Below are 88,958 nucleotides of genomic sequence, written 5' to 3' on the forward strand. Positions count from 1 at the left end.
CGGCCGCGATCCCCCTCGCCGCGCTGACCGCCTGGCAGGCGCTGGTGGACACCGCGGGGCTGACGGAGGGTCAGCGAGTGCTCGTGCACGCGGCGGCGGGCGGTGTGGGGCACTTCGCCGTGCAGATCGCCAAGGCGCGCGGCGCGTACGTGATCGGTACGGCCAGCGCTGCCAAGCACGAGTGGCTCCGCGGCCTCGGCGCCGACGAACTGGTCGACTACCGGAGCGAAGACTTCGCCGAGGTCGTCCGCGACGTCGACGTGGTGATCGAGACCATGGGCGGCGACTACGGCCCACGATCGCTGCGCACCCTGCGGGATGGCGGCACGATCGTCTCGCTGGCTCTCTCGCTCCTGGACGAGGGCCTGCACGCGCGGGCCGCCGAGCGCGGCATCCGGTCGGCGGCCATGCTCGTCGAGCCCGACCACGCCACGATGAGGGCGCTGGCCGCGCTGGCGAAGGCCGGGAAGCTCCGGGCCGAACTGGCCGCCGTCCTGCCGCTGGCGGACGCGGCCAAGGCACACGGCTGGGCGAGTCCGGCCGTACGACGGGGAAGATCGTCCTCTCCGTACGCCCCTGAACCCATCGATCTGTCGGTGGCGGGGGCTATACAGGGGATATGACAGAGCGGCCGTCGAACGATGAGTTCCTGCGACAGACCGACCTGATGCGGCGCGAGTTGCTGGCGCACTGCTACCGCATGCTGGGGTCGGTGCACGACGCCGAGGATCTCGTCCAGGAGACCTACCTGCGCGCGTGGCGCGCCTATGACGGGTTCGAGGGGCGTTCGTCCCTGCGCACCTGGCTCTATCGCATCGCCACGACGGCCTGCCTGACGGCGCTCGACAGCCGGGGCCGGCGGCCGCTGCCGACCGGGCTCGGCGCGCCCGCGTCCGAGGCGATCGGCCCGCTGGTCGAGGGCAACGAGGTGCCGTGGCTGGAGCCCGTGCCCAACGGGATGGTCGGCGCCGGGGCCGACGATCCCGCCGCCATCGTCACCTCGCGCGACAGCATCCGGCTCGCGCTCATCGCCGCGCTGCAGCACCTGCCGCCCAGGCAGCGGGCGGTGCTGATCCTGCGCGACGTGCTCAAGTGGCGGGCCGCCGAGGTGGCCGAGGTGCTCGACACGACGACCGTCGCGGTCAACAGCACGCTGCAGCGCGCCCGTGCCCAGCTCGACGAGGTGGCGCCGAGCCTCGACGACCCGATCGAGCCGCTGACGGCCGAGCAGCGGGCGCAGCTCGACCGCTATGTGGCGGCGTTCGAGAATTACGACGTGGCGGGCATCGTGGAGCTGTTCACGAAGGACGCGGTCTGGGAGATGCCGCCGTTCACCGGGTGGTATCAGGGCGCCGAGGAGATCGGCCGGCTCATCACGACCAACTGCCCCGCGAAGAAGGCCGGCGACCTGCGGCTGGTGCCGGTCGAGGCGAACGGGCAGCCGGCGTTCGGGATGTATCTGCGGCATGGGGATGTCTATGACGCGTTCTCGCTGCCGGTGCTCACGTTCACCGGCTCGCGGGTCAGCCACGTCGCGATGTTCTTCGACCTGGGCCTCTTCGAGACGTTCGGGCTGCCTCGCACGTTGAGCGGGGCTTCCACCGGAAACTAGAACGCGTTACAGTCACGGCCAGAGCATCATTCTGGAGGCTACTGTGGGCACACCGGTGATCGTCGAGGCCGTCCGCACCCCCATCGGCAAGCGGGGTGGCTGGCTGGCCGAGCTCAAACCGCAGCAGGTGCTGGCCACCGCGCTCAACGGCCTGATCGAGCGCTCCGGGATCGACCCGGCGATCGTCGGCCAGGTCTTCGCCGGGTGCGTGACCCAGGCGGGCGAGCAGGGCGGGCATGTGGGGCGGCACTCCTGGCTGTACGCGGGGCTGCCGTACCAAACGGGGGTGACCACGGTCGACGCCCAGTGCGGATCGTCGCAGCAGGCCGTACACCTGGCGGCGGCGATGATCCGGGCCGGCGTGATCGACGTGGGCATCGGGTGCGGGGTCGAGGTGATGAGCCGGGCGCCTCTCGGCAGCAACGTCCTGCCGGCCAAGCCGAAGCCCGACGACTGGAACATCGACCTGCCCGACCAGTTCACCGCGGCCGAGCGGATCGCGGAGCGGCGCGGGCTCACCCGCGAGCGGCTCGACTGGTTCGGGGCGCGGTCGCAGCAGCTGGCCGCCAAGGCGTGGGCCGACGGGCGGTTCGAGCGGGAGATCGTGCCCGTCGGGCAGGTATGCAGGGACCAGGGCTTACGCGAGACCACCGTCGACGGGCTGGCCGGGCTCAAGCCGGTGATGGGCGAGGGCGGCCGGCACACCGCGGGCACCTCGTCGCAGATCTCCGACGGCGCCGCCGCGGTGCTGGTGATGGGCGAGGAGACGGCCCTGCGCCACGGCCTGCGGCCCCGGGCCCGGATCCTGGCCCAGGCCCTCGTCGGCGCGGAGCCCTACTACCACCTCGACGGGCCGGTGGACGCGACGGCGAAGGTGCTCGCGACGGCCGGGATGACGATCGGCGACATCGACAGGTTCGAGGTGAACGAGGCGTTCGCGTCGGTCGTCCTGTCATGGGCGAGCGTGCACGAGCCCGACTTCGACCACGTCAACGTCAACGGCGGCGCGATCGCGCTCGGCCACCCCGTCGGCGCCACGGGGGCGCGGCTGCTCACGACGGCGCTGCACGAGCTGGAGCGCTCCGACTCATCGACCGCGCTGGTCACGATGTGCGCGGGCGGCGCGCTGGCGACGGCCACGATCATCGAACGCATCACGTGACCTACCGCGCACGTCCGCGGCGTTGGAAATCCCGTGCCGATCTCACGTTTCCGTCCCGCACACTCGACCCAGGACAAGCACGCTCAACGGGGGCTCCAGCATGAAGACGACCCGGCGCAGGCCGTACACCGAGCAGCGCCCGCAGGACCTCGGCGGCGGGGTGTGGAGCGTGCCCGTGCCGATCCCCGGCAACCCGCTCGGCTACACGCTCGTCTACGCCGTCGACTCCCCCAAGGGCCCCGTGCTGGTGGACGCCGGCTGGAACCATCCGGACGCCTGGGCGGCCCTCAGCGGCGGCCTGCGGACCCTCGGCCTCGACGTGACCGGGGTTCGAGGCGTGGTCGTCACCCACTTCCATCCCGACCACGCCGGGCTGGCCGGTCAGGTCAGGGCGGAGTCCGGCGCCTGGATCGCGATGCACGAGTCGGACGCCGCGCTGGTCAGGCTCATGCACGGCCTCGCCGACGGCGAACACCGCGACTTCCAGGCCGACATGCTCAGGCGGGCGGGGGCCGGGCACGAGGACGTGGCGGTCGCCACCGCCGGCCGCCCGGACACGCCCGCACTGCCCGACCGCGAGCTGCGCGACGGCGACCTGGTGGACCTGCCGGGCCGCAAGCTGCGGGCCGTGCACACGCCGGGCCACACCCCCGGCCACATCTGCCTGCACCTGGAGGACGCCGACCGCCTGTTCACCGGTGACCACGTCCTCCCCGACATCACACCCCACGTCGGGATTTATCCCTATGACCGGGACGATGTTGATCCTCTGGGGGATTTTCTGGAGTCGCTGGACCGCGTCGGCGAGCTGGGCCCGCTGGATGCGCTTCCCGCCCATGAATGGATATTTCCGGATGTAGCCGCGCGCGCCGCCGAGATCCGCCACCATCACGAGGAGAAGCTCCAGCGACTCGGCGCCCTCCTGGCCGAGCGCGCGCAACCGCTGACCATCTGGGAGACCGCCGCGATGATGACCTGGAACCGGCCCTGGGACGAACTGTCCCCCGTCCTGCGCGGCATGGCCGCGGGAGAGGCGGCCGCGCATCTGCGCACGCTGGAGGCGCGTGGCGTGATTCGCCGCGTCTCCGGAGTCGATGCGGTGCGCTTCCAGGCCCTAGAATCCTAGACATCCGATGTCTAGGGAGAAAAGTGTGGCGGTCACCGACGCAGCCATCGACAAAATCAAGCAAATGATCCTCTCGGGCGAGCTCACGCCCGGCGACAGGCTGCCGAAGGAGGCCGACCTGGCCGAGCGCCTCGGCCTGTCGCGCAACTCGCTCCGCGAGGCCGTACGAGCACTGGCGCTGATCAACGTCCTCGACGTACGGCAGGGAGACGGCACCTACGTCACCAGCCTGGAGCCGCGCCTGCTGCTCGACACCATGTCGTTCGTGCTCGACCTGCATCGCGACGACACGGTGATCCAGTTCTTCGAGGTGCGCCGCATCCTGGAGCCCGCGGCGACGGCGATGGCGACCGAGCAGATGACCGATGCGGAGATCGACGAGCTCCGGGTGATCCTGGAGTCGCTGCCCGACTCGCCCACGGTGGAGGAGTTGGTGGCCAACGACCTGGACTTCCACCACCGGATCGCGCGGGGTTCGGGCAACAGCGTGCTCTGCTCGTTCATCGAGAGCCTGTCCGGGCCGACGACCCGGGCGCGGATCTGGCGCGGGCTGACCCAGGAGGGCGCGATGGAGAAGACCCGCGAGCAGCACACCGCGATCTACGAGGCCATCGCCACCCGTCAGCCCGACGTGGCCCGCTCCTGGGCCACGGTGCACATCGCGGGAGTCGAATCCTGGCTGCGCAAGGCCCTCGACTGAGGGTAGAAACCCTGCGTGCCCGACAAACTGGAGAAATATCGCAGCAAACGCGACGCCAGTCGTACCCCCGAACCCGTCCCCGGCGCGGCCCCGTCACCCGGCTCCGCACCGGAGCCGGGTGACGGGGCCGCGCCCGAGCGGGGCGACGGCGCCGCATTCGTGATCCAGGAGCACCACGCCCGCGCCCTGCACTGGGACCTGCGGCTGGAGCGCGACGGCGTGCTCGCCTCCTGGGCGATCCCCAAGGGCCTGCCCGCCGACCCACGCGTCAATCACCTGGCCGTGCGTACCGAGGACCACCCGATGGAATACCTCGACTTCCACGGCGAGATCCCCAAGGGCGAGTACGGCGGCGGCACGATGACGGTCTGGGACCGCGGCACGTACGAGACCGAGAAGTGGTCCGACCGCGAGGTCAAGGTCGTGCTGCACGGCTCGCGAGCCGCAGGACGGTTCGTGCTGTTCCCGACGAACGGCAAGAACTGGATGATCCACCGCATGGACCCGCCCTCCCGCGATCCCCTGCCTCCGCTCGACCCGATGCTCCCGGTCGAACGGACCCGGCTGCCACGCGACGTGGCCGGCTACGCGTTCGAGTTCGCGTGGGGCGGGGAGCGCGTGCTGGTGGCGATCGACGGCGGGCGTACGGAGGCGGCGCGGCGCCATCCCTGGCTGCGCCCGCTCGCGGCGTCGTTCGGCAGCCGCACGGCGGTGCTGGACGGCGAGGTGGTCACGATGGCGGGCACGGAGGTCCTGGTCTGCTACGACCTCCTTTACGACGAGGGCCACTCCCTGGTCGCGCTGCCGTACACGGCCCGCCGCGCGGCCTTGGAAGCGCTCATGCCGGCCGCCGCCCGCTGGCAGACCGCCCCCGCGTGGCCGGGCCAGGCCAAGCCGGTACGGCAGGCGGCCCGCGAGCAGGGATTGCCCGGCGTGGTCGCCAAGCGCCTCGACTCCCCCTATGAGCCGGGCGTCTCGAAGTCCTGGCTCTTCATCCCCGCCTAGCGCCGACCGGCTCCTTCGGCCTGGACCGCGGATCGACTCATCCGGTGTGGACGGGAGACTCCTCCGGTATGGAGTGCAGAGCGGGCACGGCGTCCTGGGTGAAGACGTCGTCCAGGCGCCAGCGCGCGTAGCGGTGCTCGCACGGCGGCCCGCTCGCGATGGACAGAACGCGCTCGTCGAGATCCATCACGATCGAGTACACCGTCGTGGACAGATCGGCCTCCGCTACGTCGGGGTCGCGGTGGCGGCAGATGCCGTCGGGGAAGGAGAAGTGGTCGCGCAGCGCCGCCACGATGTCCTCGACAGTCACGGCTCGTACGCGCGCCGCGTCCTCCAGCAGATGGCGCATCCGTGCGGGCCGCAGCAGTGTAAGAGCCGAGGCCGCCACCTTCTCGTCACGCAGCGGAAGCGGACATTGGAAGTGGTTGGAGTGGGCCAGCAGACCGTCCTCCGGCAGCAGGTGCCCGAACACGCCGGGCGCCACCTCAAGGTCGATCGCCTCACCTCCGGCGTCGGCGATGAGCACGTTCCCGGAGGAGACGCGGGGCACGTTGAGCGTCCTGCGCAACGCGGTGCTCATCCGCGGTGCGTTCAGCACCCCGCGCAGCAGATAGTGGTACGGCACGCCCTCGCCGCCGGTGTCCCGGTCGGAGACGAGCAGGTTGGCGCAGACCCCGAGGCCGGCGGAGTTCAGGCCGCTCTTGGCCAGCATGCCCGCCTCGGCCAGCGTGAGCACCGAGAACCCCTCGGTGTCGCGGGTCGCCAGCAGGAAGGTGACGGGTCCCTGCTCAGGGTTCCAGTCCCAGTTCTGCGCGAGCAGGGTGTGGCCGTCGCGCGTGTACTGGGGCAAGACCGCCACCGAGGTGCAGCCCTCGTCGTGGTAGCCGGTCCCGTAGAGCAACTCAGTACGCGCGTTGAGCGCCGTGATGTGCTCGACCCGCCTGCCCGCCCCCTCGGCCAGACCCTCCAGCATCTCCGCGATCGTACGGTCGTAACCTTGGGCCACGGCGAGATAGGTGGCGCCCCAGCGCAGCACGTCGGCGTCCGACAGGCCCACGTCGTCACGGAACCTGCGCAGGTACGTCTCCAGGCTCCGCTCGACGAGCGCGCTGGTCCTGCGGCCGATCTCGGCCCCCATCTCACGGGGCGTCCCCTCGACGGCGACGAGCGGCGGGCCCGCCGCCGGGTTGGGTTGACCGTACTCGATCATGTTTCCTCCAGTCGTCGAAGAACGCTGCGCACCTAGAAGCTGCCCTGGTTGAGCAGCCCCATTACCGGCCGACCCATAACGGGGATACGGACGGCAACCGTTTGCGCCTTAGCCGAATGAGCACCGCACGGAAGGGAACGCAGACTTGTGCAGCGTCCGTCGAGATCTTGGCGGGGTCAATGATCGGGCGACCGAAGCGTCACGAGCACAGCGACCGATGCGTCACGAAAGTAGCGACCAACGCGTCACGAGGTGGGCGACCAGCGCGTCACGATCACAGCGACCAACGCGTCACCTGATCGGATGAGGGCGATGCCGGTGAGCGCGTTGTGGGAGATCGGCTAGGAGATACTCGGGGGATGCAGATTTCCGAAATATCGCCCGATAGTGAGTCGGTGGGGCCTCGGTTGCTGGCCGTTCAGCATGCCGCGTACGCGGTCGAGGCGAAGATCATCGAGGATGACCGCATTCCCCCGTTGAATGAGACGCTCGATGAGCTGCGGGCGCGGCCGTTGCGGTGGGTGGGGGCCTTCGACGAGGACGAGCTGCTGGTAGGAGCCGTCGCGTGGAGCGAGACGGTGGATGAGGTCGACATCGACCGGCTGGTGGTCGATCCCGCGGCGCATCGGCGAGGGGTGGGGCGGGCGCTGGTCGAGGAGGTCATGAGCCGGGCGGGCAGCCGCAGAATCGTGGTGTCCACCGGGCGGGCCAACGCGCCGGCCAGGAAGCTGTACGAGCGGCTGGGGTTCGAGGGGCTCGACGAGGTGGAGGTGATCCCGGGGCTGTGGATCGCCAACTACGCCTACGGCCGCTGAACCAACTACCGCTTACCGCCGCTGAACCAACTACGGTCCACGGCGGCTGAGCCGGCCACGCCTGCCGCGGTTGAGGGCGGCGTGGCCGGGACGTTCAGCGATCCACGCTAGGCCGGCCGCGAGAGAAGCCCCTCGGCCTCCAGTTCCGACCACAGGTTGTCGGGCACCGGACGCTCCCAGAGCGCGGCGTTGGTCGCCACCTCCTCCGGCGAGCGGGCCCCGATGACGATGGAGGCGACCGCCGGGTGCCGGAGTGGAAAGGCCATGGCCGCCTGCGGGAGCGGCACGCCGTATCTCTCGCAGATCTTGGCGATCCGTCTGGCGCGGTCGAGCACCTCGGCGGGGGCGGGCTCGTAGTTGTAGGTGCCCCCGGGGGTGGAGGTGGCCAGCAGGCCGCTGTTGAAGACGCCCGCCGCGAGCACGCGCACGCCCCGTTCGACGCAGGCGTCCAGCAGCGGGAGCCCCGACTGGTCGATCAGCGTGTAGCGGCCGGCCAGCATGACCACGTCGATGTCGGTCTCCTGGACGAAGCGCAGCGGCACCTGCCACTGGTTCATGCCGACGCCGATCGCGCCGATCACGCCCTGCGAGCGGAGCTCGGCCAGCGCCGGGTACGCCTCGCTGATCGCCTGGTCGGCGTGGGCGTCCGGGTCGTGGATCAGGGCGATGTCGACGCGGTCCAGGCCGAGCCGGGCCAGGGACTCCTCCAGGGATCTCCGCACGCCGTCGCCCGAGAAGTCCCAGACGCGCTCGAAAGCGGCCGGTACGTCGAAGCCCTGTTCGTCGCGGCCGCCCGAGGCGGAGGGGACCAGTAGGCGGCCGACTTTGGTCGAGAGCACGTAGCCCTTGCGGTCGGCGAGCGCGGCGCCGAGACGGCGTTCGGACAGGCCGACCCCGTAGTGCGGGGCCGTGTCGAACAGGCGTACGCCATGAGACCAGGCGGCGTCCACGGTCGCGCGCGCCTGCTCGTCGCTGACCGCCTCGAAGAGGCCGCCGATCGGCGCCGCTCCGAAGCCGTGGCGAGGCAGTTCGATCATGTCGTTCTCCAGGTCACCATTCGTCACGTCATCTCCCAGACCAGCGCGAGCCCGCCGGCGCCCTTGTCGAACTCGCCGTCGAGCAGCCGGTTCATCTGGATCTGCCACGCCTGGTCGGCGGGATCGTCCTTGAGCGCCGCCTGCAGCGCGGCGTAGTCGTCGACCTCGACGAAGTGGAACAGGTCGAGTCCGTCGCGGAAGATGCGCCAGGAGTGCACGCCGTTGGCCCGCATGACCGCCTCCAGCTCGGCGGGGATGCTCGCGTGCTCCCGGTCGTAGGTCTCCTCGAATCCGGGCTTGAGCCGGGTACGCAGTGCGATGCGTTCCATCAGTCCTGGGCCTTTCCGCCGGCGATCCGGCTGATGATGAGCGCGATCAGGATGATGCACCCATAGACGACCGGTTGCCAGAAACCGGAGACGCCCTTGAGAGTGAGGATGTTCTGGACCAGGCCGATCACCAGCACGCCGGTGAGCGCGCCGAGGATCGTGCCCTTGCCGCCGTCCATGCTGACGCCGCCGATGACGGCCGCGGCGAACACCATGAAGATCCAGCCCACGCCCTGGTTGGAGCCGATGGCGCCGAGCCGGCCGGTCTCCAGGACGCCGGCGAGCGCGGCCAGCGTGCCGCCGAGGATGAAGACGCCCCAGAGCACCCGGTCCACCCGGATGCCGGCCGCCCGCGCCGCGTCGGCGTTGCCGCCGATCGCGTACAGCGAGCGTCCGAGCCGGAAGTAGCCGAGTCCGACGATGCCCGCCGCGAACAGCACCGCCGCGATCCAGATCGCCGCCGGCAGGCCGAGCCAGATGGCGCTGCCCAGGTAGAGAATGGAGTCGGGCAGCTCGAACAGCGTCTTGCCCTCGGTCGGGCCCAGCTGCAGGCCGTGCACGATGATCAGCATGGCCAGCGTGACGATGAACGCCGACAGCTGAAACTTGATGATCAGAAACCCGTTGAACACCCCGATCGCCGCCCCGATCAGCAGGCAGAGCGGGATCACCAGCGGCCCGGGCAGGCCGAGCCCGAACCCGCCGGCCGACGCCGGGATCACCAGCATCACCGCGATCGCCGGAGCCATGCCGACCGTCGACTCCAGCGACAGGTCGAACTTGCCGGCGATCAGGATCAGCGCCTCGGCCAGCACCAGCAGCGAGATCGACGCCTGCTGCTGGAGCACGTTCGTCAGGTTGCCGACGGATAAGAAGATCGGGTCAAGGAACGCGCCCACGACGAGCAGGATCAGGATCACCGGCACCAGCGTGAGGTCCCGGAACCTGGCGAGCCGCACCCTCGGGGTCGGCGCGGTCAGTGTGGTTGTCACTCTTCAATGCCTTCCATCACGGCTACGAGCTCATGGTCGGTCCACCCACGCGGCACGTCCTTCACGACCCTGCCGTGGAACATCACCAGCACCCGGTCGCAGATGCGCAGGTCGTCGAGCTCGTCGGAGACCAGCACGGCCCCCGCGCCCCGCTCGACCGCGTCCTCGACGGCGCCGAGCAGGGCCTGTTTGGCCTTGACGTCGACGCCCGCGGTCGGGTTGATCACCACCAACGCGGCCGGGTCGTCGACCAGCGCCCGCGCGAACACCACCTTCTGCGCGTTTCCGCCCGACAGATCGCCGACGGGCTGGTCGGGCCCCTCGGTCTTGATGTCGAGGTCCTCGATCAGTTGCAAAGCCTTGTTCCGGCGTCTCGCCGGTGAGATGACGCCGTACCTGCCGAGCTTGCGGGCGATCGGGAGCGTGCCGTTCTCCCCCACCGAAAGCAGGGGGACGAAGCCCTCGCGGTGGCGGTCCTCCGGCACGAAGCCGAGGCCCGCGCCCAGGGCGGCCGTTACGTCGCCCGGCCTGACCTGGGTGCCGTTGACCGTGACCGAGCCCGAGTCGGGTTTGCGGAGGCCGACCAGGGTTTCGGCCAGGCCGACCTTGCCGCTGCTGCCGGATCCGGCCAGGCCGACCACCTCGCCGCTCCTGACGGCCAGGTCGACCGCCTGGAAGCGGCCGGCCAGCGACAGCCTCTCGGCCGACAGGACCACCGCGCCGTTCGCGGCGGCGCGCGTCCTGGCCTCGTACGCCGCCGTGGCCTCGCCCGTCATCGCCGAGACCAGCTCGTCGTGCGGCAGTTCGGCGACCGGTCTGGTCATGACATGCCGGGCGTCGCGGAAGACGGTGACACTCTGGCAGATCTCGTACACCTCATCGAGATGGTGGGAGATGTACATCATCGTCACGCCCTGCTCGCGCAGCGCCCGCATGCGGGTGAACAGCCGCTCGATGGCCGGGCCGTCCAGCCGGGCCGTCGGCTCGTCGAGGATGATGAACCGCGCGCCGAACGACAGCGCGCGGGCGATCTCCACGAGCTGCCGCTGTTCGACGTTCAGGTCGCCCGCGAGTGCCTCCGCGTCGACCTCCACCTCGTACGTGGCGAGCAGCTCGCGGGCCTTTGCCCGGAGCGTCCGCCAGCTGATCATTCCGCCGGTGGTCTGGCGGTTGAGGAACAGGTTCTCGGCGACGGTCAGCGCCGGGATGATCGTCGACTTCTGGTACACACAGGCGACCCGCTGCCGCCAGGCGTCGCGGTCCGCGAGGGCGGGCGCCGCCTCTCCTGAGAACAGCACCTCGCCCTCGTCCGGCCGCTGAAGCCCGGTGAGAATCGACACCAGGGTGGACTTTCCCGCGCCGTTCCTGCCGACGAGCGCGTGGGTCTCCCCCTCGGCGATCGCGATGCCCGCGCCGTTCAGCGCCGTGGTGGGGCCGAAGCGCTTCACGACATTTCGGGCTTCAACATGATTTTTCATTACTTGACCTGGTTGCCCCATAGGTTCTTGTCGTCGACATTGTCCTTGGTGACGAGGGGGGCGGGAAGCTGGTCCTCCAGGCCGTTCGGCAGCTGGATGATCGTGCTGTCGTGGTCGGTCGGTCCCGGCTTGAAGGTCTTGCCGTCGATCGCCGCCTTGGCATAGAAGAGGGCGTACTTCGCGTACAGGTCAGCGGGCTGCGACACCGTGGCGTCGATGTCGCCCTTGCGGATCGCCTCGAACTCCTGCGGGATGCCGTCGTTCGAGACCACGAACACGTGCTTGGCATCGGTCGGCGGGACGAGCAGCCCCTTCTGCTTCAGCACCTGGAGCGTCGGGGCTAGATGCACGCCACCGGCATGCATATAGATGCCCTTGATATCCGGGTTCTGCTCCAGCCTGGTCTGCAGCATGGACGCGGCCTTGCTGCCCTCCCACTCGGTCGGCTCCTCGAAGACCGTGATCCCGGGGAACTTCGTCTTCATGCACTCGCGGAACGCCTCGGCCCGGTCGCGCCCGTTGATCGAGCTCAGGGAGCCCATCAGCTGGACGACCTTGCCCTTGCCGCCGAGCTTCTCGCCCAAGAACTCGCAGGCTTTCGTCCCGTACGCCCGGTTGTCGGCGCGTACGACCATGTAGACCTGGCCCTTGTCCGGCCGGGTGTCGACGGTCACGACGGGGATCTTCTTGTTCGCCAGCGTCTGGAGGGTCGTGGCGATCGCGCCGGTGTCCTGGGGAGCCATCACGATCGCCTTGGCCCCTTGACCGGTCAGCGCCTGAACGTTGTTGACCAGCTTGGTCACGTCGTTCTGCGAGTTGGTCGCGGGCATCAGGTCGACCTTGAGCTCGCCGGCCATCTGCGGGACGTACTTGATGTAGGAGTTCCAGAAGTCGGAGTCGGCGCGCGGGTGGTCGATGCCGACCTTCCCGCCGCCTCCTCCGGCTTCCGTCTGACCTCCGGAACCGCACGCGGTGATGACCGCGAGGAGGGCCGCGCCTGCGGCTAAAGGACCGAACTTCATGGTTGGGGGGTTCCTTTGCTCGAATGCCTCTGCTTGACCGGCCCTCGACTGGCTTGGTCGACCGGTTCGACCGGCCCGCTTAGTTGACCGGCCGGAGCCGCAGCCCTTGCATGCCGCCGTCGACCGCGAGCGAGGTGCCGGTCGTCGCGCCGGCCTCGGGCCCGGCCAGGTAGGCGATCGCCGCGGCCACCTCCTGCGCGCTGACCAGGCGGCCCATCGGCTGCCTGGCGTTCAGCGCCTTCCTCTCCGCCACCGGGTCGTCGGCGGCGTCGAGCAGCCTGCCGACCCACGGGGTGTCCGCTGTGCCAGGATTGACGCAGTTGACCCTGATGCCCTCCCGTACGTGATCCGCCGCCATCGCCAGCGTGAGCGACAGCACCGCGCCCTTGGTCGCGCTGTAGAGCGCCCGGTTCGGCAGGCCCGCGGTGGCCGCGATCGAGCACGTGTTGACCACCGCCGCGTGCTCCGACTTCCTCAGGTACGGCAACGCCGCCCGGGTCACGCGGACCATGCCGAACACGTTGACGTCGAACGCCTTCTGCCACTCGCTGTCGGGGTTGTCGGCGACCGTACCCTGTGCCCCGATGCCCGCGTTGTTGACCACGATGTCGATGCCGCCGAGCCGCTCGGCCGCCTCGGCCACGGCGGCGCGTACGCCGACGTCGTCCGTGACGTCCACCTTGATGCCGATGAACGGGTCACCGGGCGGGTTGATGTCGAAACAGGCGACCTTCATACCGCGCTCGACGAGCAACGTGGCCGTGGCGAGGCCGATACCGGCTCCGCCGCCCGTGACAATCGCTTTGAGACTCATGCGTCCCTCCAGACCTCGCCGCCGGGGAAAGTGTGGGCGGCGATCGATTCGGGGTGCATCGCCGCGCTGAAGCCCGGCGCGCTGGGGGCGGCGTAGCGGCCGTCCTGGATGACCACGGGGTCGACGAAATGCTCGTGCAGGTGGTCGACGTACTCGATCACCCGGTTGTCCATCGTGCCGGTCACGGCCACATAGTCGAACATCGACAGGTGCTGCACCAGCTCGCACAGCCCGACGCCGCCGGCGTGCGGGCAGACGGGGATGCCGAACCTGGCCGCGAGCAGCAGGATCGCGATGTTCTCGTTAACACCGCCGACCCGGGCAGAGTCCAGTTGCAGGTACGAGATCGCGCCGGCCTGCAGGAGCTGCTTGAACACGATCCGGTTCTGCACGTGTTCGCCGGTGGCCACCGGGATGGGCTTGATGCCCGCGGCGATGGCGGCGTGGCCGAGGACGTCGTCGGGGCTGGTCGGCTCCTCCACCCAGTGCGGGTTGAACTGCTGGAGAGCGTTCACCCAGTCGATGGCCGCGCCCACGTCCCAGCGCTGGTTGGCGTCGATCGCGATGGGGAAGTCGGCCCCGCACACCTCGCGGGCCACCCGGAAACGTCGGATGTCGTCGTCGAGGTCGGCGCCCACCTTGAGCTTGATCTGGCCGAAGCCGGCGTCGAGCGCCTCCTTGCACAGCCGGCGCAGCTTGTCGTCGTCGTAGCCGAGCCAGCCCGGGGAAGTGGTGTAGGCGGGGTACCCCTCGCGCTTGATGTCCTCGACCCGCTGCGCCTTCCCCTTTTCCGCTTTTTTCAGGATTTCTAGGGCCTGTTCGGGCGTCAGGGCGTCGCTCAGGTACCGGAAGTCGATGAGATCGACGATCTCCTCGGGGGTCATCTCGGACAGCAGCCGCCAGAGCGGCTTGCCCGCCCGCTTCGCCTTCAGATCCCACAGCGCGTTGACCACGGCGGAGATCGCCATGTGCATGACGCCCTTCTCGGGGCCCAGCCAGCGCAGCTGCGAGTCGTAGACCATCTCCTTGTACAGGGCGCCCAGGTCCTCGACGTCCCGGCCGATCACGTAGGACTCGAGGGCGCTGATCGCCGCGGTCTGCACGTCGTTGCCGCGCCCGATGGTGAACGCGAACCCGTGCCCCTCGTAGCCGTCATCGGTTTTGAGAACCACGTAAGCGGCGGAGTAGTCGGGGTCGGGGTTCATGGCGTCGGAGCCGTCGAGCTCGCGGGAGGTGGGGAAGCGGATGTCGTGCGTCTCCAACTCCACGATCCGGTAGCTCTTTTGCCGGAAGCTCTTCTGTCCGTCGGGAGTCGTCATGCCTGGCCCACCGTCTGGCGCTGGCGGCCGAGCCCCTCGATCTCCAGCTCCATCACGTCACCCGCGCGCAGGTACGGCTGGCCGGGCATCCCCATGGCGACCCCGGCCGGGGTGCCGGTGTTGATCACATCACCGGGATCGAGCACCATGAACTGGCTCAGATACCGGACGATCTCCGCCACATCGAAGATCATGTTCTTGGTGGCGCCGTCCTGGCGCACCTCACCGTTCACCGACAGCCGCATGGTCAGATTCTGCGGGTCGGCCACCTCATCGGCGGTCACCAGCCAAGGCCCGAGCGGATTGAACGTCTCGCACGACTTGCCCTTGTCCCACTGGCCACCCCGCTCCAGCTGGAACTCCCGCTCAGAGACATCGTTGGCCACCGCGTACCCCGCGATGACGTCGAGCGCTTCCTCCCGACTGCCCAGGTAGCGGGCCCGCTTACCGATGATGACGGCCAGCTCCACCTCCCAGTCGGTCTTCAGGCTGTTCCGCGGTACGAGCACCTCGTCGTAGGGGCCGACCATGGTGTTGGCGGCCTTCATGAACACGACCGGCTCCGCCGGAACCTCCGCTCCGGACTCGGCGGCGTGGTCGCTGTAGTTCAGCCCGATACAGACGATCTTGCCTGGCCGCGCGACCGGAGCTCCGATGCGCAGCCCCTCGGCCGCGATCACGGGCAGCGCATCACGTTCGAGCGCGTCGCGGACGCGCGCCACTCCCCCGGAAGCGAGGAAAGCCCCATCGATCTCGGGCTCTCCGATGTCGCGCAGGTTACCGGCGCCGTCCATCACCACCGGACGCTCCTGGCCGACAGGTCCTACTCGCAGCAGCTTCACACCGCATCCTTAAGTTATACATCGGATGTATCTAGCATGATGCTGGTCGGCCTGGGTAGGGCCTGTCAAGCCTCCACGCGCGATACATCGGATCCATAGAGGTCGAGAGTGGCGCTGAAGTCGCATTACAAACGGTTGCAGGAGCGAGCTTCGCCCACCCTTTGCGCGATGGGCCACTGCATGGCCGTCACAGACATCGGATGGGCGCCGTTCCCCATCCCGGACTCCTTTCACCTGCGTAACGGGTTGATCCTCGGAGGTCTAGCATAAATCGCCGGGCGAACCGGGGCTCACCCACCTCGCAGCCTTCCCCATCCGCCTCCACCACAAGCCCCACTTAACGGGTAAACCCCCGCCAAAGCCCCTCAAACACCCGATGAATCCCCACAATGCCCCACGTACGACACCATCCCCCATCCCTCACGACCAGCCCTCCCCCACTCCCGACCCTCACCCTCGCAACCCAGCGACGCCACCAACCACACCAACCCCAAAACCGAGGACTGTCCGGCAAACGGTTGGAATCCCACCGCAGGCGGTGATCGCTTTATCACTCCAGCCGTAGGTCGTTTTCTTGCCGGGCGGCGATCAGCCTTGCGCTGGGGGCCAGGCGGCCAGTGCCAGTTCCGCGGTTTCGGTGAGCTCCGTGGCCGTGGCGCCGTCGCGGGCCCGCTGTGACATGCCCTGGATGATCGCGGCGAAGTAGGCGGCCAGGGCGCGAGGGTTGGCTGCGGCGGATAGCTCGCCTTGCCGCTGCGCGGTCGTCAGGCGGGTTTCGAAGGCGGCCAGGTTCGCGTTGCGGAGGTCGCTCAGGAATGTCGAGATGTCGGCGTCCTGGACCGTGACGTTGGTGGCGGCGCTGATGGTCAGGCAGCCGGCCGGGTGGGAGGGGTCGGGATAGACGGCGGCCGCCTCGCGAAGGATGCGGCGGAACGCGCCGTGGGCTGTGCGCTCCTCTTCCAGGGCGGTGCCGATGAACGCACCGACGGGAGAGAGCCCGTAAGCGTGGACGACCTCTTTGAACAAGGATTTCTTATCCCCGAACGCCGCATACAGGCTGCCGGGTTTGATGTCCATCGCCCGGGTCAGCTCGCCGATGGTGGTGGCCTCGTAACCGTGCTCCCAGAACAGTCGCGTCGCGGCTGCCAGGGCCGTCGTGCGGTCGAACGCCGGTGGCCGTCCGCGCTTCACGCCTGGTCCATTCATGCCCTTGATTTTAGAGCGAGCGCTCAAGAAAGCGTGCTACGTTCATTCTTGAGTCATCGCTCAAGAAATGGAGAGGCGGTCAACAGCCATGGCAGCAGAAGCACTTGAAGGCAAGGTCGCGCTGGTCACGGGCGGCAGCCGAGGCATCGGTCGGGCCATCGCCGAACGACTCGCCCGGGACGGTGCCGCCGTCGGCGTCGCCTACGCCCGGGACGAGACGGCGGTCGACGAGACCGTCGAGCGAATCCGGAAGAACGGGGGGCTGGCCTTCGCACTACGCGCCGAGCTGGGACGGCACGGCGACGCGAGGCGCCTCTGGGCCGCCTTCGACACCGCGGGCAAAGACCACGCGTCCGACGGGAAGCTCGACATCATCGTCAACAACGCCGGCATAGGGCGCAGCGCGGCGCTGGCCTCGTTGACCGAGGACGGCTTCGACGAGATCTTCGCCGTGAACGTGCGTGCGCCGTTCTTCATCGTGCAGCAGGGGCTGTCGCGCCTGCGTGACGGAGGCCGGATCATCAACATCTCCAGCGGTGCGGCCCGCCTGGCCATGCCGGAGATCATCGCCTATGGCGCCACCAAGGGCGCACTGGACACCTTCACCCTCAACCTCGCCAAGGAGCTCGGCCCAAGGGGCATCACGGTCAACTCGGTGGCCCCCGGGATCGTCGACACGGATGTCAATGCGGCCTGGCTGCGGGGCAATCCGGAGGCCGAGGCACACGCGGCGTCGCTGGCCGCCCTTGGCCGGGTCGGACAGCCGGAAGACGTGGCCGACATCGTAGCCTTCCTCGCCTCCAACGACGCGCGCTGGGTGACAGGCCGGGTCATCGACGCGACGGGAGGTGCCGGGCTGTGAGTTGTTCGGTGCGTCTCTTCCATGGTCCCCACCCTCCACGGACCGTCACAGGGACTGAGACGGTCACGCGACAGACCTCCCGGAAACCATTGGAGTCAGCGCGCCAGGGACCACCAGACCTGAGCAGCAGAGGGAGCCGGAAGCGAGCCAAGCGGCGCCGACAGACACCGCAGCCCAGCAACCGCATGGCAGGACGAGAGACGGACGGCGCCGTACACACGCCGAGACGAACGAAAGGACCGCCAGGGAGCCTGGAGAGAGCCGTGGGACAGCACCCCAGGGAGAGCTGAGAGAGAGCTGAGAGAGCAAGAGCGGGGCCGCTGGACGGATGGGCGGACAGGTTGGCATGATCACGGACGAGCAGACAAGATGAGTCGGCCTCAGGCATGACAGAGCCGGCCTGGGGGCTCAGGTGGGCTGGAACGGCAGGGGGATCGGGATGATGGCGGGGCGGGCGGTTGACTGAGGCCGCAGCACGTAATAGAACACGTTTCAATAAGGTGCTTAACCAAGCGCTTGATCACTCCACAGGCCCGAGGTGAGCTCGAGTGCATATTGACCTCGTCGACCAGGACCATTACGCAACCTCCGGCCCGCCACACGAGCAGTTGCGCTGGCTGCGCGACAACGATCCCGTACACCGGCACGAGGGCGAGCCCGACTTCTGGGCCGTCACCCGATATGACGATGTCGTACAGGTGTCCCGGCGCTCGGACCTCTTCTCCTCGTCCAGGAAACTGGCACTGTTCAACGAGGTCACCGAGGACCAGCGGGCGCTCCAGCGGCTGATGATGCTCAACCAGGACCCACCGGAGCACACGCGGCGGCGCTCGCTGGTCAACCGGGGGTTCACACCGCGCACGATTGGAGCGCTCGAACAGCACATCCGGGATATCTGCGACGACCTTCTCGACAAATGCTCGGGCGAGGCGGACTTCGTCACCGAGGTGGCGGCTCCGCTGCCGCTCTACGTGATCTGCGAACTGCTCGGCGCCCCGGTCGCGGACCGGGACAAGATCTTCAACTGGTCGAACCGCATGATCGGCGCGCAGGATCCCGACTACGCCACCTCACCGGACGAGGGCGGCGCGGCGGCCATGGAGGTGTACGCGTACGCCAACCAGCTGGCCGCCCAGCGCAAGGCGAACCCGCGCGACGACATCGTCACCAAGCTCATCCAGCCCGACGAGAAGAGCGGTGAGACGCTCGGGGAGGATGAATTCGACCTGTTCGTCCTCCTGCTGGTGGTCGCCGGCAACGAGACCACCCGCAACGCGGCCTCCGGCGGAATGCTCGCCCTCTTCGAGCACCCCGAGCAGTGGCAGCGACTGGTCGCGGACCCCACGCTGGCGAGCACGGCGTCCGACGAGATCGTCCGGTGGGTGTCACCGGTGAACCTGTTCCGGCGCACGGCCACGGCGGACGTGGAGCTGGGCGGCCAGCAGATCGCCGAGGGCGACAAGGTCGTGGTCTTCTACTCGTCGGCGAATCGGGACACCTCCATTTTCCCGGACGCCGAGGTATTCGACATCGGCCGCAACCCGAACCCGCACATCGGATTCGGCGGCGGTGGGGCACACTTCTGCCTGGGCAATCACCTGGCGAAGCTGGAGCTGCGGGTGCTGTTCGAGCAACTGGCCCGGCGGTATCCCCGGTTGCGGCAGACGGGAGAGGCACGGCGCCTACGGTCGAACTTCATCAACGGCATCAAGGAACTGCCAGTCGTCATGGACTGATGCTGCATGGGCTGATCGCCGGCCAGCCGGCCCTTTTGGCCGGCTGGCCGCCGTGGGAGATCGCGAGCCGGCCGACCCGTAGCTGGTGAAGAGATTGACTTTCCTGATGCTGAATAGTGCCCCCAACGGCCAGCGGACATACCCAAGAGGCCTCACCACTCGCAGGTCAGGGCTCTACTGGTATTCGCCTCGGCTCCATTTGCCGACGAAAGCCCGCTTCCATGGCTTTGGGCCGATGTTCGGCATGTTGTCGGTCCTGGCCGAGCCGATCGTGGCCAACACGATGGACTGGTCTCCGCCCGTACCCGCGGCCGGGTCGGCGGACGCCGGCCCAAGCTCACTGCCGACCAGGCCGCCCTCGCCCAGGAGCTGTACGACACGCGGGACAAGACCGTCCAGCAGATCACGGTGTGGTGTTTGTCGTGGGTCGTCCTAGGTCCCGAGCTGTCGGTCTTCAGGATGAGTTGACGGATTTCGCGTTGTGGCCGGCGGAATCCGTCCTTCCTTACCTACATGTCCGGGACCACGCCCCGCCCCGTCCCGGTGCAGGCTGATCTAGCCCGCGAGGATTTTGTCCCAATCCACCGTCTTGGCCCACTCGGCGTAGCTGTGCCAGCGCACGGTGGGGTATTTGGCATGCAGAGCCTCGATGTCAAGGAAGTCGGTGTTGTTCTCGAAGTTCTCGAACATCGCGGCCACCCCCTCACCGGCCCACTGCCGCACCATATCGAGTGGCATCTGCTGGTAGGGGATCTCCCGGCCGAGCACCTCGCTCAGCATCCGTGCCGCTTCCTGCCCGGTGACGCGGTCGGAGGCGATGTCGATCCGCTCACCGACGAACTCGTCGGGGTTCTCAACGGCATGTACGGCCATACCTGCAATGTCCAGGACGCTCACCTGGTCGAGCGGCTTGCCGGGAGTAAGTGGGTTGGCGAGTATGCCTTCCCCGAGCCGGCTGAAGCCGAGGTTGAGCACGTTCTCCATGAAGTACACCGGGCCGAGCACCGTCGCCCGCACCGGCTGCTCGCGCAAATAGGCCTCGATGAGCTGTTTGCTGTCGGCGTGGCCGATGTTGGTGGCCACGAGCCGGTCGCCGCCCCGCACGGAGGAGTAAACCAGGTGGATGTCGAGGCGAGCGGCGGTGTCGATGAGCAGACGTCCCTGCGCGACCTCCGCGTCCTTGCCGCCCTCGCCGAACGGCACCGAGAAGCCGAAAACCGCGTCGGCGCCTGTGCATGCCTTCTGGAGCCCGTCGGGATCGGCGAGGTCGCCGGTGGCGAGTTGCGCTCCCTGGGCAAACAGCGCCTTCGCGGCGGGCGACTCCACCGAGCGGACGTACGCCACCACCTCGTGACCGCGTTCCAGAAGCAGGTCGGCGACCGCGCCTCCCTGATTGCCGGTGGCGCCGATGACGATGACTTTGGTCATGACAACATCTCCATGGTTGGGATGAGATTCGATCCACGACATGCGGCCGCGTTCCGACCGGCCCAGCCGGCCGCACCGCCCCGCCATCAGCGATTCTGGGACCCCAACCACAGTTGAGGTCAAGCGCCGACCAACCTGAACGTTGTCTTGAACCCCAAGAGCGTTCGTCGCTCAGAACGGATCACCTGACTGTTGACCCACCGGCCCCGACCCGAGGTCGATGACGATGCAATGGATCCGATGCCCAACTATCTGTGGGGCTGGATGAGGAGATGGAACGCGGCGAACGGCCGCAGTACCAACCATCGGCCGCATTAGAAGCGGAACCGCACGATGCGACTGGACCGCTTCATGCCCGGCAGCAGGTTCAGGAGGCGGTACATGCGGCGTGTCCTCGCGGGCGCCTTGGCCATCAGCACCGGCGAGTCGAACATCGGCGTCTCGTCGACGTATTCGAGCCGCGGGTGCCAATCGGCCGGCTCCGCCGGGTCGTTGAAGCCGCAGTGGAACTGGGTGCCGTATTTGCGCAGCGTGGGATCCCATTTCGAGATGCGCCACGCCCAGACCGGCACCGTGTCGAACTGTATTTGGCCCGTGGGGAAGGCTCGACGACGCTGGTCAGCAGCCGCCGGACGTCGGTCTCGGTCAGGTAGGGCACCAGTCCCTCGGCGATCACCAGCACCGGCCGCCCGCGGGGGATGCGTTCCAGCCAGGTCAGGTCGGTGACGCTGGAGTCGATCAGGGTGTAGTGCTCGCGCGGCGGCAGGAATTGTCGCCGCAGCTCGATGACGGAGGGGTAGTCCAGGTCGTACCAGTCGACGATGGCGGGTGGGTCGATCCGGTACACCCGGGCGTCGAGGCCGCAGCCCAGGTGCAGCACCACCGCGTCGGGGTGATCGGCGAGGAAGCTTCGGGCCCAGTCATCGTGAGCCTTGGTGCGCACCACGGCGGCAAGGCCCATCTGGCTGGTGCCGAATCTGCGCTTGTCGTAGCCGGGGTCGAGGCGGCGCATCGCCTGCTCGGCGTATTCGTCGCCGAGGATCGGGTCCGGCAGTCGGTTGTCCAGTGCTTTGGCCTTGAGGACGGGGCTGAGGGTCTTCTGCACTCCGACGAGATCGGTGTCTTTCATGGCAGTTAAACTAAACCTTTAGGCAGTCACCAACCGATGATCACGCGTCGTGACCGACCGAGAACATGGCCCCGGTCGACCGAAGGCCCTATTTCCCGATCCCCGCTAAATGTCCGGCGGCTGTCCTGGTCTCCGCATTATCGGATGCTGGAAGGTCATGAGTAGCGGCGGTTTCGTGTCATCTCAGACCATCGCCATTCTGACTGGACGACCCACGCAGCTTTCTGTGGAAACGAGATCGAAGTCCCGCCGCTCCGTTCGCCGGAGCATTATCGGCGCAGCCCTCGGCGTGCTGTTCGCCGGCACGGTCGCGACCGTCGGCGCGTCACCCGCGTTGGCCGAAAACGACGGCTGGATGTGGATCGGCGTAAGTGCCGACAATCGGGTCGGCGTCCAGCAAAACTCCGGCAATAACGGGACCTACCACATAGACATATGGTACGCCTCGAATGGTGCACGGTACGGCGGAACCGGTGACTACCAATACAGAGGCGGCACCAAGGGACAGAAGTTTTGCTCGCATGCGTCAGTCGCCGGCAAGCGGCTCTGCGCCAAGCTCTGGTATTACAACCCTAATACCGCCGACTGGGAATCTCACGGCTCCCCCTGCCACACTTACTGATACCGGCGAATACATAGGACATGGGTTGCCCTAGCAACCTGAAACGGCCTGCCAGCCCGCATCCGGACATGCTGGCAGGCCGCTCTCCTTACCAACGACGGCAAATCCCGCCATGGATGGCCACAGTCGCTCGGGAATGGGGACATGCAGTGGATGCTCGGCGGCTGCGTTTCGCAAGGCGTGAGGCCCCAGCGGACGCAGTCAAGGGCCGTGCACTCCCGGGCGGTGAGGCGAACGCCCCTATGCTGCGTGATGTCGTCGTCGGGGAAATCCGGCATCGTGCGAGGTTGCCCCAGTCAAGGCGTGGGCGGCCAGGCAGGCTGGACGTTGTGGAGGTACGCGACCCGGCCGGTGTCGGCGGCGGTCAGGGCCGCGCGTAGGCGCGTCCACACGCACGGGCGGAGCCGCTGCCGGCCTTGGGGTGCAGGGTGAATCCTTTGATGAGGTTCGCGCCTCTTATACCTGTACCGACAACAGCGTCGGGACAGGTTCAGGAGGTTGTCATGCTCGTAGGTATCGCCGTCGTGGCGGCTGTGCTCTTGTGCGCGTGCACCGTCGTGGTGCTGCGTCGGCGGAGTCGTTCGCGTGGCTGAGGTGAGTTGGCCGGTTGAGCAGCTGGTCGTCGCCGCACGGGATGGCGACGTCGAGTCGATCGCCGCGTTGGTGTCCGGCGCGCACCCGCACGTGCAGCGATTCGCCCACCTGATGTGTGCCTCGCCGGAAGATGCGGAAGACGCCGCGCAGGAGGCGTTGATCATCCTGTACCGCAAGATCGGGACGTTGCGGGCGTCCGGGGCGCTGGCGTCGTGGATGTTTCGCATCGTCCGCAACGAGTGCCTGCGGCGATCGCGGCTACTGGTACAACGCCACGAACCGGTCGTGGACGCCACCGTGTGGTCGGCCGAGGAAGAGGTACTGCAGCGATTGGAAGCCGGCCGGGTGGCGGCGGCGATCGCTTCTCTGCCCGCCGATCAGCGGCGCGTTTTGATCATGCGAGACGTTCTCGGCTATCGCGGACGGGCGGTCGCCGACGCGCTCGGCCTCAGCACCGCCGCGATGAAGTCGCGCTTGCATCGCGCCCGCGCCACGGTGCACCACACGCTGCAGGGCACGCCTGGCACAGCTATGGGAGACAACGATGACTGACGATCGCAGCTTTGCCAGCGCCTCTCTGCCGCGGCACCTGGTGCGCGGCGTGATGGGGTTCGGCGCGCTGGTCGGTTCGGTCGCCCTGATTCCGGTGGTCGGACTGGGTGGCTTGCTGCTCGCGCCGGCTGGTCTGCTCGCCCTGCGAGGGTGTCCGACCTGCTGGGCCATCGGTTTGATCCAGACCATTTCGATGGGCCGGGTACGGCGCTCCTGCATAGATGGCCGGTGTGAACTGACCGTGGCCCACTCTGCTGGATCGCACCGCGCCGCCAGTGCAGCCGCCGAGCAAGAGCGTTTCGCCAAGCGAGAGGCTCGCCGGTCTGGTGGCTGATGTGGTGTGGTGTACGGGCGGCCTCGCCCGCGCCAGGTAACCGTCGGCGTCGGCGGGCGGCTCTGATGCGGGCGAGGATGCGGATCGTCTGGCGGGCGCCTGGTTGCCAGCCTTGCTGGATGAGGGTGTCCGCCACCTGGTGGAGCAGGTCGGCGGTCTGGCCGGGGATGACGTCCCGGCGGACAACGATGACCCGCCAGCCGCGTGCACGCAGCTCTGCGCGGCGCTGCTCATCGCGGAGTTGGTCGGCGGCCGACGTGTGGTGTTGCTGACCGTCGTATTCGACCGCCACCTGGAACTCCGGCCAGCCGAGGTCGAGGTAGGCGAAGCGATCGTCCGCCAGGGCGACACGGACCTGGGTGGTGGGTCTGGGCAGGCCGCCGTCCACGAGGATCACGCGCAACCAGCTCTCCCGGGGTGAACCGGCGCCCCGGTCGGCCAGGCTGAGCGTGTCGCGTAGGTGCCAGGAGGTGGACTGGTGCCACAGGGCCTCCAGGTCCACTCCGTGACGGAGGAACTGGTCCAGGGCGGCCACAGCCTCCAGACGGGGAAGCCAGCGGACGCAGTCGAGGGCCGTACGCTCCCGGGTGGTGAGGCGGACGCCCTTGTGCTCTGTGATGTCGTCGGCGGGCAGGGTGGTCACGTGGGTGACACAGCCGGGGATCGCCAGGTGGCCGGGGGCGATGAGCTCCACCGGCCAGTCATCTTCGGTGGTGGCGAGGCTCAGCACGTGCAGGCCCCAGATGTGGGCGGCTGTCCGGCGGCAGGCGACCGCCTGGGGGGGCCGACCGTGTGACGCGCCGGGTCCGCTCCGCCAGAGAGGGCTGCGGGGAGGAGATGGTCGGTGGGGAGGGCTCAGGGTGAGGGTCGTTCACACCGTCCAGGATGGGTGAGGGACCGGGCTGTGGTGGGCGCCGAATCGGGTTCTGTGGATGGACGAACATCTGTCCACGGCGCCTGAGGACGGACAAGCCCACCTATGCACAAAGCACCACAGCACCCGAGGGCAAACACCTGCGGACGAGCACCCAGCGGCTACGACGAGGACGCCCACAATGCCGGAAGAACGTCGGTGGCGAGCCGTTCCCTTTTCGCCAGGGATGTATCCGTCGAGTTATGGGGTTGCCGCCGCTGAAGGCGTAGCGGTTGGCGGTCCGGGGATCGAGGGCGAGGGCACCGAGGCGCCGTTGTAAGTGTCGAGGTTGAGGAAGCGGTCCAGACTGGCGTTGTAGTCGCGGGGCGACCGCCCTGCTGGCGCTCAGGCGGCGCGGCCCATCAGCCAGGAGATCCACAAGACGGGGGGCGTTACTCATATGTGACTCGCTGTGACTCTCGCTCAGGGAGACACGGTCGGCCTGGTGGTCGAGCCGAGATGGCTCGGCTCGACCATGCATGGATCGCCGAGATCAGCGACGACGTCTATTCCGGCGGTTCCAGGAGACCGCAGCGAACATGGCCGCCAAGGCCAGCAGCACAATAATCAGCCCAACATACAGCAGCAGTTGAACCATGACGCTGGAGTTTGTGCCGCCGGTTACGCGCATGACGATAGAAGTGACGATCATGGCCAGCCCGACTAGATCAAATGCTAGTAGCGCATATCGCAGCTTCGGATTTAATTTCTCCATAGAACTCTCTACTGATGGGTGATGTAGCCGAATGGAAAGCCGTTTTGCACACCGAAGACTATTTTTATGCCTTTGTCCTCGGTGCTGTCCAGAGCATGCTGGAGAGCCCATTTACTCAGTCCCGTTAGAGCGCCTCCCACGGTGCATCCTGCTGCAATTGATCCCGTTACGGGGGCGCTTGGCGGGGCAAAAAACGCCACAGCTCCCGATATTCCAGCACAGACGCCGGCGATCGCTGTTGTACCGTCCAGTGCGTCGATCAGCTTCTTCGCGTGCGCTCTGTCCAGATAGATATTGCAGTAGTTCTTGGTCCCGTACCATCCTTGAGCGACACCGCATATCCACCCGTTTTGATTTCCCTTCTTTCCTGTGACTTTACCCGTCTTTTTTGGCTTCGTCTTTTGGCCATCGAGATCGAGATTGTTGATCGGGTCTTGACTGGCGTATTCGTAGGGATTGTCACTGCCTCCCATGACGGGGTCGGTCTGAAGGAAGCGTCCCGTTGTCGGGTTGTAAAGGCGTGCCCCCATGAGAATAAGACCGGCGAGGCTGTCACCGCTGGAGCGTTGGTGGAGGCCGAGCCAGCCATATCGCCCCGGGTCGCTGCTGCCGGTCTTCCGCGGCCCGTACTCGGTGTAGCCGAAGTAGGCGGAGACGCCGGCGTTCGCGTTGTTGTCGCAGGTGGCGACGACGTCCCCGTGCAGGTTGGTAAGCGTGAGCTGGGCGCCGCCGCCGCTGCGTTCGACGGCCGCCAAGCTGGCGAAGGCGGTGATGTTGCGGGTCCAGTTGCCGTCAGCCTCGACGATCCAGGAGGGGCTGTCGCTGCCGCCAGTGTAGTGGTTGACGATCGTGCCGAAACTGCCCGTTTGCGTGGCGGTGTTGATGGTACGGATCCGGCCGCGGGGGTCGAGGCCGTAGGTCTTGGTCGTGCCACTCTGGGTAAGGGAGGCGACCATGTCATTGGCGTGGTAGCCGATGGTCAGGTTGGCTCCGCCGGTTACGTCCGCAGCGGGCACCATGGTGGTACGGCCGAAGGTGTCGTAGACGTATCCGGTGTTGATGATGCGGTCAGCCGTGTCGAAGCTGCTGGCCTTGGTGACGGGCGTGGTGCTGGTGGAACAGTCGCCGCCGGCATCGCCTGGGAAGGCGTCAAGGCTTGTGCGATTGCTGTTGAGGTCCAGCTTATATTGGCGCGTGGTGCATGAGCTGTTGGTAGCATCCATGCTCTTCGTGAGGCGTCCGGCGCCGTCGTAGGTATAACGCTGGGTGCTGCCCAGGTTCTCGTCGGATTGGACCACCTTGCCGCTGATGTCACTGGCGTCGTGGTAGGCGAGCCAAGGTGTGGAGCCCTTGGCGTAGACGACACTGCTGTGGAATCCCGCGCTGTCGTAGCCGTGGGTCGCGGTCAGCCCGTTCGGGTAGCCCTGTACGGCGAGTTTGCTGTCGCCGGTGTAGGCGGCGGTGAAGGTTCCCACCCGCTCGGCGGTGATGGCGGTGGGCAATCCTCGGCGTTCGGCGCGGCCAGCGGCATCGGTGCCGTCGTAGGTATAGGTGGTGCTGCCTTTGGCATCGATGGTGGAAGCCAGTTGCCCGTCGAGGGTGTAGCCAATGGTGGTGGCGTTGCCGTCGGCGTCGGTGGTGGCGGCCAGGCGTCCGAAGTTGTCATAGCCGTTTGTGAGCGTGAGTGTCCCGGCTGTGACGCCTGTGCGAAGGCCGGTGGCGGGGTCGTAGGAGATGGTGCTCTGGGATACTGGGGTGCCGCCTTCGCTGGCGGGGGTCACCTCCACCTTCGTCTTGGACAGACGTCCGGCCGTGTCGTAGGTCGTGGTGGCCGTGCGTACCGTCGTACCGACTGCTTCCACAGTACTGGTGGCATCGCCGTAGTAACCGTAGGCGATAGTGGCGACCGGAAGCGGTTTACCGGTCGGCTGCGACACGGGGGCGCGCCGACAGGCTAAGCCCGCCCATTGCGGCTTGTTGCCGCACGCGGTCACCGCCGGATGCGCTCCTGCGGTGTAATAGGCGGTTGCCGTCGATCCAGCGTCGTTGCCGGTCGAGGTCGGCTGCCGACGCTCGATTTCTCGCCCGGCCGCATCGTAGCGCGTCTTCTTGACGATGTCGGTTTGGCCGGGCATGACCGTGGTGGTGCTGATGGGCTGGCGCAGATTCCAGCCCGACGTGTCCCCGGACGCAACCGGGTCGTAGCCGGTCTTGATCGTGCGCACGTCCGCCGCCGCGGGGATGGCGCTGCCGTCCAGCACGATGGGCTCGGTTTTGGTCGTGGTGGCCAGGTGGTACACAGTCGAGGCGGAGGGTTTGCCCTCGTCATAAGTGGTGGACGTGTGCTTGCGCGTGGAGACCAGGCTGCCGTCAGCTAATTGCGCCTGCCTGGCCGGTTCCGTCACTGTCAGCGGGTCGCTATCGGCATTGAAGGTACTGATTGTGGAGAGTAGGTTGGCCCGCTCTACCGAGCTGGTGCGTCCGGCCACATACGAATCAGTGTCCACGCTGGAGATGAGGGACTGGGCACGGTTGCCGGGCGTCAACTCCCATACCGTGTTGCCCTTATCGTCATAGCGGGTCGTAGCGATCTGCCACGCCCCCGCTCCGAAGGAAGCGATGTTGACAGGGCGTCCGTTGACGTCTGTATAGACGAGTCCCCCGTATTCCCAATCACCAGATACAGGAGTGTAAACGCCGCCTGAACCTCGGGCTGGCACGTGAGAAGCGGGAAACACCGCCGCACCCACCACCGGCAGATCCGTTGCCTGGCCCCACTTCGCCGTTTGCGTCACCGTAAGGTCGATTGGCGCTCCTGTACCGCCGATGGGCACGTCGTAGGCGACGGCCTGGGTCGGGTCGGTGTCGCCGCCTTCTCTCTGTACGTTCGCCAGTCTGCCGCGAATGTCGTACTCCATCCGCCAGGGCGCCAGCCCAGGTGGAGTGATCTGTGAGATGCGGCCTTCGCCGGTGTAGTAGTAGACCGTGGACAGGCTGGTGCGCGGGTCGGTGACCTGCCGCAGGCGCCCTGTCGAGTCGTACAGGTAGGAGGCGAGCACGGTGGTCTTCATCGCGTTCGATTCCGGGTCAAACGCGGTGAAGGACACGGTCTTGGCCTGGTCCTTGAAGTCGCCCCAGCCGGAGGCGACGCCAGTGGCCGTGGTGGAGGGCGCGTAGGACAGTTCGAGTGCGCGGCATCCGGCCTGGAGTATGTCACAGGTCACGCCTTTGGCGGTGGGTGCCAGGATGCGGGTGATGCGGCCCTGGAAGTCGCGAAAGTACAGAACGGTGGACTCTTCGGCGGGGCCTTGCGTGCGGGCGACGACCCAGCGGCCGTTGAGCCGCGTGTAAGTGGTCTTGGCGCCGGTAGCCTCAGTGACGGTGAGTTGCTCCCCGTTGAGGTTCATCCCGACTCGCGAGCCGTCTGCGGCGTCTCCCACCCCGGCGAAGGTGTCACCGTTGCGGAGGTAGGTCAGTGTTGATCCATCGGCTCCGGTGAAGGTGAGAGTGTTCTGTGATCCGTCGCCCAGCGGTTCGAACTCGGCGACGCTTGACGGCGCGGAGGGGAAACCTGCCCGCCAGTCGGGGCCGAAGATCTTCCACTCGTCGACCGGGCCGGGCTCGTACAGTGGGTTGGTGGAGTCGGTGATCAGGCTGGTGTGCGTGCGGGACACGGCGATGCCGAACAGGCTCGCGTCGGTGCTATTGATTGCGTAGTCGCCGGTCTGCAGGGCCACGGTTCCTGGGCCGACCTCGGCGGTCGCCTGGGAGGGGTTGAAGGCCGACTGCTGCACGGTGATGACAGCGGGCTTGGTGCAGGCTTCGGTCTGTCCGGCGCCGCCGAAACAAGCGCGGATCTCCCAGCCGCCCTCGATGAATCTCCTGCCTGCGCCTCGAACGGTCTTGAGCACGTCCCAGGTCAGGTCGGCGAAGTTCTTGGTGGTGTCGGTCCGCATTTGCGGCCAGCTCCCGATCGGGGTCGACGAGCCTGCTGGCATGACGTCGGTGGTAGGGATGGGCTTGAACATGCCCATGTCCAGGTACTCGTACCGAACCGTGGTCCTGCTCCCGGCCGCCGCGGTCGACAGGGTCACCTGGCGTTGGACGACTGCCGACGGCTTGGGACTGACGAATCCTCCCTGGCCGATGCCGAAGCTGTAGGTGGCCACTGTCGAGGTATTGTGCGCGTTGTCGCGGATCTTCACGTACAGCGTGTGCCATCCGTCGTTCACGGTGGGCATCGCCAGCGACTGGTTGTCGTTGACCTCGGAGTCGACCCTCGAGAGTTGAACGATGTTGAAGGCCGCCGGGTCGTCCAGGCTCCACAGGTAGGCGTTGTTGCCCTTGAGACCGCTGACGGCGCAGGACTTTGCCTGCTGGTCGTCGCCGACTCGCGGGTACCACGTATCGGCCTTCACATCGCAGCTGATCGTAGGCGCTGGCGGAGCCGTTGCGTCGATCGCCACCTTCTGCCAGGCGGACCAGGCGGAGTAGCTGGTGCCGTCGAATGCGCGCGCTCTCCAGCGCAGTTTCTGCCCATCGGTAAGTTTCCCGGCAGGAACGGTGATCTTCGCTTCAGTACCCGAGGTCACGCTGTCCACGCTGCCCGACCACACCAGCCCGGCGCCCTGGTTGGCATCAGGGTCATGCTCGACCTCGTACTCGGCCCGGATCAGCCCTCCATCAGGATCCCGCACGTCGGCAACGAGCGTTGGGGATGTGGCGTTGGTGTACACCACACCATCGAGCCCGGTGGCTATAGGTGCTGTCCTCAACTGGCCGGTGAACGGTGTCGAGCCGAAGGTGATGATCAGCTTGGGTGGAATGCCACCGGTTCCGGCGTCTTCAGAGGCGTCGAAGACGCGGTCGTACTGATTCACGAAGGGGGTCGGGCTTTCGGTGGCCAACCGCAGCATGACGCCGTACGACGAGGCGCCGCCGGCCCAGGCGCGCGCGATGTCGGTGAGGTTCCACGTCCATGTTCCCGACGGGACGCTCCCAGGCGATGTGCAGGTGCCGGGCTCACGCGCTGGCTGTTCGCCCTCCGAGGTCGCCGTGGTGGACCAAGTCGGACTGCGATCACTCCACACGCTGGTGATGCGCTGGGCCTTGACGGTTTGTCCCGTCACGCATCCCCAACCACCCCCGCTTTGCAGCTCAAGCCGCGATCAGTGACCACTTGACTCGTCAGTGCGCTGGTATCGAACTTCAGCAGTCCACGGGTGAAAGTCCGGGCGGTGTCGCTGTCGCTGTTGCCGACGGTGAGGCTCTGACTAAACCCGCCTTGGGAGAACACCGTCATGTCAGCCAGGAGCGGCAGCGTCGTGGTGGGGTCTACCGTCACCGGGTAGGTGGTGTCCGGGTCAGCGAGGAACTTCGGGTCGGGCTTGAGGACGAGCGTCTGCTGGTCCCCATCGGCAATGACCTCGGTATCGATCGCTCCAAGCTTGGCGGTGGGTTTGGCCTTCCCAGTCGGTGCTGCCGATTCTTGGGCAGGCAGACTCGTTGGGGTGTCGTACATGACCGGTTCAGAGGCCGAAGCGACGGTCTTGCCTTTGGTATCGGTGAGCTGCAGCCCGCCCTGATCGGTCTCGGCGAGCTTCAATCCCTCTGTCTTTATTTTGATCTTGTACTCGACGGGTCCAGTCGGACGTTCGCGTAAAACGACGTCGTAGCGGAACCCAGTCGGTAGGGCAGTAACAACGAGGTCGCCTCCAGGGCCTGCGGCGTCGAAGTAGGTGGCCCTATTGGCCTCCACCTTTGGGACCGGCAGTGGGGCAGGCCAAGTGAGGGCGTAAGACTGCTTGTCGGAACGCTCCAGTACGGCCAGACGCTTACCCTCACCTCCACCGGAGAACGTGACGTTGGCGAGCGCGGCCTTAGGCTTGAGCACCCCATCTTTGGCGACAAGGTTGGTGTCGATGGCGGTCCAGGCATCGCCTTGCTTGACTCTGACCGGCCCGCTGGAGGCTTCCAGCGTGATAGTGCCATCGGGGTTGGCGTAGGTCAGCGTCGTCTCGGTGGTCTCCGCGGCGACCAGGACGCGGCTTTTTTGCAAGCGTGCGGATAAGGCCGCCGAGACACGGTCGGGCCGCTCAGTGACAGGCTGAGCTTTGAGTGTCGTGGGGGTGGGAGCCGCGGGTGAAAGGATCGCAGCTTCGGCCGCATGGCCGGTGGAAAAGAGCAGCGTGGCCACCAGCCCTATGGTGAGGGCCGTTCGGCACCTTACTAGCCCGGTTTTGGGCATGGCAAGGCCAACCTTGTGGGGGATGTGCACCCGACCTCCGTAAGTAAAGATCAGAAAGGCAATCGGATGCTAGGTCAACATCGAAATTGATGATAGAGGCAGATTTGTCGCGAATGGCTTACGCAGCGCAATATCCCGCCTTCGTCAGCCAACCGCTGTCTAGCTAGGTTTGTTACGCCCCCTACTGGGGGAGTGATCGACGATGACATGGCGCCGTCTGCGGCTGCACAACTTGCGCGACCTTCCGCGGAGGGGAGCGGTATAGCCACCAGAGCGGGGAAGCACAACAGAGCGATGCGCCCTGGCCTGGTGACACAAAGCTAACTGTGTAGCTACACGCCGGGCTCAAAAGTAATATCGTCGTCCAGAAGCCTGAAATGGTGTATAGCCCGGCGTCGCCTATGAAGAGAATTCACGCAATGCCGGGAGAACGTCAGCAGCAAGTCGTTCCATTTGCCGACGGAAGTCCGCCCCCACAGGCATGAGATTCAAAGAGGTGAACCCCAACCGTACGAACCCCATCAATCCCTCGACTACCTCCTCCGTCGACCCCGCCACCAGCGAAGGCGAGTCCGAGGACTCGCCGACCGAAACCGGCACGTTGTACACGCACTCCACCTCCCGCCCCACCCGCCCAGCAGACTCCAGCACCCGCGAACGCATCTCCACCGCCACCGCAGGCGGGGCGAACCCCAGCGAAGGGATCCACCCGTCCGCCAGCTCCCCGGTGGCCGCCAGTGCCCGGTTGCCGTACGTCCCCAGCCAAATGGGGATCGGACTGTCAGGCTTGGGCTCCAGCGAGGCGTCGAGCGTGTGATACCGGGCGCCCTCGTACGTGAACGACGAAGACGACCACAGCCCGCGCATGATGTGAATCGCCTCCACCATCCCATCCACCTTCTCCCGCGGCGTCGGTACGCCCAGCCCGAACGCACGGAACTCCTCGTCCGAATAGCCGCCCCCGAGCCCCAGGATCAGGCGGCCGCCCGAGAGCCGGTGCAGCGACTCCGCCATCTTGGCCACCATCGCCGGCGGCCGGTATGGCACCCCGAGGACCCGCGTGGCGACGCGGATCCGCGAGGTGGCGGCGGCGATCCAGGTGAGCAGCGTCCAGATCTCGTACGTCGGCGACGTCCCGCACGGATGGTCGGACGTCGACACGAAGTCGAACCCCAGTTCCTCCGCCAACCGCGCGTCGCCGACCGGATCCGCGCCGGAAGCCGCCGAGGCCGAGATACCCACACCGAACATCGCACCCGACATCGTGCCCCGCCTCCCAGATTTGGTTTACATGGAACCTAAGACCGAAGTTGGTTACACGTCAACTAATCTGGGCGGCATGGGTGACCCGCGCTGGTTGGACGAGGCCGAGTTCCGGGCCTGGCTCGGCTACCGCCGGATGCGGCTGCTCCTGGACGCCCAGGTGAGCCGGGATCTGCTGCGCGACTCGGGGCTGTCGGCGCCCGACTACGACGTGCTGTCGTCCCTGTCGTCGGCCGAGGGGCGTCGGGGGCGGCTCACCGAGCTGGCCGAGCGGATGCTGTGGTCGAAGAGCAGATTGTCGCGGCACATCTCACGGATGGAGCAGCGTGGCCTGGTCACCCGTGAGGAGTGCGAGAGCGACGGCCGCGGCGCCGTGATCGTGCTGACCGAGGAGGGGCTGCGGGCCATCGAGGCGGCGGCCCCCGATCATGTGGAGTCGGTACGCCGCCACTTCATCGACCTGCTGACGCCGGAGCAGATCGAGGTTCTGGGGGCCGTCGCGGCGACCGTGCTGACCCACCTTGGGGAGAAGAGCGACGACTAGGACACCCAGATGGGGCTCCAGTCGGCCACCTCGTGGAAGCGGCGCAGTTCGGAGACACCGGATATGGTGCCGAGCCAGGCCGCGTACGGCGGGCGGTCGAAACCGCTCTGCACCATCGTCAACCGCGTCTTGCCGCCGGACTCCGCCAGCTCCCAGGTGCTGACCCCGACGCCGCCCCAGTCGACGGACAGCTTTCGCCCCGGCTCCAGCTCGACGATCTTCGCCGGGTTGGGGTTGTCCGCCAGCCCGCCCATGGCGAAACGGCCGCCGACGTGCGGCTCGATCTCGATCGGGAAGCCGAACCAGCGGGTCACCGACTCCGAGTCGATCAGCGAGTCGAAGACCTTCTCCGCCGAAGCGGCGATCAGCACTTCCGCCCGCAGGTCGGGGGAGGTGAAGTCGGGCTTCGGGGTGAGCGGGCGGCCGTCGAAGTGCTCGGCCAGGTTGGCCAGCATGAGGCACCAGTATGTCTGGATCACGCCGCGGATCGTCGACTCGGCGAGCGCCTCCTGGAAGTCGAAGTGGGTCTGCGAGACGGACACGATGGTCGTCTCGGGGCTCTCCTCCTCCAGGCCGAACTCGACCGTGGTGTCCACGCCGTCCAGCAGCCAGGAGAAGCGCACCGTGTGGTCGTCGACGTGCAGCGGTCGCTGGTGCGGCGCGTCGCCTTCGGGGGTGTGGCGGCCCCAGAACTCATAGCGGTCCGGCAGGTCCACCTCGGCGTGCTCGGCCAGCCAGAGCCGCATCGTCGCGGCGTCGGTCAGCGCGTGACGCACCTCCTTCACCGGTGCCTGGACGCGGGCGCGGACGGTCATCGGCTCACTCATGTTCGTCTCCCTTGGGGTAGCAGGCGACGGCGAGCTTGAAGGCGTCACCTTCCGCTCCGCCGTACCTCGTGAACAGGTCCTGCAGCATCCCCTGCAGCTCGCGCAGGAACTCCTGACGATTCTCGGGGCGCACGTGGATCTCCCCCGACAGCCCGATCGACGGCAGTTCCGTCGCGGTCCTGTCGAGGCTCGCGATGTCGGCCTGAACCTCCTCCATGAGGTCCAGCAGGTAGCCCAGGCTCAGCTCGTCCTGCACCCTGTGCACGCCGATCCGGCCGACCAGGCGGGGTGACAGCCAGTAGGAGCGCGCGCCCGCCTGGTAGATGCCCTCATGGACACCGCGCACCTTCCGCTCCGACACCAGGTCGACCAGGCCGGCGTCCACCAGCCGTTTGACGTGGTAGTAGACGCGCTGTGGCGTCTGACCGAGCCGGGCCGCGACCTCAGTGCAGGTGCGCGGCTCGGCCAGCTGCCGCAGCACCTCGACGCGCTGCGGCTTGAGCAGCGCCTCGGCCTGCTCGATCTGCTCCAGGTACAGGACATCTCTCATCGCAAAAACAATCCTTTATGTAAAACTGGATTTTGTCAATAGGGCATGCTCGAAGGAGCATCGTCGATCGGGTGGATCAGGGCCAGGAGCTGTCCTGGTCGGGGTCGCCGCCGTTCGACAGCAGGCGCAGGTCGGCTTCGACCATCGTCGCCACCAGCTCGTCGAACGGCATCGTCGGCTCCCAGCCGAGCTGCACCTGGGCCTTCTTCGGGTCCGCACAGAGCAGGTCGACCTCGGCGGGCCGATGCAGGGCCTGGTCGGTGACGACGTACTGCTCCCAGTCGAGGGAGGCCGCCGCGAAGGCGGCCTGGACCAGCTCACGGACCGACTTCATGCGCCCGGTGCCGATCACGTAGTCCTCGGGGGTGCCGGCCTGGAGCATGAGGTGCATGGCCCGTACGTAGTCGCCCGCGAAGCCCCAGTCCCGCCGGGCCTCCAGGTTGCCGAGCCGGAGCTCGGTGTCGAGGCCGAGCTTGATGCGCGCCACGCCGAGCGAGACCTTGCGGGTGACGAACTCGGCGCCACGCCGGGGCGACTCGTGGTTGAACAGGATGCCGGAGACGGCGTACATGCCGTAGGACTCGCGGTAGTTCTGCGTGAGGAAGTGCCCGTACGCCTTGGCCACGCCGTACGGCGAGCGCGGGTGGAAGGCGGTGCGCTCCGTCTGCGGCGTCTCGCTGACCTGGCCGAACATCTCAGAGGACGAAGCCTGATAAAAGCGGATCTGGCCGGAGGCTGCGCTGCCCCGCGACACGCCCGAGCACACCCGGATGGCCTCCAGCATCCGCAGCACGCCCATCCCCGTCACCTCGGCCGTGAGCTCCGCCTGCTCCCACGACATGGGTACGAACGAGATGGCCCCCAGGTTGTAGACCTCGTCGGGCTGAACCCGTTCCACGGCCGAGATCAGCGATCCCTGGTCGAGCAGGTCGCCGCGGACCACCTGGACATCGGCCAGCAGCTTGCGCAGCCGCGACACGCGCGGGTTGGCCTGACCCCGCGCCAGGCCCCACACCTCGTACCCCTGACCCAGCAGGTACTCCGCCAAATAGGAACCGTCCTGGCCGGTGATGCCGGTGATCAGAGCGCGCCTGGCCAAGGGGTCCTCCCACTATCACGACCGCGTCCTTTTGGACGGGAATGTACAGCTAAGCGCCTCGATACAGCACCAGAGCCTCCTAGAACACGTTCCACCGAACCACGCTCGGTCATGCCAACATCGCAGTTCGCACGGCCTTTAGCGGGAGTTGTGAACAATTCCAGATGACCTACCGAATGGTAGCCTTCTCGGACTAAGGTCATCTTCACGGTACACGCCCATCTCTGGGTGCATACCGGGCTAGAAAGGGGTGTCCGTGAGCGACACGCTGCGGATCGCGCTGCTGTCCTACCGCAGCAAGCCGACCTGTGGTGGCCAGGGCGTCTACCTCCGCCACCTGAGTCGCGAGCTGGTCGCCCTCGGCCATCACGTCGAGGTGTTCTCCGGCCAGCCGTACCCGGAGCTGGACGAGGGCGTGATCCTGCAGAAGGTGCCGAGCCTCGACCTCTACCGCGACGAGGACCCGTTCAGGACGCCGAAGCTGCACGAGTACCGCGACTGGATCGACTGGCTGGAAGTCGGCACCATGTGGACCGCGGGGTTCCCCGAGCCGCTGACGTTCACGCTGCGGGCGCACCGCGCGCTGAAGAAGCGGGTGGGCGACTTCGACGTCGTCCAGGACAACCAGACGCTCGGCTACGGCCTGCTCGGCATCCAGAAGCTGTTCCCGGTGGTCGGCACGATCCACCACCCGATCAGCGTGGACCGGCGCATCGAGCTGGAGGCGGCCACCGGCGCCAAGAAGCTGACCATGCGCCGCTGGTACGGCTTCGTGAAGATGCAGGCCAAGGTCGCGCCCCGGCTGAGCCCGATCCTGACCGTCAGCGAGTCGTCGCTGGCCGACATCCACCGCGACTTCAACGTCCCGCAGGCGAACATGCGCCTGATCCCGCTCGGCGTCGACACCCGCTACTTCCACCCGCGCCCGGACAAGCCCCGGCGCAAGGGCTCGATCGTGGCGGTGGCCAGCGCCGACTCCCCCATGAAGGGCGTCGCCACGCTGCTGCGGGCGGTGGCCAAGCTGGCCACCGAGCGCGACGTCAACCTCACGGTGGTCAGCAAGCCGACTCCCGGCGGGCCCACCGAGCAGCTCGTACAAGAGCTGTCGCTGCAGGACCGGGTCCGCTTCGTGCACGGCATCTCCGACGACGAGCTGGGCGAGCTGATCGCCACCTCGGAGGTCTCCGTGGTGCCGTCGCTGTACGAGGGGTTCTCGCTGCCGGCCGTCGAGCACATGGCCTGCGCCACCCCGCTGGTCGCCAGCCGTACCGGGGCGCTACCCGAGGTGGTGGGGGACGCCGCGATCCAGGTCGCGCCCGGCGACGCCGAGGAGCTGGCCGCCGTGCTGCGCCGCCTGCACGACTCTCCCGAGGAGCGCGAGCGGGTGGGCAAGGCCGGATACGACCGGGTCATGGAGCGTTACACCTGGCGCGTGGTCGCCCAGAGAACCGTCGAGGCGTACCGTGAGGCCATCGCGGCCCGCCGTACCCGCTGACCGAACTTCCGAGGCCCTGACCCAACTTCAAGGAGATCGATAAGTGCTGACGGTGGACTTCGCCCGGCTGCCGGTCGGGCCCGGCGTACGCGTGCTCGACCTGGGTTGCGGCGGCGGCCGGCACGCCTTCGAGGTGCTGCGCCGGGGCGCGGACGTGGTCGCCTTCGACATGGACCAGTCCGAGCTGGACAGCGTGGCGGCCATGTTCGTGGCGATGGACAAGGCGGGTGAGGTGCCGCCCGGCGCCGGCGGTGAGACCGTTCAGGGTACGGCTCTGGACATGCCTTTCGAGGAGGGCTCCTTCGACCGGGTCATCGCGGCCGAGGTGCTGGAGCACATCCCCGACGACATGGCCGCGATGCGGGAGATCTTCCGGGTGCTCAAGCCCGGCGGCACCGCCGCGATCACCGTGCCGAGCTTCCTGCCCGAGCGGATCTGCTGGGCGCTGGACGAGGACTACCACACGGCCCCCGGCGGACATGTCCGGATTTATACGTTGGCTGAGCTGTCGGCCAAGCTGAAGGCCACCGGCTTCCACATCGGCCCCCACCACCACGCCCACGGCCTGCACGCACCCTACTGGTGGATCAAGTGCGCGGTCGGCGTCAACAACGACGACCATCCGCTCGCCAAGGCCTACCACGAGCTGCTGGTCTGGGACATCATGAAGCGCCCGCCGCTCACCCGGCTGGCCGAGAACCTGCTCAACCCGCTCATCGGCAAGAGCGTGGTGCTCTACGTCAGGAAGCCCGCCGCGTGATCTCACGCGAGGAGGCCGTACGCACGGCCTTGAGCATCTCGGCGATCCAGCAGGACGACGGCGGCGTGCCCTGGCCGGAAGGCCACGTGGACGCGTGGAACCACGTCGAGTGCCTGATGGCGATGACCGTGGCGGGCCTGCGCGACCCCGTCGCGCGCGGCTACGACTGGCTGGCCCGGCACCAGCGCGACGACGGCTCATGGGCGATGAAGCTGATCGACGGCGTGGCAACCGAGCAGGGCGGCGAGTCGAACCACGCCGCCTATGTCGCGGTGGGCCTCTGGCACCATCACCTGGTGACGGGCGACCAGGAGGTCACCGAGCTCAGGTGGCCGATGGTCAAGAGGGCGCTCGACTATGTGGTGGGACTCCAGACCGAACGCGGCGAGGTCGTCTGGGAACGCGACGCCCAGGGCCGGGCCTCCTCCTACGCGCTGCTCACCGGCTGCTCGTCGATCCACCAGGGACTGAGATGCGGCGTCCTGCTCGCCGACCACCTGGGCGACCCGCAGCCGCACTGGGAGCTGGCCGCCGACCGCCTGGCCCACGTGCTGGCCGCGCACCCGGAGGCGTTCGCCGACAAGAGCCGCTTCTCCATGGACTGGTACTACCCCGTACTCGGCGGCGCCGTCCGGGGCCCGGCGGCGGAGGAGCTGCTGGAGCGGGAGTGGGGCACGTTCGTGGTGCCGGGGCTGGGGATCCGGTGCGTGTCCGACCAGCCGTGGGTGACGGGGGCGGAGACGTGCGAGCTGGCGCTGGCCCTCGACGCGCTGGGCGAGCGCGACCGGGCCGCCCGGCTGTTCGCCGACATCCAGCACCTGCGCCACGAGGACGGCTCGTACTGGACGGGCTGGCAGTTCATCAACCAGCGGCACTTCCCGCACGAGCGGAGCGGATACACGGCCGCGGCGGCGGTGCTCGCGGCGGACGCGTTGTCCGCCTTCTCCCCGGGTGCGGGGATCTTCCGCGACATCAGCGCTCCCTCCGTCTCCCCCGCCGACCCCCACCTGTGCGGGTGCACGCCGGCTCGCGCGTGATCTTGCCCCGGTACGCAAGGGCTTTTGCGGGTTCTTTGCCGAGAAATGCGGAGCGGCACCGCTGAACGCCCCATTGGGGTTACTAGCTTCGTGAGTGGCCGTACGAGGCGTCTTCGGGGGAAGCGTGGGCGACACGGGCACAACAGCGTTCTTGGAGCAGGACAGGACTGAGCCGACGCTTTCGCCGGTTCGCGGGCTACGGAGGCTGCTGCTGAAGGAGCAGTCCGAAGCCGACCTGGCCCGGCGGAGGTTCCGGCTACGGCAGGGACATTCCCGGGCCGCCGTCGAAGGGGCCGAGCGGTCATACGTTTTCGGGTTCAACGCCGCCGTCTCGGATGAAGCCGACCGGATCGACGAGGTGGCTCCGGAGCAGCGGAGCTTCGCTTATGAGGGGGCCGGTGCCGCGTGCACCGTGCTCGACCTGCTCACCCTGACTCGGGGCCGGCGCCTTCACGAGCTACTGGCCGGCCCCGCCCAACTTCACCCGTACGCCGTGCACCTCGGTGCCGGGCGCGGCTACGCGCTGCTGCGCGTGCGGCCCATGTGGGGTGTACGGCGGACCCACCCGCTGTTCCGGTGGCTGGCCGTGGACGGGTTCGGGTTCCAGTGGAGCCTGGCGCGGGCCGACCGGATGGTGGGCGAGCGGACCATGCCCGATCTGCTCACCAGGAGCCACTGCGCGATCTTCGACCAGGGGCTGGGCCGGCTGCTCTGGTCCCACGAGTGCGCCTCACCCGACGACGTGGCGGCCAGGATCGGCGCCTACCCCGCGGGGCGCCGGGCGGATCTGTGGAGCGGTGTCGGGTTCGCGGCGACGCACACGGGTGGCGCGAACGCCGACGAGCTGTGGTGGCTGACCGACCACGCGGGGGCCGACGGGTTCCGGGCCCATCTGGCTCAGGGGAGCGCGTTCGCCGCCTCGGCCCGGCTCCAGGCGGGGGCGCTGCCGGACCACATGGCGCAGGCCGTACCGATCCTGGCAGGGGCGGAGCCCGAGGAGGCCGCCGGGTGGGCCGAGGGGGCGCTCATCGCGCTCGGCCACGACCCGCACACCCACGAGGACTTCCAGTCCTGGCGGGCCCACACCCGCAGAGCATGGACCCGCCGCCGGACGCGGCACTAGATTCCTGGGGCCACGCGCTCCAGGACGCGCAGCGAGCCCTCCACCGAGGTCTCGGTGAACGCGCCCGAGGCGAGCGCCCGCAGGTAGACCCGGTAGGGAGCCTGACCGCCGGCGGCCGGATCCGGATAGATGTCGTGGAAGACCAGCGCGCCGCCCGCCATGACGTGCGGCGCCCAGCCCTCGTAATCACGCGTCACCGGCTCCTCGGAATGGCCGCCGTCGATGAACAGCAGCCCCAGAGGCGTGTTCCAGAGCCGGGCCACCTGCTCGGAGTGGCCGACCACGGCGATCACCTCGTCCTCCAGCCCGGCGGCGGCGATCGTCTGGCGGAACGTCGGCAGCGAGTCCATCTTGCCGAACCGCGGATCGACCAGCGTCGGGTCATGGTGGGCCCAGCCGGGCTGGATCTCCTCCGAGCCGCGGTGGTGGTCCACGGTGATGACCACGGACCCGGCCAGCCTGGCCGCCGCGCCGAGGTAGACGGCCGACTTGCCGCAGTAGGTGCCGATCTCGCAGATCGGCCCGAGTTTGCCGTACTGGCAAGCCGCCTCGAACAGCGCCAGCCCCTCATTTTCCGGCATGAAACCCTTGGCTTGCTTGGCTGCGAATCGCAGTTCAGGCGGCATCGTCATAGGGATGCACCCTAGTAGAACCGAACAACATTCCAGCGCCCCCTTGCCCGGCATTCTGCAACCTGTTCTACTTGGCAACGTGAATCAGCGCGCTCGCATCGCGATGTCCGGAGACGAGGTCACCGCCTTCCTCGAAGGGGCCCGCAAGCTCCAGCTCGCGACCATCAACCCCGACGGCACGCCGCATCTGGTGACCATGTTCTACGGCCTCGATGAGGGGCGGATCGTCTTCTGGAGCTACGCCAAGGCGCAGAAGGTCCGCAACCTGGAGCGCGATCCGCGGGTGAGCTGCCTGATCGAGGCCGGCGAGGACTACAACGAGCTGCGCGGCGTCCTGCTGTACGGCGAGGCCAAGCGCGTGGACGAGCCCGAGCAGGTCCTGGCCATCGGCATGAAGGTCACGCGCAGGATGACCCCCGACGTGGCGGACGAACTTTTGCACCCCTATGTCGAACAAACCGGTCGGAAACGGGTCGCTTACCTTGTCGAGCGCACCAAAGTGGTCTCATGGGATCACAGGAGGCTCACATGAAGGTCAAGGTCGATGAGATGGTGTGCGAAGCCAATGCGGTGTGCATGGGGCTCGCCCCCGAGGTGTTCGACGTGGACGACGACGACCAGCTGCACATCCTGCTCCCGGAACCACCCCCCGAACTCCTGGACCGCGTCCGCCACGCGGTTCGATCCTGCCCCAAAGCCGCTCTTTCCCTAGAGGAATAGCCGGAGGAGGAACTCCCCATGCGCGCCGCCCTTCTGCACGCCGTAGGCGACGACAAGCTGGACATCCGCGACGATGTCACCCTCACCCCTGTCGGCCCGGCCGACGTACGGGTGCGGATCAAGGCGACGGGCGTCTGCCATTCGGACCTGTCGGCCATGTCCGGCGTGCTGCCGCAGCCCGTGCCGCTCGTCCCGGGTCACGAGGGCGCGGGCGAGGTGGTCGAGGTGGGCGAGCATGTCAGCTCGGTCCAGCCGGGCGATCACGTGATCATCAACTGGCGCCCGTCCTGCCAGGACTGCGAGCTGTGCCTGGGCGGCCAGCCGTACCTCTGCATGAAGTACGTGATCGAGTCCTTCACCAAGGGCAACTTCCGCTTCGGCGGCGACCAGACGGCGTACGGCATGGCCGGGTGCGGCACCTGGGCCGAGGAGATCGTCGTCCCGTGGCAGGGCGCAATCAAGATCGACACGGACATCTCGTGGGAGGCGGCCGCGCTGATCGGCTGCGGCATCACCACCGGCGTGGGCGCCGCCCTCAACACCGCCAAGGTACGGCCCGGCTCGACCGTCGCCGTCGTCGGCTGCGGCGGCGTCGGCCTGTCCGTCATCCAGGGCGCGCGCGTCTCCGGCGCCCGGACGATCCTGGCGATCGACCCGCTGGAGTCCAAGCACGAGCTGGCCAAGAAGGTCGGCGCCACCCACGCCGTGACCCCCGAGCAGGTCCCCGAGGCGCTCAACGAGCTGACCGGCGGCGGCGGCTTCGACTACGGCTTCGAGGTGGTCGGCAAGGCGGCCACCATCCAGAGCGCGTGGCAGGTGACCCGCGCGGGCGGCGAGGTCATCGTGGTCGGCGCGGGCGCGGTGGACGACATGGTGTCGATCTCCGCGTTCAGCCTGCTGTTCGAGGGCAAGAACCTGCTGTCCAGCCTGTACGGCGAAGCCGACGTGCGGCACGCCTTCCCCTACTTCGCCAAGCTCTACAAGGCCGGCCAGCTGGACCTGGAATCCATGATCAGCGCCCGGATCCGGCTGGGCGACCTGAACGACGCCGTGGCCGCGCTCAAGGGCGGCGAGGTGCTGCGCCAGATCGTCCTGATGGACTGAGCGTCCAGCAGGACTCAGCGTTCGGTGTCGCGGTCGAGCACCGAGTCCGCGAACACCGGCCACGCCTCGGGCGCGCCGTCGTCACCAGGCGCCCGCTACTGCCCGAGTGGCGACGTTGAGGCGGTTGAAGACGTTGGTCGTAGAGATCATCAGGAGCAGGGAGCAGAGCCCCTGCTCGTCGTAGTGCTTGGCGGCCGCGTCCCAGATCTCGTCCGGAACCGGGTCCGCACGGTCGCTGAGCCGGGTGACGGCCTCGGCGAGCGCCAGGGCGGCGCGCTCGGCGTCGGTGAAGTAGGGGGCCTCCCGCCAGGCCGCCACCGCCCACAGCCGCTCGTCCGTCTCCCCTGCCTTCTTGGCGCTGCGCGAGCCCATGTCCACGCAGACGCTGCAGCCGTTGATCTGGCTGGCCCGCAGGTGGACGAGCTCGAGCGTGGTGCCGGGCACGCCGCCCTGCTTGCACGCCTCGATGAGGGCCATGATCGCCTTCATGGCGTCGGGGACGAGCTTTGCCGGGTTGGTCATCCGCGCTTGCATGATCGGGTTCCTCCAGGAGTCACATCGGTCGGCCAGGTCCCGGCCGTTACTCATATGACTCGCCGGATCGGAGGAATGTGACAGACCGCTGATGGTCACCAGATGACGGGGAGCGCCACCGGCCCGCGGACGACCATGCCGCTCTTCCAGCTCAGCTCCTCCCCCGCCACGGCCGGCCGCAGGCCGGGCAGGCGCCGCAGCAGCGCGGCGAGCGCCACCTGAAGCTCCATCCGGGCCAGTGCCGCTCCGGGACAGAAGTGCGGGCCGTGGCCGAAGGCGAAGTTCGGCTGCGGCTTGCGGGTGAGGTCGAGCCGCTCCGGGTCCTCGAACACCCGGGGATCGCGGTTGGCGGCGTAGTAGGCCGCGAAGACCGGCTCGTTCGCGCGCACGGTGCCGCCTACGAGCTCCACGTCCTCGGTGGCGTACCTCGGGATGAACGTGGCGGCGGTCGCCGTCACCGGGACGTGCCTCAGTAACTCCTCGACCGCGTCCGCCAGGTCCACCTGCCCCTCGCGCAGCAGGGCGAGCTGGTCGGGGTGGGTCAGCAGCGCGTACGAGAAGTTGGCGATCTGCGACGCCGTGGTCTCGTAGCCGGCGGCCAGCAGGGTCATCAGGAAGCCGATCAGCTCCTCCTCCGACAGGCTGTCCCGCTCGTCACGCGCCTGCACCAGGGCGCCGATCAGGTCGTCGGTCGGGGACTCGCGCCGACGCGCCACCAGCCCGGCCAGGTAACCGCCGAGCGCGGCCAGCCGCGCCTTCTTCTCCTCCAGGGGTATCGCGCTCGTGGTCATGTACGCGTCGGCCCAGGACTGGAAGGTCGCGCGATCGTCGTACGGCACGCCGAGCAGCTCGCAGATCACGGTCGCGGGCAGCGGCACGGCATAACCCTCCACCAGATCGGCCGGTGGCCCTTGGGCCGTCAGCCGATCCAGCAGGCCCTCGACGATCTCCTCGGCGCGGGGCCGCAGCAGTTCGACCCGGCGCGCGGTGAACGCCTTGCCGACCAGCCGCCGCATCCGCGTGTGCTCCGGCGGGTCGAGGTCGGAGAGCCCGCCCGGCACCGGCTCCGGATACATGCGCGGCGCGTCCCGGCCGGCCGCGGCCGCCCGGCTGAAGCGCGGGTCGGCGAAGACCGTGCGGACGTCCTCGTAGCGGGTCGCCAGCCAGGCCGGCTCGCCGTACGGCATCTGGATCCGGGCCAGCGGCTCGTGCTCGCGCAGCCAGCCGTAGGTGTCGTCCAGCTCCAGCTGGTACGGCATGCCGAGCGGATAGTCCCTCATGGCCCCACCTCTCACCAGGTGACGAGCAGTCTGGCCCACGCTTTCACCAACCCTCCAGGCTGTCCAGATCATCGAAGGACAGGGGGCTGACCCGCGTCAGGCCATGTCGGCGTCGCTCGGCGGGGCAGTGACTCACGAGTGTGCGGCGTACTGAGAACTGCAACAGGCCGAAGGGAGCCGGACACTTACCAAGGTGTCCGGCACCTATCGGCAAGGAGACTCTGTGACACACCGAGATCGCTTCGAAGCGGTCTATGACGCGTACTATCCGGCGATACATCAGTACGCCGCCCGCCGTACCAGCTCCCCCGACGACACCGCCGACGTCATCTCCGAGACGTTCCTCACCGCCTGGCGGCGTATCGGCGACGTGCCCGAGGGCGAGCGGGCGCTGCTCTGGTTATACGGGGTGGCCCGCCGCGTGCTGGCCAACCAGCAACGCGGCGCGTCCCGCAGGGCCGGGCTCGCCGAGCGGCTCCGTGACGAGCTGGCCGCCGACCGGCCCGTCAGACCGGTCGATCTGGAGTACGTACGCGCCGCCTTCGACGAGCTGCCCGAGCGTGACCGCGAGGTCATGGCGCTGGCCCATTGGGAGGGTCTGAGCAGCGAGCAGATCGCCAAGGTTTTGGGATGTACGGCCGTCGCCGCCCGGACCCGGCTGCATCGGGCGCGCAAGCGGCTGGCGGCGGCGCTGGAGCGGCAGACGTCCATGACGATCGCGATGGGGGAAGCATGAGCGACATCGACCACCTGATGAGGGCCATCGACCCGACCCCGCACGCGCCGGAACAGGGGCCCGGCGCGCGCGAGCTGCGAGCGGCGATCATGGCGACACCGGCTCCAGGCCGCCGACGGTCCTGGCTTCCGCAAAGGGGAACCTTCGGACCCCGCTGGCCTGTCCTGGCCTCGGCGGTCACCGCCGCGGCCGTGGCCGTGGCGATCGGCGTCGGCCTGCCGGCCAGTGGTCCGGCGACCGAGTACGCCAACGCGGCCGTCTCCATCAAGAAGGCCGAGGACTATTTCAGCGTCACCATCACCGACCCGGCGGCCGACCGCCGACGCTTCGAGGAGGCGTTTCGGGCGGTCGGGTTGAACGTCACGGTGAAAGTCGTCCCGGTGGCGCCGGACGAGGTCGGCGAGCTGCTCGGCCCTGTCGTTCCGGAGGGCTTCAAATGGCACGGAAGCATCGGGACGCAGCGCGTGACACCTTGCGCGTCGGCGTTCTGCGGCAAGGTCTGGATGCCCTCGGACTTCCCCGGACGCGTCGTCTTCGGGGTCGGCCGCCCCGCCAAGCCGGGCGAACCCTATGCCGAGGACGTCGCCTTCGACCCCGAGGGAGAGGAGGCCATGGCCGGCTACACGGCTCACGGCAAGACGGTCGCGGCTGTGCGCGCCGAGGCGCGCCGGCGCGGGTTGAAGGTCGGCTACCGCCTGCTGTGGAACTCTCCTGACGGCGGCTTCTCCGACCAGCCCGTCCCCGCGGACCGGATCAAGGACGACTGGACCGTGAGCGGATCCCGCGACCACAGCTCCGACACCGTCGACCTCTACGTCCTGCCCGGTCCCGGCGCCGGTCCCGCCCCCGACCCGCTGAAGGCCAGGACACCTCAGTGGTACGACGACCTCACCGACTGAGTCTGTCACATTTCCCGTGGTCGGAACGTCTTATAGGTAGCCGCCTGAGCGTCATCTAGGTAGCCGCCCATGAGTCCAGGCGTCCGCGCAGGGGAGATGAATCCTGTTGGTGTCCATCCCGGAAGTCCCATACACCGATCCCGCCAGCTGGCGGATCGCCATGGAAGCCAGTGCGGCGAGCCTGTCGATGAACACCCTGAAGGGTCCGCGACTCCTCGATGAGCTGCCGTGGTTCCAGGGTTCCTTCCGGCTGACTCGGGCCGGGCTGCCGGCGGGATTCACCCTGCGGCTCCCGCTGCCGACCCGTCCGGAGTGGCTGCGGGAGGAGGAGACGGCCGAACTGCTGTGGGAGTCGGTGAGCCTCGAGGCCGCCGGGATCCCGAACCAGTTCGGCGGGCGGACCCGGCTGCGGCTCGGCCGACGGGAGACCTTCGCGAGCGTGTCCGCTCTGTGCGCCAAGATTCCCGTCGGTCGTTCCGGCCGCCCCTACCTGAAGATCGTCCTGGAGACGGTGTTCCCGTCTTTGAGCCTGCGCTGGCCGCGCGAGGCACGGCTGCGGCTGCGGCCGGTGACGCTCAAGCTGTTCAGCGAGATCCGTCTCGCCGAGACCACCCCGCCGTCGTGATCCCGGGCCCGTCCGTCACTCGGCCGCCTTCGGGCGGTACGAGGCGATGATCACGCCGCTCTTCATGACCTTGGTGTCGACCAGCTCGAACGACGCCTTGAAGTCCTTGAGCGGCGTCGTCACGCTCTCGGCGCCTTCCAGGACCGGGGTGATCCAGAACCGGACCTCATCCAGCAGGCCCGCCCTGATGAGCTGAGTGGTGACCGAGCCGAAGCCGTACTGCAGGATGTCCTTGCCGTCCCGGGCCTTGAGCTTGGTGACCTCCTCGACCAGGTCGCCCTGCAGCACCTCGCTGTTCTTCCACGTGGGGTTGGTCAGAGTGGTCGAGGCGACGTACTTCTTGACGTTGTTGAAGTAGGCCGCGCCGGTGCTCGGGTCGCTCTCGTCCCGGGTCGGCCAGGCGGCGGACATGCCGTCGTACGTGGCACGGCCCATCAGCAGCGCGTCGGCGCCATTCGTCTGCTCACCGGCGAAGGCGACGGCCTCGTCGTCGAAGTAGGGCATCGTCCACATCGGGTTCTCGATGACGCCGTCGAGGGTGATGTAGGTCGAGTTGATGATCTTGCGCATCGGGATCTCCTGGGTGTCGGCGGTGCCATTTGGCGACACCCACAACCTTTCAGATCCCACTTACGATTCTCTTCAGGTGCCCTTAGCGGATCAGCGTACGGTCATCGCCCGCACGCTCTACCTCTCCGTCCCCGTGACCGTCGTCGAGGGGGATCTTCTCGCCCCCGTACTCCTTCGACATGAGGTTGCGCAGCCTGCCCAGTGGGCCGCGCATGCCCTTCGGCGGGATTCCCGCGCCGTCGGCCTCGGCGACCGCCAACATCGGCACCGGCTGCTTGCCCCGTACGTGTGCCTCGATATCGGCCGCAGCCGGCACGTGGGCCTCGACGAACCCGCCGTTGGGCAACCGCTTGATCACGCCCGACTCGACACCGTGGGAGATGACGCCCGCGTCGTAGCGCTGCAGGCCGAGACAGATGCGATACGTGATCAGGTATGCCAGCGCGGGCGCCACGAAGACCAGCACCCGCCCCGCGTACGTCGTCACGTTGAGGCTGATCTGGAAATTGGCCGCGATCTCGTCGTTGGCGCCGAAGAGCCAGAGCACGCCGTAGAACACGACGGCCGACATGCCGATCGCCGTGCGATGCGGGTTGTCGCGCGGTCGATCGGCGAAGTTCCGCTCGCTCTTGTCCCCCGTCACCCACTGCTCCAGGAACGGATACAACGCCAGGCCCGTCAAGACGATACCCAGCGGCGCCAGCGCCGGGATGATGACATTGAGCGGCACCGTACCCGCATGGGACGTACCGAACAGGTTGATCTCCCACGGCACCATGAGGCGCAGCGAGCCTTCGAGGAAGCCCATGTAGAAGTCGGGCTGCGAACCGGCCGACACGTCGGCGGGCGTGTAGGGCCCGAACAGCCAGATCGGGTTGATCTGGGCGAAGGTCGCCAGCCCCGCGATCACCCCGAACGTGAACAGGACGTACGCGCCGGCCTTGGCCATGAACGCCGGATAGAACGGCGCACCCACCACGTTCTGGTTCGTCTGGGTCTTGCCGGCCATCTGGGTGTGTTTCTGCATCCACATGAGCACCAAGTGAGCGGTGACCAGCGCCAGGATGATGCCCGGGATCAGCAGGATGTGCAGCGAATAGAACCGGGAGATGACATCTCCGCCCGGATACTCTCCGCCGAACAGGAAGAACGTCGCGTACGTACCGATCAGCGGCAATGAGACCAGCACACCCTCAGTGATCCGCAGACCGGCGCCGGACAGCAGGTCGTCGGGCAGCGAGTATCCGGTCAGCCCCTCAAGGAGCGCCAGCGTCAGCAGCAGCACGCCGATCACATGGTTGAGCTCGCGCGGCTTGCGGTAGGCGCCGGTGAAGAACACCCGCAGCGCGTGCACGATGGTGCTCGCCACGAAGAGCAGCGCCGCCCAGTGATGCATCTGCCTGAGCAGGAGGCCACCCCGGACATCGAAGCTGATCTCCAGTGACGACGCATAGGCCTGGGACATCATGACGCCCTTGAGCGGGGCGTACGACCCGTCGTAGGCGATCTCCGCCATGCTGGGCTTGAACCAGAACGTCAGGAACGTCCCGGTCAGTAGCAGGAGGACGAACGCATACAGCGCGATCTCCCCCAGCAGGAACGTCCAGTGGTCGGGGAAGATCTTGCGCATGTTGCGCTTGATGAAGTTGGCCGCGCTGAGGCGCTCGTCGAGGAAGTTCGAGGGGCCGGAGATGGCCTTCGGGATGGTCTTGAGCTCGTTCATTCGTGATCTCCGCTCACATTGACCTCCGCGTCAGGCAATTTAGGCATGTCGCTCCCCGTTCTCGTGGACACCTCCCTACATAGACGTCACAGGGGTTGGAAATGTGACAGGTCCGCCCGTACGCGTCCCTACCGGACCCATGACAAGGGGGCCCGGTACGCTGCCGGGCCCCCTTCTTGAGGTGGCTAGAAGTCGAACTCTCCTCGTTTGGCGCCGTCCATGAACGCGGCCCACACCGACGCGCTCACCACGTAGGGCCGCATGTCGGGCCGCTCGGTGTCGCGGATGCCCACACGGCCGCCCGACAGCGGGGCAACCTCCAGGCAGTCTCCGTTGTCGCCCGAGAACGAGGACTTCCGCCAGACAGCAGTCCTGAGTTCCTCGCTCAGCTCTAGGTCCATTCCTGCTCCAACCTCTCCTCGATCCTCTTGACAGACAGGCTCTGGGGAAGGGCTTCCGCGCGGCACATGTGATACCGGAGGCCGAGGACCTCGATCTCGGCCGCTCTGTCCCATACCTTCCCCGAAACCGGGCTGTCCACGAAGGCGGCTCTAGGCCCACCCGTCGTATGCGCGATCACGAAGCCTCCGAGCAGCCCAGCCGTGACGCGGGCACTGAGCGGCAGGATCTGGATCGTGATACACGGACTATGAGCCGCCTCGACGAGGTATGCCAGTTGGTTGCGGGTGATACTTTCGCTCCCGATCGGACGGTAGAGGATCGACTCGTCGAGAACCGCCCAGAGCGTGGGCGGATTGTCTCCGTCGAAGATCCCCTTCCGCGCCATCCGTGACTTGACCGCCTCCTCAACCTGGGCCTGGGTGACGCCCGGTTTTCCCTCCACGATGGCGCGGGTGTAGTCCTGCGTTTGCAGGAGACCTGGAACGATGGTCGGCGCCCAGGTCCAGAGTTCGCGCGCGGTCGCCTCGATGTCGAGCCAAGGGGCGAGCGTCTTGAAGATGGACTCCCGCTTGCCGACAGGCAGGAAGTCGACCAGGCGCCCCGGCTCCAGCCCCAGTCTTTCCTCGCAGCGTTTGGCGAGCACCTCGGTCGGTGTGCGTACGGCTCGTTCGACGGAACCGACCTGGTTGGCGGAGAAACCGATCTTGTGGCCGAGTTGCCCTTGGGTCAGCCCCGCTTCGAGACGGAGCTGACGTAGTTCGTACCCGAAACGGGCCTCCGCGCTGGCGTCTGGATTCAACTCTTTGGCAGGACGCATCGGGGGCTACTCCTGGTCTGATCCCACAGGATCACACAACATTTCCCACCGGGTGACTCATATCCGTGTGGCACGAGCCCTTGCGGTTATCCCAAAAATTACCCGCCGGATGGCACGCTTACCAGTACTTCGGACCAACAATTCCCCGTGCGACACACGAATTCTCGAGATCGCGTGTTATAACGGCACATAAATTCGGGCGATTAAGGTGATTAGGCTGCTAATACGAACAGAAGACGCAATCCTCATCGGCGCGACCCGGCTGCGACGTGGGCGCATGGCCCCGAAACAGGCGCGCGCGGCTGTCGCCCGGTGGCTCGCGGACCATCACCCAATGGTGTCCGATGTGCAACAGGTGGTCTCTGAGCTGGTCACGAACGCCTGCGAACACGTGGAAGGAGGCCGGCACCGCGAGTGGGTCACGGTGAGCGTGGGACGCGGGGACGGCTTCTTTCGCGTCGAGGTGATGGATCCCGGCGCATTTAGCGCTGAGCCGCATATGGCCGAGCCCGCTCTCGATGCCGAATCGGGGCGTGGTATTCGCATTGTCGCTGATCTTTCCAACGGATGCTGGGGGACATTTGTCACCGCAGCCGATCACCGCGTGGTGTGGGCCGATGTGAAGACCAGATAATGAGGCCGAATATTCGGCGGGCCGTTCCAAGAGAGCGACCGGGAAGAGGTCCTCAGCGGATACCGCGCGCCGTCTTCGGCGCGGGCCACCAGGCTGCGTCTGCGATCGGGGTCGCCGGTGAGCCGGTGAGCCGGGGGACGACGTCGGTGACCACGGAGACCTCGCCCTTCTCGATCGCCTGGAACCACGAGATCCAGGTCTCGATCTGTTCTCCGCTGATGCCCAGTCGCCATCGCCGTGCGAAGGCTTCCTCAAGGGTCTCGGATTCGAAGCGGTAGGGCCGACCGGTGGCCGCGGCGATCCGGGTGACCGCTTCGTCGAGAGTCAGGGCCTCGGGCCCGGTGATCTCAAGGGTCGCGCCGTCGTACTCGGAGCGGGGACCCTCGTCGAGGGCGACGGCCGTGATCACGTCGGCAATGTCCTCGTGGGTGACGAAAGCGGCTCGGCCGGTGCTCGCGGGGCCGCTCACGACGAATTCCTCGTCGGCGAGGGCGGCCGGCGTCGACGCGTAGATGCCCGCCCGAGCACCGTGTGGCGGATCCCGGTCCCTGCCAGGAACTGTTCGGTCAGCCACTGGTCGCGGGCGTTGACATAGGTGGCGATGGGCGAAGCGCCGATGAGGGACACATACAGGACCCGGTTCACGCCGACCGCGATCGCGGCCTCGACCGCGGTGGCGTGCTCCTCCAGCCGACGCCCCGTACGATGTCCGGAGACCAGGATGAGGGTCGACGCGCCCTCGAGCGCCTCGCGCATGTCCGAGGCGTCGGCGTAGGCGGCCGGACCGCGTCGCTGGGCACTCGGCAGTTCGGGTAGACGGTCGGGTCTGCGTCCGACAAGGAGTTGGGGGACGCCACGGTCGGCGAGTCGGGCCGCGATCCGGCTGCCCAGCGCCCCGGTCACCCCGGTGACCGCCACCGTGACGTGGTCCCCCTCAGACATGGACTTCCCTTCGTCCGGGTCCCCTGCCGATCGCGGAACCCCTGCTTCCGATCACGTACCTTGGAAGTCGATCACAGGCGGCGGCACGTCGCAAGCATCTCAGGCGCCGCTCACGAGGCTCCGACCTGCCGAAACGGTGGACGAACCGGGCGTGGGCCCGGCCCTTCTCCCCGATGATGAGGTTGCCCCTCCTCGTGGCCGGGGACGGCACGGTCTTGGGCCGATGATGGTTTGTGGCTTCCGGTGAAATCGCCGCAGTGCGGATCCCGCACTGCGCCGAGCTGTGCATGTAAAATGAAGGCATGCCTAGGAACATGCAGATCCGCGATGTTCCCGACGACATCGCCGACACGATCGCCGCCCGAGCCCGTGCCAAGGGACAGTCCGCGCAGGCCTACATGCTGGGCCTCCTGGCGGCGGATGCACGCCGTTCGCACAACATCGATCTGATCGCCCAGTTCGAGGGGCGTGACGACGGCATGCACAGCGCTCCAGGGCAAGCCGCGGAACTCGTTTACCAGGCACGGAACGAGCGGGACGAGCAACTCGCAGATACCAGTGGAGACTGCCCGTGCTCGTGATCGATGCCTCCGTCATGATCAACGCGCTAGCCGATGACGGAGAGGCCGGCCGTGCCGCACGCAAGGCCATCATGACCGATCCCGCCTGGATCGCGCCCGCACACATGCCCAGCGAAGTCGCCCACGTCGTCACCCGCCTCGTCAGGCAAGAACTGATCACCCAAACGCGTGGGTGGAGCGCCTTTGAGGCGCTCACCCGGGCCGAGATCGAGTTGGCGGACATCCGGCCTCTCCTGCCTCGCATCTGGGAATTGCGCAGCAACATCAAGGCTTACGATGCCGCCTACGTGGCGCTGGCCGAAGCTGAAGGTTGCACCCTGATCACCGGTGATGCGAAGCTCGCCAGCCTTCCGGTGGCCATCGGCTGCGACATTCGTCTGGTCTAGCGCCTGAAGAAAGTTTGAAATCCCCGATACTCCGCAGGTGAAAGGCTCTCATCTCGGCCTCAGGAAGAGGGCATTTTGCTTTGTAGAAGAGCCGGTGCCCGAAGAATGTCGGTCCCGTCTACTAATGTTTCGGCTACTTAAGTGGGGATTCGCAGGGTAGCGATACTGCGCGAGGTTTCCCGGCAGCTCTTCACCAGCTGGTCAGAGAGGGCGTGTACCGAGTGGACGAGAGCGAGAAGAACGCGCTGTTGATGTTCCTGGAGGCGCAACGGGCCAGCGTTCTCGCGATCGTGGACGGCCTCGACATGGAAGCCATGTCAACCGCGGTCCTGCCCTCTGGATGGACCGTGCTGGGTCTCGTGGAGCACCTCGGCTACGCCGAGCGGCACTGGTTCCAGGAGATCGCCACGGGGTCCGCCGAGCCACTGCCCTGGCCCGACGACCACATGCCACTGACCACACCGCGACCACCGTCTGTGGTCTTCGCGTTCTACCGGGCCCAGTGCGAGCGGTCCAACGCAGTGCTTGCCGCGACTCCCCTGTCGACGCCCCCGCGAGGACGTCACCCAGGTCCGCTTGGAGATGAGGTCACCGATATGCGGCGGATCGTCCTGCACATGATCGAGGAGACCGCACGTCATGCGGGCCACCTCGACGTCGCACGCGAACTGCTCGACGGAAAGACGGGGCTCGGGCCTCGATAGCCCTCCACTCGATGGCAAGACGGGGCTCGGGCCGATAGCCCTTTCGTCGCCGTCGCCGGGCGGGTCAGACCAGCCGGTTCGGACGCCTCCGGCTCCAAGGACCGAATCGGCCCAGAAGTCAGCCAGTCCTTCCGCCGGAGAAGGCTGGGGTGCGCGAGGGGCGGGAGCCCCTCGCCGAGGCGGAGCCCCAAGGAAACACGCCTGAGCGCCGTCCGCGCGAAGCGCGCCCGACACGCGATGACCATGCGTGTCGGGCGGCGCCAGGGCGGTCAGGTGGTGGAGAAGGCCGCGTCGAAGGCGGTGGTCGGTGGGGTGATGGCGTTGAGGCCGCGGATGTAGCCCAATGCCTCCCGTGCCCCGTCCAGCCGGTCCATCCCCGCGTCCTCCCACTCGATCGAGATCGGGCCCGCGTACCCGATCGAGTTGAGCGCCCGGAAGCAGTCCTCCCAGGCCACGTCGCCGCGACCGGTGGAGACGAAGTCCCAGCCGCGCCTCATGTCCGCCCACGGCAGGTGGGAGGAGAGGCGGCCGCGGCGGCCGTCGCCCACGCGGACGCGGGTGTCCTTGCAGTCCACGTGGTAGATCCGGTCGGCGAAGTCCAGGATGAACGCCACCGGGTCGAGGTCCTGCCAGACCATGTGGGACGGGTCCCAGTTGAGGCCGAACGCGGGGCGGTGGCCGATGGCCTCCAGGGTGCGCTGGGTCGTCACGTAGTCGTAGGCGATCTCGCTGGGGTGGATCTCGTGGGCGAAGCGGACGCCCTCCTCGTCGAAGACGTCGAGGATGGGGTTCCAGCGGTCCGCGAAGTCCTGGTAGCCCGCCTCCACCATCGAGGCCGGCACCGGCGGGAACATCGCCACCGTGTGCCAGATGGACGAGCCGGTGAAGCCGACCACCGTGTCGACGCCCAGCAGGGCTGCGGCTCGCGCGGTGTTCTTCATGTCCTCGGCGGCCGCCTGGCGTACGGATTCCGGGTCGCCCGAGCCCCAGATGCGGGCGGGCAGGATGGCCTTGTGGCGCTCGTCAATGGGATGGTCGCAGACCGCCTGGCCGACAAGGTGGTTGGAGATCGTCCAGACCTTGAGGCCGTGCTTGTCGAGCTGGGCCCGCTTGGCGGACACGTACGACGGGTCGCTGATCGCCTGCGCCACGTCGAAGTGGTCGCCGGAGCAGGCGATCTCGAGGCCGTCGTAGCCCCATTCGGCGGCGAGCCGGCACACCTCCTCGAACGGCAGGTCGGCCCACTGGCCGGTGAACAAGGTGACCGGTCTCATATGTCCTCCACAACTGTGAAACGGCTGGAATCAGCCGCACTGCGCTCGACCGCCGCGAGCACGCGTTGCACCCGGAGCCCGTCCGCGAACGACGGTGCCGGGTCGCTGCCCTGGGCGATCGCCTCCAGGAAGTCTTTGACCTCGTGGGTGAAAGTGTGCTCGTAGCCGAGCCCGTGTCCGGGTGGCCACCACGCCCCGGCGTAGGGGTGGTCGGCCTCGGTGACCAGGATGCGTTTGAAGCCGCTGTCGCCATCGCTGACCCACAGCTCGTTCATGGCCTCGAAGTCGAAGGCGAGGCTGCCGTTCGAGCCGTTGAGCTCGATGCGCAGCGCGTTCTTGCGCCCGGTGGCGAACCGGGTGGCCTCGAAGCTGGCCATGGCGCCGCCGGAGAGCCGCCCGATGAAGAGCGCGGCGTCGTCGACGGTGACGGGCCCGGTCTCCGACGAGCCCGGCGACACGGGGCGTTCCTTGACGAACGTCTCGGTGAGCGCCGAGACGCCCACGATGTTCTGGCCGGTGATGAACTGGGCGGTGTCGATGATGTGCGCCCCGATGTCACCCAGGGCGCCCGATCCCGCTTTGTCCTTCTGCAGCCGCCACACCAGCGGAGCCGCGGGGTCGGTGATCCAGTCCTGGAGGTATTGGGCTCGTACGTGCCTGATCTCGCCGAGCCTGCCCTCCTCGACGTAGCGCCGGGCCAGCGCCACCGCGGGCACCCGCCGGTAGTTGAAGGCCACCATGCTCTTGCCGGCCGACGAGGCCGCCGCCCGCACCATGGCCTCCGCCTCGGCCACGTTGTTGGCCAGCGGCTTCTCGCAGAGCACGTGCTTGCCGGCCTCCAGGGCGGCGATGGCGATCTCGGCGTGGGAGTCGCCCGGCGTGCAGATGTCGACGATCTGCACGTCGTCGCGTTTGACCAGCTCCCTCCAGTCGGTCTCGGTGTCGGCCCAGCCGAGCCGGGCGGCCGCGGCGGCGGTGTGCTCCTGGGACCGGCCGGCCAGCACCGCCATGCGGGGTGCCAGCGGCAGGTCGAAAAAGGCGCCGACGCTGCGCCATGCCTGGGAGTGGACGCGGCCCATGAACGCGTAGCCGATCATGCCCACGCCGACGGTGGTTTGGTCTGACATGCAACCCCCGATCAGGATTCGAAGCCGAGTGGCAGGTACTTCTCGACGTTCTCCTTGGTAATGGTCTCCGACGCGAGCGTGATGGACTGTGGCACCTGGTTCTCCACCAGGTCGCTCATGCCCTTCTGCTGCGCGATCAACCTGGCCAGCTTGATGGCCGACGAGGCCATCGTAGGACTGTAGGTGACGGTGGCCTTCAGCACGGAGGTGCCCGACTGGATCTCCTTCATGGCGTTCAGGGAGCCGGCGCCGCCGACCATGAAGAACTCGTTCCTGTTCGCCTCCTTGATGGCGGCGAGCACGCCCACGCCCTGGTCGTCGTCGTGGTTCCACAGGGCGTCGATCTTCTTGTGCGCCTGCAGCAGGCTGGCGGCCACCGAGTTGCCGGTCTCCACGGTGAACTTGGCGTCCTGCTTCGCGGTGACGCTGAAGCCGAACGTCTTCAGCGCGTCGGCGAAACCCTTGCTGCGGTCCTGGGTCAGCGGGAGCGTCGCGATGCCCTGGATCTCCACGATCACCGGGTTCGAGACGCCCTTGTCCTTGAGCTGCTTGCCGATGTACTGGCCGGCCGCCACGCCCATGCCGTAGTTGTCGCCGCCGATCCAGGTGCGGTACGCCAGCTTGTCGGGGAAGATCCGGTCGAGGTTGACGACCGGGATGCCGGCCTGGGTGGCCTGGAGCGCGACCTGGTTGAGCTGCTGGCCGTCGTTCGGCAGGATCACCAGGGCGCTGACCTTGGCCGCGATCAGCGACTCGACGGCGGAGATCTGCTGGTTGATGTCGTTCGTCGGCTCGACGGGCTTGAACTCGACGTCCGAATACTGCTTGGCCGCGGACTCGGCGTTCTTCGCGATGGCCGCGATCCAGCCGTGGTCGGCGGCGGGCGCGGAGAAGCCGATGACCACCTTGGTGCCGGGCTGGTCGTTGCCGCTGGCCGCGGGGGCAGGGGCGGGCGCCACCGTCGAGGGGGCGGCGGCGGGCTCGTTGCTGGTGCAGCCGGCCGCTAACATCACGGCTCCGCCGACCAGGAAACCCCTGCGCGCGACGTTGTTGCTCATGGTGCTCTCTCCTTCAGGTTCCGTCGCTGGAGAAGGACGGCGACGACGATGATCAGGCCCTTCGCGATCAGCTGGTCGCTGGTGTTGAGCCCGTTGAGGATGAACAGGTTCGTGATGAGGGTGAAGATCAGCAGGCCCAGGATCGAGCCGATGATCGTGCCGCGGCCGCCCGTGAGCAGGGTGCCGCCGATGATGACGGCGGCGATGGCGTCGAGCTCGTACAGGTCGCCGTGCGTGGAGGAGCCCGTGGTGGTGCGGGCCATGATGAGGATGGCGGCGATGCCGCAGCACAGCCCGGACAGGGCGTACAGGAGCATCGTGTGCCGGCGGACGTTGATGCCGGCCAGCCGGGCCGCCTCGGGGTTGCCGCCGACCGCGTAGGTGCGGCGGCCGAACGTGGTGCGGTTGAGCAGGATCCAGCCCAGCACCACGACCAGCGCGAAGATGTAGACCAGCAGCGGGACGCCGAGCAACCGCGTGGTCGACAGGTCCACGATCGCGCCGTTGTCGGACTGGATGATCTGCGTCTTGCGGTCGGACATGCGCTGGGCCAGCCCGCGCGCCGCGACCAGCATCGCCAGGGTGGCGATGAACGGCACCAGCCGCCCGTACGCGATGAGCAGCCCGTTGACCAGGCCCGTGCCGGTTCCGACGAGGATCGCGCAGACGGCCATGACGGCCGGTCCGTACGCCTGCGTGGCCAGGGTGGTGGCCCAGACGGAGGCCAGGGCCATGGTGGCGCCCACCGACAGGTCGATGCCGCCGCCGATGATGACGAACGTGGCGCCGACCGTGATGACGCCGATCGTGGCGGCCAGCGACAGGATGCTGACCAGGTTGGAGGTGGTGGCGAAGTTCTCGGGCTTGGTGACCAGGCCGACGATCGCGAGCAGGACCAGCGCGACCACCAGGCCCAGGTGCCGTGCCTCTCCGAGCCAGGCCAGCGGACCGGGCGCCCGCACGGCGAGGCGGTTCTGCGGGCCCGCTTCTGCGGGGTTGCTCATCAGGCGGCTCTCCCATCCATGATCATGTCGAGCACGCGATGCTCGTCGAGCTCTTGGGCGTCGCCCTGGTGGATGACCGTCCCCTCGCGCAGCACCAGCACGCGGTCGGACAGGCCGAGCACCTCGGGCACCTCGCTAGAGACCAGCAGCACGCCGATGCCCTGGTCGGCCAGCCCGCGGATCACCGCGTACAGTTCGGCCCTGGCCCCGACGTCCACGCCCCTGGTCGGCTCGTCGAGCAGGAGTAACTTGCGCCCGCCGAGCAGCCAGCGAGCCAGTACGGCCTTCTGCTGGTTGCCGCCGGACAGCGTCTTGATCGGCCGTTCGGGGTCGGGCGGACGGATGTCGAGCGCCTCTACCAGACGCCGCGCCTCGGCCTTCTCGCGGGCCCGGTCCATCCAGCCGAAGGTGGCGAACTCCGGCAGGCTGCCCAGGGTGATGTTGGCGGTCACGCTCTGGTCGAGCAGGAGCGCCTGGGCCTTGCGCTCTTCCGGGGCCAGGCCCATGCCTTGCCGTACGGTGCCGACGACGTCGCCCCGCCGCAGGGTCTTGCCTGACAGCAGGACGCGGCCGGAGGCGCGACGGGCGCCGTAGACCGCCTCCAGGATCTCCGAACGGCCGGAGCCGACCAGCCCGGCCAGCCCGACGATCTCACCGGCGCGCACCGAGAACGACACGTCGGCGAAAGCGCCCGGCGAGCCGAGTCCTTCGACGCGCAGCACCTCCTCGCCCGGGGGCTCGGCGGCGCGGGGCGGGAAGACGTACTCGACGTTGCGGCCGGTCATGAGCGAGACGATCTCGGTGGTCGGCGTGTCGCGGGCGGGCAGGCCGACGGCGACCGTACGCCCGTCCTTGAGCACGGTGACCCGGTCGCCGATCTCGCGGATCTCCTCCAGCCGGTGCGAGATGTAGACGACGGCGACGCCCTGGGCGGTGAGCTCGCGGATGATGCGGAACAGGTTGGCCACCTCGTCGTGGGCCAGCGCGGCCGACGGCTCGTCCATGATGATCAGGCGAGCCTCGTGGGAGAGCGCGCGGGCCATCGAGACGACCTGCTTGGCGGCCGGTGCCAGCCGCCCGACCTCGGCCTTCGGCCGGATCTCCGGGTGGCCGAGCCTGGCCAGCACCGCGGCGGCGGCCCGGTTGGCCGCTCCCCTGTTCACGAAGCCGGCGCGCGCGTGCTCGTGGCCCAGGAAGATGTTCTCCGCGACGCTGAGCCCGTCGACAAGGTCGAGTTCCTGGTAGATGGTGGCGAAGCCGAGCCTGATGGCGTCGATCGGGCTCCCGGCCCTGACCTGCGCGCCGTTGAACTCGATCGTGCCCTGGTCTGGCTGGTGCACGCCGGCCAGCACCTTGATGAGCGTCGACTTGCCCGCGCCGTTCTGGCCGAGCAGGCAGTGCACCTCGCCGGCGCTCACGTCGAGGTCCACCCCGTCGAGCGCGCGCACGCCAGGGAACTGCTTGACGATCCCCCTCATGACCAGCATCGGGGTCCCTTTCAGGCGTTGACGATCCGGTTGATGTTCTCGGGTGACAGGTAGTTCTCGATCGCCAGGATCCCGGCGCCCAGCGCGGCGGCGTTGATCCCGGTACGGCTGGGCACGATCGAGAGGTGATGTGTGGCCAGCGGCAGCGATCTGCGGTAGACGGTCTCCTTGATGCCGGCGAGCAGGTGTTCGTGGACCCGGGACAGCGCGCCGCCGATGACGATCACCTCGGGGTTGAAGAAGTTGACCAGGCCGGCGAGCACCTCGCCGATCAGCCGGCCCGCCTCTCTGACCAGCCGGAGCGCCTGCGTGTTGCCCGCCTGTACCAGCGCCACGACTTCGGCCCCCGACTCGGCGGGCGTGCCGAGCTCGGTCAGCCTCCTGGCGACGGCCGCGCCGCCGGCGACGGCCTCCAGGCAGGCGCTGTTGCCGCAGCGGCAGCCGGCTTCCTCGTGGCCGGAGACCCGGATGTGGCCGATGTCGCCCGCCGAGCCCTGGGCGCCGCGGTGCAGCTTGCCCTCGGCCACGATGCCGCAGCCGATGCCGGTGCCGATCTTGACGAACAGCAGGTGGTCGGCGCCGGGGTAGGCGTTGCGGTGCTCGCCGAGCGCCATGACGTTCACGTCGTTGTCGACGAGTACGGCGCAGCCCGCAAAGTGCTCGGGAATCGGGTAGTCGTTCCATCCCGGCATGATCGGCGGGTTGTTGGGCCGGCCAGTGGCGAACTCCACCGGCCCCGGCACCCCCATCCCGATCGCCTTGAGCGCGGCCCGCGGATGTCCCGCCTCGGCGAGCAACCCGTCCAGCCGCTCGTCGACGTGAGCCAGGACCGTCTCCGGCCCCTCGGCGATCAGCAGCGGGTCCTCGCACTCGGCCAGCACGTCGCCCGAGATGTCCATCAGCGCGATCCTGCAATGTGTGGCGCCCAGGTCGACGCCCGCGAAGGCGTGGTCCGCGGTGTGCAGGCGTAACTGCCGCGGCGGCCGGCCGCCGGTGGACTCGCCGCTCCCGGTCTCGGAGACCAGGCCACGCTCGATCAGCGCGTCGACGCGCTGGCTGATCGTGGACCTGGCCAGGCCGGTGAGCCGGGCGAGGTCCGAGCGGGTGGTCGCGGAACCGGCGCTGATGAGCGTCAGAACGTCACCGGGCGAACCCGGAGCGGAGGTCATGCGGCGACAATAAGATCACACAAGCGGCAAATCAAGAGTGTTGGCCGCGCAAACCCTCCCTACTTCCGCCGATAATCAAACAAAGATCTCCGAATTCGGACATAAGGGCGGTTCGGCCCCAGCGAGGTCGCACCGCGCGCCGCCCTGGCGGCGGCTCGTCGCCGCACGTTCCGGCCGCCGACCCCCAACGCTTCGACGGCCCGCCGCCACACGCCCTGGTGGCCCACCGCCACGCACCCCACCGTCTCGGAGCGACCTCCCCACGAGAGCGGCACGGCCGCGGAGCATCGGGGCCGGGCAGACCGTCAACATCTGGAGAACCATTAGTGGTCATTCGGTAAGAACTGTGCGGCGAACGGAGCACCCATTAGGAGGGCGCATATAACGGGTTCCGTGGCGAACACTTCGCTGGAATTCCGGGCGAAATGTCCCATGACCCGAACCGCCATCCATACGGGGAGTCCGAAATGAGAGAAAAAATCACGATACCTATTTTCGTGGCGATGGCCGTGGGAGGTGGGATCGCCTTCGGGACCGCAGGACTGGCGTCCGCCTCCACGGACAGCCAGGTGGCACCCATGAGCACCGAGAGCCCGCGACCCTATCCGCCGAGGGCCAATGCCGCCGCGACGCCGAGGGCCACCTCGTCGGCGTCGTCGCACGTCAACATCGACGTCGACGTCGACCCCGAGGAGTTCGACGGGTGGCATCGTCACCATCGGGGCTGTGGCCACGGGTGCCATCGCCACCACAGGGAGCTGCCGATGACCGGAGCACCCGTGAAGGCCCTGGCCGCAGCCGGTGCCGGCATGCTCCTGACGGGCACCGCCGGCACGCTGATCGCCATGCGGCGTCGCCGATCGTACAGCGCGAAGTAAGTCGCCGATCTCACAGTGCGAAGTAAGAGACGCCGAGTCGTCATCGCCGGCCTGCTGGCTCCCGCCGCAGCTCTCACGCTGGCCGGGGGTTGGGCCGCGCACCTCGCTCTGAGCGTGCGGGACCACCTGCAGGCGACCAGGAACGCGCTGGTCCTGCTGCGCGCGAGCGACCCCGGCCGGCTGGCCGGGACGCTCGCGGACGCGCGGTGGCACGCGAGCGAGGCCCGCCGACTCACCTCCGGCCCGGACTGGTCGTTGATCGCTCACACTCCCCTGGTGGGAGAGAGCGCGACGACCATCCGCGGTCTGGCGGAGACCGCCGCGGAGCTGACCGGCGCCCTGACCGACGTGCACCGGGCCGCCGGGCGGCTGATCACGGCCGGTGCGTCCGCCAAGGGCGACGGGCCGTCCATGACCGACATGGGCAAGCTGCTGGCCGACCTGGAGTCGGCGGCACCGGTCCTGGACGCCGCCGCCGACCGGGTCGCTCTGGCGCGCTCCCGCCTGTCCGTTACCCCGGCGGACACGGGCGTGATCGAGCTGGACCAGGCCCGCGTCGCGGCCCTGGAGCAGGTCGATCGGCTGCACGGCTGGCTGGGCGCCGCGGCCGACGCCGCCGCCCTGCTGCCGCCGATGCTGGGCCATGACGGTCCACGCCGCTACTTCCTGGCGTTCCAGACGAATGCCGAGGCGCGCGGAACCGGCGGCCTGGTGGGCGCCTTCGGCATTCTGAAAGCCGGGGGCGGCGAAATCGACATTCAGCGGCTCTCCGCCAACTCCCGCCTCGCGCCGAGTTCGGTGCCGGTCGCCGACAATGGGCCGGCGTTCAGCGCGCGTTACGGGCCGAGCGCGCTTTCCCTGCTCTCCAATTCCAATCTTTCCCCGCATTTCCCGTACGCCGCGACCACCTGGACCGCGCTCTGGGAGCGGCAGACCGGCCGGCGACTGGACGGTGCCATCGCGACCGACCCGGTCGGGCTCTCCTACCTGCTGCGGCTGATCGGGCCGGTCACCCTCCCGGGCGGCGAGACGGTGACCGCCGAGAACGTCACCGACCTCACCGAGCGGGCGGCCTATGTCCGCTACCAGGATCCGGACGAGCGTAAGAAGTACCTCATCACGATCGCCGGCGCCGTCAGCGAGGCGATGATCCGATCCCATCCGGATCTCCGCACCTTGATGTCCACCTTGGCGCAGATGGTGGATGAGCGGCGGATCCAGGTGTGGAGCCGCAGGGGCGTCGAGCAGCGCCGCCTGGCGACGACGCCGCTGGGCGGTGTGCTGTCCCGGGAGCCGGGACCGTTCGCCGGACTGGTGGTCAACAATTCCGGCGGCAACAAGCTCGACTACTACCTCAGGCGCTCGGTCGACTATGAGCTGGGCCCCTGCCGTCCCGACGGGCAACGCGTCACGAGGGTGCGGGTCAGTCTCACCAATGACGTGCCGCGCAGGAAGCTGCCCAGGTATGTCACCAGCCGCCTTGATTCCCCGGACCGCGCCCACGCCGTCGGATCCAACCTGCTGTGGGTGTCGCTGTACACCGGGGTCGGAGCGAGGAACGGCGGCGTGCGGATCGACGGGAAGCTCGTGAAGGTCATCAAAGAGGTCGAACGATCCCACCCCGTCTACTCCACCATGCTGGAGCTCGCGCCCCGGCAGTCGAAGACGCTGGAGTTCCTCCTGCTCGAACCCGCCTCGGACGCGGCGCCGCGGGTGCCCGTGCAGCCGCTGGTCCATCCCCAGCAGACCAGCATCACCCAGGACCATCGGGGCTGTGCCTTCGAGGCTCCCACCAAATAATCGGTATCTGAAGCGAAGGGTAAAGAGCGGCGCGCCGCCAATGGCCGTCTGACCAGGGCGTTCTACCGTCGCGCTCATGGAAGGTACGCGGGACGCGTCTGGTTTCCACATCCTGTTCGTCTGCACGGGCAACATCTGCCGCTCTCCTCTGGCGGAGCGGCTGACCCGGCCGGCCCTCGGGCCGGCGTTCCGGGTGACCAGCGCGGGCACCCACGCCGAGCCGGGCATGGAGATGGCCGAGCACACGCGGCGGACGCTGCTTCGCCTCGGTGGCGATCCCAGCGGCTTCGTCTCCAGCCCGCTGACCACCGAGGTGGTGGCCGCCGCGGACCTCGTGCTGACGGCCGCCTCCGCGCATCGTGCCGAAGTGGTGACCAGGCATCTCCAGGCAGCCGGTCGTACCTTCACCATCGTCGAGTTCGGTGCCTTGAGCAGCGCGGTCGAGCCCATGGCGGTCACCCGTCATCGCGATGCGGTGCAGCGGGCGCACGCGCTGGTCGACGAGGTGCGCAGGCTACGCGGCCTGGTGCCGGTGGACCGGCCCGACATCCTCGACCCCTTCGGCGGCACCCGATGGCATCACCGGATGGCGGGACGGAGGATCGCCAGATCGCTCGACGTCCCGCTCCGGCTCCTCACACAGCCGTCGGCGCCTTGACCGCAGCCTTGGCCTCGGCCTCGGCCTCGGTGTCGGTCTCGTAGCCGTAGCCGTAGCCGTAGCCGTCGTACCGGCTGGCCTTCGCCGGGACGAAGTTCATGACCGTGCCGACGATGCGAGCGTTGATCGACGCCAGCAGCTCAATGCCCCGGAGGATGTGCTCCTGCCGGGTCTTGCCGTACCGCGCGACGAGCAGCACTCCGTCGCAGATCGCCGAGAGCGTCGCGGCGTCGGTCACCGGCAGCAGCGGCGGCGCGTCGACGATCACGATGTCGTAGTCGCCCATGACCTGGTCGATCACCTGGCGCATCCCTCGTGAGCCGAGCAACTCGCTCGGGTTCGGCGGGATCTGGCCACTCGGCAGCACGAACAGGCGCGGCTCGCCCCAGGGCTGAATCACCTCGTCCAGGCGCGCCTTGCCGATCAGCACGTCCGTCAGGCCGACCGCGCCCTCGATGCCGAGGTAGGTCGGGATGCGCGGACGACGGAGGTCGCCGTCGATCAGGAGCACCCGCCACCCCGCCTGGGCAAGGGCGATCGCGAGGTTGGAGGAGGTCGAGGACTTACCCTCGTTCGGCAGGCAGCTGGTGATCACCAGGGATTTGGGCTGCCGGTCCACGCCGATGAACTGCAGGTTCGTACGGAGTGAGCGGAACGCCTCCGACCTGGACGATCGACCCCCGCTACGGACGATCAGCGGGTGACGCCGAGCGTCCCGCTCGTACCCGATGATGCCGAGAGTCGAGCTCTTCGAGACCCGCTGCAGCGTGTCGGAGGACTTGATGGTCGTGTCCAGGCGATCACGGAGCACCAGCGCGGCGACGGCGGCGAGCAGCGAGATCAGTACGGCGAGCACCATGTTGATCACCGGCCTGGGGCTGACCGGCGCCTGAGGGGTCTCCGCCTGGTCCACCACCGTGATCTTGATCGCGGGGCGGCTGGCTGGAGTGACCCGCTCGATCTGGTCGATCAGCTGCGTGAACCGCGCCCCCAGGGCGTTGGCCAGATGTGCGGCGCGGACCGGGTCGCTGTCCGTGACAGTCGCATGGAGCAGGACGGTACCGGGGACGACTTCCGCCGAGATGTTCGCCTGCACACTCCGGATGTCCTCGGGTGCGGCGATCTGGCTGACCACCCGATGGCTGGACAACAAGGTGGCATAGGACTGGACCCTCTGCGCCGACAGTATTCCCGCTTGGTACGCGGCGGAGAGGCTGCCCTCCCTGTCTTGGCCGGAGACCAGCATCGAGATCGCCGCGACATACTTCGGCGGCGTGTTCGCGGTGACCACCGCCGCCGCGCCCATCCCGATGGCCAGCGAGGCGAGGATGAGCAACCAGTTCCTGCGCACGAGCCGCATGTAATAGAGCAGATCCACCGGATCAACGCCGCCTTTCTCGGATTCTTGAACGAGCCTTGAGGTGCCGGACCGGCGCGTAAACGTTCACGCCCTGCAGCAAGATGAAGACGACGAGCGCGATCCCGCCCGCGGTGACCGCCGCGATGGAAGAAGAGACCCAGCCCATGGCCATGGCCAGGTACAGGGCACCAGCGAGCCCTGAGCCCACGCCGAGTGCCGTTGCCGCCAGTCGGGCTCCCAGGCCGATCCTCCGCAGGCGATGCGACACGTGATCGGTGCCGCCCGACAGCGGCGATCGGCCGGCCCTCATCCGGGAGATGAACACGACTCCGGTATCGATAGTCGCGACAAAGGTGGGCAGAAGCAGTCCCGCCGCCACCGTGACCGGGCCCTGTCTCATCACCAGGACGACCGCCGAGCACGTGAGGACGAAGCCGATGAACAGCGATCCGGTGTCTCCCATGAACATCTTCGCGGGCGGCCAGTTGTGCAGGAGGAAACCCAGCGTGGCGCCGGCCAGGGCCACCAGCAGGAGCCCCAGAGCCGGCCATGCCTGCAAGAAGGCCGTCCCCGCGAGGAAGGCGGCGCTGACCGCGGTGACCGCCCCCAGCGAGCCGTCCATGTTGTCCAGCAGATTGAAGGAGTTGGTCATCACGACGATCCACATGACGGTGATCGGGCCGTCCGGCCATCCGCCGGTCACCGTGAGCTGGACCCCGGAGAGCACGACGCCGCTCGCCGCCACCGTCTCCACCACCAGTCTGGCGGCCGTCGTCAGCGACTCGAAGTCGTCGATCAGGCCGAGGAGGGCCACCGCCATGCCGGCCAGCAGGATGGCGGTGAGCCGCCGGTCGCCGGGGCCGACCGCGGCCACCGTGGGGACGATCGTGGCCAGCGCGATCGCGATGCCGCCCAGGTAGGGGGTCGGGCGGGCATGCGTCTTGTGCCCGCCGGGATGATCGGTGAGGCCCCACTGAACCGCGAGGCGCTTCAGCGGGATGGCGGCCGTCGCGCTGAACAGACACGCCGCCACACCGGCGGCCAACGCGAGTGCTCCGTTCACCGCATCGCCGCCGCGAGCTCCTCGCGGGCCTCATTGACGATCTCGGTGAGGATCTCGTCCAGTGTGCGTCGCGGAGCCCATCCCGTGAGCTCTCGGATCTTGGTGGTGTCGGGGACCCTGCGGGTCATGTCCTCGAAGCCGTGTTCGTAGGCCTCGTGGTAGGGGATGAGGTCTACCCCGGAGGTGGACGCGGTGTGCTCGACGACCAGCTTCGCCAGCTCCAGGATGCTGATCTCGTCGGCCGATCCGATGTTGAAGGTCTGCCCGATCGCCGCGTCGTGGTCGAGCAGCCGGAGCAGGGCGTCGACGACATCCACGACATGGGCGAAGCACCGGGTCTGGGTGCCGTCGCCGAACACCGTGAGCGGGGCGCCGGCGAGCGCCTGGCGTACGAGGCGTGGAATGACCATGCCGTAGGCCGGGCTCTGCCGTGGCCCCACGGTGTTGAACAGCCTGACGACGATCGTCGGCAGGCCGCGCTCTCGGTGATAGGCGTTCGCGAGGATCTCGTCGACGGCCTTCGCCGTGCTGTAGGCCCATCTCACCACGGACGGACTGCCGAGGATGCGGTCGGCGTTCTCGCGCAGCGGTCCCGACGAGTTCTTGCCGTAGATCTCGCTCGTACTGGTGATCAGGATCTTTTTCCGGTACCGATGCGCGGCCTCGACGACGATCTCCGAGCCGCGGATGTTGGTCGTCAGGGATCGGAGCGGCTGCTCGACTATCAGCTTGACCCCCACCGCGGCGGCGAGATGAACGACGACGTCGCACTGATGGACGAGCTCGTCGACCATCAGCTCGTCCAGAATGGAGCCCTGGATGAAGCGCAGGTTCGGATGCGGCCGCAGGTTGGCCAGCCGCCCGGTCGACAGGTTGTCGAGAATAACGACGGAGTCACCGCGGGCGATCAACGCGTCGGTCAGATGCGACCCGACGAATCCGCTGCCGCCCGTTATCAGGTAGGTGCACTTCGATGCTTTGCTCACGGGTTTCCCTATGAATGCGTTGAACTGGAGATAGCAGCAAGTCAGGCATGCACACCGGGGTTCACGATCACCGCCTTCTCGAACCAGTCCACCGTCATCCGCAGCCCGTCCTCCAGCGGCACCGAGCGCACACCGGGAAACAGTTCGCGCAGCAGGTTGGAAGAAGCCTGCGATTCTCGGATGTCACCGGTCCGGGGCGGGAGGAAGGCGGCCTCGATCGGCTGGTCGAGGACCGAGCCGAGGAGGTCCTTCAGCTCCAGCAGCGAGACGCGCGTGCCGAAGGCGAGATTGACCGGTTTCGTGCTCGTCACCCGGCGCACGGTCGCGTCACAGAGGACCTCCGTCACCGATCCCACATAGGTGAAGTCCCGCGTCTGGAGCCCGTCGCCGTAGATCGGCACCGGGCCGCCCGCCAAGGCTTTCGACACGAAGGCGGGGATGACCGCCGCGTAGGCGTGATCTGCGGCCTGTAGCGGGCCGTAGACGTTGAAGAAGCGAAAGGGCAGCACAGCCAGGCTGAAGCTCGAGGCGTACGCCAGAGCGTAGGCCTCGGTCGCCAGCTTGCTCACGCCGTAGGGGCTGAGGGGCCTGGTCGCAAGGTCTTCGTGCTTGAACGGCTCCGCGCAGTCCCCGTACACCGAGGACGACGAGGCCAGGATCACGTGCGGTTTCGTGGCCCGGCAGGCCTCCAGGATGTGCAGGGTGCCCGTGGCGTTGACGCCGTGCGAGGCCAGCGGGTCCGCCAGTGATCGAGGCACTGACGGACGTGCGGCAAGGTGGACCACGGTTGTGGCGTTCGCGACAAGACCGCTCAGCAGATCCAGGTCCAAAATGCTGCCCCGCACGAAATCCACCCCGACGTCATCGAGATTGGCGAGATCGCCGCTGCTCAGGTCATCGAGCACCGTGATCTGCTCGATCTCGGGCCGCGACGCCAGCGCCCGGCACAGGTTCGCGCCGATGAATCCGGCCCCGCCGGTTACCAGGATTTTCACTTGTTCATCTCTCCTGTCATGACCAGCCGATCCCGGCGACGCGCGCCCAGTGATCGATAGAGGGCCTCGGTGTCCGCGACCAGCCGGTCCACATCGAACGAGGCCTTCGTCCAGAGGCGCGCCGCCTCACCCATCTGGCGGGCGAGCGTGGAGTTCGAGAGCAGCCGTACGGTGTGGTCGGCCAGCTCCGCCGTGTCGATCGCGGCGACCAAGCCGGTGTGTCCGTCCTGGACGACCTCAGTGACGCTGCCCACGCGGGTGGCCACGACGGGAGTGCCTGCCATTCCCGCCTCGATGAGCGTGAGGGGAGTGCCTTCGTTGTCGGAGGTCAGCAGAACCACGTCGGCCGCGGAGTAGATCGTTTCCACGTCCTTTCGCCAGCCCAGCAGGTGGAAGGCGGGCCGGACCGGCTCGATGCTCCGTTCCACCTGCTCGCGGAGCTCGCCGCCGCCGCAGATGACGAAGTGGCAGTCAGGCACCCGCTGAAGGATCGCTTTCGCGGTGGCGATGAACCGATCGGGGCGCTTCACCTGGGTGAGCCGACCCACATACGCCACTACGGGTGCGTCCGCGGGGAGGCCCAGAATCCGGCGCGCGAGTTCGCGGTCGGACACCGGCCCCAGCCGGACGCCTGGTGGGATCACCACATACTGCTCCGGACGGCCGATCCCCGCTGCGAGGAGGTCGTCTCGGACGTGAGCCCCCACGGTCACCAGGCGATCGGACAGGGAAGCGAGAAGCCGCTCAGCGCGCACGTAGATCGCACGCTTGGGTCCCGAGAAGTAGCCGTCGAGAAGATGACCGTGGAAGACGTGAACTCGGGCGGCGCCGACTCCGGCCAGCGTGGCCGCTACGCGCCCAAGTGCGCCTGACTTCGCCGTCCGCGTATGGACGATGTCCGGGCGGAAGGCGCGCATGGCGGATATCAGGCCGAGGAGTGCGCGGGCGTCATCGGTTGGTCTGATCGAGCGGCCGAGACCCGGAATCCGGTGAACGCGCACGCTCGAACGCTTCAGTTCGAGGTGGTCACCCTCCTCATGGTCGACATGGCCCGTGTAGAGACGATGGACGAACTCCTCCGGGTTCAGCCGCTCGGAGAGTCCCAGCACTTGGGTGGCAGGGCCGCCTACGTTCATCCGGGCGATGATTTCCATGACGCGAATCCGGCTCTCCGGATGCATACGGGTTCCTCGATGATGGACATAGCGCACGTCAGCGAAGCTAGCCAGGAAATAGGCCCGTTCCCCCGACGCCGTGGCGGTACTGGCGAAATGTTTTACCGCTCCCTACCTGCCCATGATCAAGCTCTGCCGGCCGGCGCGGCGGTCGCCTACGCCTCGAAACCGTTCTCGAGCTCCGGCGCCGCTTCCAGCGGAACATCGCAGGCGAGCTCCGCAATGCCTGCTGCCGCGTGGCGTGGTTCCGAACGCGTATCGTCTATCTGAATGAAATTATTCTCTTTCTTTTCCTTGTCGGCGGCGGTACCGAAGGCGTCCCCAAGTAAGAAAGTAAAATGACCCGGCGGCGTGGCCGGCGAACAATAGCGCCACGCCGGCGCCAAACGAAGGAGATGGTTGTGCAGCCAGATACGGTGATACGTCCAGATTCAACGCGCATGAAGATGCCGCGACCCCTCGAGGCGCCCGATCGCCTCCGAGTAAGCGTGGTCGGCACCGGATATCTCGGAACCACCCACGCGGTCAGCATGGCGCAGCTCGGACACGACGTCGTCGCCATGGACATCGAGCAGGAAAAGATCGCCATGCTGTCCGAGTGCGAACTCCCCTTTTTCGAACCCGGGCTCGCCGAACTGCTCCGCAAATGCGTGGAGGTGGGCCGCCTCCGGTTCACATCGTCGTACGACGACGTCTCTGAGGCGGACATCCATTTTGTCTGCGTAGGAACACCGCAGCTTCATGGCTCCTTCAACGCGGATCTGCGGCTGGTCGAGACGGCGTTCACCGAGTTGGCGCGGCGGGTGACCAGGCCGACGATCATCGTGGGAAAATCCACGGTACCGGCGGGAACCGCGCTGCGTATGGCCGATGCGGTCCGCGACCTGGCCGGCGGCGGCCAGGTCGAGGTGGCCTGGAATCCCGAATTCCTGCGCGAGGGGCACGCCGTCGAAGACGCGCTGCAACCCGATCGGCTGATTTTCGGGGTGAAGTCACCGCGAGCCGAACGACTGCTCCGGGCCGTCTATCGACCGATCATTGAGGGCGGCTGTCCCGTCATGGTGACCGACTACGCCACAGCCGAGCTGGTGAAGGTCTCGGCCAACACCTTTCTAGCGATGAAGATATCTTTTATCAACGCCATGGCGCAGATATGCGAGGCCACCGGCGCGGCCGTGCTGCCGCTCGCCGAGGCGCTCGGCTACGACGACCGGATCGGCCGGCGTTTCCTGAGCCCTGGACTCGGCTTCGGAGGTGGCTGCCTCCCGAAAGACGTTCGTGCCCTGTACGCGTGCGCGACAGACCTCGGCCTGGACGATGTCGCCACATTCATCAGACAGATCGATGTCATCAATCTGAGTCGCAGAGACCGTGCGCTGACGCTCGGCCGGGAACTCCTGGGAGGCTCGTACGCGAGAAAGCGAGTCTGCGTCCTCGGCGCCGCGTTCAAACCGAACACCGACGACGTCCGGGACTCTCCCGCGCTGGCGGTGGCGGTCGCCGCCCACCGGGAGGGCGCGCAGGTCGTCATGCACGACCCCGTCGCGATGAACAGCGCGCGGCGAATACACCCTGAGATCGAGTACGCCGACACCGTCGTCACCGCCGCACGGGAGGTTGATCTCGTCATGCTGTTGACCGACTGGACGGATTTCGAAGAAATGGATCCCGCACTGCTCAGCGGCGTCGTGCGAAGCCGGAATGTGCTGGACGGGCGCAACGTGCTGACGCCGGAACGCTGGCGCTCGGCCGGCTGGACCTATCGCGCTTGACGGGTCACCGGGAGCGCACCTCGTCGTAGAGCTTCTCGAACCACGCACCCGTCTGGTCGATGTCGACCAGGTCGGCGCCATCACGCGCCCCCTCCCGGAGACGCGCGTGGTTCGCCGGCAGCATCGCGCGCAAGATCGCCTCCGCGAGCGCCTCGGGGTCTCCGGGGCGGGTCAGGTAGCCGTTCCGCTCGTGCTCGACGAGATCGGGAACGCCCCCCACCCGGGTCGACACGACCGGCACGCCTGCGGCGAGCGCCTCCATGACCACGACGGGCAGTCCCTCGTGGGCGGAACTGAGCACCAGCAGGTCCGCGGCCGCGATCAGGCGGGCAGCGGTGGGCACGCCGCCGAGAAACCGCACGGAGTCCAGCCCCAGCCTGGCGACATGGCGGACCACCTGGTCGTGTAGCGGCCCCGTGCCGGTCAGGACGAACATCGCCCGCGGGTCGCGCGCCACGACCGTGGCCGCCGCCTGGAGGAGCGTCTCATGGTCCTTCTGCGGGCGCAGGTTGGCCACGTGCACGATCAGGAAAGCCGATTCCGGTACGTCCCATGCGCTTCTCGTCCGCGCGGCGTCCTCGGCCGCGTGGCGCTGCTCGGCGACGTCGACTCCATGAATCCTGATGCGGAGATCGCGTGCTCCGCGGCTCACGACGGCCCGCGCGACATGGGGGGAGACCGCGACGGTACAGGCGTCGAGCCATCCTGTGGCCCGGTCGAGGAGCATCGTGGGCACGCGATAGCGCACGTTGTGCACGGTCGAGACGAGCGCGGGGCGCGGTCGGGACAGGCGAGAGGTCAGCCGGATCACCGCCGCGGGCAGCGGGGAGTGCAGGTTGAGCACGTCTGGGCGCAATCTTCTGACGACGGCCGCCAAGCCGAGCAGGCGCAACGCCGGAGGGTAGGAGGTCAGATCGACGACACGGATGCCCGCAGACCGCAACCGCTGGATGAGCTCGCCGGTGGACGCCTCCAGGCACACCACGGTGTATCGCTTGTCGGTAGACCGCATGGCGAGCAGCCGTGTCACGAGGAGAACCTCCGCACCACCGACGTCCAGCGTCTTGATGATTTCGCAGACATGCAATCCGGCCTTCACCGTGACCATGATCGCCATCGGGCTTCCAGCAGGCGCGCGGCGGCGCTCCGACGACCACAGAAATTACGAGATCTTGACAGGCCGGCAGGTCGGGACACTGCCGAAGCCGGTGGCCCGGCAAACCTTCATGCGACACGCGTCCGCCACGCACCGTCGCACGTCATCACTATCTGTACGCTTGCTCTTGTGGTTGGTAAACCACCGGCGGTCTTAGGGAGAGCTCATGGCTCTCCTCACCACACCCGACGAGAGAATCGTCGTCGATCGGCTCCCCACGAGCCCGAAGCTGATATCGGTTATCGCCGTGGCGTACCGCCAAAAGAATAAGGGCAGCGTGTCACGAGCATGAGAATTATCCGCGTCAGTTATCGCATACCACCCGAGCCGGGCGGAAAAGAACGGCATGTCGAATGCCTCACCCGAGAACAACTCAAGCGCGGCCATGAGGTCGTGCTCGCATTCCGCCGAGGTGGGGTCGTGCCGGACGGCACGACGGTGCTGGCCACAACACCCACGCCGGTGTCACGCGCGCTGGCGGTGAAGTCCGACGTCCTGGCTTTCGCGGCCGAAGTCGGGAGGGCGCTGCGGAGGTGCCGTTCCGCTGATCTTGTGCACCTGCACGGAGACTACGTGGAGTCGGCCGTCCTAGGCCCGATCTGCAGGCGTCTCGACCTCCCGCTTGTGCTCACCGTGCATGCCGCCCTGTCAAGGCGGCATCAGCGCTTTGCCCGGATGGCCTTGCGAAACGTCGACGCCTGCATCGCCATAGGCGCCAACACCGGCGACGATCTGGCGCGCCTGGGTGTCGATCCACGCCGGATCTGGGTGACCTCCAGCGGACTTGACCTCGAGGGCATCGCCAAGATCCGCGAACTCGGCGACCGCGAGCCGGGCTTGATCGTCAGTGTCGGCTCCCTCGACCCGATGAAGAATCATGATCTTCTCATCGCCGCCTTTCACGCGGTGCGCCGCACCCGGCCGGGCCTTCGGCTGGTCATCGCCGGCGACGGCCCCCAGAGGGAGCGACTGCGGCGCCTGGCCGGCCAAGGGGCCGGCATCGAGCTTCCCGGGCAGCTGCCCCGAAACGAGATCTACCGGCTTGTCCGGTCCGCACAGGTCTTCGTCCTCGCCTCACGCCGCCTCGACGGCAAGGGCGAGGGAGTCCCAACGGCCGCCCTGGAGGCGCTGGCTCTTGGCACTCCGGTCATCGTCTCCACAGATGCCGCGCTTGAGCCGGTTGTCCAGGACCGCGAGACGTACCGCACCTTCACCTCCGGATCGATTGACGGGCTGATCGACGTTCTGGGATCCGTGCTCGACGATGACGAAGCCCGCCATCGAATGGGCGCCCTGGGACCAGGTGCGACCGCGGCACTCGATTGGCCATCCGTCGCGGGCCGGGTGGAGGAGTGGTACGGCACGGCGCTGAGCGGCATTCCGCGACACGTCTGATCTCACTTACGCACGGGATGCGGCAGCGCACCCGCATCCTGAACGGGGGAAAAGTGAACGGCCCACAGCAACTTGAGCACGTGGTGGTCACCGGGGTCGCCGGGTTCATCGGCTCGCACCTGACGGCGGCCCTGCTGAAACAGGGGGCGAGTGTCCTCGGAATAGACCGGCGCCCGCCTTCGCACGATCCCACGGCAGCCCAGAACCTCGCCGACCTGACCGCGCAGCCAGGATTCACGCTGGTCGAGCGAGACCTGATGGATCTGGATCTGGAGCGATTCGCGAAGGGGGCGTCCGCCGTCTTCCACCTCGCCGGCGTGCCCGGTGTGCGCCCTTCTTGGGGCGACAGGTTCGCGGACTATCTCACGTCGAACGTCATGACGACCCAGCGCCTGCTCGAAGCCTGCGCTGCCATGGGCGTGCCCCGGCTCGTCCTCGCCTCATCATCGAGCGTGTACGGCACCGGCGCCGACCGTCCCTCACGCGAAGAGGATCTTCCAACGCCGCTCTCTCCCTACGGGGTCACGAAATTGGCGGCCGAACGCCTCGCTCTCGCCTACGCGTTGAGACCCAGCACGCCGACGAGTGTCGTGGCGCTGCGGTACTTCACCGTCTACGGCCCCCAGCAGCGATCCGACATGGCGATCTACAGAGTGCTCGAGGCTGCGCTGACCCGCCGCCCGATGCGGTTGTACGGAGACGGGACCCAGCGCCGTGACTTTACGTATGTGGACGATGCGGTAGCAGCCACGATCGCGGCCGCCTCTGCTCCCGCAAGAGCCGAGGTGGTAAACGTCGGAGGCGGCAGAACCTACAGCATGCAACACGTTCTGGATTGTGCCGCGGAGATCACTGGTTTCGACATCCCCATCATCCGTGCCAGTCGGCAATCAGGCGACGTGGAAACCACGGCGGCAGACCTGACAAAAGCAGAGAGACTGCTGCGCTATCGGCCGTCAACATCACTGATCGAAGGTATGACCAGCCAGTGGAAATGGGCACTGAACCAGCCAGGCGCTCTGTGGGCGCAATGAAGTGACCGCCCTTGGCTCATGCCAGGAAACGGCAAGAAACGTGCCAGTGGAGAAGTTCTGAGCGGATCAAGCCGCTTTTCATCTCTACGCTTGCCGCCATGAACCAGAGATTTCCCGTTGCTGGCCTTTCACCGAGCCCCGCTCTTTCTGCGAGAATCTCCCATCCGGAAGAACCTTCGCCGGGCCGGAGCAGAACATCCGTCCGGTCCAGAATTTGGTGGAGATGGCTGCCCGCGGGCTTGGTGATGGCCTTCGCCGCGGCCACGCTCAGTCGATATGGGGTATCCAGCGGTGACATGGCCGCCTTTTTCGTCTATGTTGCGCTGAGCCTCACTTTGCCGGGCGTATTGGTCATCCGCGTACTCTACGCAGGATCGCGCACGCTGGCGGAGGAGATCGCGCTGGGTCTGGCGCTCGGCTACGCCATGGAGATTCCGCTCTACATCGGCGCCCGCGCCGTCGGCGTGCCCTTGCTCGTCATAGCAGGTCCGCTGAGCGTGTACGTGCTTTTCCTTGCCGTCCCATCACTGCGACGACATTGGCGGAGCAGTCAGCGGCTGGCCGCACCTTGGTGGTGGTCGTGGGTCCTCGCCCTGGTCATGGCTCTCCTGGTGGCATGGAGTGCGATCAAGTTCTTCGGCGCCCACGCCATAACGTGGCCCGGCCTCGGGGAGGCAGGCCACGACATGCCGTTCCATCTCGCCCTGATCGGTGAACTGAGGCATCACGTGCCGCCCTCGGTCCCGATGGTTGCGGGCGAGCCCCTCTTCTACCATTGGTTCGTCTACGCCCACTTCGCCGCGGCCAGCCACCTGACCGGAGTGGAGCCGCTCATCCTGCTGTTCCGCCTCGGCATGCTTCCCATGCTTGCCGCGCTCGTCGTCCTCGCGGGCCTGACCGGGCGTCGAATCACGGGCTCGTGGTACGGCGGGTCGATCACGGCCGTGGGCACGGTCTCAGTAGGGGCGACGAGCCTGTACCTGGGCGCGAACGGACGGTTCACCTGGGGCGGCATTCCAGATATGGCATGGACCAGCCCGACCCAGACTCTCGGTGCGCTGCTGTTCGCCCCACTTGTCCTCATACTTAGCCACTTGATTGGATCACGGAGATACGACCCTCGTGCATGGGGGCCGGCCCTGGTGTTGCTGATCGCGCTTACCGGCGCCAAAGCCACCTACCTGCCGCTTCTCCTGGCCGGCCTGACCGTTGCGGCAATTGCGCAGATCGTCCAGCGACGCCGGCTGTCCCCGAATCTCATCATCGCCATCGCCATAACGATGGTCTGCTTCCTGTTCGCACAGTTCGTCCTGTTCGGCTTGGTCAAGCAAGGGCTAGTCGTAGAACCTTTCTCCTTCACCCGCCTGGCCTGGGGGGAATTGACCGGCGTGAACGCCAGCGGCTCCGTACCTGGCCTGGCGGCGGTGCACCTGCTCTGCTGGGCCGTCTCCTGGGCCGGGGTCGTCGGCCTGCTCGTCCGGCCGCGACAGCTCGCTCGTCCCGCGGTGGCCCTCCTGCTCGGCATCGGCATGGCCGGCGTCGGCGCGGCGCTGGTATTCGGACACCCCGGCCGAAGCCAGCTCTTCTTCCTCTGGAGCGCGTGTCCCTACCTCACTGCCCTCGCTGCCCGCGGGCTTCTCGCCCTCCTACGGCGAGCACGGGTCACCCCCACGACAACGGCATTCTGGGCCGTTTCGGGGGCTGTCACCGCGTACCTGATCTCCTTCTTCTGCGGCGTCTCCATACCGCTGGAGCCCGGACAGGACGGCGCCCTGCTATATCGCCCTTACTGGGTGCTTCTGGCCGCCATCGTGCTCGGGGGCGTCGTCCTGGCGATCCGGCGTGGTGCGCTGACCGCCGTAACCCTCCTCGTGGTGGCCTGCACGGCGATCGGTCTGCCGGCGTACTGGCACGCACGCGTCCTGTCCGCGCTCGACGCTTTCGGCAAGGACGACGTCCGACCTGACGTCCAGCCCGTCGCGGAGCCGTCGGTCCCCCAGGGCGGGCTGACTGCCGCACGCTGGTTGCGCGCCCACTCCGATCCCGACGACCTCGTCGCCACGAACGTGCACTGCCGCTGGGGGCGAGAGAACCCCTGTGACAGCACGTTCGCATGGGCGTCAGCGCTGACAGAACGGCGCATGCTGGTCGAAGGATGGGCCTACACGGCGGCGAACCTCAATAGCTGGCGCCCCGGGCTGACGCAGGAGAGTCTTCCCTTCTGGGACAGCCGGCGGCTCAGCGACAACGACGCTGCTTTCCAGACGCCCACGGAGAAGGCCATGCGTCTGCTTCGCGATGATTATGGGGTTCGTTGGCTTTTTGTGGAGGAAACGCCAGGGAAATACAGTTCGGCGATCGGCGATTTCGCCGAACTCCGGTTCCGTTCCGAGGACTACGCCGTATACCGGCTACCTGGGGTAATGCTTACGCAATAATCGTCCGGCCATGCGACACGTCGCCGCGCCGCTCCGTTCGCCGCGTTGTTCACTGCGTTCGTGTATGCGACTGATCTGAGGACGGTGCCGTTCAACCGGACGTACATCGCGGACAATGAGCTCGACTACCTGACGGAAGCCGTACGCGGCCACTCCACCTGCGGCGACGGGCCCTTCACGCGGCGGGCCACCGTGCTCGTCGAGCAGATCACCGGTGCCGGGCAGGCTCTCCTGACCACCTCCTGCACGCACGCGCTGGAGATGTCGGCGATCCTGCTGGACCTGCGGCCCGGCGACGAGGTGATCACGCCATCGTTCACGTTCATGTCGACGGCCAACGCCTTCGCCTTGCGCGGCGCGGTGCCGGTGTTCGTCGACTGCCGACCCGACACGCTTAACCTGGACGAGCGGCGGCTGGAGGCGGCGATCACCGAGCGCACCCGGGCTGTGGTGGTGGTCCACTATGCCGGTGTCGCCTGCGCGATGGACGAGATCGGAGAGCTGGCCCGCCGATACGGCCTGGCCGTCATCGAGGACAACGCCCACGGGCTGGGCGGCCGCTACCGGGGCCGGCCGCTCGGCTCGTTCGGCTGCCTGGCGACTCAGAGCTTCCACGAGACGAAGAACATCCAGTGCGGCGAAGCCGGCGCGCTGCTCGTGAACGACACGGCCCTGACCGAGCGGGCGGAGATCGTCCGGGAGAAGGGGACAGACCGCAGCCGGTTCTACCGCGGCCAGGTCGACAAGTACCGGTGGATCGACATCGGGTCGAGCTACCTGCCCTCCGACGTGCTCGCCGCGCAGCTGACCGCCCAACTCGAGGCGTTCGACACGATCCAGGCGCGCCGCCACGAGGTATGGGACCGCTACCACGAGGAGCTGGCCGACTGGGCCGCGGGCAACGGGGCCGGCCAGCCGACCGTCCCCGACGACCGCGCGCACCCCGCGCACCTGTACTACCTGCTGATGCCCGACCTGGACCACCGCCAGGCGCTCATCGCGCACCTCGCCGAGCGTGGCGTGCAGGCGGTGTTCCACTATCAACCGCTGCACTCCTCCCCCGCCGGCATACGGTACGGCCGCACCGCTCCGGGCGGCTGCCCGGTGACGGAGCAGGTCACCGATCGGCTGGTCCGGCTGCCGCTCTTCGCCGGCCTCGACGAGCCCGGCGTGACCCGGGTGATCGACGCCGTGCGTACCTACGAGGTGAGCTGATGGCCTGGCACGACGTGATCGAGGCCCCCGCGCCGCAGGCCCAAGAGTCGCCGCAGGAGTCGGCCCGCTTCGGCTGCTCGGTGGAGCGACTCACCGTATCGGTCGCCTCCGGGACACGGCTCGCCTCGGTCCGCGAGGCGATCCTGCGCTCAACCGCGGACGTCGTCGTGCTGCGATATCCCGCCGAGCACATCGGGTGGTTCGCCGCGCTGACGGATCTGGGCAGGACCGCGGTCTTCGCCGACTCCCTGGTGTACTGGCAGCTTCTGGTCGGCAGGGGGCGCGCGCCCGCGCCTTCGCCCGAGCTGTCGGTGACCGAGGCGCCCGGCGCCGCCGCCGTCGCGGGTCTGGTGGCCGACATCTTCTCCGCGTACGGCAGCCACCACCTGGCCAACCCGCTGTTCGACCCCGCGCTGGCGCTCGCCGGTTACCAGGAATGGGCGCTGCATTCGGCCGCCCGGGACGGATGCCTGGCGCTACGCGGCCTGGACGGCGACAACGGCTCAGGCCTGCTCGCGCTCGCCACCCTGGAGGAGGACGCCGACCGCACCGAGATCCAGCTCGCCGGAGTGATCCCCGCCCAGCAGGGGCGGGGACTCTACGCCTACCTGCTCAAGGCGGTCGAGGACCGCACGCGGGCACGCGGCGGGCGCGAGGTGGTCATCTCCACGCAGGGACACAACACGCGGGTGCAGCGGGCCTGGGCCCGATACGGGTTCGAACCGGTGCAGACGCTGATCACTACTCACCTGGTCCTGAGCCCGCTCCTGCGTGGACGGGGATGACAGGTTCCTCGGGGCGATCGGTGGCGTGGAACGGGCCGACCCGCTCTCTGACCACGTAGGTCGGCCGGCCCATGCCGCTGCCGTGGATCCGGCCGACGTACTCGCCGAGCATGCCGATGGCGAAGAGTTGCGCGGAGGAGAAGAGGGCCACCATAGACGCGACGGTCGTGAAGCCGGCCACCGTGGTGTCCCCGACGGCGAAGCGCCACAGCACGCCGACGCCGAGCACCAACCCGATGACGCCGGCCAGGAAGCCGAGGTAGCTCGCCGCCCGCAGCGGCGCCGCGCTGTAGCCGACCAGCATGTTCATCGCGTGGCGGAACAGCATGCGGACCGTGTAGTTGGAGCGCCCGTGCGCGCGCTGGTTCATCTGGACCTGGACCGAGCCGACCTTCGCCGTGGCCCAGGACAGCGCCACGTCGATCGACGCGTGCGGCCCGGACAGACCCCGAAAGCCGTCGCGCAGCCGGGTGCGGAAGGCTCGGAAGGCGCTGATCTCCTGCGCGGTCCGGATGCCGAGCGCGCCTGACAGGCCGGCCTTCACCGAACGGGAGGCCAGGTTCCGCAGGAAGCCGTGCTCCTCCTCGACGGCGACGCCGTACACCAGGTCGAGCCGATCGCCCTCCAGGGCGGCCAGCAGGCTCGGAATCTGCTCGGGCGGATGCTGCAGGTCGTCGTCCAGGGTGACGACCACGTCGTGGGCGGCCTCGCGGATGCCGGCGACGAGCGCGTTGTGCTGGCCGTAGTTGCGCGACAGGTTGACAGCGCGGACCCCCTCGATGCTGCGGGCCAGTGCGGCGGCCGTCTCCCAGGTCTCGTCTGGACTGCCGTCGACCACGAGCAGGATCTCGTGGCGGACGGAGACCTGGCTCAGCGTCGAGACGATCCTGCTCACCAGCGTGGGCAGGGTGCGCGCCGACCGGTAACACGGAATTACCACCGACACCGACATGGATCCCCCGATCGTCCAATGCAAACCGGTTATAGTCATGCAACCCCCACCACGCGATTCAAGATGCGGAGTGCGGGCCACATGGTCGACCTGAGAAGCCGGACCAAGCGCGGCAAAAAACCGTCATTCGGATGGCTGACCCTGATCCCGGCTCTTGTTGGCCACCGCATCACATATCTGCTGGCCGGCGCCATGACAGCGGTGGTCTATTACATTCTCCTGGGGCTAGCATTGATGGTCGCGGAGAATGCGGTGCCCTATCTTGTGCTGGTCGTGGTCAGCCACTTCGTCACCGTGGTCATCGTCTACCCGGGCTATCGGCTGCTGGTATTCCGCATTCCAGGTGATTCCTGGATATCTGGCTACCTCCGGTTCTACCTGGTAGGGCTGGGCTTTCTCGGGACGTCGCTGGGCGGTCTCCCTATCTTGGTGGAGGTGGCCGGGATGCCGCTGATGCTCGCACAGGGTCTGATCATCCTGGCGAGCCCGCCGTTGAGCTATCTCATCCACCGCAAGTGGACGTTCCGTGCGGCATGAACGTCTAGCACCGGCAACGTACCGGGCGCCATTGAACAAGAGCGCGCGGCAGAAGCGCTGCCCCAGGTAGAACGGTGCCTAAGCTCCTGCTCGCAGGCGGCCGCTACGGCCACGTCTTCTTCGCGGAAGGACCACGACCGATGAAGGCACTCGTGCTGGCGGGCGGCAAGGGGACGAGGTTGCGCCCGCTCACCCACACTTCAGCCAAGCAGCTCGTCCCCGTGGCCAACAAACCGGTGCTCTATTACGGGCTCGAAGCCCTGCGCGACGCCGGCATCACCAAGATCGGCATCATCGTCGGTGACACCGGTCAGGAGATGCGTAACGCCATCGGCGACGGCTCGCGGTTCGGCCTCGAAGTCACCTACATTCCTCAGGAGGCTCCGCTGGGTCTGGCCCACTGCGTCCTCATCGCCAGGGAGTTCCTGGCCGAGGAGCCGTTCGTCATGTACCTCGGCGACAACTTCCTGGTCGGCGGCATCAATGACCTGGTCGGCGCCTTCCGCCAGGCCGACCACGACGCGCAGATCCTGCTTACGAAGGTCGCCGAGCCGCAGTTCTACGGGGTCGCCGAGCTCGGACCCGCCGGGGAGATCGTCGGGCTGGAAGAGAAGCCGGATCACCCGCGCAGCGACCTCGCGATCGTGGGGGTCTATATCTTCTCCCCCGCCATCCACGACGCCGTACGAGCCATCACGCCGTCCGCGCGGGGCGAGCTTGAGATCACCGACGCCATCACCTGGCTCATCGACAACGGCTTCCGCGTCCACTCCCACCTGGTCAGCGGCTACTGGAAGGACACCGGCCGGCTGCAGGACATCCTGGAGTGCAACCGCATCGTCCTCGAACAGGTGGAGCCGGAGATCAACGGCTTCGTCGACGGTCTGAGCGAGATCACCGGAAGGGTCGCCATCGAGCGAGGCGCGGTAGTGGAGAACTCGGTGCTGCGCGGGCCGATCGTGGTCGGAGCCAACACCAAGATCACCTCGGCCTATGTGGGCCCCTTCACGTCAATCGGGTCCGACTGCGTGGTGGCGAATGCGGAGGTCGAGTACTCGATCGTGCTCGACGGCTCCTCCTTGGTCGGCGTCTCACGCATCGCCCGCTCCCTGATCGGGCGCAACGTGGAAGTGACCAGCGCGATCGGCACGCCCAACACCCACGAGCTCATGGTGGGCGACCACAGCAAGATCAAGGTGCGCGCATGAACATCCTCGTCACCGGTGGCGCCGGTTTCATTGGATCCCACTACGTACGGTCGTTGCTGCTCGGGTTGTATCCCGACTACGAGGACGTCAGCGTCACCGTTCTGGACGAGCTCACCTATGCCGGAAACCTCGAGAACCTGGCTCCCGTGGCAGGGCATCCCCGCTACAGATTCCTGCGGGGCGACATCACTGACACACGGCTGCTCGCAGAGATCGTCCCCTGGTGCGACATCTTGCTGAACTTCGCGGCCGAAACGCACGTCGACCGGTCCATCACGGGCGCCGGGGCATTCGTGACGACCAACGTGCTGGGCACCCAGCGGCTCCTCCAGGCGGCGCTCGACGCGGGCGTCCAGACGATGGTCCACATCTCCACCGACGAGGTGTACGGGTCGATCTCCGAGGGGTCCTGGACCGAGGAGGAACCCCTGCTGCCCAACTCGCCATACTCGGCGGCCAAGGCGGGAGGCGATCTGCTGTGCCGGGCCTACCATCGGACACACGGCCTGGATGTACGCGTGACCCGTTGCTCCAACAACTATGGCCCCTACCAGTACCCGGAGAAGCTGATCCCCCTCTTCGTCACCAACCTCCTCGACCGCGAGCCCGTTCCGCTCTACGGCGACGGACGCAACGTGCGGGACTGGCTGCATGTCGACGACCACTGCCGCGGCATCCAGTTGGTGCTGGAGAAGGGGTCACCAGGCGAGGTCTACAACATCGGCGGCGGCACGGAGCTGACCAACAGGGAGCTGACCGAGTTGCTGCTCGCGGCCTTCGGCCTGGGCTGGGACATGGTGCGGCAGGTGCCGGACCGGCCGGGGCACGACCTGCGCTACTCCGTTGACTGCGGCAAGCTCCGAGCTCTCGGCTACGAGCCGGGCCGGAGCTTCGCGGATGGCCTGACCGAGGTGATCCGCTGGTACACCGACAACCAGAGCTGGTGGCGACCGCTGAAGAACAAGCCGGCCTGACCCACTCGCCTGAGGCACCCGGAGAGAGGCCGGGGGGGAGGCCCCCCTTCCCGCCGGCCTCTGTACGTGGCCCGGGCCCCCACTTCCCCGCCAGGACGGTTCGCCGGAAAGGGGAGTACAGCCGTAACCGTGATCACCGTCATCAGCGCGCCCGTGGGCATCCAGGCGTGCGCGGCCTCGGCTCCCGTCCAGCGATCCGGCCGCCCTGAGCGCCGGGCTGTGCGGTCTCGCCACGAGATCGAGCCTGTGGGCGCCGACCAGCGCCCACAGGCTCCTGTCATGAGCCAGATACCCCCATCAACTAGATCGATTCCGCGAACGTCACGTCGACCCAGTAGTTGGTGGACTGGTAGCTCCCCGTGGGGAACGTGTTCGTGGCGCCGTAGCCATACACACCGTTCCCGCCCGAACTGGCGCTCGCCGGCGCCGTCAAAGGCCCGTTGCTGAACGCATTGAGGAAATACAACCGCGACGTCGAATAATTACCGGACGACGTATAATAGGACGCCACATACGTGGTATTCGCCGTTACCGCCACCGGGGTGGCGAAGTTCACCTGCTGCCAGCCCGAGGCCGACTCATTGGTGAAGGTCGCGCTCGCCAGCAACGTCCCGCTCGCGCTCCACAGACTTCCCACATGAGTCCCCGTGTTCAGCGAACCCTTGAAGAACCGGATGCCACTGATGAGACCGCTCGTCGTCGTCTTGAACTTCACTCCGAGGGTGACCGACGAGGCATCGGGGAACGACTGAGTAGCCGGAACCGCCGTGGGGTCCCACAGGCTGAAGGTCGGCACGAATACCACGTCGACCCAGTAGTTGGTGGCCTGGAACGTCTGGGTCGGGAACGCGTTCGTGCCGCCGTAGGCGTACACACCGTTCCCGCCCGAATCGGCGCTCGACGGCGCGGTCAAAGGACCGTTGATGTACGGAGTGGTGAAATACGGCCGGGTCACCGAATAGAAACCAGATGACGTAAAATAAGACGCGGTATACGTGGTATTTGCCGTGACTCCCACCGGGGTGGAGAAATTCACCTCCTGCCAGCCCGACGCCGACTCACCGGTGAAGGTCGCGCTCGCCAGCAACGCCCCGCTCGCGCTCCACAGACTTCCCACATGAGTCCCCGTGTTCAGCGAACCCTTGAAGAACCGGATACCGTTGATGACGCCGCTGGTCGAGGCCGTGAACTTCACCCCGAGGGTGACCGCCTGGTTATCCGGATGCGACTCGACCGCTGGAAGCGCCGTCTCGTCCCACAGGCTGTTGGATGACGTGAAAACCACGTCGACCCAGTAGTTGGTGTCCTGGAAGGTCTGGGTCGGGAAAGTGCCTGTCGAGCTGTAGGCGTAGACCCCGTTCCCGCCTGAATCGGCGCTCGCCAGCGCGGTCAAAGGATCGCTATTGAACGAACTGGTGAAATACGGCCGCGACACGGAATAAAAGCCCGACGTATGATAGGACGCGATATACGTGGTATCCGCGCTCACTGCCACCGGGATGGAGAAATCTACCTGCTGCCAGCCACTCGCTGTCTCATTCGTGAAGGTTGCTTGCGCGAGGAGCGTCCCGGTGGAACTCCATAGATGGCCGACGTGGGTCCCCGTGTTGGCCGCGCCCTTGTAGAACCTGATTCCAGCGATGAGACCAGGGTTGGTGGCCTGGAACTTCACCCCTAGCTCTACGGCGTCGGAATCGTTGTGCGACTCCTCGTCCGGGACAACCGTCGACGACCAGATGGTGCAGCATATCCCGCCCACGGTCACATTCACCGTAGTCGGATTCGTCTGGATATTGCCGATATCATCGACTGCGCGAACCCTGATCGTCACGGTCCCATCGCCGCTGGGGATCCATTGGTACTGCCAGTTGCTCCGGCCGGTCGCGCGGAACCACCTTGTGCCGTCGAACGAGACTTCCACCCCCCCGACGACGCCGCCCCCGGTATCACTTGCCGTTCCCGTGACAGTGACCGCCCGCCCCGCGACCACGCCGGCGCCGCTCGACGGATTGGTGATCGTCGACGTCGGCGGAGACGTGTCCGTCGACGGGGTCGCCGGAACCAGACCAGCCTGGAGGCTGGCCGGCTGGGCGCCCATGTCCGCGAAGAGGTTGACCGTCGCCTGCTGCATATTGATGTCCGTGGGAGTTCCGGCCCGATCATGCACGGCGTCTAGGCCCCACGCCCACTGGACAGTGCCCGCGCCGAAGACGAGCGCGCCACTGGATTGCCGGTAGAGCACCAGACTGTGTGTGGGGGTCCCGGCGCCGTATTGGCTACCGTAGTCGAGGAGAAATTTGTCGGGTGTGGTCACTGTCGTTCTCGAGTACTTGACCAGCCCGGGCGGGGTCACCTCGTTGTCGGGAGCCTCGTCCCACTCATACCCCAGAGTTCCCGCGGGGAAAGTCGCCGTCTGGCCAGGAGAAAGATTGGCGATCGACGTGTTGCGCCACAACCGCATGTCACCGAACTCGGCGGGGACCTTTATCGAATCGTTGACGACCCCGTTGACCATGAACAGCGTGCCGGTCAGCGCGTTCTCCGGCCGCCCCCCGTCCGCCGGTGGCGGGTAACGCGGATCTCGCCACGTCCCCGTCCATGTCGAAGTCGGATCGAGCCTCGTGTTGTTCGCGAGGGTCTCCTTGTAGCAGACCATTGTCTTGAACGCGATGCCCGGCTGCGCGATGCTGTTCTCCCACCTGGTCTTCCAGAATATCTCGTTCCCGGAGAAGAAGGAGAGGTTCACCGCGTTGTCGCGAGCGTTCTGTACGTTGCTCCGCATCTCGTTGGACCAGTATTCGTCATGGCCGGAGGACATGAACATCTTGTGCTCGAGAATTTCCGCTCCGCCCATGGCGGTGTCCACGTTGGTGGTGTAGCTCACGTCGTACGCGTTCGCCTCGGCCCACCTGACCATCGGGTATTCAGCACCGAAGTACCAGCTCATCGGACTGGAATTCCGGGTCAGGAACGGACGGTTGTAGCTGACCTTGAACGCCCGGCCCACCGGGGCACCTGTATAGAGGCTGTTGCCGCCGTAGTTGTTGTACGCCTGCCACGTGGCGTCAGACGTCTGCACCAGGATGTCCGAGTGCCGGGTGTCGTCCCTGACCACGAAGATCATCTGGCTGGCTTGATCCGGCACGTCCTCCCGCACCAGCTTCGCGATATAGACGCCGGAAACCGCGCTCGCCGGCACATCCCATGAGGCCGACACCGCCCAGTTGCCACAGTCGATCAAGCCGGTCGCGCTGTCGGTGAGACAGTTCGGCTGCGTCTGCGGGAGCGCGGCGGACGGCTGAACCGTCGCGATGAAGCGTGCTCCCAAGCCGCTGTAGTAGCCCGTTCGATAGATGTCCAGGCGATAGTCGGTCGCTGGGGTCAGCACCTTGAATTGCACTGTTTCCCCGTGGTTGACACTTATTTGAGTGGCATATCCCTGGATATTGAGCGAACCCGCTCCGACGATGTCCCACTCACTGGGCGGGCTGCCGGGAAGGCTGTTCTCGATGCAAATGACGGACGTCGGCGGGCACGCGGCTCTGCGGAGGCGAGCGCCGCTCTTGGCAGCTCGGCGCTCTGTCGGAGGCGGTGACGGAAGGGCGGAGCGCATGCTCGGAGATGGTGTCGGAAGGGCGGAGCGCATGCTCGGAGATGGTGTCGGAAGGGCGGAGGGTGTGCTCGGAGATGGCGTCGCGGAGGGCGTGCTCGAAGGTGGTGTCGGAAGGGCGGAGGGCGTGTCAGCTGGCACGACGACGGGTATGTCCTTCGATGAGTCCGCCGGTGATGTCGTCGAAACGCCCGCGCTGTCAGAGACGTGCTCTCCGGGCTCGGGAGTGGACGCGCGCGCGGGACCGGAGACGGCCCCGAGCAGACAGAGCAGGATGACCAGACTGTTCCCACAGGCGATCCAGAGCCTCAGGCGCCGGCGCCAGGGCTCTCGTCTGCACGCGCCGTCTCGCACCGTCAATCTGCTCACTTCATTCAATCCTTCAGACGAGTGCTGCATGAGGCGTCGGAAGTCTCCCCGTACGAGCGCCGAAGGAAGTACCGGACGCTCGCTGCCGAGGACGTTCTTGCCAGGACTGGGTATGACTGCTCGGCGGACATGGCTGCCGAGGTTCGTCGGTGCTGGAATCACCTGCCGGCGACAAAACGGCTGTCAGATGCGTCACTGCGTTCGTCAGCGGAGTTACGACATGGCGAATGAGTCCGCGGAAGCACTCGATCTCCGTTGACGATTCTCAGGTCAACGCACCGGCTCTTCTCCAGAGGTCAGCTGTCGCCAAAGAGCCGCGGCTCGAGTGCCGCGGAACTGACCGCCCGGGCCCCCACGCTTCGCCGGACATAGTCCGGAAGCCGGTGAGCCCATCGTGACAACGCGACAGGAAGCGACACCGAGCGCTGTACGGGGTGCAACTTCGATCATGCGTGCAGCCTGACAACGCAAACGCCGTGACCGGGTGCGGACGCCCGGTCACGGCGATCTCCTTGCCAATGATTTGTAGCGTATTAAGATTTCGCCTGGAACGGCGCCCTAAATCGGGCGGCAGGGCTAATCCACGCTGAAGATGACGTCCACCCAGTAGTTGGTGGCCTGGTAGCTACTCGTCGGGAAAGTGCTGGTGGCGCCGTATGTATAGACGCCGTTGCCGCCTTCGGCACCGTTCGCCAGCGCGGTGAGCGGACTGTTCGCGTATTGAGAGTTGAAATACGGGCGAGTTATCGAATAACGCCCAGACGTGGTGTGATAAGAAATGACATACGTCGTATTGGCGGTTATGGCGACCGGTGTCGCGAAGTTCACCTGCTGCCAGCCCGATGCAGTCTCATTGGAGAACGTCGCATTCGTCAGCAACTGGCCGGATGACGTCCACAGCGCCCCCGTATGCGTACCCGTATTCAGCGAACCCTTGTAGAACCGGACACCCGTCACGGTCCCGCTCGTCGACGCCTTGAACTTGACGCCCACCGTGACCGCGGACGTGTCGGAGTGAGACGCGACGTCCGGGACATCGGCGCTGCTCCACAGAGTCTTTATCGGCACGAACACGGGTTCTACCCAGTAGTTGGTGGCCTGGTAGCTACTCGTCGGGAAGGTGCTGGTGGCGCCGTATGTATAGACGCCGTTGCCGCCTTCGGCACCGTCCGCCAACGCGGTGAGCGGACTGTTCACGTATTGAGAGCTGAAATACGGGCGAGTTATCGAATAACGCCCAGACGTTGTGTGATAAGAAACGACATACGTCGTATTGACGGTTATGGCGACCGGCTCTGCGAAGTTCACCTGCTGCCAGCCCGACGCGGACTCACCGGAGAACGTCGCATTCGACAGCAACTGACCGGATGACGTCCACAGCGCCCCCGTATGCGTACCCGTATTCAGCGAACCCTTATAGAACCGGACACCCGTCACAGTCCCGCTCGTCGACGCCTTGAACTTGACGCCCACCGTGACCGCCGATGTATCGCCGTAAAAAGCTACGTCCGGAACATCGGTACTACTCCACAAGCTGGTGGAAACGACTTGATTGATAGGCGGCGAGGTGCTTGGGGCGAAGTGGATGGGTTCTTCGTTGTCGAAGGTGGTTCCGCCGAGGTAGACGGCGGTGATGCGGTGTTGTCCTGTGGTGAGGGTGGAGGTGGTGAGGGTGGCGGGTTGGGTGGTGC

The 88,958-nt window shown here is 67.3% G+C and carries 84 protein-coding genes and 1 pseudogene (1 of these 85 running past the window's edge); 39 read left to right on the forward strand and 46 right to left on the reverse strand.

All coding sequences use genetic code 11. The features are described from left to right. The 6 genes from LDL49_RS17710 to LDL49_RS17735 all read left to right on the forward strand — a co-directional run. Positions 1 to 623, forward strand: partial view of an NADP-dependent oxidoreductase gene (locus tag LDL49_RS17710; RefSeq protein WP_308016137.1) — the 3' portion only. It extends 364 nt beyond the left edge of the window; 623 of the gene's 987 nt are visible here — the last part of the coding sequence; its start codon lies beyond the left edge, outside the window; its stop codon occupies positions 621 to 623. Beyond that, positions 620 to 1,612, forward strand: a complete 993-nt coding sequence (locus tag LDL49_RS17715; protein ID WP_225292163.1) for a sigma-70 family RNA polymerase sigma factor — start codon at positions 620 to 622, stop codon at positions 1,610 to 1,612. Before LDL49_RS17710 ends, LDL49_RS17715 begins: the two co-directional genes overlap by 4 nt. Positions 1,613 to 1,655: 43 nt before the next feature. Continuing rightward, entirely contained in the window at positions 1,656 to 2,774 is a 1,119-nt protein-coding gene (locus LDL49_RS17720) for a steroid 3-ketoacyl-CoA thiolase (protein WP_225292164.1), read from the forward strand. A 100-nt stretch (positions 2,775 to 2,874) separates the two neighbouring features. Continuing rightward, positions 2,875 to 3,900 (forward strand): MBL fold metallo-hydrolase, encoded by a 1,026-nt coding sequence (locus LDL49_RS17725; protein WP_225292165.1) that lies wholly within the window; start codon positions 2,875 to 2,877, stop codon positions 3,898 to 3,900. Between the two features lie 25 nt (positions 3,901 to 3,925). Beyond that, positions 3,926 to 4,600 carry a FadR/GntR family transcriptional regulator gene (locus tag LDL49_RS17730; RefSeq protein WP_225292166.1) on the forward strand — a complete coding sequence of 225 codons (675 nt, stop codon included), beginning with the start codon at positions 3,926 to 3,928 and terminating at the stop codon, positions 4,598 to 4,600. Positions 4,601 to 4,615: 15 nt separating this feature from the next. Continuing rightward, a complete protein-coding gene (locus tag LDL49_RS17735; RefSeq protein WP_225292167.1) occupies positions 4,616 to 5,605 on the forward strand; it encodes a DNA polymerase ligase N-terminal domain-containing protein in 990 nt (329 codons plus the stop codon). Between the two features lie 37 nt (positions 5,606 to 5,642). Here the strand turns inward: LDL49_RS17735 and LDL49_RS17740 are convergent, their stop codons facing one another. Continuing rightward, positions 5,643 to 6,815, reverse strand: coding sequence for a C45 family autoproteolytic acyltransferase/hydrolase (locus LDL49_RS17740; RefSeq protein WP_225292168.1), 1,173 nt, complete (start codon positions 6,813 to 6,815; stop codon positions 5,643 to 5,645). 395 nt (positions 6,816 to 7,210) lie between these two features. Here LDL49_RS17740 and LDL49_RS17745 point away from each other — a divergent pair, with 395 nt between their 5' ends. Further along, positions 7,211 to 7,630 carry a GNAT family N-acetyltransferase gene (locus LDL49_RS17745; protein WP_225292169.1) on the forward strand — a complete coding sequence of 140 codons (420 nt, stop codon included), beginning with the start codon at positions 7,211 to 7,213 and terminating at the stop codon, positions 7,628 to 7,630. Positions 7,631 to 7,737: 107 nt separating this feature from the next. Here LDL49_RS17745 and LDL49_RS17750 read toward each other — a convergent pair whose 3' ends face one another. The 9 genes from LDL49_RS17750 to LDL49_RS17790 form a co-directional block, all read right to left on the reverse strand. Beyond that, positions 7,738 to 8,694 (reverse strand): aldo/keto reductase, encoded by a 957-nt coding sequence (locus tag LDL49_RS17750; protein WP_225292170.1) that lies wholly within the window; start codon positions 8,692 to 8,694, stop codon positions 7,738 to 7,740. After that, positions 8,691 to 8,996 carry an L-rhamnose mutarotase gene (locus LDL49_RS17755; RefSeq protein ID WP_225292171.1) on the reverse strand — a complete coding sequence of 102 codons (306 nt, stop codon included), beginning with the start codon at positions 8,994 to 8,996 and terminating at the stop codon, positions 8,691 to 8,693. Before LDL49_RS17755 ends, LDL49_RS17750 begins: the two co-directional genes overlap by 4 nt. Further along, positions 8,996 to 9,988, reverse strand: coding sequence for an ABC transporter permease (locus LDL49_RS17760; RefSeq protein WP_225292172.1), 993 nt, complete (start codon positions 9,986 to 9,988; stop codon positions 8,996 to 8,998). The genes LDL49_RS17755 and LDL49_RS17760 overlap by 1 nt, the downstream gene beginning before the upstream one ends. Then, positions 9,985 to 11,436 (reverse strand): sugar ABC transporter ATP-binding protein, encoded by a 1,452-nt coding sequence (locus tag LDL49_RS17765; protein WP_225292173.1) that lies wholly within the window; start codon positions 11,434 to 11,436, stop codon positions 9,985 to 9,987. Before LDL49_RS17765 ends, LDL49_RS17760 begins: the two co-directional genes overlap by 4 nt. A 29-nt stretch (positions 11,437 to 11,465) precedes the next feature. Beyond that, positions 11,466 to 12,488 (reverse strand): sugar ABC transporter substrate-binding protein, encoded by a 1,023-nt coding sequence (locus LDL49_RS17770; protein ID WP_225292174.1) that lies wholly within the window; start codon positions 12,486 to 12,488, stop codon positions 11,466 to 11,468. 79 nt (positions 12,489 to 12,567) lie between these two features. Next, entirely contained in the window at positions 12,568 to 13,302 is a 735-nt protein-coding gene (locus tag LDL49_RS17775; RefSeq protein WP_225292175.1) for an SDR family NAD(P)-dependent oxidoreductase, read from the reverse strand. Continuing rightward, entirely contained in the window at positions 13,299 to 14,621 is a 1,323-nt protein-coding gene (locus LDL49_RS17780) for an L-fuconate dehydratase (RefSeq protein ID WP_225292176.1), read from the reverse strand. Before LDL49_RS17780 ends, LDL49_RS17775 begins: the two co-directional genes overlap by 4 nt. After that, positions 14,618 to 15,463 (reverse strand): fumarylacetoacetate hydrolase family protein, encoded by an 846-nt coding sequence (locus LDL49_RS17785; protein ID WP_225292177.1) that lies wholly within the window; start codon positions 15,461 to 15,463, stop codon positions 14,618 to 14,620. Before LDL49_RS17785 ends, LDL49_RS17780 begins: the two co-directional genes overlap by 4 nt. Positions 15,464 to 16,051: 588 nt before the next feature. Further along, complete coding sequence (locus LDL49_RS17790; protein ID WP_225292178.1) at positions 16,052 to 16,654, reverse strand: TetR/AcrR family transcriptional regulator; 603 nt, start codon at positions 16,652 to 16,654, stop codon at positions 16,052 to 16,054. A gap of 103 nt (positions 16,655 to 16,757) precedes the next feature. Between LDL49_RS17790 and LDL49_RS17795 the strand changes: the two genes are divergently transcribed. Beyond that, positions 16,758 to 17,531 carry an SDR family oxidoreductase gene (locus tag LDL49_RS17795; RefSeq protein WP_225292179.1) on the forward strand — a complete coding sequence of 258 codons (774 nt, stop codon included), beginning with the start codon at positions 16,758 to 16,760 and terminating at the stop codon, positions 17,529 to 17,531. A gap of 548 nt (positions 17,532 to 18,079) precedes the next feature. Next, positions 18,080 to 19,267, forward strand: a complete 1,188-nt coding sequence (locus LDL49_RS17800; protein WP_225292180.1) for a cytochrome P450 — start codon at positions 18,080 to 18,082, stop codon at positions 19,265 to 19,267. 555 nt (positions 19,268 to 19,822) lie between these two features. Here LDL49_RS17800 and LDL49_RS17805 read toward each other — a convergent pair. Together LDL49_RS17805 and LDL49_RS17810 are read right to left on the reverse strand one after the other, a co-directional pair. After that, a complete protein-coding gene (locus LDL49_RS17805; protein WP_225292181.1) occupies positions 19,823 to 20,695 on the reverse strand; it encodes an NmrA/HSCARG family protein in 873 nt (290 codons plus the stop codon). Between the two features lie 412 nt (positions 20,696 to 21,107). Continuing rightward, positions 21,108 to 21,824, reverse strand: coding sequence for a class I SAM-dependent methyltransferase (locus LDL49_RS17810; RefSeq protein ID WP_225292182.1), 717 nt, complete (start codon positions 21,822 to 21,824; stop codon positions 21,108 to 21,110). A gap of 157 nt (positions 21,825 to 21,981) precedes the next feature. Between LDL49_RS17810 and LDL49_RS17815 the strand changes: the two genes are divergently transcribed. From LDL49_RS17815 to LDL49_RS17825, 3 genes are all read left to right on the forward strand, one after another. Beyond that, on the forward strand, positions 21,982 to 22,446 hold the full coding sequence (locus LDL49_RS17815) for a hypothetical protein (protein ID WP_225292183.1): 465 nt from the start codon (positions 21,982 to 21,984) through the stop codon (positions 22,444 to 22,446). 585 nt (positions 22,447 to 23,031) lie between these two features. Further along, positions 23,032 to 23,592 carry an RNA polymerase sigma factor gene (locus LDL49_RS17820; protein WP_225292184.1) on the forward strand — a complete coding sequence of 187 codons (561 nt, stop codon included), beginning with the start codon at positions 23,032 to 23,034 and terminating at the stop codon, positions 23,590 to 23,592. After that, positions 23,585 to 23,926 carry a hypothetical protein gene (locus tag LDL49_RS17825; protein WP_225292259.1) on the forward strand — a complete coding sequence of 114 codons (342 nt, stop codon included), beginning with the start codon at positions 23,585 to 23,587 and terminating at the stop codon, positions 23,924 to 23,926. Before LDL49_RS17820 ends, LDL49_RS17825 begins: the two co-directional genes overlap by 8 nt. A gap of 187 nt (positions 23,927 to 24,113) precedes the next feature. On the opposite strand, the pseudogene LDL49_RS59180 reads toward LDL49_RS17825, so the two are convergent. The 5 genes and pseudogenes from LDL49_RS59180 to LDL49_RS17850 form a co-directional block, all read right to left on the reverse strand. After that, positions 24,114 to 24,656, reverse strand: a pseudogene (locus LDL49_RS59180) (type IV toxin-antitoxin system AbiEi family antitoxin); the annotation flags it as partial. Positions 24,657 to 25,332: 676 nt separating this feature from the next. Beyond that, complete coding sequence (locus LDL49_RS17835) at positions 25,333 to 25,554, reverse strand: hypothetical protein (RefSeq protein WP_225292185.1); 222 nt, start codon at positions 25,552 to 25,554, stop codon at positions 25,333 to 25,335. 8 nt (positions 25,555 to 25,562) lie between these two features. Further along, positions 25,563 to 30,683, reverse strand: coding sequence for an RHS repeat-associated core domain-containing protein (locus LDL49_RS58390; RefSeq protein ID WP_225292186.1), 5,121 nt, complete (start codon positions 30,681 to 30,683; stop codon positions 25,563 to 25,565). Continuing rightward, positions 30,680 to 31,750 (reverse strand): hypothetical protein, encoded by a 1,071-nt coding sequence (locus LDL49_RS17845; protein WP_225292187.1) that lies wholly within the window; start codon positions 31,748 to 31,750, stop codon positions 30,680 to 30,682. Before LDL49_RS17845 ends, LDL49_RS58390 begins: the two co-directional genes overlap by 4 nt. 450 nt (positions 31,751 to 32,200) lie before the next feature. Then, positions 32,201 to 33,052 (reverse strand): LLM class flavin-dependent oxidoreductase, encoded by an 852-nt coding sequence (locus tag LDL49_RS17850; RefSeq protein ID WP_263655147.1) that lies wholly within the window; start codon positions 33,050 to 33,052, stop codon positions 32,201 to 32,203. Between the two features lie 88 nt (positions 33,053 to 33,140). On the opposite strand from LDL49_RS17850, the gene LDL49_RS17855 reads away from it, so the two are divergent. Then, the gene (locus LDL49_RS17855; RefSeq protein ID WP_225292188.1) at positions 33,141 to 33,608 is read left to right on the forward strand and encodes a MarR family winged helix-turn-helix transcriptional regulator; all 468 of its coding nucleotides are present in this window, start codon (positions 33,141 to 33,143) and stop codon (positions 33,606 to 33,608) included. On the opposite strand, the gene LDL49_RS17860 is transcribed toward LDL49_RS17855, so the two are convergent. From LDL49_RS17860 to LDL49_RS17870, 3 genes are all read right to left on the reverse strand, one after another. Continuing rightward, positions 33,605 to 34,435, reverse strand: a complete 831-nt coding sequence (locus tag LDL49_RS17860) for an SRPBCC family protein (protein WP_225292189.1) — start codon at positions 34,433 to 34,435, stop codon at positions 33,605 to 33,607. The two genes, LDL49_RS17855 and LDL49_RS17860, sit on opposite strands and share 4 nt — an antisense overlap. Beyond that, positions 34,428 to 34,985, reverse strand: a complete 558-nt coding sequence (locus LDL49_RS17865; RefSeq protein ID WP_225292190.1) for a helix-turn-helix domain-containing protein — start codon at positions 34,983 to 34,985, stop codon at positions 34,428 to 34,430. The genes LDL49_RS17860 and LDL49_RS17865 overlap by 8 nt, the downstream gene beginning before the upstream one ends. 76 nt (positions 34,986 to 35,061) lie before the next feature. Beyond that, on the reverse strand, positions 35,062 to 36,084 hold the full coding sequence (locus LDL49_RS17870) for a GDP-mannose 4,6-dehydratase (RefSeq protein ID WP_225292191.1): 1,023 nt from the start codon (positions 36,082 to 36,084) through the stop codon (positions 35,062 to 35,064). Between the two features lie 250 nt (positions 36,085 to 36,334). Here LDL49_RS17870 and LDL49_RS17875 point away from each other — a divergent pair, with 250 nt between their 5' ends. The 4 genes from LDL49_RS17875 to LDL49_RS17890 all read left to right on the forward strand — a co-directional run bounded on the left by LDL49_RS17875 (position 36,335) and on the right by LDL49_RS17890 (position 40,499). Then, positions 36,335 to 37,579, forward strand: coding sequence for a glycosyltransferase family 4 protein (locus LDL49_RS17875; RefSeq protein WP_225292192.1), 1,245 nt, complete (start codon positions 36,335 to 36,337; stop codon positions 37,577 to 37,579). A 43-nt stretch (positions 37,580 to 37,622) separates the two neighbouring features. Beyond that, positions 37,623 to 38,339, forward strand: a complete 717-nt coding sequence (locus tag LDL49_RS17880) for a class I SAM-dependent methyltransferase (protein ID WP_225292193.1) — start codon at positions 37,623 to 37,625, stop codon at positions 38,337 to 38,339. Next, on the forward strand, positions 38,336 to 39,376 hold the full coding sequence (locus tag LDL49_RS17885) for a glycoside hydrolase family 15 protein (RefSeq protein WP_225292194.1): 1,041 nt from the start codon (positions 38,336 to 38,338) through the stop codon (positions 39,374 to 39,376). The genes LDL49_RS17880 and LDL49_RS17885 overlap by 4 nt, the downstream gene beginning before the upstream one ends. Positions 39,377 to 39,527: 151 nt before the next feature. Continuing rightward, on the forward strand, positions 39,528 to 40,499 hold the full coding sequence (locus LDL49_RS17890) for a DUF1702 family protein (protein ID WP_225292195.1): 972 nt from the start codon (positions 39,528 to 39,530) through the stop codon (positions 40,497 to 40,499). Here the strand turns inward: LDL49_RS17890 and LDL49_RS17895 are convergent. Further along, positions 40,496 to 41,125 (reverse strand): class I SAM-dependent methyltransferase, encoded by a 630-nt coding sequence (locus LDL49_RS17895; RefSeq protein ID WP_225292256.1) that lies wholly within the window; start codon positions 41,123 to 41,125, stop codon positions 40,496 to 40,498. The genes LDL49_RS17890 and LDL49_RS17895 overlap by 4 nt on opposite strands. A gap of 85 nt (positions 41,126 to 41,210) precedes the next feature. On the opposite strand from LDL49_RS17895, the gene LDL49_RS17900 reads away from it, so the two are divergent. From LDL49_RS17900 to LDL49_RS17910, 3 genes are read left to right on the forward strand one after another with little or no spacing between them, the layout of a single operon-like run. Continuing rightward, on the forward strand, positions 41,211 to 41,663 hold the full coding sequence (locus LDL49_RS17900) for a pyridoxamine 5'-phosphate oxidase family protein (protein WP_225292196.1): 453 nt from the start codon (positions 41,211 to 41,213) through the stop codon (positions 41,661 to 41,663). Next, on the forward strand, positions 41,660 to 41,851 hold the full coding sequence (locus LDL49_RS17905) for a ferredoxin (RefSeq protein WP_225292197.1): 192 nt from the start codon (positions 41,660 to 41,662) through the stop codon (positions 41,849 to 41,851). Before LDL49_RS17900 ends, LDL49_RS17905 begins: the two co-directional genes overlap by 4 nt. 18 nt (positions 41,852 to 41,869) lie before the next feature. Continuing rightward, complete coding sequence (locus tag LDL49_RS17910; RefSeq protein ID WP_225292198.1) at positions 41,870 to 42,955, forward strand: zinc-binding dehydrogenase; 1,086 nt, start codon at positions 41,870 to 41,872, stop codon at positions 42,953 to 42,955. 81 nt (positions 42,956 to 43,036) lie between these two features. Here LDL49_RS17910 and LDL49_RS17915 read toward each other — a convergent pair whose 3' ends face one another. Together LDL49_RS17915 and LDL49_RS17920 are read right to left on the reverse strand one after the other, a co-directional pair. Next, positions 43,037 to 43,489, reverse strand: a complete 453-nt coding sequence (locus LDL49_RS17915) for a carboxymuconolactone decarboxylase family protein (protein WP_308016140.1) — start codon at positions 43,487 to 43,489, stop codon at positions 43,037 to 43,039. 95 nt (positions 43,490 to 43,584) lie between these two features. After that, entirely contained in the window at positions 43,585 to 44,769 is a 1,185-nt protein-coding gene (locus LDL49_RS17920) for a cytochrome P450 (protein WP_225292200.1), read from the reverse strand. A 193-nt stretch (positions 44,770 to 44,962) separates the two neighbouring features. Here LDL49_RS17920 and LDL49_RS17925 point away from each other — a divergent pair, with 193 nt between their 5' ends. The 3 genes from LDL49_RS17925 (at position 44,963) to LDL49_RS17935 (ending at position 47,029) form a co-directional block, all read left to right on the forward strand. Then, entirely contained in the window at positions 44,963 to 45,505 is a 543-nt protein-coding gene (locus LDL49_RS17925) for an RNA polymerase sigma factor (RefSeq protein WP_225292201.1), read from the forward strand. Then, positions 45,502 to 46,404 carry a hypothetical protein gene (locus tag LDL49_RS17930; protein WP_225292202.1) on the forward strand — a complete coding sequence of 301 codons (903 nt, stop codon included), beginning with the start codon at positions 45,502 to 45,504 and terminating at the stop codon, positions 46,402 to 46,404. The genes LDL49_RS17925 and LDL49_RS17930 overlap by 4 nt, the downstream gene beginning before the upstream one ends. 109 nt (positions 46,405 to 46,513) lie before the next feature. Then, positions 46,514 to 47,029, forward strand: a complete 516-nt coding sequence (locus LDL49_RS17935) for a hypothetical protein (protein ID WP_225292203.1) — start codon at positions 46,514 to 46,516, stop codon at positions 47,027 to 47,029. Positions 47,030 to 47,044: 15 nt separating this feature from the next. On the opposite strand, the gene LDL49_RS17940 is transcribed toward LDL49_RS17935, so the two are convergent. The 4 genes from LDL49_RS17940 to LDL49_RS17955 all read right to left on the reverse strand — a co-directional run bounded on the left by LDL49_RS17940 (position 47,045) and on the right by LDL49_RS17955 (position 50,541). Beyond that, positions 47,045 to 47,599 carry a dihydrofolate reductase family protein gene (locus tag LDL49_RS17940; protein WP_225292204.1) on the reverse strand — a complete coding sequence of 185 codons (555 nt, stop codon included), beginning with the start codon at positions 47,597 to 47,599 and terminating at the stop codon, positions 47,045 to 47,047. A gap of 82 nt (positions 47,600 to 47,681) precedes the next feature. Then, positions 47,682 to 49,322 carry a cytochrome bc1 complex cytochrome b subunit gene (gene qcrB / locus LDL49_RS17945; protein WP_225292205.1) on the reverse strand — a complete coding sequence of 547 codons (1,641 nt, stop codon included), beginning with the start codon at positions 49,320 to 49,322 and terminating at the stop codon, positions 47,682 to 47,684. 185 nt (positions 49,323 to 49,507) lie between these two features. Further along, on the reverse strand, positions 49,508 to 49,723 hold the full coding sequence (locus LDL49_RS17950; protein WP_225292206.1) for a DUF397 domain-containing protein: 216 nt from the start codon (positions 49,721 to 49,723) through the stop codon (positions 49,508 to 49,510). Next, positions 49,714 to 50,541 carry a helix-turn-helix domain-containing protein gene (locus LDL49_RS17955; protein WP_225292207.1) on the reverse strand — a complete coding sequence of 276 codons (828 nt, stop codon included), beginning with the start codon at positions 50,539 to 50,541 and terminating at the stop codon, positions 49,714 to 49,716. Before LDL49_RS17955 ends, LDL49_RS17950 begins: the two co-directional genes overlap by 10 nt. A gap of 277 nt (positions 50,542 to 50,818) precedes the next feature. Between LDL49_RS17955 and LDL49_RS17960 the strand changes: the two genes are divergently transcribed. Beyond that, positions 50,819 to 51,175 carry an ATP-binding protein gene (locus tag LDL49_RS17960; RefSeq protein WP_225292208.1) on the forward strand — a complete coding sequence of 119 codons (357 nt, stop codon included), beginning with the start codon at positions 50,819 to 50,821 and terminating at the stop codon, positions 51,173 to 51,175. 52 nt (positions 51,176 to 51,227) lie between these two features. Here LDL49_RS17960 and LDL49_RS17965 read toward each other — a convergent pair whose 3' ends face one another. Both LDL49_RS17965 and LDL49_RS17970 read right to left on the reverse strand, forming a co-directional pair. After that, positions 51,228 to 51,644, reverse strand: a complete 417-nt coding sequence (locus tag LDL49_RS17965; protein WP_225292209.1) for a Rossmann-fold NAD(P)-binding domain-containing protein — start codon at positions 51,642 to 51,644, stop codon at positions 51,228 to 51,230. Continuing rightward, on the reverse strand, positions 51,641 to 52,117 hold the full coding sequence (locus LDL49_RS17970) for an NAD(P)H-binding protein (protein WP_225292210.1): 477 nt from the start codon (positions 52,115 to 52,117) through the stop codon (positions 51,641 to 51,643). The genes LDL49_RS17965 and LDL49_RS17970 overlap by 4 nt, the downstream gene beginning before the upstream one ends. A gap of 302 nt (positions 52,118 to 52,419) precedes the next feature. On the opposite strand from LDL49_RS17970, the gene LDL49_RS17975 reads away from it, so the two are divergent. From LDL49_RS17975 to LDL49_RS17985, 3 genes are all read left to right on the forward strand, one after another. Next, a complete protein-coding gene (locus tag LDL49_RS17975; protein ID WP_225292211.1) occupies positions 52,420 to 52,698 on the forward strand; it encodes a hypothetical protein in 279 nt (92 codons plus the stop codon). Further along, positions 52,689 to 53,084 carry a type II toxin-antitoxin system VapC family toxin gene (locus tag LDL49_RS17980; RefSeq protein WP_225292212.1) on the forward strand — a complete coding sequence of 132 codons (396 nt, stop codon included), beginning with the start codon at positions 52,689 to 52,691 and terminating at the stop codon, positions 53,082 to 53,084. The genes LDL49_RS17975 and LDL49_RS17980 overlap by 10 nt, the downstream gene beginning before the upstream one ends. A 212-nt stretch (positions 53,085 to 53,296) precedes the next feature. Next, positions 53,297 to 53,788: a DinB family protein gene (locus LDL49_RS17985; RefSeq protein ID WP_225292213.1), complete on the forward strand. Its 492-nt coding sequence runs from the start codon at positions 53,297 to 53,299 to the stop codon at positions 53,786 to 53,788. A 269-nt stretch (positions 53,789 to 54,057) separates the two neighbouring features. On the opposite strand, the gene LDL49_RS17990 is transcribed toward LDL49_RS17985, so the two are convergent. The 6 genes from LDL49_RS17990 to LDL49_RS18015 are packed head-to-tail and all read right to left on the reverse strand — an operon-like array spanning position 54,058 to position 60,907. Continuing rightward, positions 54,058 to 55,062 carry a sugar phosphate isomerase/epimerase family protein gene (locus LDL49_RS17990; RefSeq protein WP_225292214.1) on the reverse strand — a complete coding sequence of 335 codons (1,005 nt, stop codon included), beginning with the start codon at positions 55,060 to 55,062 and terminating at the stop codon, positions 54,058 to 54,060. Further along, positions 55,059 to 56,189, reverse strand: a complete 1,131-nt coding sequence (locus tag LDL49_RS17995; RefSeq protein ID WP_225292215.1) for a Gfo/Idh/MocA family protein — start codon at positions 56,187 to 56,189, stop codon at positions 55,059 to 55,061. Before LDL49_RS17995 ends, LDL49_RS17990 begins: the two co-directional genes overlap by 4 nt. Positions 56,190 to 56,200: 11 nt before the next feature. Next, positions 56,201 to 57,247, reverse strand: a complete 1,047-nt coding sequence (locus LDL49_RS18000; RefSeq protein WP_225292216.1) for a substrate-binding domain-containing protein — start codon at positions 57,245 to 57,247, stop codon at positions 56,201 to 56,203. Next, positions 57,244 to 58,251, reverse strand: a complete 1,008-nt coding sequence (locus LDL49_RS18005; protein ID WP_225292217.1) for an ABC transporter permease — start codon at positions 58,249 to 58,251, stop codon at positions 57,244 to 57,246. Before LDL49_RS18005 ends, LDL49_RS18000 begins: the two co-directional genes overlap by 4 nt. Continuing rightward, positions 58,251 to 59,738 carry a sugar ABC transporter ATP-binding protein gene (locus LDL49_RS18010; protein ID WP_225292218.1) on the reverse strand — a complete coding sequence of 496 codons (1,488 nt, stop codon included), beginning with the start codon at positions 59,736 to 59,738 and terminating at the stop codon, positions 58,251 to 58,253. Before LDL49_RS18010 ends, LDL49_RS18005 begins: the two co-directional genes overlap by 1 nt. Positions 59,739 to 59,749: 11 nt before the next feature. Continuing rightward, positions 59,750 to 60,907, reverse strand: a complete 1,158-nt coding sequence (locus LDL49_RS18015; protein WP_225292219.1) for an ROK family transcriptional regulator — start codon at positions 60,905 to 60,907, stop codon at positions 59,750 to 59,752. 578 nt (positions 60,908 to 61,485) lie between these two features. Here LDL49_RS18015 and LDL49_RS18020 point away from each other — a divergent pair. From LDL49_RS18020 to LDL49_RS18030, 3 genes are all read left to right on the forward strand, one after another. Next, a complete protein-coding gene (locus tag LDL49_RS18020; protein WP_225292220.1) occupies positions 61,486 to 61,785 on the forward strand; it encodes an LPXTG cell wall anchor domain-containing protein in 300 nt (99 codons plus the stop codon). Between the two features lie 15 nt (positions 61,786 to 61,800). Beyond that, the gene (locus tag LDL49_RS18025) at positions 61,801 to 63,585 is read left to right on the forward strand and encodes a DUF4012 domain-containing protein (RefSeq protein WP_225292221.1); all 1,785 of its coding nucleotides are present in this window, start codon (positions 61,801 to 61,803) and stop codon (positions 63,583 to 63,585) included. Positions 63,586 to 63,661: 76 nt separating this feature from the next. After that, the gene (locus LDL49_RS18030; RefSeq protein ID WP_225292222.1) at positions 63,662 to 64,243 is read left to right on the forward strand and encodes an arsenate reductase/protein-tyrosine-phosphatase family protein; all 582 of its coding nucleotides are present in this window, start codon (positions 63,662 to 63,664) and stop codon (positions 64,241 to 64,243) included. On the opposite strand, the gene LDL49_RS18035 is transcribed toward LDL49_RS18030, so the two are convergent. From LDL49_RS18035 to LDL49_RS18060, 6 genes are all read right to left on the reverse strand, one after another. Further along, positions 64,221 to 65,621: a tyrosine-protein kinase domain-containing protein gene (locus tag LDL49_RS18035; protein ID WP_225292223.1), complete on the reverse strand. Its 1,401-nt coding sequence runs from the start codon at positions 65,619 to 65,621 to the stop codon at positions 64,221 to 64,223. The genes LDL49_RS18030 and LDL49_RS18035 overlap by 23 nt on opposite strands. A gap of 4 nt (positions 65,622 to 65,625) precedes the next feature. Then, positions 65,626 to 66,666: an MraY family glycosyltransferase gene (locus LDL49_RS18040; RefSeq protein WP_225292224.1), complete on the reverse strand. Its 1,041-nt coding sequence runs from the start codon at positions 66,664 to 66,666 to the stop codon at positions 65,626 to 65,628. Then, positions 66,663 to 67,652: an NAD-dependent epimerase/dehydratase family protein gene (locus LDL49_RS18045; RefSeq protein WP_225292225.1), complete on the reverse strand. Its 990-nt coding sequence runs from the start codon at positions 67,650 to 67,652 to the stop codon at positions 66,663 to 66,665. The genes LDL49_RS18040 and LDL49_RS18045 overlap by 4 nt, the downstream gene beginning before the upstream one ends. A 41-nt stretch (positions 67,653 to 67,693) precedes the next feature. Further along, positions 67,694 to 68,647: an NAD-dependent epimerase/dehydratase family protein gene (locus LDL49_RS18050; RefSeq protein ID WP_225292226.1), complete on the reverse strand. Its 954-nt coding sequence runs from the start codon at positions 68,645 to 68,647 to the stop codon at positions 67,694 to 67,696. Next, positions 68,644 to 69,783 carry a glycosyltransferase gene (locus tag LDL49_RS18055; protein WP_225292227.1) on the reverse strand — a complete coding sequence of 380 codons (1,140 nt, stop codon included), beginning with the start codon at positions 69,781 to 69,783 and terminating at the stop codon, positions 68,644 to 68,646. Before LDL49_RS18055 ends, LDL49_RS18050 begins: the two co-directional genes overlap by 4 nt. A 194-nt stretch (positions 69,784 to 69,977) precedes the next feature. Next, on the reverse strand, positions 69,978 to 70,208 hold the full coding sequence (locus LDL49_RS18060) for a hypothetical protein (RefSeq protein ID WP_225292228.1): 231 nt from the start codon (positions 70,206 to 70,208) through the stop codon (positions 69,978 to 69,980). Between the two features lie 54 nt (positions 70,209 to 70,262). Here LDL49_RS18060 and LDL49_RS18065 point away from each other — a divergent pair, with 54 nt between their 5' ends. Next, the gene (locus LDL49_RS18065) at positions 70,263 to 71,594 is read left to right on the forward strand and encodes a UDP-glucose dehydrogenase family protein (protein ID WP_225292229.1); all 1,332 of its coding nucleotides are present in this window, start codon (positions 70,263 to 70,265) and stop codon (positions 71,592 to 71,594) included. 4 nt (positions 71,595 to 71,598) lie between these two features. On the opposite strand, the gene LDL49_RS18070 is transcribed toward LDL49_RS18065, so the two are convergent. Beyond that, entirely contained in the window at positions 71,599 to 72,711 is a 1,113-nt protein-coding gene (locus LDL49_RS18070) for a glycosyltransferase (protein WP_225292230.1), read from the reverse strand. A gap of 327 nt (positions 72,712 to 73,038) precedes the next feature. Between LDL49_RS18070 and LDL49_RS18075 the strand changes: the two genes are divergently transcribed. After that, entirely contained in the window at positions 73,039 to 74,145 is a 1,107-nt protein-coding gene (locus LDL49_RS18075; RefSeq protein ID WP_225292231.1) for a glycosyltransferase family 4 protein, read from the forward strand. Between the two features lie 17 nt (positions 74,146 to 74,162). Beyond that, positions 74,163 to 75,179, forward strand: coding sequence for an NAD-dependent epimerase/dehydratase family protein (locus LDL49_RS18080; RefSeq protein ID WP_225292232.1), 1,017 nt, complete (start codon positions 74,163 to 74,165; stop codon positions 75,177 to 75,179). Between the two features lie 16 nt (positions 75,180 to 75,195). On the opposite strand, the gene LDL49_RS18085 is transcribed toward LDL49_RS18080, so the two are convergent. Further along, positions 75,196 to 75,444, reverse strand: coding sequence for a hypothetical protein (locus LDL49_RS18085; RefSeq protein WP_225292233.1), 249 nt, complete (start codon positions 75,442 to 75,444; stop codon positions 75,196 to 75,198). Between the two features lie 31 nt (positions 75,445 to 75,475). On the opposite strand from LDL49_RS18085, the gene LDL49_RS18090 reads away from it, so the two are divergent. From LDL49_RS18090 to LDL49_RS18100, 3 genes are read left to right on the forward strand one after another with little or no spacing between them, the layout of a single operon-like run. Further along, positions 75,476 to 77,617: a hypothetical protein gene (locus LDL49_RS18090; RefSeq protein WP_225292234.1), complete on the forward strand. Its 2,142-nt coding sequence runs from the start codon at positions 75,476 to 75,478 to the stop codon at positions 77,615 to 77,617. A 60-nt stretch (positions 77,618 to 77,677) separates the two neighbouring features. Next, a complete protein-coding gene (gene rffA / locus LDL49_RS18095) occupies positions 77,678 to 78,832 on the forward strand; it encodes a dTDP-4-amino-4,6-dideoxygalactose transaminase (RefSeq protein WP_225292235.1) in 1,155 nt (384 codons plus the stop codon). After that, the gene (locus tag LDL49_RS18100; RefSeq protein ID WP_225292236.1) at positions 78,832 to 79,617 is read left to right on the forward strand and encodes a GNAT family N-acetyltransferase; all 786 of its coding nucleotides are present in this window, start codon (positions 78,832 to 78,834) and stop codon (positions 79,615 to 79,617) included. The genes rffA and LDL49_RS18100 overlap by 1 nt, the downstream gene beginning before the upstream one ends. On the opposite strand, the gene LDL49_RS18105 is transcribed toward LDL49_RS18100, so the two are convergent. Beyond that, entirely contained in the window at positions 79,574 to 80,569 is a 996-nt protein-coding gene (locus tag LDL49_RS18105) for a glycosyltransferase family 2 protein (protein WP_225292257.1), read from the reverse strand. The two genes, LDL49_RS18100 and LDL49_RS18105, sit on opposite strands and share 44 nt — an antisense overlap. A gap of 81 nt (positions 80,570 to 80,650) precedes the next feature. Here LDL49_RS18105 and LDL49_RS18110 point away from each other — a divergent pair, with 81 nt between their 5' ends. The 3 genes from LDL49_RS18110 to rfbB all read left to right on the forward strand — a co-directional run bounded on the left by LDL49_RS18110 (position 80,651) and on the right by rfbB (position 83,288). Beyond that, entirely contained in the window at positions 80,651 to 81,106 is a 456-nt protein-coding gene (locus tag LDL49_RS18110) for a GtrA family protein (RefSeq protein ID WP_225292237.1), read from the forward strand. Positions 81,107 to 81,180: 74 nt separating this feature from the next. After that, a complete protein-coding gene (locus LDL49_RS18115; protein WP_308016143.1) occupies positions 81,181 to 82,314 on the forward strand; it encodes a glucose-1-phosphate thymidylyltransferase in 1,134 nt (377 codons plus the stop codon). Next, positions 82,311 to 83,288, forward strand: a complete 978-nt coding sequence (rfbB, locus tag LDL49_RS18120; protein WP_225292238.1) for a dTDP-glucose 4,6-dehydratase — start codon at positions 82,311 to 82,313, stop codon at positions 83,286 to 83,288. The genes LDL49_RS18115 and rfbB overlap by 4 nt, the downstream gene beginning before the upstream one ends. Before the next feature lie 301 nt (positions 83,289 to 83,589). Here rfbB and LDL49_RS18125 read toward each other — a convergent pair whose 3' ends face one another. Both LDL49_RS18125 and LDL49_RS18130 read right to left on the reverse strand, forming a co-directional pair. Then, the gene (locus tag LDL49_RS18125; protein WP_225292239.1) at positions 83,590 to 86,688 is read right to left on the reverse strand and encodes a DUF4082 domain-containing protein; all 3,099 of its coding nucleotides are present in this window, start codon (positions 86,686 to 86,688) and stop codon (positions 83,590 to 83,592) included. 1,155 nt (positions 86,689 to 87,843) lie between these two features. Beyond that, positions 87,844 to 88,958: DUF4082 domain-containing protein (locus LDL49_RS18130; protein ID WP_225292240.1), on the reverse strand; the 1,115-nt coding region annotated here is incomplete at its 5' end.

The sequence above is a fragment of the Nonomuraea aurantiaca genome (genome assembly GCF_020215705.1).
In the GTDB taxonomy this organism is placed as follows: Bacteria; Actinomycetota; Actinomycetes; order Streptosporangiales; family Streptosporangiaceae; genus Nonomuraea; species Nonomuraea aurantiaca.

Bases quoted from the DNA above. Each gene is read 5' to 3' on its own strand.
- LDL49_RS18000 (WP_225292216.1), bottom strand. From the start codon at position 57,247: ATGAGCAACAACGTCGCGCGCAGGGGTTTCCTGGTCGGCGGAGCCGTG.
- LDL49_RS17975 (WP_225292211.1), top strand. From the start codon at position 52,420: ATGCCTAGGAACATGCAGATCCGCGATGTTCCCGACGACATCGCCGAC.
- LDL49_RS17970 (WP_225292210.1), bottom strand. From the start codon at position 52,117: ATGTCTGAGGGGGACCACGTCACGGTGGCGGTCACCGGGGTGACCGGG.
- LDL49_RS18080 (WP_225292232.1), top strand. From the start codon at position 74,163: ATGCGGCAGCGCACCCGCATCCTGAACGGGGGAAAAGTGAACGGCCCA.
- LDL49_RS18110 (WP_225292237.1), top strand. From the start codon at position 80,651: ATGGTCGACCTGAGAAGCCGGACCAAGCGCGGCAAAAAACCGTCATTC.
- LDL49_RS18015 (WP_225292219.1), bottom strand. From the start codon at position 60,907: ATGACCTCCGCTCCGGGTTCGCCCGGTGACGTTCTGACGCTCATCAGC.
- LDL49_RS17835 (WP_225292185.1), bottom strand. From the start codon at position 25,554: ATGGAGAAATTAAATCCGAAGCTGCGATATGCGCTACTAGCATTTGAT.
- LDL49_RS17740 (WP_225292168.1), bottom strand. From the start codon at position 6,815: ATGATCGAGTACGGTCAACCCAACCCGGCGGCGGGCCCGCCGCTCGTC.
- LDL49_RS17940 (WP_225292204.1), bottom strand. From the start codon at position 47,599: ATGCGCAAGATCATCAACTCGACCTACATCACCCTCGACGGCGTCATC.
- LDL49_RS17915 (WP_308016140.1), bottom strand. From the start codon at position 43,489: ATGCAAGCGCGGATGACCAACCCGGCAAAGCTCGTCCCCGACGCCATG.
- LDL49_RS17995 (WP_225292215.1), bottom strand. From the start codon at position 56,189: ATGTCAGACCAAACCACCGTCGGCGTGGGCATGATCGGCTACGCGTTC.
- LDL49_RS17990 (WP_225292214.1), bottom strand. From the start codon at position 55,062: ATGAGACCGGTCACCTTGTTCACCGGCCAGTGGGCCGACCTGCCGTTC.
- LDL49_RS18065 (WP_225292229.1), top strand. From the start codon at position 70,263: ATGAAGATGCCGCGACCCCTCGAGGCGCCCGATCGCCTCCGAGTAAGC.
- rfbB (WP_225292238.1), top strand. From the start codon at position 82,311: ATGAACATCCTCGTCACCGGTGGCGCCGGTTTCATTGGATCCCACTAC.
- LDL49_RS18105 (WP_225292257.1), bottom strand. From the start codon at position 80,569: ATGTCGGTGTCGGTGGTAATTCCGTGTTACCGGTCGGCGCGCACCCTG.
- LDL49_RS17810 (WP_225292182.1), bottom strand. From the start codon at position 21,824: ATGAAAGACACCGATCTCGTCGGAGTGCAGAAGACCCTCAGCCCCGTC.
- LDL49_RS17850 (WP_263655147.1), bottom strand. From the start codon at position 33,052: ATGTTCGGTGTGGGTATCTCGGCCTCGGCGGCTTCCGGCGCGGATCCG.
- LDL49_RS18100 (WP_225292236.1), top strand. From the start codon at position 78,832: ATGGCCTGGCACGACGTGATCGAGGCCCCCGCGCCGCAGGCCCAAGAG.
- LDL49_RS18055 (WP_225292227.1), bottom strand. From the start codon at position 69,783: ATGAACGTAGGCGGCCCTGCCACCCAAGTGCTGGGACTCTCCGAGCGG.
- LDL49_RS18030 (WP_225292222.1), top strand. From the start codon at position 63,662: ATGGAAGGTACGCGGGACGCGTCTGGTTTCCACATCCTGTTCGTCTGC.
- LDL49_RS18090 (WP_225292234.1), top strand. From the start codon at position 75,476: ATGGCCGCCTTTTTCGTCTATGTTGCGCTGAGCCTCACTTTGCCGGGC.
- LDL49_RS17725 (WP_225292165.1), top strand. From the start codon at position 2,875: ATGAAGACGACCCGGCGCAGGCCGTACACCGAGCAGCGCCCGCAGGAC.
- LDL49_RS17815 (WP_225292183.1), top strand. From the start codon at position 21,982: ATGAGTAGCGGCGGTTTCGTGTCATCTCAGACCATCGCCATTCTGACT.
- LDL49_RS17905 (WP_225292197.1), top strand. From the start codon at position 41,660: ATGAAGGTCAAGGTCGATGAGATGGTGTGCGAAGCCAATGCGGTGTGC.
- LDL49_RS17780 (WP_225292176.1), bottom strand. From the start codon at position 14,621: ATGACGACTCCCGACGGACAGAAGAGCTTCCGGCAAAAGAGCTACCGG.
- LDL49_RS17775 (WP_225292175.1), bottom strand. From the start codon at position 13,302: ATGAGTCTCAAAGCGATTGTCACGGGCGGCGGAGCCGGTATCGGCCTC.
- LDL49_RS17950 (WP_225292206.1), bottom strand. From the start codon at position 49,723: ATGGACCTAGAGCTGAGCGAGGAACTCAGGACTGCTGTCTGGCGGAAG.
- LDL49_RS18010 (WP_225292218.1), bottom strand. From the start codon at position 59,738: ATGCTGGTCATGAGGGGGATCGTCAAGCAGTTCCCTGGCGTGCGCGCG.
- LDL49_RS18070 (WP_225292230.1), bottom strand. From the start codon at position 72,711: ATGGCGATCATGGTCACGGTGAAGGCCGGATTGCATGTCTGCGAAATC.
- LDL49_RS17865 (WP_225292190.1), bottom strand. From the start codon at position 34,985: ATGAGAGATGTCCTGTACCTGGAGCAGATCGAGCAGGCCGAGGCGCTG.
- LDL49_RS17895 (WP_225292256.1), bottom strand. From the start codon at position 41,125: ATGCCGCCTGAACTGCGATTCGCAGCCAAGCAAGCCAAGGGTTTCATG.
- LDL49_RS17795 (WP_225292179.1), top strand. From the start codon at position 16,758: ATGGCAGCAGAAGCACTTGAAGGCAAGGTCGCGCTGGTCACGGGCGGC.
- LDL49_RS17920 (WP_225292200.1), bottom strand. From the start codon at position 44,769: ATGAGGGACTATCCGCTCGGCATGCCGTACCAGCTGGAGCTGGACGAC.
- LDL49_RS17825 (WP_225292259.1), top strand. From the start codon at position 23,585: ATGACTGACGATCGCAGCTTTGCCAGCGCCTCTCTGCCGCGGCACCTG.
- LDL49_RS17860 (WP_225292189.1), bottom strand. From the start codon at position 34,435: ATGAGTGAGCCGATGACCGTCCGCGCCCGCGTCCAGGCACCGGTGAAG.
- LDL49_RS17910 (WP_225292198.1), top strand. From the start codon at position 41,870: ATGCGCGCCGCCCTTCTGCACGCCGTAGGCGACGACAAGCTGGACATC.
- LDL49_RS18005 (WP_225292217.1), bottom strand. From the start codon at position 58,251: ATGAGCAACCCCGCAGAAGCGGGCCCGCAGAACCGCCTCGCCGTGCGG.
- LDL49_RS17855 (WP_225292188.1), top strand. From the start codon at position 33,141: ATGGGTGACCCGCGCTGGTTGGACGAGGCCGAGTTCCGGGCCTGGCTC.
- LDL49_RS17755 (WP_225292171.1), bottom strand. From the start codon at position 8,996: ATGGAACGCATCGCACTGCGTACCCGGCTCAAGCCCGGATTCGAGGAG.
- LDL49_RS17955 (WP_225292207.1), bottom strand. From the start codon at position 50,541: ATGCGTCCTGCCAAAGAGTTGAATCCAGACGCCAGCGCGGAGGCCCGT.
- LDL49_RS17930 (WP_225292202.1), top strand. From the start codon at position 45,502: ATGAGCGACATCGACCACCTGATGAGGGCCATCGACCCGACCCCGCAC.
- LDL49_RS18075 (WP_225292231.1), top strand. From the start codon at position 73,039: ATGAGAATTATCCGCGTCAGTTATCGCATACCACCCGAGCCGGGCGGA.
- LDL49_RS17805 (WP_225292181.1), bottom strand. From the start codon at position 20,695: ATGACCAAAGTCATCGTCATCGGCGCCACCGGCAATCAGGGAGGCGCG.
- LDL49_RS18020 (WP_225292220.1), top strand. From the start codon at position 61,486: ATGAGCACCGAGAGCCCGCGACCCTATCCGCCGAGGGCCAATGCCGCC.
- LDL49_RS17715 (WP_225292163.1), top strand. From the start codon at position 620: ATGACAGAGCGGCCGTCGAACGATGAGTTCCTGCGACAGACCGACCTG.
- LDL49_RS17770 (WP_225292174.1), bottom strand. From the start codon at position 12,488: ATGAAGTTCGGTCCTTTAGCCGCAGGCGCGGCCCTCCTCGCGGTCATC.
- qcrB (WP_225292205.1), bottom strand. From the start codon at position 49,322: ATGAACGAGCTCAAGACCATCCCGAAGGCCATCTCCGGCCCCTCGAAC.
- LDL49_RS17960 (WP_225292208.1), top strand. From the start codon at position 50,819: ATGGCCCCGAAACAGGCGCGCGCGGCTGTCGCCCGGTGGCTCGCGGAC.